This is a genomic window from Clostridium tyrobutyricum, assembly GCF_019144085.1.
Classification (GTDB): domain Bacteria; phylum Bacillota; class Clostridia; order Clostridiales; family Clostridiaceae; genus Clostridium_B; species Clostridium_B tyrobutyricum_A.
In genome coordinates this window covers 1-115343 of sequence record NZ_JAHHUY010000005.1, presented here as the reverse complement: position 1 = coordinate 115343, position 115343 = coordinate 1, and the positions used below count along the sequence as shown (strand labels likewise).

Below are 115343 nucleotides of genomic sequence, written 5' to 3'. Positions count from 1 at the left end.
TTACTGGGAGAGAACAAGACAGGGCGGTTTCCTTCTAAAAGAAGGTGCAAAACCTTCATCTGCCATAGATGACATATTTACAAATGGAGATGAGTACGCTACAGAATGTGCTACAGCTATGGTTATCGTATATTATAAAGCGTGCCTTGATTCTTTGGGATCAAAAATCTTCAACAACACCTTTCCTAAAATATATTTGATGAACTGGCACAATGTAGATAAAAACCTTGGACTTACTACTGTTGACAATGCAGCTGACAACATACCTGGTGACTGCAGATATTTTCAGAATCCAGATGTCAATCCACTAACTCCTGAGTGGCAGGGAGAAAATGTAATCTACCTCGGTGACGATATGTATTATGGGCATGGAGTAGGAATAAAAAATGGTGATGAAATAATAAATACTTTAAATAAAACAAGAATTGCAGGTTCATCTCGTTCTGCCCATCTCCTGCCCTCTGCCACAAGACCGGATTTTGAGAAACTTTCGCGACTTAAATAAATTATTGGGGGACAGTTAACAACTTTTTCATGAAAAAGTTGTTAACTGTCCCCTTGATTTACCTTCTGTACAATTTTACAATATCACTGATTTTATGTTCAAGTTCTCCTGTAAGGCAATTCTTTTTAATTCTCCAACACCAATTTTCGCCTATAGTAGCCGGAGTATTCATCCTGCCCTCATTTCCAAGTCCAATATAGTCCTGCATTTGGACAATGGCAATTTTTGCAACGGATGCCATAACCCCTCTTATAAATCCCCAGTTATACCCTTCTTCATCACTTAATCTCAAATATTTTTTTGCAAAATCAGCATCATCTTTTTTTACATTTTGAAGCCATCCCATAATAGGTTCATTGTCGTGAGTGCCTATATAGACTACACAATTTTTTATGTGATTATGAGGCAGGTAATCACTGTCCCCATCAAAATTAAAAGCAAACTCCAAAACCTTCATACCAGGATATCCGGATTCAGCTCTAAATTTTTTTACCTCTTCTGTTAAATATCCTAGATCTTCAGCTATTATATCTACATTTCCAAGCTCATTTTTTAATTTATGGAAAAATTTCATTCCCGGACCCTGAACCCATTTTCCATGTACAGCAGTATCATTCCCATATGGTATCTCCCAATATGATTCAAAACCCCTGAAGTGGTCTATCCTAACTACATCATAAAGTTCTACATTTTTTCTCATCCTGTCTATCCACCACTTATATCCTGTACTTTCTATATAATTCCAATTATATACGGGATTTCCCCACAACTGTCCGGTACTTGAAAATGCATCTGGAGGGCACCCTGAAACCAAAAGTGGATTTTTGTTATCGTCAAGCATAAAAACCTTACTATTTGCCCAGGTGTCTGCACTGTCCTCTGCAGCATATATTGGTATATCCCCAATAATTTTTATTCCCCTTTCATTTGCATAATTCTTTAGGTTTGTCCATTGTTTTAAAAATACATATTGAATAAATATCCAGTAATTTATTTCATTATTTAATTTAACTCTATAATATTCAACAGCGGATTTTTCCCTGAATTTAATACTTCTATCCCATTCTTTCCAGGGCCTTAGATTAAATTCTGATTTCAATGCCATGTACATTGCATAATCTTCCAGCCATATTTTATTCTTTTCTTTGAATACCTTTATATCTTCATTATATTTATCCCTTGTATTTTCATAAGCCATTCTTAAAACTTTCATCTTGTTTATAAAAATTTTTCCATAATCTATCTTTTCAGAATAACTTCCAAAGTCCATATTCTCATATGAAGATTTTTTCAGAATACCTTCTTTATTTAAGAAATCCAAATCTATAAAATATGGATTTCCTGCAAAAGATGAAAAGGACTGATAAGGTGAATCTCCTATTCCTGTAGGTCCCATTGGAAGCACCTGCCAGTATTTCTGTGAAGACGACACCAAAAAATCTACGAAGTCATAGGCTTCTTTTCCAAAAGTTCCAATCCCATAAGGCGACGGCAAAGACGTAATATGCATTAATATACCACTCTTTCTTTCCATCATTAACATGTCCCCTTTTTTATTTAATATAATAAATATATTTAAACAAATGTAAATTATTTCTATATATATTATACATTTTATTCAAGCATAAAAGAATATCTACATGGTTAATATAATTTTGTAGTAAAAAATTAAAAATGGAGGTTATATTATGGCTAAAGCTGGTATGAGAAGACCGGATCCAAGTGATCCACACGGTACTGAGAGTAATAAAAAGACAAAATTTCCAAAAAATAATGGTTCACCTGTTGGAGAAATTCAGGGCAAGGCAAAAACAGGCAATAAAAAAGCTGATCCAATAAAGGAGTGATTCATATGGCAAAAGACAGCCAAATAGACAAGAAAGAAGTTAGGGAGCAAAAGGCAAAAGGTCAGACACCACTAACCCGGGAAGGACAAAACTTTAATCGTAACGCAAAGAAACATTCTATAAAAAATAATCACTTTTAATAAAAATGAGATTCTAGTTTAAATCTCTAGAATCTCTCATTTTAATTATATAATATACAAGTTTTGATATGATGTGAACAATCCACAAAAATGAAATTCCAATCATAATGTCATATGAAAGATTCAACAAAAACAAGTGCTTTTTAAAATCACCATGCCCTGATCCTATTACTGGAAGAATAAGCTGTGACATTCCCGACATTAGAATAAAAAACGACATGAGTGAAACCAATCTCACAGTTCTGTTTTTGTTCCTCACAAAATAAAATATTACAATTCCCATATACACAGCAGAAAAGGCTATGAAAATATAAATATTTCTGTGAATTTCAGGATATCTTATTACAAGTGATGTTCTGAAACTATTTAGAAATTTATCTTTATTATAGTTGTACTTTGCAAAATTATGTATGGTAGGTTTTTCAAAAGCATAGGCATTATCCGCAGAGTCAACTATTTTTTGCCAAAGTCTGTCTGGATGTTTAACATAAAAAGATAATATTTTCACCGGTGAAATATTTGGATAAAATTCTTTTTCCATGACTTCTCCTGTAGGATTGTGCTTTGTATGTTTATTATAAAAAGATTGTCCATAAAAGACTATAAATTTTTTATTTAATCCAAGTTCCTCAAGGTCTTTTTCAGGATGTTTCGAGCCTCTTAAAACACCTGAAAACACTGCCTGATACATATTGTTTTGATTCATTGTATTTGTTATGGAGCCATATGCAATTCCACATAATACAACTACCATCAAAGATCCGGTTAAAATATATTTTCTCTGCCTTTTTTCTCTATGATAAATAAATAAAGCTATGTATACAAAACTCATAAAAAACAGAAGTGGAATTTCTTGTGCCTTTGAAGTTAAAAATCCACCTGAAGCAATAAAGAAATATACAAAATATCTTGGATAAGGTTGTTCCCTGCCTACAAGGTTCAAATAAGTACCTATAGTTAAAAAGAAAAATACTATAGTACCTGCCTCTCCAAAGAAAGAATTAAAATAGGATATATATGATGTATCCGTAAAAAATAAAACTATGAATACTCCTGCAGCTATTTTCACTGGAGTAGAAAATTTTTTAAATTTCAAAATCAAAAAAACCCCCAGCAAAAATACTATAGAATAAACGAATGCCAAATATCTTATATCAAATATTCTACTCATAAAACCGTGTGTAATCATTGAAATAACTACAGCTATTTTCAAAAGTATACTTTCAGAAACCCAATCCTTGTAAAATACCAAAAATATAGTGGGTGTAGATATAAGATAGTGCATATGTACAAACCTGTCATACATTTTATGATAACTATTGGATAGATTTGAAAGGCCACCATAATACAATGATAGTCTTCCAAAATCTCCATTGTCATACTTTCCTATGGCTGGATTAATAAACAATGAATTTATGAGTATAATTATTATTGGTACTAAAATCAATATTTCAATTATATGTGCTTTAAAAAAGTTATAAAAATTTTTAATCATTTTCACTTTTGATTTAAATTAAAAGTTCATATGGTGATTTTTTACCATATAAACCTAATCTTCTCCTCTCTTAAACTGCATTTACTGGAGTTCCATTTAAAAATTTCTTTAAATTATCCACTGCTATATCCATCAGTCTCTGTCTGGATTCCTTTGCAGCCCATGCAATGTGGGGCGTAATTATACAATTTTTCGCTTTGAGAAGTGGATTGTCAGCTTCTATAGGCTCTTTTGAAACTACATCAACTGCTGCTGCATGTACTTTTCCACTATTAAGTGCCTCAGCTAAATCCTCCTCTACTATTAAAGGACCCCTGGAAGTATTTATTATTATGACACCATCCTTCATCTTAGATATTGTGGATTTATTTATCATTCCCCTTGTACTGTCAAATAATGGGCAATGAAGACTTACAATATCGGATTTTTTAAATAATTCATCTAATTCTGCATATTTCACGGTATCATTTTCAAGAGTCCTGTCTCTATGCCTGCTGTATGCAAGTACATTCATACCCAGTGACTGAGCTATTTTTGAGGTTGCCTGACCTATTCTTCCATATCCTATAATTCCAAAAGTTTTTCCCTGAAGTTCTGTAAGTGGATATTTCCAGTAACAGAAGTCCTTATTATTCGTCCAACCACCATGTCTTACATCTTCACTATGAATCCATACGTGATTACATATCTCAAGCAATAGAGCAATTGTCATTTGAGCTACTGCAGCAGTACCATATGTGGGAACATTTGTTACTACTATATTCCTCTTTCTGGTTTCTTCAATATCCACTACATTATACCCTGTAGCAAGCACTCCAATATACTTTAGATTTGGCATGCTGGCAAGTGTATGTTTTGATATTGGAAATTTATTTATTAAAATTATTTCAGCATTCCCCGCTCTTTCTTTAATAATGTCCGGACAATCTTCAGGAGTCCTGTCATAAACTTTTATATCTCCAAATGACTTGAATTCATCCCATGTCAAGTCTCCTGGGTTCAATGCATATCCGTCCAACACAACAATCTTCATAAGAACCCTCCTAATTTTTTCTTGTGAATAATTATAACATATTTTTGTAACAAAATTTTTAACACAAAAGGCTTTCAAAAACAATTTATTTTTGAAAGCCTTCTAAAACTTTACTTTTCTATTATCCTCAATCTCATAATACCATCATGAACTATTTCAAACAAAAATCCTGCTGCAAACCATACAGGAAAATAGTCCAGTCTTACAATACCATTTACAGAATAACGGCAGTTTCCATAATTCCATGGACAAATTCCAATAAACTTCTTTATTGTATCTCCGGCAACATATTCCATTAAAAAGAAAATAACTGTGTAGACACCTCCTCTAAAAACAACCGGCCAATGTCTTATTTTATTATGTACAGGCTCTAGCAGTACAGCCATGCCATATATGGGAAACATCCATATATAAGTAAATGCAGTAAGTTTTAAATTTCCACTTAATAATGCTCCAATTCCAGTCCATACTATTTCAGTACACCATCCTAATAAACCATAAATTACAAATCTTATCTTCATAAAAATATCTTTTACATATAACTAATTTATATTCAAGAAAAATATTCATAAAAATGAATTTATTACTTGAATTCAATATAATATTTATCGTTATTTTGGTAACAATATAATTGTACAAATAAGGAGGCGATATTTTATGACACAACAGACAATTACTCCACGTGAAGCATTGGAGATCCATGAACTACTTTCTGCTAAAAATCTTTGCATGACTAAAGCAGTAAATTCAATATCTCAAGTTACCGATCCTGAGTTAAAACAGATTATACAAGATGATATAACTAAAACTAGAACTCAGATTACAGAATTAAAGACATTGCTTTGCAAAGCAGATATGTCTAAAATGGCTATGTCCGGAAGTACAATGTAATAGCTTACCAATAGAGAAAAGGGGTGTAATAATGAACGAACAAATGATAGCAGCTGAATTTTTAGCATCTGCCAAAGCAAGTATGAAAAACTATGCTTCAGCTATTTCAGAAACAGCTTCACCAGAAGTTAGAAATATCTTGAAAACACACTTGAATGATGCTATATGTCTTCACGAAAAGCTTACAGAATACATGATAAAAAAGGGATTCTACAATGCTCAGAATCCACAACAACAATTCCAGAAAGATATACAGGCAGCAGATACTGCTTTGAATCTTAAATAGTTGATTTAAGTGAGGAAATGGCAGAAAATTTATTTAAATAAATTTTCTGCCATTTCTATTGATATATATAATTCATCCATTTATAATAATATATAAATCAAACAGATTGGATGTGCACCACATGGAAAACGTAAACAGTCAATTCTTTTTATCACTGCTTATTATAGGGCTTGGATATATATTTAAACGATTAAATATAATAAAACAAGATGATGGAGATGGAGTATCTCGAATTATATTCAATATAACTCTTCCTTCACTTATAATATACAATTTTAATACTATGAAGCTGGATACATCTCTTATATTTATAACATTGACAAGCTGTGTTTTTGGAATATTCATGGGCTTTCTGGGAATCTTTATTTTTAGGAAGGAAAACAGAAAAATTCGAGGAACTCTATCCATGCTTATTCCAGGCTTTAATATAGGTCTTTTCGCTTATCCACTTGTAGAAGGAATATGGGGAAAAAATGGCGTAAAATACTTTGGTATGTTTGACATGGGAAACACTATTCCTATATTTGTAGTCTGCTACTTGATTGCAAGCTATTTTTCATCAGAAGAAAAGAATTTGGATATAAAAATAACCATAAGAAAACTACTTACATCTATTCCTCTTATGACTTACATAATAACACTCATATTAAATTTGTCAGGTCATCATTATCCTGGAGTGCTAATAAATATTACAGGAATACTTTCCAAGGCAAATGCACCTTTATCCCTTCTTCTACTTGGAATATGCCTGAATTTCACTATAGATAAAGTATATAGAAAAAATATATTTAAAATTCTGCTTATAAGATATTCTATTGGACTAGCTGTTGGAATTATACTATTTAATATTCTTCCTTTCAACGAGCTTTATCGCTATACTCTTCTCATAGGACTTATAATGCCAATTGGAATGGCAGATATTCCCTATGCAGTTGAATTTAATTATGATAAAAAATTTATAGGTACTATTTGTGATGTGACTATAATTATTAGTTTCATACTTATGTGGATTATTGTTGGTTTTTTCTAATAAAAATGATTTATTATTATTTTTTAATTAATTGTATCAATAATTAATAATTTAATAAAATATTAATGCTAAAAGTATTGAATTTTATACTATTAATTTTTATAATAGAATTACTAGTTTATATAAGAAAATTCAGAATAATTTTCAAGGAGGTCAATTTATGAATGAAGCTCTAGACAGTATGCTTATGACTGACGATAGCAATCTCAAGGGTCTTAACCTTATAGGTTTAACCAGCTGCCCCATGAAAAAAATTTTTAGAGAGAATCTAGAAAACACTCTTCAAAAATATAAACAGGCTACAGATAAAATTTTAAAGTGTTATACTCCTATGGGTTGTCACAGCAAAGAACACATTGAGGAATTATTGAAATCCTCAAATTTTGATGATTTGCCAGATGTATTTACAGCATTAGGATACAGAAATACTTTCAAAAACAACATATTAGACAACTTCGCATCTAAAGGATATTTTAAATCACCTCAAGATAAAAATATAAATAAAGATTTTGAGGGACTTGGTCTGATTGATCCCGAAGGCATATACTCAATATATTCTGTATCTTCAGAGGTAATGCTCATAGACAAGAATAAATTGGGAAAACTTCCTGTACCAAAGACCTGGGCTGATTTACTGGATCCCATATATAAAGGTAAAATAATAATAGGCGGCTGTGATGGTGATATACATGAAGATCAGCTTCTTTACTATTATAAATACTTTGGAGATGAAGGAGTGAAAGCCCTTGCAGAAAACTCTAAAAACACCTGGCACCCAGCTCAAATGGCAAAGTCCGCTTCTGTTTCCAGTAGAGATGGTGCAGCTGTCTATATAATACCATGGTTTTTTGCAAATGCTTGTCCTGATAAGCCAAATTTAGAGATAGTATGTCCAGAAGATGGTGCAATGATCAGTCCATCCTTTATTCTCACAAAGGAAGCCAAACTTGATGAAGTAAGTGTTTTAACAGATTGTCTTCTTGGTACAGAATTTGGAACCAAGTGTGCTGACAATCTATATCCTTCATTGAATCCCAATGTAGATAACAATATACCTGAGGGCTTTAAATTCAAATGGCTGGGCTGGGATTTTATAAGATCGATAAACATGGAGAAAACTATGAACAAGATAGTTGATGAATTTATTGACACCTTTAATAAAACAGGCGGAGATGTAGTACTTGAGAAAAAATAATTAAACCTCATTCAAATAGAAAATCACAGGGATAAAATTACAAACAAGAATATCCCCGTGATTTTTTATTTTACATTGTTTATTAGATAATTCATCTCATCTTTATTTATGGAGCCTTCAATAATTCTACTTAAATTACCTGCCTTGTTGATTAAAAAAGTAGTTGGAAATACCCCTACATTGTATTCATCCATAACATTTCCTCCAGTATCAAATAGAACGGGAAAAGCATATCCATTTTTATTTAGAAAATCTGTAATACCCTGTTTTGAAATTTCATTTTCAATGTCCGGTGCAGCTACTCCTAAAATTATTACATTATTCTTGTTATTTCCATATTGTCTGTATATTTTATTTATATCACATATTTCTGCTCTACAAGGAGGACACCATGTTGCCCAAAAATTCAAAAATACAGTCTTTCCCTTATAACTGCTAAGATTATGAATTTTCCCATATTGATCAACTAAATTAAAGTCCAAAGGTCTTACCTTGCTGGATGCACTTACAGGATTGTTTATACATACACAGAGTATTATAATTATACTCAATGTTAAAAACACAAAATTAATCTTTTTAATATTATTGCCAATCTCCATTTAATTCCTCCCTTCTTTAAAATACATACTTGTTTTAGTATGGTTGAAATACATCTAAATTATCACTACACTTGTAATGACAACATATGGTATTATATAGATAAAACATGTGCAAACTCTTAATAATAACTATACTTCAAGAAGGGACTGAATAATATTATGACAGATTTAAAACTTGCCATATTTGATATGGATGGATTAATGTTTGATACTGAAAGAATTATGCATAGCGCCTATATAGAAGCAGGAAACTTGTACAATTATAAATTTGATGATTCTGTATTTGCAAAGACTACAGGTGCAAGCAGCAAAAGAAGAAATAAAATACTTATTGACACTTTTGGGAAAGATTTTCCTCTTGAAAAGGTATTATCATATAAAGAAAAGAAATTCAAAGATACAATACATAAGTACGGAGTACCTATAAAACCAGGACTTATTGAACTTATGGATTTCTTTAAAGAAAACAAAATTAAAATAGCAGTTGCATCTTCCAGTAAAAGAAATGTTGTTGAATACAATGTACACCACGCAGGTGTATATGATAATATTGACTATATAATAAGTGGAGAGGAACTTAAAGAAAGCAAGCCAAATCCTGAAATCTTTTTAAAGCCCTGTGAATTTTTCAATATAAATACTGACAATGCCATTGTAATGGAAGACTCTACAAATGGTTTAATAGCTGCAATTCGAGCACATATAAAACCTATATGGATTCCTGATTTAATAAAGATTCCAGATGATGTTAAAGATAAACTCTTTGCACAGGCAAAAGATCTTTCACAGGTAATAGATATTGTGAAAAAGAAATTCAAATAAACAATAAAAACTCTATTAGATGAAAGTCTACATAGAGTTTTTATTATATGAAATTTACTATATTCTATAATATACGGCATTGACTATTGAGACTTTTCCATGTGCCTCAACTTTGGTGTCCAGGCATCTATCACCCATATATGCTCTTAATGAAAAAACTTCCTGTCCATCATTTACAAATATCTCAAGAGATGACCTGTCAGAAAAAATCTGCAGCTTTAAAGTATCATTGTGAGGCAGTCTTACACTTCTTGTACCCCCTAATATATAATCTGTATGACTTCTATCTACAGTCAATATGTCCTTTTGGAATTCAACACTTACAAACTTGTTTTCACTGCATCTTAAATATAATGTTAATTTCTCAGTATGTTTCACATCAAAATTTATTTTCATCTCATACACATCAGAATCAAAACTATGTAATTTAATAATAGAATTTTCTACTATTAAATTGCGTATCTCCACACTATCTTTTCTCAAACTTTTAAGTTCAGCTACAGGTTTCTGATAAATCCTTCCATTTTTCAAATTCAGCTCTCTTGGAATTGCAAGACAGTGCATCCATGAATATTGTCTGGAAGGCTGTTCTTCTTCTTCAGGATTTCCCATCCATCCAATCATTATAGTTTTCTTGCCATCATTAAATATCTGTGGTGCATAGAATTCAAATCCTCTATCTATTTCTTCAAAACTTCTGCAGTTTGCAAATGTCAAATTATCTTCCTCTATTTTTCCTGTTATATAGCCACACTGGTATATATTGTTGTACAACATTCCTGAAGGTTCCAGGCCCTGAGGGCAGAACATCAAAATATCTTTTACCATACCATCTTTTTCATCTTCGAGTTGGAAAAGATTGGGGCATTCCCACATATATCCAAAGTTTTCAGCATCAATACCCTTGAATTTCATTTCTCCCTGTATTTTCCAGTGAAAGAGATCATCTGATTTATAGAGAACAACTCTTCCCTTAAGTTGGGTATTCTGTGCTCCTAATACAAAATAGAAATCTCCATTTTTCCTGAATACTTTAGGATCTCTAAAATGTGCCATATACCCTTCAGGTTGATTTTTTACAAGGGGATTTTTTTCTAATTTGGAAAACTTTCTGCCATCTTTAGATACTGCACCACATTGATAAGTCTCTCTGTTTCCATCTTCATCCTTCACATTTCCAGTATATATGAGATAGAACTTTTTATTGACCTCAATAGCACTGCCAGAATAACAACCGTTCCGGTCATACCACATGTCCGGCGAAAGAGCCGTTTCAAGTTCCTCCCAGTGTATTAAATCCCGGGACTTCATATGTCCCCAATATACCTTCCTGTTTTCAGGGAAAAATGGATTCCACTGATAGAATACATGATATTCCCCTCTATAATATATAAGTCCATTTGGATCATTTATAAAACCTATTTTAGGTACTATGTGGAACCTGGGTCTATTGTAATCCGATTCTACAATGTGTATTTTACGTTCTATATTTTTCTGTATTTCATTCATAAATCAAATACACCTCTTTTCCTTTAAAATACTAGTTTCAAAATTTATAATATTACAAACTACTGTAAAAATTTATTAACCTTGTCCAATGTAGGTAATGCTTCTGTTGCGCCCATTTCTGTACAAGTTAATGCACCTACTAAATTTGCAAATTTTACAATATTTGAAAATTCACTATTGTCCTTTAAAATATCCTTGGAATCAGAACATGCCATTTTATAGAGAAGAGCACCTACAAAAGCATCTCCTGCACCTGTAGAATCAACTGATTTTATCTTCATTGAACCTACAGTTTCCACATGATCCCCTGCAATGATCAAAGTTCCCTCTTTGCCGAGAGTTACAAGAAGTACAGTTTCTCCAAGTTTGGAAAGTGCAAGTGCTGCCTCTTTTACATCGGATATGCCTGTTATAAGACATACTTCTGCATCACTTACCTTTACTATGTCAGATTTTGCTATGTACTTTTTAGACAGTTCTATAAATTCCTGATCTCTCCCAGCCCATAGATTATCTCTATAATTCGGGTCAAAGCATATTAATTTTTGACTTTTTTCTGCATAGGCAAAAAATTTGTCATATGTATCTCTAAGTGAACCACCTAAAAGAGCTGTGGCTGATCCAAAATGGAATATATCAAAATGTTCCATTTTTTTAGCTTCTTTTTCATCTGGTTCATAAATTTCGTCTGCACCTCTTGCAAATACAAAATCTCTTTCTCCATCTTCTTGAACTGAAACAAATGACATGGTAGTTGGCTTTCCTTCTCTTTTCAAGAAAGTAGTATCCACTCCTTCTTTTACAAGACTGTTTTCAAGGAAATCTCCAAATGGATCCCGCCCAACGCTTCCTCCAAAACTAGCTTTTCCACCTAATCTTGATATAGCTGATGTAACATTTGCAGGAGCCCCACCTGCTTTTTTCAAGAAATTATTTCCTGAAGAAAGAGACACTCCTATATCCGTACATATAAAATCGATAAGAAGTTCTCCTATGCATAGTACTTTTTTCATAAATCATTTCTCCTTTTTTTATTTATTTTACCACGCTTATAAAATCATCACCTGTGCTTATTTCAGCATCATCCTTGGATAAAACATCCGAGTACTGATCTGCATTGGTAACAAGTACGCATGTAGTTATATCATATCCCGCTTCTTTTATCTTTTCAATATCAAATTCTACCAGAACATCTCCCTTTTTAACTTTCACCCCATTATCAACATAGGCTTTAAAATATTTACCTCCAAGTTTGACTGTATCTATGCCAACATGAATAAGTACTTCAACTCCATTATCCGCTGTAAGTCCTATAGCATGCTTTGTATTGAAAAGTGCACTTACTGTCCCATCTACAGGAGAACATACCCGTCCTATATCAGGCATTATAGCTGCCCCTTTTCCCATTATTCCAGATGCAAAAGCATCATCCTGTACTTCAGACAACAGTATTGCCTTTCCAGTTAGTGGACTTGATAAAGTCGCTGACTGTAAAAGTTCAGTTTCTGTAACTTCCTCACATTTTTCTTCAATATCCTCTTTCTCATCTTCACTCTTGTTTTTATCCTTGAAAATTGCAATAGTAACAAAGAAGGATACTGCAAGTGAAATGGCCATTCCTATAATGTAATTAATCATTGACATGCCTGTTGTTATGGCAATTCCCGGAATTCCTGTAACTCCAATTCCATTCATTCCAACCTTCATTAAAACTACATATGCTCCTGCAACAGCTCCTCCTATACAAGCTCCTATAAATGGCTTCATAAATCTTAAATTAACTCCAAATATAGCCGGTTCCGTTATTCCAAGAAGACAGCTTACAGCTGCAGGTGCTGCTACTGATTTTATCTTATTGTCTCTTGACTTCAAGTAAACTGCAAAAGCTGCTCCACCTTGTGCTACATTTGCCATGGACCATATTGGAAGAAGAAAGTTTATTCCTATGGCTTTATTTGCAAGCAAACCTGCCTCTACAGCGTGAAAACTATGTTGTATTCCTGTTATTACTATTAACGAGTACAATCCTCCAAAGATTATACCTGCTACCGGACCAAGTGTAACATACATTCCCTTGAGTCCAAGTGATATTCCATCACCAGCTATTCTTCCCAAAGGTCCTATGACTGTCAAAGTAATAAAGGCAGTTATCATTAGAGTAAGAAAAGGTGTAAGAAGTATATCCAATACATTTGGAACTATTTTTCTGCATCCCTTTTCGATCTTTGACATAAGCCAAACTGCTATAAGTATAGGAAGCACTGTTCCCTGATATCCCACCATTCCAATATGCAATCCAAATACAGTAATGGTCTTGTGTATTCCTTCACCAAGTGTCCATGCATTTTGAAGATTTGGATGTATCATTATAGCTCCAAGTACACATGCAAGATACTGATTTGTACCAAATACCTTTGCAGCACTGAAGGCTATTATCATAGGTAGGAATACGAAAGCTGCATTTGAGAACATATTCAGCATCTGATATATTCCACTTTGTGAATTTATAACATTAAAACTGGTAAGACAGTTTAAAAGACCCATAAGAAGTCCACAGGCTACTATAGCCGGTATAATAGGTACAAAAATATTTGAAAGCATTCTTGCAAATCTCTGGGCCACATTCATCTTCTGTGCAGCAATATCCTTCTGTTCACTTACAGTACTCTCTCTTATATTGGCTATTTTTATAAGTTCAGCATATGCCTTGTTAACTGCACCCTGTCCTATTATAATCTGGTATTGACCTGCACTGCTAAATGCACCTTTTACTCCATCTATATTTTCTATTTTCTTTGTATCGGCTTTTTTGTCGTCCCTAAGTACAAAGCGAAGTCTGGTTGCACAGTGAGTAACACTTTGAATATTATCTTCTCCTCCTACAAATTTCAAGACATCCTTTGCCAATTCAGCATAATTCATTTTACTCCTCCTCATATAATAAATCTGGTAAATTATTTATTTGTAATTTTATTTAAAGGCAAAATAAAAAACCTAAATTATTCCTTATACGAAATAGACTTACACTACTTCATACAAGAATATAATTTAGGTTTTGCCTGCTTACCAGTAACAATCCTACTGTATTCAATTTCTTCTTACTACTCTTTCAATGTGTATAATCAAATAAACCATTTCTTCATGTTCAAGTTTATAACTGTATGTTTTTTCAAGATATTTCCGTATCCTGCAGGTACAAAGATAGGATTCACCGTATTGTTTTTTTACTACATCATACAGGAATTCATCTCCAGTTTTATATGGAGTATTTTTTAGTATTCTATGTGCAAAAAATTTCAGATGAGTTAAAAATCTATAATAGTTTATTGATTCCTCATCAAAATCAATTTTGAAATAATACTTTACAATACTCAGTATATCCTGAACTATTTTTGTTATATTCATTAACTCGGGCATATCACTATTTATTTCGGCATTTACAATGTGAAAAGCTATAAAAGCCGCTTCATCTTCAGGCAATTCCATATCAAGCCTTTTTTTTATTATATGAAGTGCCTCCATACCCATATTAAACTCTTTGCTGTAAAGTTTTTTCATCTCCCACAACATTGAATTTTTAATGGCTATACCCTTTTTATACCTTTCAACTGCAAAACTTATGTGGTCTGTAAGAGAAAGATAAATCTGATCATTGACCCTTCCATCCGTGTGTTCCTTTACATAATTTATTATCTCATCGGCAGTTTTCATATGTTCTATAGGAATGCCTGATATCAATTTTTTAAATTTTGACAGGATACCGTTGTCATCTTTAAGTTCAAAAGTCTTTTCAATTTTGTCTTCAACTACTATGTCTCCAGGCCGCTTATTGAAAGCTATACCTCTCCCCATTACAATTATCTCTATCTTGTTCTGAATAACTGTAATTACATTATTGTTAAGAATTTTTTTTATTCTCATAGCATCACCTTTGGTGAATCTTTAATTATAGATATTATTTTACTTTATATCGTGTATTTTTGTCAATTATTTAATAATAAATTGTATAAAGTATAAAATATTCTTCATTTAACTTCTTCAATTACATATAGAAAATTTAGAAATTTTACTGTAAAATTTAATTTATACAAAATATATACAGGAGATGTAATATCATCATGATTAATTTTTTCAAAAAGTTAAAAAATAATTCCTATGATTCCAAAGATAATGATGCAAAATTCCGCGATGATCTTAGCGGACTGTATGATAATTTCTCTTTAAGAATTGATCCTAAAAACTGGGATGCTCTTATACACAATGCTTCAAATAAATACAATTGGTATATGGACATTATAGGTGATAAACTACTGCATTTTCTCATGTCCAATTACAATCTTCCCTATCAGATATGGACTTTACTGGATCAACATTTTCAGTGGAAAAGTGGAAGTATGGAACTTTCAAAATTATATTCAAAGGATTTCATACAATTTGTAATATCAAATATAAATAACCAGTATAGATTAAGATATGATCTGTTCAAATCAGAAATAAATGGTTCTTATGATGATTTCATAAATTTATATTACAAAGCTTATTTTTCACTGCAAAACAAAAATCTCTATACTGCCCAAAAGTCAATCCTCCAGGCAAAGCAGATATTTGATGAACATCCTGATTTAATTATCCTTGAAGGCAGTTACCATGTTGAAATCAACAGGATTGACAAAGCTATAGAAAATTTCTCACATGTTATAAATAATGACGATAATGATTTTTATGCCCATTTAAATAGAGCTGATACTTATGTAAAATCAGGAAAACTCAGCATGGCATATGAAGACTACAGCAAATGCCTGAGTATAGATCCTGAAAACATAAGAGTTCAATGCCAACTTGGGAATTGCTGTCTGTACATGGGAAATTATAAAGAGGCAAAAGATATATATATTAAAATACTTTCAAAATACCCAAACGACAAATTGATTTCACAAAATTTAGATTCAGCTTGTGACTTTTTAGAGGAGGAATTAAAATGCCAATCTTAGGAATAGATTTAGGAACTACAAACAGCCTTGTTTCATACTGGAATAATGAGAAATCCGTAATAATACCAAATGTCTTCGGTGAAAATCTGACTCCCTCTGTAGTAAGTGTAGATGATTCAGGACAAATATTCATAGGAAAGATTGCAAAAGAACGTCTTATAACACATCCAGACATGACGGCAAGTGTATTCAAAAGGAATATGGGTTCAAAAAAATTATTTAAATTGGGAGATAAAGAGTTCCTTCCCGAAGAACTCTCTTCACTTATAATCAGATCACTAAAACAAGATGCAGAAATATATCTTGGACAACCTGTAGAGGAAGCTATTATAAGTGTTCCTGCATATTTTAACGATACCCAGAGAAAAGCTACAAAAAGAGCTGGAGAGCTTGCAGGATTAAAGATAGAAAGACTTATAAACGAACCTACTGCAGCAGCCATAGCTTATGGATTACATGAGAAAGAATCCAATAGCAAATTCTTGGTTTTTGATCTAGGTGGAGGTACTTTTGATGTATCAATACTGGAACTTTATAAAAATATAATGGAAGTGCGAGCTGTAGCTGGTGACAACTATCTTGGTGGAGAAGATTTTACCAATATTATTATGTCACTCTTCCTGGAACACAATAATTTAAAACTAGAGGATATTGAATACAAAACTGCAGCATATATAAAGGAACAGTCGGAAATGGCCAAGATCAAATTTTCCACAGACAAAGAAGTCTCTATAAAATGTAAGATAAAAGACAAATTACTTGACTATACTTTAAAAATAGATGACTACGAAAGAGACTGCCAGAGTTTAATTGCAAAGCTAAGAAGGCCTATAGAAAGAGCACTCAGCGATGCTAAAATAAAAGCAAGTGAAATTGACTCTATAGTTTTAGTTGGAGGTGCTACAAAGCTTCCCATTATACGAACTTTCGTAAGTAAATTATTTGGACGTATACCAAGTGTAAATATAAATCCAGATGAAGCTGTAGCTCTTGGAGCAGGAATACAGGCTGCAATGAAAGAGAGGAACAGTCATTTGAAGGAAATAGTGCTTACAGATGTGTGTCCTTATACTTTAGGTACCAATATCTCATTAAGAAAGCCTGATGGATACTACGAATCGGGACATTTTTGTCCTATAATCGAGAGAAATACAGTAATTCCAGTAAGTAAAAGTGAACGACTTTACACCATACAGGACAACCAGGAAAAAATAAATATTGAAATACTTCAAGGTGAAAGCAGACTTTCTAAAAACAATATACTACTTGGTGAGATAAATATTGATGTGCCCCCTTCACCTGCAGGAGAACAAGCCATTGACGTAAGATATACTTATGACATAAATGGTATTTTGGAAGTTGAAGTAACTGTACTTTCAAATGGATTTAAAAAAAGAGCCATAATAGAAAAAAATCCAGGTTATATGTCCAAAGATGAAATTGAAAAAAGATTTCAAGAACTTAGCAGTATTAAAATTCATCCTAGAGAAAAGGAAGAAAATAAACTCATTATGGCCAAAGGGGAAAGATTATACGAGGAATCTACAGGTAAAATCAGAGAATTGTTGGATTATAATTTACAAGTTTTTGAAGATATTTTAAATAGACAGGATGAGCATGAAATAGAAGAAGCTGCAAAGAAATTAAAAATGATATTTGCGCAAATTGAACAGATGAAGGAATTTTAATAATTTTATTATGATATACGGAGGTAATTATGAGTTTTTGGGATATATTAGGGATAGAGCCTACAGAAGATAAATCCGCTATAAAAGAAGCTTATGCATCACAATTGAATTTACATCATCCTGAAGATGATCCTGAAGGATTTCAAGCTTTAAGAGAAGCCTATGAAACTGCACTGAAATACGATCCAGACAATCAGGACATTCCTTCAAATGACAAGATTGACATAATTCAAAATTCTCCAGTGAAACAATGGATATCAAAAGTAAACATTGTATATAATGACTTTTTTCAAAGGATAGATGAAAATAAATGGTATGACTTATTGAATGAAGATATATGCTTTCAAATCGATACATCCGAAGAAATAAGTTATGAACTTCTCAATTTTTTAATGGGCAACTATTATCTTCCCCATAAAATATGGCAAATACTTGATGAGCATTTTTTATGGAGTGATAAAGCTGAACAACTGTATAATATTTTCCATCCTGATTTTATAAATTTTGTATTGGATAGTATAAAGAGGCCAACAACCTTTAGATATAATCTATTTAAAAATGGATTGAATATAAATTATGATAAATATATAGCAAACTACTATAATGCTGTTCGTCACCTTAATGCAAATAATATATATGATGCCAGAAAATCAATAGACAGTGCTGCTAAAATGTATCCCTGTCATCCAGATTTAAAAATTTTGGATGGAAGATACTATTTGACAACAAACAATCTGTCTAAAGCTATCAAAATATTCTCTAAAGTTATAGAATCACAGGAAGATGATTTTGATGCCCATTTAAATCGCGGCATTGCACTTTTAAGACTTGGAAAGCTTCATGAATCCTATGAAGACTACAGCAAAGCTGTTAAAATTCTCCCGATCAGTACTAGTGCTGCATATGGACTGGCATATTGCTGTTTTTGCATGGAAAAATTTGGGCAGTCAAGACAACTATTCCATGATTTATTGGAAAAATATCCATATAACTCGGATATAAAAGCAATGTTCATTTCCTCCAATGATTATTTGATTGATGAATATAAAAATAAACCAGATTGTCACTATAAACTGGCTCAATGCTATTTTTACGCTGAGGAATTTGAAAAATGCCATGAACTCCTAAAAGACATTATGAAAGATCCAAAAGCAGACTCCAAAATCTATCTGCTGCTTGGTAATACATTAAAAGTCTTAAACTCATTCAAAAAAGCTGAAATGTATATAAATGAATCCATAAAGTTAAATCCTGAAAACTGGGAAGCCTATTATTCCAAGGCTTTGTTATTTGAAAAAATGAACAAATATGAGGAAGCTTTAAATCTATATAACAGAGCTGAGGGCATCAACAGCACCTTACCTGTATTATATGACAATAAAGGTAATCTTCTATGCAAACTTGAAAAATTTGAAGATGCTGTTGAGTCCTACGGAAAATCCATAGAACTAAATTCCAATATTTTCCATGTGTATATTCATAGAATTTCTGCACTTATTGAACTTGGACTCTATGATCAGGCACTGGATAATTGTGATATTGGTCTAAAAGCATTTCCCTACTATCCTGATTTATATATAAAAAAATCAAAAATACTTTTCGACTTAAAAAAATATGAAGATACAATCAATACATGCGACAGTGCTCTTAAAATAAACATTGAACACAGTAAAATATACTATTACAAGGGAATGTCATCATTAATGCTTGACAATACAGATGCTGCAATCAAAATGTACTGTAAAGCTATAGAAATGGACCCTGGCAATGCAAAATACTGCTATCATCTGGCATGTTTGTATTACGATGAAAATAACTATGAATTAGCTTTCGAGTACTATGGAAAAGCATTGGATATAGAACCAGAGTATATAGACTGTTATAATGACAGAGGGGTATTATATAAAAAGCTTGGGGATTTGGAGAGAGCAAAGCAGGATTTTGAAAAGATACTGGAAGTTGACCCCAAATATATAAGTGCCTATAATAATTTAGGTGCTATCTATGGCACGTTAAAAGATTTTAGAACATCAATAGACTACTATAATAAATCACTGGAATTAGATCCGGACAACCCAGAAGTATACACTTCAAGGGGATTTTCATATAAATGCATGAAAAAATATCAAAATACACTCTCAGACTACAAACATGCTATTGAGTTAGATCCAGAGTATTTGCTTACCTATAATAATTTGGGGATTTTGTATTTTGACAATCTAAACGACTATGATAAATCATTGGAATATTTTCAAATGTGTATAAAAATATCTCCCGATTACCATGAAGCCTATAATAATATTGGACTTTTATATAATAAATTGAAAGAATATGACAAGGGAATATCCTATATAACAAAAGCACTGGAAATAGATCCTGACAATGAACTGTACAATCTAAATATAGCTATTCTGTATCAAAACAACCATAACTATTTAAAAGCCATAGAGCATTATGAAAAAGTCATGGAGATTTCTCCTGACAATCAAACCGTAGAAAGAGCTTTAAAAAAGTTAAAGAAAAAATCAGGTAAAAAATAAACTCTCCAGCAGATGTACTGCTGGGGTTTTACATAGACTTATCACATTAAAAATACTGCAAATATAGTTGTAACAACCAGACCTATTACAACAGGTATCAAATTTCTCTTGGTGAGTTCAAAGGCATCTACTTTGCATATTGCAGCTACAGGTATAACTGCCCATGGTATTATAGTTCCTCCACCTACATATATAGCTGATATCTGTCCAAGTGCTGTAAGTACATCTGTTCCTCCACCAAGTGAAATGGAAAACATGTGGGCTATGGAACCGACAAGGGATATACCTGAAAATCCAGATCCGTCGAGACCTGTTATAGCACCTACTGCAGTCAAAGTTCCAGAAGCTACAAATGGATTCAGAGGTACTATACTAGAAAGTGCAACTCCAAGGTCATTTACTATTCCCTGGGAATGCTTTGGAAGTATATTTCCAAAAATTTCACCAAAGGCTGAATCACCAAGGTAAAAAAATGCGGCTATTGGAATTACAACACCAAATATTTTAAATCCAAATTGAAGCCCCGCCACAATGTTGTCAGTTATCTTTTCAAGAGATGCCTTTTTATAATATATGATTGAAATTATACTGAGGACAAATACTGCAGTTCCACCTATAAGTGCTGTAGCATCCCCTCCTTGAAATTTATAGGTATACATGAGGAATATATCCAATATGAAAACAGCAATTATTATGACAGCCAGTATTTTTCTAAAAGTTTGTGGAATAACCATTTGTGACTCTTCATTTGCTTCATCCTCCAAATCAAAATCTGTATTGATTTTTCCACTTTTCATATCCTTTCTAAGCATGTAAAATGCAGTTATAGTAGTAACTGCACCCATTACAATGGTAAGAGGTACACTGGCAGATATTACTTTGGATACAGATATGCCAGCTGCATCTGCTGTAAGCTTTGGAGCCGCCTGTATTATAAAATCACTGGACAGTGCTATACCATGTCCAAACAAGTTCATTGCAACTGCAGCTCCTATTGCGGGTAGTCCAACTTTTTTAGCTATAGGAAGAAACAGTGCTCCTATTAAAGCTACTGCAGGAGACGGCCAAAAAAGCCAGGAAAGCGCCATCATCACAATACCTATTACCCAATAGGCAGATGTTGGTGATTTGATTATCTTGCCAAAAGGCTTAACCATCTCTTTATTTATTCCGGAAGTAACCAATACATTGCTCATGGCAGTTATTATGGAAATTATAAATATAGTTGGCATAAGCTCTTTGGTTGCATATACAAGACTGTTGAATACTCCAATAAGGGATTTTGAAATAGATGCCGTTCCGACTATACCAAGAATAAAAATTCCAACTATACATATCAATGATATATCTCGTTTCATTATCATTGCAACAATTATTATAATTATGAATATAAGATATATAAAGTGGAGATTTGTAAGTACAACGTTCATATCTTTCCCCCGGACAAATTAGTATACTAATAAGTTATGCTGTATAAAATATGCTGTGATAGGAAATATTAAATAATATTAATGCAAATTTTTTTGACTTATATGACTTTAAGTGTTATAATTAAAAACTACATCAAGTATTTAATTATTGTAGTTCTTGCCTTAAAGGCAATTTGCGTTTTACATTATGGGGGCGCATTTTGGTTTCGACGGGGGCAAGTTGGGTTTGAGAAGCGAGTCGAGGGAACCTGTGGACCCGCGTTAAAAAACTATGGGGTTTAAATATAAACGCAAACAATAACGAAGAATTAGCTTTAGCAGCATAGTCTGCTAGCCGTCAGTCCGGATTTCCCGCGCTCCGGAGCCTGGCGCCGATAGCGGGGTCCCGAGTCCAGGAAAGCTTTGACCTGGAAACGGAATTTATGAAGCTACTGAATTCAGAAGCCTGTCCTTAGGCGTCTGAATAAGGGAATTTTAAATTAAGGAATGCACTCGGAGATGCTCAAGCGTTTCTGCTTTCGGACAGGGGTTCGACCCCCCTCGCCTCCACCAATTGGTAACGTGGTATTTTAATAAATGACTATTTATCATCATTTGATAAATAGTCATTTTTATATTATCCCATATCATTACTGTATGGTAACAAATATATAAAAAATTTATGCTTTGGATGTCAAAATAGATGTCATTAAATTATCTCAGATACCTGTAAGTTCAAGACTTTACAAATCCTTATTGTTTTACTTGAGCTTTGTAAATGCTGTTATATTATCAACATTGTGGATAAGTTTCTGTTAACAATAAAAATTACTTTATAAATACTCGATCTGTACAATATTATTTAATATTAGTGGCAAAAGTTAAATTCCAATGTCAGCACCCTTATCAGCCATCCATTTAATTATACTTACAGTTCTATAAGACTTTTTTATTACACAATTGTCAGTACTAATTACTCTTCTTTTCATTCCTCCATTTGACATATTCCTCGTTTTTTGATAGTATGAGGTCATACCACTTGTTAACTTATTCGTTAACGTAAAATTCATTTGCCCTTTCCCAAGGGCTCTTTTTTATCTATTAAATTCCATAGCACATCAACACACACCCCTCTTCAACACTACATATGACCTGAAGGCTATCAGAGATCTATGTCAATAAAGCAGACAGAACTGTGACTACGGTGAACTTACACTGTTTACTATTCATATCTTCTTTCTATTTTAATAGATTATTGTTTTCTCCTCCATATTATTTCCGACATCCTTCCAAAACCAACACTGATCCAAAATCTTTCAGTCTAGTACACAGATCTTCTCTTTCATGCACCGGCCCATTTCTCAAACCTGTAACAACAGGTACATCTTCGGCATCAAATTCCAGTACCTCAAACATGTGTTTCGTATAATCAATATAAGATTTGAACAGCCCGGCATCAGGATTACCTTGATTAAACGAAAGAATCAGCTTTTGTTTCACGGCATTTTCTTTGAAAAACGGAGAGAATCGCGGGGAAAATCGTGCAAACAGCCTGTCGGTAAATATCTTTCCCTGGGCACTCATCTGACCCATGTAAATCGGTGAGCCTAAAACAATGGCATCTGCATACTCAAGTGCGTCATAAATTTTCTGCATATCGTCGTTGATAACACAACCATGATTGCCGTTGTGGCAAGCCCAACAGCCACAGCATGGTTTGATATCAAGATCACTGAAACTGAAAGTACTCGTTTCAGCACCCTTTTCCTTTGCACCTTCGAGTATTTTATTTACAATAAAGGCAGTATTGCCTTCTTTATGCTGACTTGCGATAATTCCAATGATATTCATGCTTTTTCCTCCTTGCATATCGTTTTTGTTTCCCGTTTATTATGCGGATTGTGTGTTCATTATACGATCTTCTCTCGTAATGACATTTTTGTTTCCCTGTCAACATAATTACTCTATCATCTTATTGTTTCCTTGTCAATATTAATGTTGAGTAGGAAACAATAAAGTTCGCAGATTTAAAGTCGAATAAAAATGCAGCCCATCCTCAATAAGAGAGGGCTGCCAGCAATTTCATATTCCTTAATATGTTTCAAGGAGAGTCTTTGAAACTATAGGTTATCAGATTTCATATCTACACCCAGTTTCTTTATTTCCGTGTCCAAATGCATATTATACTTTTTCGCGAAGCCTAGTACAACATCAAGCTGTTCCTCGGTTACCTGTTCAAAAAAGGGCTGATCTCTATCCTTAAACTCTCTGTGCATTTCCTCATGGATATTGTAAATTATTTTTCCTTGCTCTGTGAGTTCAAAATAGACTTCTTTATTGTTATTCGGCTTCTGATAACTTTCTATAAGCCCTTTTTTCACGAGTTTCTTAGTTAGTTTACTTATGGCACCTCTGGTCATGCCAAAAGACTCCGCCAGCTTTGTCACATTGGAATCTTCATCTTCTCCGATATAAGCAATACAATGTATTTCAGAAGGATTATAACCCTTAAGCCTATCTTTCATTTTAAAGCTATCAAGCCCTATTCTCTTTTTAAATATGTCCCATAAACCCCTCATGACCTGTTCTTCTTTGCTCATTGCTTGTCCTCCAATATATTAAAACTTAATCGTATTATATAACCATTTGGTTTCCCAGTCAACAATAGCAAGACAATTAGATGTATAAACAATACATAAAAATAAGCCTCAGAAATAATTATCTGAGACACTCAACCAAAAATTTAATATTTTGGTGAACAATATATTGAGGTATATGTTTTTACTATACACTTATGTTATTAACTTTATATTAAATATGTGTTAATACTCTTGTTGTTAAGAATTTCATGCATAAAAACAAGCACCCTAAATGACGGATGCTCATTTTGTAATATGTTGTTGGGGGAACAACAATTATTTGTATCTAATGGCGGTTGCACTTAAGTTTAGTGTGCCCTGCAACCACAGGCACCAGTTTGGTAATTACCATTACTTTTGTTCATTTATGTAAAAGCATTATTTCCATTTTCTCTAAGGTATTTCCTTAGGACACTTATTATTCTATATGGTTTTTGTTACGGCTTAATGTCATATTGGTTAAGTATCTGTAAACAATTTATACCATTTTATGAATAATGTTAAAAGACACCTGGATAACCAGGTGTTTAATGTAAAATATATTGACATAAATATAGAATAGTAATAATCTAATTATATAGACCAATCATTATAATTTTGTTTGTCGAAAGGACATAAATTATGAATTCTAAAAATAACTCAAGAGAAAAAATACTTAATACTGCAACTAAGCTTTTCCAAATTAATGGATTTAGTGCTACTGGACTAAATGAAATTTTAAAAGAGAGTAAATCTCCTAAAGGATCTCTTTACTATTATTTTCCTGATGGTAAAGAACAATTAGCATTAGAAGCAATTCAACTGGCAAGCAAGTCTATAATAGAAAGATTAGGTATTACTTTAAGTAAATATTCAGATCCAATTGAAGCTATAAAATATTTAATAAGCAATATAATAAATGATTTGAAAGAAGAAAACAAACTTCAAAATATCTCGATAAGTTTGATAGCCTTAGAAACATATTCTTCAAATGAACGTTTAAGAAAAGTTTGTAAAGATGCATTCACAGCGTTAAGTAACGTATATACCCATAAATTGATTGAAAGCGGGTTTTCAAAACAAAGGGCTGAAGAATTGGGCATGACTATTGAAATAATGATTGAAGGAGCTATTACTATTTGTGTTACAAGAAAGGATACTGTTCCACTCTCAATAATCAGTAATACTATAGAGGCTTTGCTAAGTTAAAATTTATATTCTCTTGAGTGGTTTTTTAATCATTATATACAGACTGGTCTAAATATTAAAAGGAGATTAACATATATGATTCAACAAGAAAACTACCTACAATCAAAAAAATACAATACAAAAATTATAATGTTCACATTACTCTTAGGGAGTTTTATAGCACTTTTTAATGAAACAATATTAAACGTAGCTTTCCCAAAACTAATGATAGAAATGAATGTAGGTACTACAACAGTGCAATGGCTTACTACCGGTTATGTATTGGTAATTGCCATTTTAATGCCTGTTACAGCATTCCTTATGAATACTTATACAACTAAAAAATTATTTATGACAGCTATTACTTTATTCTTAATTGGAACTATATGTGCATTTTTTTCTACATCATTTCCATTGCTATTGGTATCTAGAATTATACAGGCACTTGGTACAAGCATGTTAATACCAATTTTAATGAATACCGCTCTTATAATAAATCCACCGGAAAAACGTGGGGCAGTAATGGGTGCATGCGTTTGTGTAATATCATTAGGACCTGCATTCGGTCCCACTTTTTCAGGAATATTGCTGCAATATTTTTCATGGCATTTACTATTTTTAATTCTAATTCCAATTTTAGTGTTATGCTTGATTTTAGGACATCTATTCCTTGAAAATGTAAATACAATAACCAAGCCTAAAATAGATTACCTGTCTATTTTATTATCAGCTATAGGCATTGGATGTATTATATACTCCATAAGTTCCACATCCAATACAGATATAGTTGCTATTTCAGCAATATTTATAATTGGTATAATATCCACACTACTTTTTTGCAAGCGGCAGACATCGTTGAAACAACCAATGCTCCAAATAAAATCATTTAAACATCCTGTATTTACAAGAAGTGTATTATTGATAATTATTATTCAAATGCTTCAATTCTCAATGAATATAATACTGCCTATGCTTTTTGAAAATGGATTTAAAGCATCAACTTTGATAACTGGAATTATTTTATTGCCTGCAACTCTTTTATATTCATTTTTATCACCTATATCGGGAAAATTATATGACAATATAGGAGGAAAAATAATAATTCCTTGCGGGGTTTTATTGGCATGTATCTCAATTTTTATATTATCTAGCATTACAAAGTCAAATTCCATTTTTACAGCTGTTATTTTATATTGCTTGATATGCATGGGCACATCCATGGTTGCATCCAATACACAGACAACTGCACTTAATCAGCTGCCAAATAAATTAAGGGTAGATGGAATAGCAATCATAAATACCCTTATGCAAATAGCTGGCTGTCTGGGATCTGCTTTGTTTTTAGGAATTATGTCCACTTATGAAAATAACTATTTAACAGCCAACCAAAATAAAATAGATTCTGCATTCTATGGATTTGGTTATTCCATTAAATTTGGTGGCATTATATTCATAATTGGATTTATATTGTCATTAACCTTAAAATATAATACTGAAAATAAATAGCATTAATTATAAGAAAAATGAGTAATGGGGGCAAGATTGCCCTCATATTATCATTACATTCTAACAAATACTGATTAAATCATTTTGGTTAGGTTATGTAGAAGACTGTTATAACGTCAAAAGTTTAAAATTAAAATTATATTAATGAAATATAATATAATTTTATATCTGTATACCTTCCATCACCAAGCAAGTAACCATCAGGAATACTACCAATAGGATTAAATCCTATCTTTTCATACAGATGAATCGCACTTTGATTTGTACTTACAACAGCGTTAAACTGAAGAATGGAAAAATTCAATTTCCTTGCCTTGTCCATAGAATGGCGCACCAACTTTTCTCCAATATGCCCTCCCCTATAATTTACACCAACAGCATATGAAGCATTTGCAATATGACTACAACGTCCAATATTATTGGGGTGTAAAATATACAATCCCAAAACTTGATCATCACAAACAGCAACTGCTGTAAATGACTGAGATGCAAAAAATATTTCTGCCTCCTTTTCACTCATTTTTTCTATTTGAGGAAATGCTTTTGCTTCTTCAACTACATTATTCCAAATTCTCGTAATGTATGGTATATCTTTATCAATATATTTACGTATTGTAATTTTCATCTTTGGCATTCCTTTCTTCATCAGAACTATTGAATATTAAAATTTACAAGAGATACTATATTAAATAAATTATATCATCATATTTCAAGAATAACATTGAATGTGATATATATAACAATGGTTACTAAAAGAATCATGTTAATATACTCCCATTTTTACCTATAATCATTAAATTTTTAGTCAATGTCACAGTTTTGTAAACAAATGAGTCGTATAAGTAATATTTTTGTAAATAAAACATGTAATTTCTAATATATAATAGACTTAATATCCAATAATTGCTTACAACAACTACTTATATAATATGGAGGATGATATTATTTATAAAATTATAATACTATTATTTATTAATCTGATCATTTCACCAATAGCTACTCCAAATTTAAGCTACAATAATAATAAAAATACTTCAAAAAGTTTATACAATACAACAACAAAAGTATCTACCATAAGTAAAAGTCCCAAAGCCGTTAATCTAAAATATACATCATCAAAACCAGTTTATACTTCTGTAAATCTAAATTTTAACAAACCAGTTATAATAGCTCACCGTGCTGCAAGCGGTGTTGCCCCTGAAAATTCTATTCCTGCAATTGATGAAGCGGCAAAAATTGGATACTGGGGTGTAGAACTAGATGTTTGTTCATCATCTGACGGAGTTTTATACTTGCTCCACGATGGTACACTTGATAGGACTACTAATGGTCATGGTCCAATATCATCAAAAACTTCCAAGGAAATAGACAAGCTTGTGATCAATACGGGTGCAAATATATCTAATTATCCTAATTTAAAATTGCCTAGATTTGAAGATGCACTATTAGAATGTAAAAAATATAACCTTACACCAGTATTCGATATAAAACTTCTTAGTAATAAAACTAGAGATTTAAATACAATGTTAAGAATTATAAACAAGCATCAATACAGCCGTAAATTATTAATTCATGCATTTAATTATAAGGATCTAGAGTATCTTCGTCAAAAAAACAAAAGACTTATTTTGATGCCAATGGTAAACCCAAATAAAAAACTTTATGGCTATAGATATATAAAATCATTTAAATCTACTGAACTAGATTGTAACATTGACTACTTAAACAAAGGCCTTATAGAAAAAGCCCATAAAGATGGACTAAAAGTATTCTGCTGGACAATTGATAATCCTAGAGAACTTAATAGGGCATTAAATCTAGGTGTAGATTTCATATACTCTGATAAATTCAATCCCAAGGACATAAATACATATTATAGACCTAAAACAATAAGATAAATAAAAAATTCCAGTTTTAAAATTAAACTGGAATTTTTTATTTATAAAGGATTTTTAAAATTATTGTCGAATATATTTATTTGGTTTTATTACATCGGAAGGAATGTGAGCAATGGTCAGAATTTTATTAATTATACTCGTTGTCTTTGCACTATATTTTTTACTTGTATTCTTCAAAGACTATGTACCCAGATTAAAAAATAAAGAAATAGACAATAAAAAATTTTTTATATTTGGAATAACAGGTTTTATAGCAAATTTTTTCGATACTCTTGGAATAGGGAGTTTTGCAATTTTAACTACACTTTTAAAAAATCTCAAACTTACTGAAGACAGACTAATACCAGGTACACTAAATGTAGCTTGTACTATACCTGTAGTAGTTGAATCACTTATATTTATAACTATAGTTAAAGTAAACGTATTTACTTTGGTATCCATGATTATATCAGCTACAATTGGTGCTATTTTAGGAGCTTCATTTATATCAAAATTAGATGAAAGGAAAATTCAGATAGGAATGGGTATAGCTCTTGTAATAGTAGCATTCATAATGTTTGCAGGACAGATAAATTTAATGCCCTCCGGAGGAAATGCTACTGAATTAACTGGAATACGTATGGTTATAGGTTTAATAGGGAACTTCATATTTGGAGCTCTCATGACTATTGGCATAGGGATTTATGCTCCCTGCATGGCATTGGTATTTGCCCTTGGTATGAGCCCGAGAGTGGCATTTCCCGTCATGATGGGTTCATGTGCATTTTTAGAAATCGCTGCTTCAATAAAATTTGTAAAAGAAAGATCTTATGATATAAGGGTCCCAATTCCAACTATGATATTTGGAAGTATTGGTGTTTTATTTGCTGTATATATAGTTAAAAATTTGCCTATAGTAATATTGAAATGGGTACTTATAATAGTTATAATGTACACTTCTATAATAATGTTCAGATCTTCAAAACATAAACACAAATAAATCTATATAACAATATCTAACCTTGATATAAAATTATATTAAGGTTAGATATTATATGATTAATATATATTTATCTCTTCAGTTATCTATATCTTTCTTTCATTTGCCTGTCTATATCCCTCTTGGCTTCCTTTTCCATAAGAGAATTTCTCTTGTCATAATCTCTTTTACCTTTGGCAACTGCCAAATTTACTTTTACACGTCCATGCTTAAGATAAAGAGACATCGGAACTAGAGTATACCCCTTTTGAGCTGTATATCCAAAAAGTTTTGATATTTCAGATTTATGAAGTAATAATTTTCTTGTCCTCAAAGGATCCTTGTTAAAAATATTTCCCTTTTCATAGGGGCTTATATGCATATTTTTCACATATATTTCACCATTTATTATGTCTGCATAACTATCCTTCAAATTTGCCTTTCCTTCTCTTATTGACTTTACTTCTGTTCCTACAAGTTCAATTCCAGCCTCCATTGATTCCTCAATAAAATAATCATGTCTTGCCTTTCTATTTTCAGCCAGAGTACTCCTCCCAGTCTTCTTTTTAGTCAACTATATTCACCCCTTTTATAAATTTCAAAGTTTCTTTAAATATAAAAGTTTAAATTTGATCTTTGATATTTTTTTCATCAAGCTTTTTCTCGTCCTTAATCATTTCAAAATAAATCTCATGGGAAGCCATATCAACTTTAAGCACCTTTACTCTAACTTCATCTCCCAGTTTGTAGATATTCCTTGTCTTTTCTCCTACAAGTGACAAATGCCTGTCATCATATATGTAATAGTCATCAGTCATAGTACTTAGATGAACCAGTCCCTCAACTGTATTTTCAAGTTCCACGAACATTCCGAAATTAGTAACAGAGGATACTATACCGTTATATTCTTCTCCTATTCTCTTACTCATGTATTCAGCCTTTTTCAAGTCATCTACTTCTCTTTCAGCATCCTGTGCCACTCTCTCCATTTCTGAAGATTGCTTTGAAGCATATTCAACTTTTACATTCAATCTCTTTACTTCTTTTTCATCAAGTTTACCATTTATGAGTTCCTTGATTATCCTATGTATGATTAAATCCGGATATCTTCTTATTGGAGATGTAAAATGACAGTAATATCTGGCCGCCAGACCAAAATGTCCTATACATTTAGGAGAATACCTGGCCTGTTTCATAGATCTTAAAAGAAGTGTACTGACTACTGTCTCTTCCTTTTTCCCCTTTACTTTTTCTATAATCTCCTGAAGTGCCTTTGGATGAACTTCCTGGCCCCACTTTATAGTGTATCCCAAGTTGTGTACAAACTCATTGAAATACATCAATTTTTCTTCATCTGGATCTTCATGTATTCTATATACAAAAGGCATATTGCTCCAGAACATATGCTCAGCTATAGTTTCATTGCATACAAGCATAAATTCCTCTATTATACGATTTGAAATTCCTCTTTCGTAAGGCTTTATTTCTACAGGTTTGCCCAGATCGTCAAGTATTATACTGCATTCTTGAAAATCAAAGTCTACAGCTCCCCTAAGTATTCTCTTCTTATACAATATGTCGGCAAGTTTTCCCATAAGCTGGAATGTACCTGTCAGATAACTATATCTGCTTATTACCTTGTCGTCTTCACCTTTTAATATCTTGGTAACATCTGTATATGTCATTCTTTCACTTGTTCTTATTATGCTCTCAACAATTTTATGGTCTACTACCTTGCCCGTATCATCGATTTCCATAAAACAGCTTAAAGTAAGTCTATCAACTTTAGGATTCAAACTGCATATTCCATTCGACAATTTTTTAGGAAGCATAGGTATGACTCTGTCTATTAAATATACAGAAGTTGCCCTCTTGAGTGCTTCTTTATCCAAAGGACTTCTATCTGTTACATAGTTGGAAACATCTGCTATGTGAACTCCTAAATGGAAATTACCATTTGGAAGCTTTTCAATAGATATGGCGTCATCCAGATCCTTTGCATCTTCACCATCTATTGTAACTATTGTAAGATCCCTTAAATCTTCTCTTCTTTCATATTCCTCTTCTGGAATTTCATTTGGGATATTATCTGCATAGCTTTCAACTTTTTCAGGGAACTCTTCAGGAAGACCATTCTTTTTGATTATAGTCAATATATCTATTCCCTTTTCAGTTTTCTTTCCAAGTACATTTATTACCTTTCCTTCTGGATTTCTTCTTCCATCAGGCCACTGGACTATCTCCACAATGACTACTTCTCCGGTTTTTGCCCCTTTTTTGCAATTCTTAGGTATAAATATATCCTGATATATTCTCTTTTCTTCCGGTACTACAAATCCAAAATTTCTGCTATCCTCATAAATACCTATAATAGTCTTGTTAGCCCTTTCAAGTATCCTTATTATTTCGCCTTCACATTTTTTTCCGCTGTTTTCTTCTTTTAAAACTCTTACCATTACCTTATCTTTGTTCATGGCACCATTTACACCGGAAATAGGTACAAATATGTCAGTTCCCTCTTCAGGAATTACAAATCCATAGCCTTTCTGATGTCCCTGAAACTTTCCAACTACAAGTCCCATTCTCTCAGGTACCCCGTATCTATTGGTTCTGGTCTTAACTACCTGTCCGTCCTTTTCCATGTTTCTAAGTATCTTCTTGAATTCCTTTTTTTCATCTTTTTTTATATCGAAAATTTTTTCCAATTCTTTTATATCTGTAGGCTTATATGCCTTTTCTCTCATAAAATTTAAAATTGATTCCGTTATATTCATATATTCACCACCTTCTATTATGTTGGTACAATTTCACTAAAAATATTCAATATTTATATAAATATATCCACTATTTACATTATACTTCTGAACTTAATGCTAGTATATAATTTTTTAAAAGTAATTCTCAACTCAGAAAAAATAATTATATAAAAAAATGAATACCTCAGAATCTAAACTCTGCTGTATTCACGGTATACCTACTTTATTAAATACTGAATTATACATAACACTGCAAAAATTATAGCTAAAACCACAGTCAATCTTGAAAGCATGGCTTCTGAAGTTCTTGATTTATTTTTAGAATAAAAACTCTCTCCAGCACCACCTGATATGAATCCGCTTAATCCATTGGTCTTTCCAGGCTGTACCAATACTACAGCTATTAAAAGTACTGCTATTATAACTTGCACTACTAAAACAAAAGTATGCACAAAATCGCCCTCCTAATTATCAACTAACAACGCTATTGACATAACATATATTTTATCATATATATTGCCTAATTTCAATTTCTAAAAGTATATATCTGAGAATTCCATATTTATCTTGTTTAAACTGCTATCACTATCAATTGCTATTTCATCATGATTTTCAGATACATTTTTAACAGGCAAATTTACTATAAATTCACTTCCAACTCCCAGCTTGCTTTTCACATCTATAGTTCCTCCATGCAATTCTATAAATGATTTTACAAGATAGAGGCCTATGCCGCTTCCCTCGCATGGCCTTCTAAGACTTTTATTAACCTGCCCGAATCTTTCAAATATCAATTTGATCTTATCTTGAGGAATACCTATACCTGTATCTTTAAATTTAATTAGAACATGATCATCTTCATCTACTATATTTACAAATATCTTACCGCCTTTATCAGTAAATTTTATTGAATTAGAAAGAAGATTCAATACTATTCTTTCCATTTTGTCTGTATCTATAGCTACTATCTTTTCTTCAGTATCAGTATCAAAAATCAATTGTATACCCTTTTCATCCAAATAAGGAACTATGGATTGTGTTATATTCTCTACAAAGCTTACAATGTTGCTATTATGTAGACTAAGTTTTAAAAATCCAGAGTTGAGTTTTGTAACATCAAGTAGATTTTCTATAAGCCTCATAAGCCTGTAACAATTTTGCTTAACTATTTGCAAATATTTCTTTTCCTTTACTGCATAGTTTTTTGAAGTTAAATTATCATTCATATCCAATACCTGAACAGCTGAGAAAATAACATTAAGGGGTGTTTTTAGTTCATGGGAAACATTTGACAGGAATTCTGTAATGAGCTTGTTTAACTCCCTGCTTTCATTTAATAACTTAATGCTTTTTTGAACATCTTTTTCAAGCTTTTGAATTTGTTTTTCCGAGCTAATATCATGTATTCTGGTAAGTATAGTAGGCTTGCCTTCATATGTAAAATATGTTGAGGTATTTCTTATTGAAAGCATATTGCCATTAATGCCCACTATTTCCTGATCGAAGGTATAATTAATCTTCTTCTTATTATATATCTTATTATATATTTCGTTTACCAATTCTCTATTATCCTTTGGTATTATATCATCCATACTTATATCTTTAATACTATTATATTGAGATATCCCTATAATTTTAGCTGCACTTTCATTTAAAAATATAATTTTTCCAGATCTATGCACAATAATTGAATCTCTTGAATTTTCTATCAACAGATTATAACAGGCCTTGTTTTTCAATATCATATCTTCTATTCTTTTTCGCTTAATATCTTGAATATTTATTTTGCTATTTAAATTTTCAAGTTCAATATTTTTTTTCCTAATACTATCATCTTCGATCTCCACATAGTGGCCTAATGGCCAGGCTGTAAGCACATATACTGCAGCTACAATCAGATCATTTTGGAATTGGAAGTTAACCCCAGAACTTGAAACTGGAACATATATCAAGTCTATGACTAGTACTGATACTGCTGACACCAAGGCTGTAATCATTCCATGTTTTATTCCAAGCTGAAGAGTGGCTGTAATAATTATGAACAAAAACATGAATTTATATTCAGATACATTGGACCTGCACATTATATCCAATACAGAATACAATGCTATAAAGATAAAGTTTTCAACTATCTCTATGATTCTGGTATTTCTGAAATTAAGTATTTTTACAGAAAAAAAAGACCATGCAATATATATTAAAATTATGGAACAAATCAGTACTTGAACTGTAAGTACATTGGGAAATGCACTATTCATATTTACATCTATGGTCTTTGTAGAAATTCTATTATAGACTATAATATAGCAGAACAATAGGGAAACCAATTTTACAATGGATATAATATTGTATATCTTCTTTCGTTTCATATCCTCCAAATATCTCATATAATTACACATCCATATCTTAAAATTTATAAGAAGTATAGGAATACCTCCTATACTTCACTCCATGATATTATTTCTTATGTCTCATGCATTCAGGTTCTTTAGGCTGATATGCACCAAGAAGACAAGCTGAATTGTGTGTTGAAAATGCTACATGGATAAATGTCTTCTTACCTAACTTAGCTATAGCTTTTTTAATTGAAATTTTCATAGTATATCATCTCCAAAATTTTATATTAAAATATTAAAATAAATTATTTTATCTTTTCCTGTAAAGTACTTTATAACAAATTATTATACCTATAAAGAATAAAATCATAGATGGCATAAAATATATGTTCTTAAACAAATCATCATTTAATATTGTATTTACATTTTGCCCAAATATATGATTTAAAGTTATAAAATTTAACTGTTCACTTAATGAAAGCATTGCCATTAAAAGCAGTGAATATGCAATACTTTTAGTAAATGGAATACTATTTATCTTTATACATATTGCTACAAATACAAGAATATTTAAAATAGTGTGAATTCCAAACTGTATTGGAAGCAATCTTATACAATATATAGCAAGAGCAAAAATAACAGTACTTGCAATTATACGATTTCTGTCAAGCTTTTTATGACAGAACAAATATGCAGCAAAAGCAAACAAAAAAGATTCTGGAATTACTCTCAATAATAAATCTAATAAAGATATTTTAAGCATGAATCTATCTCCCCTATTATTAGAATATATTATCATTGTACTATTGTTCTGCATAAAAATAAATAATCAGACAGCAAACAAGTTTTATGTATTAATTTGTCTTATATACAGATTTTTCATTAACAAATCTATTTTATATAAACTTCTATAACCTATAGGTGTAAGAGTAAATGACTGCCATATAACTCCCATATATATGCATACTGCCAAATTTAATAACATAATACTATTATATTTAAAATAGAACATCATAAGTACTATATCAATTACGACTAGTCCACATACAATTAAAATAGAATTCCTCTTTAGTCTATATATCATATTCTTATCTGAAATAGGCTTGGATTCAGTGTCTGCGGGTGCAAACTTAAATACAAGACAAAATGAAATTATGAAACATAAAACTCCTATGGATACTATGAGTGCAATATTAAAATTTACAAATATATTTTTTATGACAAGTCCAAAAGATGTTGAAATAAATGTAGTAATTATCATACATCTTGATGGTGCAGTTGCATGCTGCCCCCCTGAATACTTTCTAAGAGCAGCTATTGTGCATACTACCAAAAGAGATTGAGGAAGTACATGAAATATGGTTCCAAATAAAACAATCCAAAAAAAGCTTAATATTGTCTGTAAGGTACAAAATGCTCCATAACATATTATATCCTTTTCATCATCGTTCACATTTAAAATTGAAGCTATTTTTATAGCTATCCTATTTGATGCCTGTTCTACCAATGACATCAAAATTACCTCCTCTTTTGTGTCTGCAAAATAAATTATTATATGAAAATATACCAACTATAAAGAGTATAAGTGACGGTGCAAAATATATATTTTTGTGAATATCATTTTTAATTACCATACTAAAACTTTCTTCACATAATATGTTTACAACAACTATATTTAACAATTCGCTTGTAGAAAGCATGGCCATTAGCACTAATGCATATTCTATACCTCTTTTATATTCAATTTTATTCACATTAATTAACAGAATTATATAAACTGTCATATTTAAAATTATATGAACTCCAAACTGTATTGGAAGCAATCTTATAAGATATATGCTAAGAGCCATAATAACACTGCTCTTGATTATTGAATTTATAGCAAATTTTTTATGAGAAAATATATAACTTGAAATAACAAATAAAAACGACTCTGGTGTAGCTCTTAACAATAGATCCAATAAAGTTATCTTAAGCATACTAAAATTACCTTCCCCAATATTAGACACATTATTCAATAATATTACATAAATATTAAAAATTATAATTTTTAATATATTATTACTTATAATATACTAATTATACCACTTTATTATGAAAAAGGAAGTCCATTTTTAAAAATTCTTATTTTTTCAACAAAAAAAAGAACCTGGCACATGATAATACCAGATTCCAAAATAAATTGCCTATTTTTTTAAATTATAAAATGCATTCAATCCTCTGAACTCAGCAGCTTCACCAAGTTCTTCCTCTATTCTCAAAAGTTGATTGTATTTGGCAACTCTTTCTGTTCTTGCAGGTGCACCAGTTTTTATCTGACCTGCATTTACACCTACAACCAAATCAGCTATAGTAGTATCTTCAGTTTCTCCTGATCTATGGGAAACTACTGCAGTATATCCTGCTCTTTCTGCCATTTCTATAGAATTTAATGTTTCAGTAAGAGTTCCTATCTGATTTAATTTTATAAGTATGGAATTTGCTACTCCAAGATCAATTCCCTTTTTAAGTCTTGTTGTATTTGTTACGAACAGATCGTCACCTACAAGCTGAATCTTGTTTCCAAGTTTTTCAGTTAAGACTTTCCATCCATCCCAATCCTCTTCAGCCATTCCATCCTCAAGAGAAATTATAGGATATTTGTTTGCCAAATCCACATAGAAATCCACCATCTGTTCAGGAGTTAAAACTTTTCCTTCTCCCTTTAGATTGTATTTTCCATCTTCATAGAATTCCGATGAAGCTGGATCAAGTGCTATATATATATCTTTTCCAGGTTTATATCCTGCTTTTTCTATAGCCTCTACAATTATCTGTATAGCTTCTTCGTTGGACTTTAAGTTTGGAGCAAATCCTCCCTCATCACCAACACCTGTGTCATAACCTTTTGATTTTAAAAGTGACTTTAATGTATGATAAACTTCAGTACTCATTCTTATAGCTTCATTAAAACTAGGAGCTCCAGCCGGCATTATCATAAATTCCTGTAAATCCACATTGTTGTCAGCATGTTTTCCTCCATTTAATATGTTCATCATAGGAACTGGAAGAACCTTGCCATTAACTCCGCCTATATATTGATATATGCTGAGTCCAAGATACTGTGCTGCCGCTCTTGCGCAAGCAAGTGATACTCCAAGAGTTGCATTGGCACCCAATTTTGCCTTGTTGTCTGTACCATCTAGCTCTATCATAGTTTTATCAATTAATATCTGGTCGAATATATTCATTCCTATTAATTCTTCTGCTATGATGTTATTTACATTGTCAACGGCTTTAGTAACACCTTTTCCTTGATACACGTCTTTGTCTTCATCTCTGAGTTCAACAGCTTCAAAAGCTCCTGTTGATGCTCCTGATGGTACTCCAGCTCTTCCAACAGTTCCATCTTCTAAGGTAACTTCCACCTCTACTGTAGGATTTGCTCTTGAATCAAGAATTTGTCTTGCACTTACATCTACAATTTCTACATAATTTTTCATAAATACCACCGCTAAATAAAATAACGGTTCTTTCAACTCCTTTCTAATTTATACTTTTTGTTTCAAATTAATTATATCATTTAAATGACAAATCATACAATTAATATTGGAAGCTATAACTAAAATACACTATTTTTTGATAAGACTTTTGCCTGTCATTTCATTTGGTTTCTCAAGACCCATGGCTTGAAGCATTGTTGGAGCTATATCTGCAAGTACTCCACCGTCTCTCATTTCTGAAGCATTATTTGCTACATATACAAAAGGAACGGGATTTGTAGTATGTGCTGTCATAGGATTTCCTGTAGAATAGTCTATTTCCTGTTCTGAATTACCATGATCGGCAGTTATAAATACAGTTCCATCTTTCTCTAGTATTTTACCCACAATTTTGCCAAGACATACATCTACAGCTTCAATTGCTTTTTTTGCAGCTTCAAGAATTCCTGTATGACCTACCATATCCGGATTTGCAAAATTCAATATGATCATGTCATATTTATCCTGGTCTATTCTCTTCAAAAGTTCATCGGTAACCTTATAGGCACTCATTTCTGGTTGAAGATCATAAGTTGCAACCTTTGGTGATGGTATTAGTGCTCTGTCTTCATTTTTGTTTGGTTCTTCCACTCCACCGTTGAAGAAGAACGTAATATGAGCATATTTTTCAGTTTCAGCTATTCTAAGCTGATTTTTTCCTAATTTGCTTACATATTCTCCCAATGTGTTCTTGTAGTGTTCATTTTTGAAAGCTGCATCTACATTTTTAATTGTATCATCATATTCTGTCATTGTAACAAATTCAATATCCAGATTTTCTCTCTTGAATCCATCAAATTCTCTGTCTATTATAGCTCTTGTAAGTTGTCTTGCCCTATCTGGTCTGAAGTTGAAAAACACTATGGAATCTCCATTTTTAACAGTTGCAGTTGGTACATTATTCTTTTCAATTACTGTTGGAAGTATAAACTCATCTGTCTTTCCATCTTTATATGAATTATCTACAGCTTCCTGAGCACTGTTTGCATTTTGACCTTTTCCAAGTACTATGGCATTATAGGCAAGTTCTACTCTTTCCCATCTTTTATCTCTATCCATAGCATAGTATCTGCCTGAAACCGATGCTATCTCACCTATTCCAATTTCTTTCATGTAATCTTCTATATCTTTTATGAATTCTTTGGCAGATGATGGTGCTACATCTCTACCATCTGTAAAAGCATGAACATATACTTTCTTTAATCCCTTTTTTTTGGCAAACTTAATAAGTCCCTTTAAATGCTCTGAATGAGAATGAACTCCTCCAGGTGATAAAAGCCCAAGCAAATGAAAAGCTGAATCATTTTTCAATGCATTGTCAGCAGCCTTGTTAAGTGCTTCATTTTCAAAAAAGTCCCCATCTTGTATTGATTTTGTTATCTTTGTAAGAGCCTGATATACTATTCTTCCTGCACCTATATTTAAATGCCCAACTTCTGAATTTCCCATCTGTCCATCAGGTAATCCTACACTTAATCCACTTGCGCCTAATTCAGTGTGAGGATAATTTTTGTAGTATTTATCAAAATTTGGTTTGTTTGCTGCTTTAACTGCATTTCCTTCTACTTTATCGGAAATACCGAAACCATCAAGTATCATAAGCATTACTGGTTTTTTATTCATATTTACCTCCAAATTTTATTACAAATTAGTAATTTACTATCTTTGAGAAGTCCTGTGCTTTAAGACTTGCTCCTCCAATTAGTCCACCATCTATATCTGGCTGAGCCATCTGAGCTTTTATTGTAGCAGGCTTAACTGATCCACCATACTGGATTCTAGTCTTTTCAGCAGTATCTTTGCCGTAAAGTTTTCCAATTACACTTCTTATATAAGCTATTGTAGCATTTGCCTGTTCATCTGTAGCTGTTTTTCCTGTTCCTATAGCCCATATAGGTTCATATGCTACAACTAATTTTTCTACCTGTGGTTTTTCAAGTCCTGCCAAGTCCAATTTAATCTGTTTTCCAAGTACTTCTTCAGTTACATCTGCTTCTCTGTCTTCCAAAGTTTCTCCGCAGCAGATTATAGGAATTAAATTGTGCTCAAAAGCTTTCTTTACCTTTTTATTTACAGCAGCATCTGTTTCGTTGAAATACTGTCTTCTTTCACTGTGTCCAAGTATTACATATTCTACACCCATTGACTCCAGCATAGCTGGTGCGATTTCTCCTGTATATGCTCCACTTTCTTCAAAATGCATGTTTTGAGCTCCAACTTTTACATTGGTTCCCTTTGCAGCTTTAAGAACTGTGTCAAGGCATACATAAGGTGGACATACAACTACATCTGCCTTGGCATCCTTTACCAATGGTTTTAATTCTTCAATTAATTTTGCTGCCTCGTCAACAGTTTTATTCATTTTCCAGTTTCCTGCAATTATTGCTTTTCTCATTTATATCTCCCTCTCTTTTTTTAAAGTTCAAAGTTCAGAGAGCAAATATCAAATTTGGAAGATTTTCGGCTGTATCCGAAAATCCTCATTATTTGTTCTTTGCTCTTTGTTATTTATCATTAAGTGCTGCTATTCCTGGAAGTTCTTTTCCTTCTAAGAATTCAAGTGAAGCTCCACCACCTGTGGATATGTGAGTCATCTTATCACCAAATCCCAATTGGTTAACTGCAGCTGCACTGTCTCCGCCGCCTATTATTGTAGTAGCACCTGATTCTGCCATAGCCTTAGCTACTGCAATAGTTCCTTTTGCAAAGTTTTCAAATTCAAATACTCCCATAGGTCCGTTCCATACAATAGTCTTTGCATTATTTATAGCATCTGCATATAATTTAGAAGTCTTAGGTCCGATATCAAGTCCCATATATCCATCTTTTATGTTTTCATCATCTGTTATAACAGGTTTCGCTGATGCATCAAACTTATCTCCTATAACATTATCTATAGGAAGAAGTAATTTTACTCCCTTATCCTTTGCCTTTTGTATCATTTCTTTTGCATATTCTATTTTATCTTCTTCAACTAATGAAGTTCCTATAGTAAATCCTTGAGCTTTCTCAAAAGTGTATGACATTCCACCTCCGATTATAAGTGTATCTACTTTTTCAAGTAAATTGTTTATAACATTTATCTTGTCTGAAACTTTCGCTCCTCCAAGAATAGCTATGAAAGGTCTTGTTGGATCTTCTACTGCATTTCCAAGGAATTTAAGTTCTTTCTGGATTAGATATCCACATACAGCTGTATCTATGAACTGAGTAACTCCAACAGTTGAGCAGTGTGCTCTGTGAGCTGTACCAAATGCATCATTTACAAATACATCTGCAAGGGATGCAAGTTCTTTTGAAAAGTTTTCTTTGTTCTTTGTTTCTTCTATTCTATATCTTGTATTTTGAAGTAATACTGCTTCTCCGTCCTTTAACTTCGCAACTGCAGCTTTTGCGTTTTCTCCTACTACATTGTCATCTGCTGCAAATACTACTTCTTTTCCAAGCATTTCTGAAAGTCTTTTTGCAACTGGTGCTAAAGAAAGTTCTGGCTTTGGTTCTCCCTTTGGCTTTCCAAGATGTGAACACAATATAACCTTTGCACCTTTCTCCAATAAATATTTTATTGTAGGAAGTGCTCCAACTAATCTATTTTCATCTGTTATCTTTCCATCTTGAAGTGGAACATTGAAATCGCATCTAACTAAAACTTTTTTTCCTTTAACATCTATATCTTCAATTGTCTTTTTATTAAAAGCCATAATAATATACCTCTCTTCTTAAATTTTTTATTTATTTTAGTATTAATTATTAAAGGTCCAGCCTCATAGCCTCAACTACAAAACCAGACCTTTACTATGCTACCAGTTTAATATATACATATTAAATAATCAGCTGTAAATTTTAACTATTTAGCAATTTTTGCAAAGTAAGCTAAAGTTCTAACTAATTGTGAAGTGTATGACATTTCATTATCATACCATGAAGCAGTTTTAACTAATTGTGATCCATTAACATCTACTACTTTAGTTAAAGTTGCATCAAATAATGAACCATAGTTGATTCCTACAACATCTGCAGAAACTATTGGATCTTCAGTGTATCCGAATGATTCATCAGCTGCTTCCTTCATAGCTGCATTAATTTCTTCAGCTGTAACATTCTTCTTAAGAACTGAAACTAATTCAGTTATTGAACCAGTTGGAACTGGAACTCTCTGAGCATTTCCGTCTAATTTTCCTGTTAAGTCTGGTATAACCTGGCTGATAGCTTTAGCAGCACCAGTTGAGTTAGGGATTATGCTTACAGCAGCAGCTCTAGCTCTTCTTAAATCACCTTTTCTGTGTGGTCCGTCTAATGTATTCTGGTCATTAGTGTATGCATGGATTGTAGTCATGAATCCTTTTTCTATTCCGAACTTGTCATTTAATACTTTAGCCATTGGAGCTAAGCAGTTAGTTGTACATGATGCACCTGATATAACTGTTTCAGTTCCATCTAAAGAATCATTGTTTACGTTGAAAACTATTGTCTTCAAGTCATTTCCAGCAGGAGCTGATATAACAACTTTCTTAGCACCGGCTCTTATATGAGCTTCAGCTTTTTCCTTCTTAGTGAAGAAACCTGTGCATTCAAGAACAACGTCTATTCCAAGTTTTCCCCATGGTAATTTTTCAGGATCTGCTTCAGCAAAAACTTTAACTTCTTTTCCGTTAACTACGAAAGCTCCTTCTTTAACTTCTATTTCACCATTGAATCTTCCCTGTGATGAATCATATTTGAATAAATGAGCTAACATCTTTGTATCTGTTAAATCGTTGATTGCAACGACCTCTAAGTCTGGTACTTCAAGAATTCTTCTTAATGCCAATCTTCCTATTCTTCCAAAACCATTAATAGCTACCTTTGTCATTTAAACTCCTCCTAAATAATTAAATATTTATAATAAATAAAAAATTTATTGACCATTTATAAGTTCTACGATTTTTTTTGCGGCACCTTCGTCTGTAATCAATACACCACCGTGTGTACTTATTTCTGTGGAAAGTATGGCTTCTGCCTTACTGCCTCCCCCTGCAACTGCTATTACTGTATTTATCTTGTCTATTTCACTGTTTTTTACTCCTATGCTTGGGGTTGCATAAACTATATTTCCCTTTTTATCAAAATAATATCCAAAGGCCTCTCCAAGACCTCCATCGGCTTCTATACGGTGTATTTTTTCATCACTCAGGCCTCTTCTTTTAGCCATCTTGTTGGCCCTGCCTATACCATATATTAGTATATCTGTATTATAAATAAACTGCAATATATCCTGTATGGACTTTTCCTTTATAATAGTACTAACAGCATTGTCACTTAAACTATCCGGGATATGGAGTAATTTATAATTGCCATCCAGCTTTTTAGCAAGTCTTGCCGACAAAGTATTTGCCTGTGTCTCTACATTGGCACCCATGCCACCTCTTGCCGGTACTACAAGAACATCTTTTACATTAGTTACCCTCGGCATATTATCAACTACCTGTTTCATTGTAGAGCCTCCGGTAATGGCAATAGTACTGTCATTCTTCAAGATACTTTTTAAGTAAATTGCTGCTGCCCTGCCTATTTCACTCATTATGGTTTTATCTAAATCACAATTTCCAGGCACAATTATAGCTTTTTCAAGCTTGAATTTCTCTTTTATGAAATCCTCGATTTCAGACAGACCTCTTAGCTCATGTATGGAATCTTTCAACTTATCTATAATGTCCTCTCCATCTTTTGTTATAGTCATTCCAGGAGTATTTATTTCAATAAAACCTTGAGTTTTTAAAAAATTTATTTCTGTTCTAACTATTCTTTCGCCAATTCCCAAATCATTTGCAAGTACTCTTCTGCCAATAGGTTGGTTATAGTAAATAGTTCTTAAAATATTGTACCTTTTTTCCAGCAAATAAACTAGTTCAGGTACTATTCTTTTTTGTAATCTAAGTACTTCTTCCACATCCATACCTCCTGGCCTGTTAGTGTCCCAGTACTTTACTAACCGTCCCACTATTATTATAAAACATATACAAGCTTTTTTAAATAGTATTTTTAAAAAAATATTAAAAATTTGTTATTAAAAGCATATTATCAGTATCTTTTTCTCCCTTTTGACGACTTTATTCCAAGTTCCTCTCTATATTTTGCTACAGTTCTTCTTGAAATATTCATACCCTTTTCATTAATTAAATTGCATATTGACTGGTCAGATAATGGTCTTTTCTTGTCCTCTCCGTCTATTATACTTTTAATTTCCTTTTTAATGATGGATGCAGAAATGTTTTCACCATTTAAAGATGAAGAAATTCCAGTAGTAAATAAATTCTTTATTTTTACCGTTCCTCTGCTTGTATATATATATTTCTCTCTTATTGCTCTACTTATAGTAGATTCATGCATGTCTAAACTTTCTGATATTTCTTTTAAAGTCATAGGTTTTAAGTAACTATCTCCATAATCAAAATAGTCTCTTTGAATTTCAAGTATCTTTTCCAATACTCTATATATAGTACTTTTTCTATGTTGAATACTCTTTATTAAAAATACAGCTCTGTCTAATTTATCCTTTACATAGTCCAGTGCATTTTTGTCATTTTCTTTTGAATCTTCACTCTTTATTATATCTTTATACATGGAATTTATGGTCAATCTAGGTACAAGATCATCATTCATCAAAATAAAATATTCTCCATCAATTTTTCTTATATATGCATCAGGCATTATATATTTTACCTCTTCACCTGTATAAAATCCCCGTGATGGTTTTGGATCCAGTCCTTTTATTATATCTCCATATTTTTGGGCACATTTTACATCTATATTTAATTTTTTTGCTATAGTATCGTATCTATTTTCAGCAATAAGTTCCAAGTAATTATCTATAATCCGTGTTATATTTTCATTTGATAATTTTTTTCTATTTAATTGTATTTTAAGGCATTCATTTAAATTTCTGGCACCTATTCCACTTGGATCTAGAGATTGTACAATTTTTATGCAATACTCTGAAAGGTCCTTTGAAATTTTAAGTTCTTGTCCAAGTTCCTCATTTGACAAGATCAAATATCCTCTTCTATCTATATTCTCTATAATATAATTGCATATGGCTTTTACGTAATCCTTTTCACTCAGATATCTTATTTGTTCTGTTAAATACTCTTTCAATGACTTTTTCTCAGATATAAAATTAAAAGGGGAAATTTCTTTATCTTCATTTCTTTCATAACTATGATGACTGTAATTATCAAACTCTATATTTTTTATAAACTCCTTATAATCAAGTTTCGTTTCTTCTTTATTATTATTGTTGTTTAATTCAATATCTTTTGCATCTAGAATAGGATTTTCCTGTACTTCCTTTTCTATATATTCTTTAAGTTCAAAACTTGACATTTGGAGAAGCCTTACAGACAGCTGCATCTGCTGTGTCATTACCAATTTTTGTTCTTGTGTTAGATTGAGTCCAAAATTCAAGTTCATATTTATACCCCCTTTATTCAATTGGCAATTCATAATGTACAATTCACATTGCTAATTATGAACTGTACATTATGAATTGTGAATTGTCTAATTATATTATATCATTAAGTTATTTAAAAATAGAGTCCAAATTATATAAATCAGACTCTATTTTATACATTTAATATAAATTTTGATTTTCTATATATGTTTCAGCTTCTACAGCTGCAATTGCACCATCTGAAGCCGCTGTTACTATTTGTCTTAACGTCTTTTGTCTCACATCTCCGGCAGCAAAAACTCCAGGTATATTGGTTTTCATATTTCCATCTGTAATTATATAGTCTCTTTGATCCAAATTCACCTTGCCTTTAAACAAATCTGTTACAGGGTTGTATCCTACAAATACAAAGCATCCATCTACTTTGAGTTCACTTGTCTCTCCAGTGTTTTTATTCTTTATTTTGAGTCCTTCAAGTACTTCTTCTCCTAACGCCTCTTCTACCTGGGAATTCCATATAAAGCTCATTTTAGGATTTTTAAATGCTTTTTCCTGAAGTGATTTAGCTGCCCTAAGAGAATCTCGTCTGTGAATAACTGTGACATGTTTTGCGAATTTAGACAAATATATGGCTTCAGTTATTGCTGAATCTCCTCCGCCTACAACCGCTACATCAAAATCAGTGAAAAAGTCTGCATCACAAGTTGCACAATAGGAAATTCCCTTTGCCCTTAGCTTATCTTCATTTTTAAATCCGCCTGACCTTGGGTTCGCTCCTGTAGCTATTATAACTGTCTTGGTTTTATAAATCTTGTTTTTACCTTTTATAGATTTTATTTCAGCAGAAAAGTCAACATCAACTATTTCATCTAAAATAAATTTAGTTCCAAACATTTCAGCCTGGCTTTTCATTCTTTTACTTAAATTATCTCCTGTAGCATTTTCTACAGAGCCAGGATAATTATCTATATCTACAGTAGTAACCACCTGTCCGCCATAATTTTCTCTTTCTATTACAAGTGTGTTCAATTTTGCTCTTGCAGAGTAAAGTCCTGCGGACAGCCCTGCAGGGCCTCCTCCAATTATTATAGTATCGTAAACGTCATCCATATTCCATCCTCCTTATTATATAAATATCATATTATTAGAATTTTTCTACAAAAAATAATCCACATGCACCGGCACCTGAATGTACTCCAACTACACATCCTACTTCACTTTCTATAAACTCTATTTTTCTCTTGATGAGTTCCTGTCTTAATGGATCAAGTACTTCCGTATTACCCACATGTAATAGTATGGCAGGTTCTCCCTGTTTTACTCCCTTTTTATCTATATAATCAAGCATATTTTTAAGTGCCTTTTTACTTCCTCTTACTTTATCAGACACTGCCATCTGTCCATCTTTTACGTTAATTATAATCCTTATTCCAAGTATATTGGCTATGGTACCTGCAGTTTTGGAAAGCCTTCCTCCTCTAACTAAATTTTTAAGATTGCTGAATTCCAATTTAGTTTTTATATGAGGTTGAATTCTCCTTACTTCCTTTTCTACCTCTTTCAATCCAAAATTCTTATCTATAAGTTGAGCCGCCTTTATAACCATAACACCCAGACCGGAAGTAACATTCAAGCTATCTATTATCACTATATCATCAATTCCCAACATATCCTTGGCAACACATGCAGATTGATAAGTACCGCTCATTTTGGAGGATATATGAATGGAAATTATCTTATACCCCTTATCAAGGTATTTTTTATAGCATTTCATAAAAATTTCTGGATTCACTTGAGCTGTAGCTGGAAACTCACTGGTATTCTCCATCTTTTCAAGAAGTTCAGGAAGTTTTATATCTATTCCATCTCTATAGGTCTTCTTATCAATAATTACGAAAAGAGGCAGCACTTCTATATTATACTTTTCTATTATATAATCAGGTAGATCCGCCGTACTGTCTGTAATCAATTTTATCTTTTCCATAACAAAAATCACCCTCCTCTATTTCATAACAGGAAAGTTCATCTGCCTCAACGCTTCATATGTAACTATAGCTACTGTATTTGATAAGTTCAATGAACGTGTAGTAGTGTTTATCATTGGAACTCTTATGCATGTATCACTATTCTGTTCCCTTATATAATCAGGCAATCCACAGGTTTCCCTGCCAAATACTATGAAATCTTCATCCTTATATCTAGCTTTATCATAATAGCGTCCTCCATGTGTGGTAGAAAAATAAAAAGTTCCATCTTTATATTTTTCTCTTAGTTCTTCATAAGAGTCATATAGAGTCAAGTCAAGATATGGCCAGTAATCGAGTCCTGCTCTCCTTAAATGCTTTTCATCAAGGCTAAAGCCAAGGGGTTTTATCAAATGCAATTTAGAACCTGTAAGTACACAAGTTCTTGCAATATTTCCAGTGTTTTGTGGTATTTCCGGTTGAAATAATACTATATTTAAACTCAAAAGTTTTTCCTCCTTCAGTGTATAAAACAATTCAAAAATGTACTATTTGTACTATTCAGTACAAAGTCTTATTAATATATTACTATATTATAATTATTCTGTCACTATACTGTAAAGATTGAGATAATAGAAAAGATGCTGTTACACAACTTTGCTCTGCAACAGCATCTTTTCTATTATCTCATATACTCCATTCCAATTAAATACTCTAAATACATTATCATCCGATACTTGTCTATTATAGTTTGTATCAAGCAAAATTACCTTAAATCCACTTTGTGACAGTTGTATAGCATTTTCAGGGCTGTCTTCTATAAATACATCACACTCAAGTTTTTCTGCAACTTTTACTTTATAAGGTGATCCTAGAAGTAACAGTTCATCATATGGTATTTTATATCTATTTAAATAATTATAAGTTAAAATTTCCAAATCCTTATCTCTAGCAGTTACAAAATATATATTACTTATATTAAATAATTTACATATAATATTTCTTGCATCTCCTCTTATCTTTTCCCTGTCATGCATAATAAATTTATTTTTATTATAAAACTCAATGTATTCTTTTCTTGATACACCAAGAATTTGATCTATTGAATATTGAGTAACCTGTTCCGGTTTCACATTTCTGTTAAAGTATCTGTTTGCAGGTGAAAGCCAATAGTAAGGATCTGTAATTGTTCCGTCTATGTCTATGCATATATTAAATTCTTTCATTTGAACACCCCTTCTACTATTTATATTACAGAATAAACTTAAAGAATACTATATAATAAGATTAAAGTTAAATAAGTGTGAGTAAAATATTATTGAAAAGTTTTTATAAAAGATACGTTGATATATTGAACATAACAAATACTATATTAATATAAAACTATTAAAATGATATTAAATTCATATTAAATATTTGTAATTATTAGGTATCTTAATTAAATGTTGTTCTTGAATTCATAATATCATTTCCTTTAAAAATTAATAATCCCCATATGTTCCAGCAATATCTTCAAACCCATAAGCACCAGTATAATGCCGCCGATAAACTCAGCCTTGGATTTAAATTTGGCACCAAATATATTGCCAATTTTTACACCCAGCATAGATAAAATGAGTGTTATAATCCCAATAAATAAAATTGCTGGAACGATATTAACACGAAGAAAAGCAAATGATATGCCTACTGCCAGTGCATCAATACTTGTAGCAACAGCAAGTGGCAGCATTTCTACAGGTTTTAAAGATGCTTCTTTCCTACAGGGACGCTCTCCACCAGGACATTCTCTGTCAATGCATGTTTCAGTAGGACATGTCCTGTCAGTACATCCTTCTTTTTTAAAACTTTCAACAACCATTTTACCTCCGATAAAACAGAGCAAAACAAATGCTATCCAGTGATCAAAAGCAATTATTTTATCGGCAAACTGTTTGGCAAACATATATCCGATAAGTGGCATGACCCCTTGAAAAATACCAAAATACAGTCCTACAGTCAATGCTTTTTTTATAGTTAGCTTAGTCATGGCCAGTCCGGAGCAAATAGCTACGGCAAAAGCATCCATAGAAAGTCCAACAGAAATAATAAATAATTCCAATACATTCATTTTACATTCTCCTCTACAAAGTCAAATTTCAAAAAGAAAAAGCCCAAGTATTACTCATACGAGCTTATATTTGGGCTTTTATAAAAATAAAGACCATGCATAGCTGTAAAAGTTATACATGAGTCTCGTTTTTTAAGACAAGCCAGACCGCTTCCGATCAGTATGTTGACTTGTCACGCACATTTGCGCTAACTACTCCCTCACAGGGATTTTCAATTTGTAACAGTATATCATGATTTTGTATAAAGGTCAATCTAATTTTAGCACTCCTAACTCCTTGCTGAACAGAAGATTATTCTTCTATAATCAGATCCATCACATCACGCCGCATGCTGAGCGGAGTACTTTTAGTTGGCTTTCCCAAGCGGAAAAGCATTTGCACCGTACCGCCGTTTGGAGCGTAAGTCTGCTGAAATTCGGTATAAGGGATACTCATTTCAGAATATTCCTCCAGAACCTGGCTCAGTGGCTGCATAACAAGTCCCAATGTGTGTCCGGTCAGCACTAGCTTGCTATAGAGCATCCCACTTTCCACCTGAGCAGAACGGCTGCTGTCCGATGTTATAATCATTGCATAAACAGGTGTGTTATCAACTGATGTGCGAGTGTAGTCAATAAAATTTTTGGAGGCTGCCTTGCCGGTATTCAAAGATGGAAAGACGGTGAGCAGTCCCTGCAGAATATGTTTCATCGATCCGGAGGTGCCTTGACCTTCCACTGAATAGCCATAACGATATTTGTTTTTCTGGTATTCGTTTGCCCTAAAGATAGCCCCCGATTCATCCATAATGCGCTCAACGTCAGCTTCAATCGCTGCGCTTCGCAAGGCATATCCACCAATTTTCTTCAAATTGGCCTCATCTTGATACAGCTTAATGGAAACACCTTTTCCAGGTGAAAGAGATTCGAGAACAGAAACCTGTGAGGAAGAAAGCATTTCCATCTTATAGGTTTCCCGATTGGTATCCGGCAGAAAGGTGGCTTCATAAAGTGGGTTGTTCTCGGGCTGTGCTTTTGAGAGCGTGATTTTTGCCACCGGCTTCACATCCATGCTTTCCGCAAGATTCGATTCATCATACGTACCATTTGGAAAAAGGTTGATTTTGGTACTCCAGCCTTCCTTTTTTCCAGCCACAGCAATATATTCCAAAAAAGTACCCTGTGAAATCATCATTTGGCGTGCATAGGGATCCACCTCATTTATCATGCGTGAGCTATCAGCATAAAGATAGAATACCCTGTTGTCGGATTTATCAAGCCTGATTTTCCACGGCTGCATATTATGGTTACTTGCTGCAAGCAGACCACTAGCCGCAAGACGCACCCTCGGGTCTGAATGATTTGCTGCATAGTCTTTTGACCATGGTTCCAGATATGTTTGTTTTATAAAACCTCCACTGATGATAAAAAGTACAGACAATAAAATGAGGCATATCACTACAATGCTAAATAACACAAATGATGCAATCTTAATCGCTGCTTTCTTTTTCATGCTGGCTCACTCCGTTCTTGCTGATCAGACACATGATCATGTCAAAGGATTCCGTTACAAATTTTTCGGGATCAACTTGGTGGTAATTTTTCAGGTAATCTCTTTTTTTCTCTCCCGTATTGAAAACGCCAACCGTGCAGGCCCATAAAATCAATGCAGCCTTCTCACTTTCCAGTCCCTTGTACAAGCTTCCTTCTTCAACGCCTTTTTGAAGCACACGAGAAAGATATCCAAAGATTTGTTCTCCTAACCGATAACACTCTGATTTTGACTCATCTTCAATTCCGGATATCTCATCGGAATCTTTTGTCTCGTATTCCATAATTGCTTTGAAGTACTCTGGATAATCTTCACTGAACCGGAAAAAAGTGAAAAAAATGCAGCGCAGATCTTCGATAGCGTTTTGTGGATGGCTTTTCTGAAAGCTGTTTTTGATCATCTCAATGAGCAGCTTGTATCCTCTAATCATAATTTCGAAGTAAATCTGCTCTTTACTTCTGAAATATACATAGACAGTTCGTTTGCTGAATTCCGCTTCTTTTGCTACTTCATCCATTGAGGTACTTTCATATCCTTTAGAAAAGAACACGTGCTCTGCAGCATCTATTATGTCTTTCCGCTTAATTTCTTTTTCCTGCTGTCTGCGTTCTTCATGGCCCATGATATCACTTTCCCTTCATATAAGTGCAATTAAGTAAACTTTAAGTTTACCTAATTGTAAACTGACTTATGATTTTTGTCAATAGTTACCCAGTATTTATAAAAGGTACGGTGGCAAAGCACAGAAATAGTTGCGTTTTTCACACTATGACATCTCAAAAAAGCAAATCAGACCGCCTTGAAAAGCGATCTGATTTTCATATAAAATAAAAAAAGTCCAGTACTACCTGGCCTTTTCTTGCATCAACATTATATCAATATTAACATCTTTTTTTGGTGCGGATAACAGGACTTGAACCTGCATGAAGTTACCTTCACTAGGACCTGAACCTAGCGCGTCTGCCAATTCCGCCATATCCGCATGATTGTGTGATTTTACAAATCTTTCACACAAAAGATCATAAGTTACCTGAATAGTATATCATAATGGAAAAAGGAAAACAACTGTCTTTACATATGATTTTCTTGACTTTCAATGAATTTTTGGCATGAAAACTTTCTTGACATAAAAACTTTAAAAATGCTTTAATATAGTAACAGCAAATAACTATTTTCAAGAAAGAAGGTACAAAATGAGCTCTTTTTTTGACTCATATAAGAAAAATATATATGGAATTCTATTGATTTTTATAGCATCTCTTTTAACATCTTTTGGTCAGATGTTCTGGAAATTATCATATCAAAATTCCAGATATCTACTATTTATAGGATTCATCTGTTATGGACTAGGTGCACTATTGATGATTGTCGCCTTTAAACACGGCAGCTTTTCCGTTTTGCATCCTATGTTAAGCCTAAGCTATATTTTTGCCATATTTCTAGGTATCATTGTTATTAAAGAAACAGTAGATTTTATAAAATTGCTTGGAATATTGTTTATTATGTCTGGGGTTGTTTTAATAGGAGGTGGTGACAATTAATTATTTAGTTTTAGTTTTAGTCTTTATGACTATTATAGGAGCTTTTGCAGGATTTTCTTTAAAAAAATCCACTTCCCAGTCATCCAGTATATTCAAGGTAATGTTGAGTAAATGGTTTTATATAGGTTCTTTTCTATATCTTATGGGGGCATTGTTAAATATATATGTTTTAAAATTTTTGCCATATACTGTTGTATTACCAATGACATCTCTTACATATATATGGACAATGATTATATCATTTTATCTGCTTAAAGAAAAAATAACTTTTAAAAAAATACTTGGAGTCACACTCATATTAATCGGTGCCTTTTTGATAAGCATAAGCTAAAAAATTGCATATAAAAAGTCCTCTCAATATTTTAGAGAGGACTTTTACTATTTTTTCTCTGCTGAATTAGAATATATATTAAAAACAACACTTCCACCTGAGGTATATCCTTGCACATATACCGGATATTTAAAGTCATTTCTGAATTTATAATCTATATTTCCATAATCTACAGTGGCATCCATACCTTTTGCAACATAATGTACAGGCATTGTATGATGTACTCTTTCAGTAGAAGTCAATCCAGCTGCATTTACTGCATTATAAAGTGTAGTGGAAACCTGGCATATGCCGCCGCCTAATCCATCTTCCAGTTTATCTCCAATTATAACTGGAGCTGCTTTATAACCCTTGTCTGCTGTTCTCTCCCCTACAACTCCATTAAAGCTAAACTCTTCTCCCGGCATAATAACCGTACCATTTATACTCTTTGTAGCAAGTTCTATATTATTTGCCCTTTGCGAGGATGACACTGATCCATAGTTTGTACTAAAATTAGAAATCAATGTATTCACTTTTTGTAAATCCGAACTTTTGATAGATGCAGCAACAGTATCTATTTTAGCATTTATTTTCAAGTCACTAGTTACATCTCCATCTATTTTGGACAACAACTGCTTTTCTAAATCCTTTTGATCAAGTTTAAGCCCATTTACTTCAGGTGTTATGTTAAACCCAATTCCACCCATGCTTATAGTAGCATTTTTAGGATCTCTATCCACATCACCTGCTATCTTTTTTACAAGTTCTTTAACAGGTTTTTCATCATATGTAAATTTCAATTTATAAATTACCTTGTTTGAACTCCTAATCATGCTATACTTTTTAAGTATATTTGAATTTTTTCCATAAGAATATGCCATGTTAACTGTATCGTCCACATTAAATTTTCCATTAATATTTGAATAATTCAATGTATAATTGCTGTCTGAAGCAGATATAATTATTTTTTTATTTTTCAATTTTTCTACATAGACCTTGTTTATCATATTTTTTGCTTCAGCTTTCGTTTTCCCTGATAAATCCAGACCTTCAACTGTTACGCCAGGATATATCAATTTATCCCAATATTTAATTTCATTATAATGATATACCGTAAATCCTGCAGCAACACCTAAAAAAGCAATTACACAGGAAAGAATTATAATCATCAGCCTATTCCTACGTGCCTTACTTTTAGATTTTCTAGATCTTCTAGGCTTATTTGTTTCACCCATCTCAACACCTCTTTTTACAATGACTATATAATATTATACTATACAAGCATTAATTTTAATATACTAATTAACTATGTATATATATTTATGCTATTATAAAATTATATAATATACTTGAACAAAAAATAGTTACAAAATAATTAATATTGGAGGAAACATCTTATGAAAGCAGAAATATTATGTGTAGGAACAGAAATTCTATTAGGTGATATAGTCAATACAAATGCACAATTTATTTCAAGAGAGCTAGCAAATATGGGGATAGATGTATATCATCAATCGGTAGTAGGTGATAATCCAAAACGACTTTTAGAAGAATTAACAAGTTCTTTTAAAAGAGTAGATATAGTTGTAACCTCTGGAGGACTTGGACCAACTCCTGATGATCTTACGAAAGAAATAGGGTCACAATTTTTTAAAAAGAAAATGATTCTGGATCAGAATACAGTAGACAAATTAAAAAATTATTTTGATAGAATGGGAAGATCATATCTTAAAGGCAATAATATGAAACAGGCCTATTTCCCCGAGGGTTGCACAATAATGGAAAATGATCACGGTACAGCCCCTGGTTGCATTATAAAGGAAAGTGGAAAAATACTTATAGTTCTTCCAGGTCCCCCAAGAGAATTAAAACCTATGTTTCTAAATTCCGCTGCTCCATTTTTAAAAAAATACAGCAGTGAAACTATAAGATCTAAAACTCTTAGACTATATGGAATTGGTGAAGGAGAGATGGCCCAGAGAATAAAAGAATTGATAGATAAAAGTTCTAATCCAACAATAGCTCCTTATGCCAAAGAAAATGACGTTACACTCAGAATTACAGCCAGGGCAAATACTGAAAAAGATGCCTTGAAACTTATAAAACCTTTGGAGGATAAGGTAAAAAATATATTCGGAGATAATATATACGGTTATGGAGAAACTTCCATGGAAGAAGTAGTTGCTAAAATTCTGGTTGAACGAAATCTAACCATATCTACTGCTGAATCCTGTACTGGAGGACTGGTAGCTGCAAAATTCATAAATTATCCTGGAATATCTTCAGTATTTCTAGATGGTGCTGTTACCTATAGTAATAATGCAAAAATGCACAGACTTAATGTAAAAAAAGAAACCTTGGATAAATTCGGAGCTGTAAGCGAAGAAACTGCAAAAGAAATGGCAGAGGGCATAGCAAAAACTTCTGGAACTAACATTGGATTGTCAACTACAGGTATTGCAGGTCCGGATGGAGGATCGGAAGAAAAACCAGTTGGTCTGGTATATGTTGGATTGTACATAAAGGGAGATGTCTTTGTTAAAAAGCTTCAACTTTCTGGTGAAAGAAACAAAGCTAGAAACAGGGCTGCCGTATCAGCCATAGACTATCTCAGAAGAAAACTCTTATAATGACAATGAGCATGGATTTTTATAAAAATGAAATCTATGCTCATATGTATTTGCCCAATTAAAATTTTAATGTTTTTCTGCAGCATGATTGAAATAATCACAATAAGGAGCTACTGGACAGCGTTCGCAATCCGGTTTCCTTGACTTGCATATTTTTCTTCCATGCCATATTAAATAATGATGACTTATACTCCACATATCTCTAGGTATATTTTTCATAAGTTCTTCTTCTACTTTTAACGGAGTAGTTCCTTTACCTATCCCAAGCCTGTTTGAAACTCTAAAAACATGTGTATCTACTGCAATTGCCGGTATTCCAAATGCATTGGACAATACTACGTCTGCAGTCTTTCTGCCTACACCGGGAAGCTTTATAAGTTCTTCCATAGTATTTGGCACATGCCCATCAAATTTTTCAATAAGAGATCTACTGGTGGACAGGATATTTTTACTCTTATTTCTGTAGAAACCGCAGCTTCTTATTTTTTCTGCCAATTCCGGTTCTGTAAGCGTAACCATTTTTTCAGGAGTATCGAATTCTCTGTACAAGTCATCTGTAACTTTATTTACCCTCACATCCGTACATTGAGCCGAAAGTATTGTAGAAACAAGAAGTTCATAGGGAGAATTAAAGACAAGTGCACATTTTGCATCAGGATAAGTCTCTCCAAGCACCTTTAATATTACATCTACATTTTTATTCTTCAATTTTATCACCTTCATCAAAACTGTATGCCCCTCTGTATCTTTCCGGCAAAAGTTTTGCTATTTCGTACATAAAAAAATTACTTACTCTATCTTCATATTCATGCTTTTTTTCATCTTTATTTTTCTTTGGTATTTCTAATTTCTTTCCTATATTTACTTTAACTTTGGCATGTTGAAAACTTTCATCAGCCATATCTTTATCACTTATTGGAAGAAGATTTTCCGTACCGCAGATTCCTACTGGAATTATTGATGCTTTAGTTAGTTTCTGTATAAGTACTACTCCTTTTTTTGCCTTACTCATAGAAGCTGTTCTACTTCTAGTACCTTCTGGAAATATAAGTACATTTTCGCCTGATTTAAGAACTTTAACTATATTGGATATGGCATTCTTATCTGCGGTATTTGGATTTATACATATAGTCTTCGTCATGCTCATTCCCAATTTAGTAAGAGAATTGTTGTTTAATTTTTTTCCAGCTACAAAAGTAAGATTTTCTTCTTTGAATACGTTGCCAAGAACCAAGGCATCTGAATTACTAAGATGATTGCTGATAAAAAGTATAGGCCTTTTAACGCCATTTAAGTTTTCCTTGCCCATTATATCCATATCGGCATATTTTTTTACATAACCATTTAGAACCTTATCAGAAATATATCCTGTAAGACCTTTAGGAAGACATCCTACTAATTTTACCACAAGTGGAGATATCATAATATACTAAGACCCACCTTTCTTTAATAAAACTATCTATAAATATATAAAATGTATAAACAATAAAATTTTAAATATACCCATTAATATAAATTATAGTTTGAAAAGCTTAAAAAGTCTATTGTAATAATCCTGAACGTAAGGTGATCTTATATTTTTAATTGTAATATTCTTACCTGAAATAAAGGAATTTATTAATGCATTCCTTATAATTATATTTTTTCCTCTCCATCCGCAGGAAGTTATAGCGTATTTCTGTCTGAATATTTTATTATCCATATTTAAAATTTCAGATAAATCTACATTTTCCATAAATTCAAATGGTCTAAATTCTTGTATATTGGAAAATAAAACTTTTCTATTATATGGACATATATTCTGACAAATATCACATCCAAATAAGTTTCCTCGAAAGCTAAGAATCCACTCATCTTCAATATGCTTTTTTTGTGTAATATAGGACATACACTTATTGGAATTTTTTTCTCCTCTTATGGCCCCAGTAGGACAAGCTTTTAGACAAATAGTACAATCTTCGCATTGAGATCGTACTATTTTACTGTTTCCAAGATCCAAATCCGTTATTATCTCTCCAAGAAATACATATGATCCATATCGTTGTGTAATAAGCATGTTATTCTTTCCTAAAAATCCTATTCCACAAAGTTTGGCAATATACCTTTCTGGAAGCATATTGCTATCCACAAGCGGTACTGCCTTTCCTCCCATACTCTCTATAAAGCGGCATATTTTATTCAGATACTTGAATACTACCTTATGATAATCCTGTCCTCTAGTATAAAGAGAAAAACCTATGTTATCTTTTGTACTTCTATTAAACAAATAGGGAAAGGCAACTGATATTATTGTCTTTCCCTCTTTCATATATATAAAAGGATTGATCCTCTTATTTTCATCTTTCTCTTCAAATTCATTATCAAGTAACTTCAATCTTCTAAATTTAAAAGAATTGTATAATTCACAAAATATTCTGGATTCTGTAAATCCAATAGTATCTATTCCAATTTTTCTACAAAATTCTATTAGTTTATTTTTATAATTCATATACACACCTACTGAAAAAAGATTATATTATCATCTCATTATATATCTTTTTTCTTTTCCCTGCATAGTCATTTATCTCTATAACTTCACATCTTTTTTTGTATATTATTCTTACAGGTATTCCAACTGCTGTACAATCCGCCGGTACATCTTGAAGTACAACTGCATTTGCACCTACTTTTACCCTATCCCCTATTACTACAGGACCAAGTATTTTAGCTCCACTTCCTATGAATACATTATTTCCTATAGTAGGATGTCTTTTACCTGTATGCTTTCCGGTACCTCCTAGTGTAACGCCATGATATAGTGTTACGTTATCTCCAACTTCAGCCGTTTCTCCTATTACTACACCCATTCCATGATCTATAAAAAGCCCCTTGCCTATTTTGGCACCAGGATGTATTTCTATTCCGGTGAATAGTCTTGAAAATTGAGACACAAATCTTGCACAGAAAAACATTTTCTTCTTGTAAAAGAAATGTGATATTCTATAACTTATAAGTGCATGTATAAACGGATACAATAAAAATACTTCTAGTGAATTTCTCGCCGCAGGATCATTTTTCATGGCATTTTTTATATCATAGTTTAAAAGTTTAAATAAATTCCTCATTTTAATCTTCCTTTCATAATAATAAACTCGTTTCCCAATGATTAAATTAAATTATCTAAAACCCAAGTGCACTTTTATATAATCTTAGGTTTTAGATAACCCAATGTTTATGTGCAATAAGCCCACGGGATCAACTAGAAAGTATTATTTATACAATCCCATGGATAGATACTTTTCTCCTCCATCTGGTGCTACTGTAACTACAGTCTTTCCACTACCAAGCTTTTTAGCTAGTTCAAGTGCTGCATATACATTTGCTCCTGAAGATATTCCTACCAATATGCCTTCTTCTTTAGCTACAAGTCTTGCATACTCAAAAGCATTTTCATCACTTACAGTTATTATCTGATCCACTATTTCAGGCTTGTATATATCAGGTATAAATCCTGCTCCAATTCCCTGTATTTTATGAGGTCCAGTCTTGCCTCCTGAAAGCACCGGTGAGCTTGCTGGCTCCACTGCAACTACCTTAGTACTCTTGTCATGTTTTTTAAGATTTTCTCCTACTCCTGCCAATGTACCACCAGTACCTACACCTGCAACAAATACATCTACTTTATTTAAATCCTTCAATATTTCTTCCGCAGTAGTTTCATAGTGCTTCTGTGGATTGGCAATATTAGTAAATTGTTGTGGTATATAATATCCAGGCTTATCCTTTGCTATTTCATAAGCTTTTTCTATAGCACCCTTCATTCCCTTAGTTCCATCTGTTAAAACTAATTCGGCACCATAAGCTCTTATAGTGTTTCTTCTTTCAATACTCATAGTCTCAGGCATTACTATTATTACATTATAGCTCTTTAATTTTCCTATCATTGCCAAAGCTATACCTGTATTTCCACTTGTAGGTTCAACTATGGTATCCCCTTTTTTTATCAGATTGTTTTTTTCCGCCTTTTCAATCATTCCAAGTGCAGCTCTGTCTTTTATACTTCCACCGGGATTAAACTTTTCCAATTTTAAATATACATCTGCAGATCCTTCTACCTTTAAATTATTCAATTTCAATAAAGGTGTGTTACCAATCAATTCTATAGCATTTTCAAAAATCATTCTTAGTCCTCCCAAAATAATATTTAATATAATATTAAAAAAAGCCCCGTCTCTATAGTTAACTATAGAGACGAAGCTTAGACTCCGCGGTTCCACTCCAATTAGACATTAAAGTCTCATCTTTATTCAAGCACAGTATCATGCTTAATCACAGTAACGGATGAATCCGATGCAGCCTACTGTTAATTCGGTGCATAACTCAAAAGGGCACTTCACTTAAACTAAATTTAGAAATCTTTCAGCATAAAATTTCCTCTCTTAAAATTCACATCTAAGTTACTTTCCTTTTTCAAAGTATTTAATCACTTTCATATATTATCTTAATTCTATATTATATATTATACAACTACCTTTAATTTTGTCAACAAATTTAAAATAAACTTTTAAAAAAATTTGGGTTCGAATTATTAAACTGAAACTCCTTTTCCTTTTAGTCAAAGGAGTAAGCGACCATCACCAAATCAAAGATTTGGGATGTCTGCTTATCTACAGAATCTGTGTTTTCCTATTACTTTTATAAGAGGTCTGGACCAAATCCAGTTACTGGTAGCTGTAGCAGGATTGAAATAGTAAACAGCTCCTCCAGAAGGATCCCAGCCATTCAAGGCATCTCTTGCTGCATTTATAGAATTTTGTTCTAAATTCGCATGTATCTGACCATCTACAATAGCTGTAAATGCTCCTGGTTGATATACCACTCCCGCTATGCTGGATGGAAATCTTGGATCTCTGGTTCTATTCAATACTACGGAACCAACTGCTACCTGTCCTTCATAGGGCTCACCTCTTGCCTCACCATTTATAAGTCTAGCAAGAAGCAATTCGTCCTGACTGTTGCCAGACGATTGAGAAGATGAACTATTATTACTAGCTGTATTTATTCCAAGAGCTTTTAATGTAGCATCTCCTGCTACTCCGTCTACTTTGAGCCCATTTTTTGATTGAAAATATTTTACAGCAGTAAATGTTTGATATCCATATACATTGTCAATACTTCCATTATAATACCCCCAGCTCTTTAATTTTTTCTGTATAGATCCTACTGCATTTCCTTTAGAACCATAGTAATAGGCTATAGCCTGCACTGCATTATTATAAGGAGCTATGAAAATAGAATTTCCTATGTAGGTTACAAGAATTACTAGGACAAGTATTATTGCCTTTCTAAATTTTAATATTTTTTTGGTCATTAAAACTGCACCTCACAAATGTAAAAAAGTGTAATAAAATTTGGCTTCTATGCTTATATTGTGCAGATAATTTAAAAAAATACGTAAAAAATTCAACTTCAAAAAGGTTTTGAAGTTGAATTAAATTTTAAATAGGCAAAATTCAAATTTTTATACTTTATGCATATGTCTTATATGGCCTTTTTTAATTTTTTTTTCCAGTTTGGAGCAAGTACATCCTCTACGATATCATTCATTATAACTATTCCACATAATTTTTTATCATCATCTACTACTGGAATTGATAGTAGATTGTACTTTATACATAAATCTATTGCCTCGTTTATATTTTTTTTATGATTTACATGTTCTACTTCACAGAACATTATATCTTTTAATTTGCTGTTAAAATCAGCTAATAGTAGATCTTTTAAAGATACTACACCTTGAATTTGACTATCAAAGTCAGTTACATATATATAATGACATACTTCTTCATCTGGTCTTGTATCTTTTAGTATATTTACAGCTTCTTGAACAGTCAGATTTATATTAAAAGATATAAAATCTTTATTCATTATACTTCCTACAGTTTCGTCCTCATAATCCATAAGTGATCTTACTTCATCAGCATCTTCCTTCTTCATGTCAGAAAGTATTTCATATGCCATATCCCTGTCTGTTTCCTCCAATATGTCTGCAATCTCATCATTTGGCATATTGTTAAGTACTTCATTTCTTTTAACCTGACTTAAATTCTTCAATATATCGAATTGCAAATCAGGTTCTATTTCCTCTAACGTATATGCTGCCAGATCATCATTTAAGCTTTCAAATACCTTTTTTCTGTAATTTACATCCATATCTTCAAGTATATCTGCTAAATCTGCAGGATGTAATTTTGAAAGTTTTTCATATGGGACTGAAAGCTGAAGATTTTTATCTATCATTTCAAGAGACTGAACATTATCCCAAACTATAAGACTATCTTCCAATTTTTTATGAAATTTTCTACAACAATTTTTCACAAAATTTTCTACTCCAAATCTTCTGCCAAGCGCCAAAATACCTGTGTCAACAGCAACTACTCTATATTCTCCTGCCATCTCTGTAATTCTGAGATCATTTACCCGTACAAGTTTTTTTCCATTTATATCAACTATTTGTTTATCTAAGAGATGTTTTGAAAGCAAATATGAATATTTTTGAAGCATGATGTCTCTCATACCTTCAACTTTAATTATGACATGATCTCCATCCTCATAAAAATTTATATTCTTGAATTCACAATTGTATATTCCTAAGCTACTTCTTATCTCATATGCTATAGCTCTAGGCATTCCTAAATCAGTTGCCACATAAATATCTTTTAACTTGCCAACTAATTCATTTGATTCATTGTAAATTTTTTTATGAAGAATTTTGCTTAAGAAAAAACTAGATAATTTTTTCATAAATATTCCTCCTTTACATATACAGAGAAATATCTATAAATAATTAATCTAATTAACCATTGATATTTTTCTGTATATCAAATATTCGATTTTTTTGTAACTACACCGACCTCCATAAGGGCCAATATCCATTTAATATACACCACCTAAGAAAAATATTTTGGTATAATATAATAAAAAGAAGCTCTATCAGGCTTCTTAAAACTGTAATAGTTTTAGCACTATATAACTTTGGACACAAAAATCCAGCTGCGTTAAGTAAAACCTTGATACGGTAGTACCTGTTAAACCCCAGTGGCATCTTGCGATGGTTAAGGGCAGCAGCATATATTTATATAGGAGCCTCACCTAATATTCTAATTTTATAATTTATTACATTACTAATTATATTACAACTACATATAGAAATACAACCCAAAATATAATTTTATGCCTACATTTAAAATGACATATTATCTATAAATTGTCTATTGAATTCATCATTCATTGATATATCAATGTTCTCTGCAATATCTATTATATGCTGCATATCTCTTTTTGTGTTCTTATTGAGCATATACTGTACAGCTCCGGATAATGAACTATTACCCACAAGTTCAATCTTGCTGAACATATATTCAGGCACAAGTCCTATAGCTGCAGCATTTTTAAGATTAAGTTTGCTTCCAAATCCTCCTGCTATATATACCTTTTTTATTTCATTATAGGAACAATTGAATTTTTTTATTAAAATTTCGATTCCAGATCTTATAGCAGACTTGGCCATCTGAATCTCCCTTATATCCTTCTGTGTAAATACTATATCAGCTTCGTCTTCTTTGTCCCTGGTTATATTTATAAAATTATTTTTCCAATTATTTTCATCAAATTTTCCAGTTTTGTCTATAATTTTATTTTTAAACAACTCTGCAGTTATATCCACAATCCCTGAGCCGCATATACCTAATGCAGGTTTATTGCCTATAGTATCATAATATATATTGTTATTATTTATTTTTACTGCAGAAACAGCACCCTCTATACTTCCCACTCCATTTTCTATATTTGCTCCTTCAAAAGCCGGTCCCGCTGCTGTAGAAGTACACAGTATCCTTTCCTTGTTGCCAAGAGCCATTTCCCCATTTGTGCCTATATCTACAAACATGCATATATCCTCTGTGTTGCCGAAATCACATGCAGTAAGCCCACTTACTATATCAGCTCCAACATATGCAGAAATTGACGGCAAAACTGATACTTTGCAATTTAGCAATCTACTTTTAAAGAGCTCATTAAATTCCATCTCCACAATATCATTTGTTACAGTATTAAAAGGATATAATGCTATAGAATCACAGAACAATCCCATTAGCAAATGCTGCATTACATTATTTGCAGAAATGCTCAATTCATATATTGATTGTCTTTTTATATTGGACACATCAATCAATTTTTCTATACCCTGTATTATATCATCTTTTACACATCTGCTTATTTCCTCCAGACTGTTTTCCATACTATATTGTATTCTGGACACTACATCTGCTCCAAATTGTCTTTGTGAATTCAGTACAGATGCATAATTTATCTCCCTGCCTGTAGCAATATCCACAAGACTCATAACTATAGTTGTAGTACCAATATCTACCGCAATTCCATAGGTATTCGAGTCCTCCCTGTTATTAAATATATCAATAACCTTATCTTTACTGCACATCATATGAATTTGACTGTCTTTATAGAAACTACAGTCTGCCTGCCTTACTGAACTTTCATTTATTAATGTAGACAATTTTCTAAGTGACTTTAAAGTAAATTTATACTTGGTATTTAATTTTAAATTTATACTTTCAGTTAGACTTTTCTTTCCAAGACTGTCTTTATCAATTTCAAGTGAAATCTTTTTAATTTCCGGATCTATGTTGACTTTATTCATCTTAAAATCCTTCAATATGGAAAAATTCTGACTTTCAACTTTTGATAATGCTATTGTACAATCTTCCTCGGCATATGTCTGACATGCCAGATAATCATTATTATTGTTTATACTCTTTGTATTTACTTTACCTTCCATAAGGTGAATTTTGCACTTTCCACAGGTTCCATGTCCATTGCAGGGTGCAAATATCTTTATATTATTATCTATCAAATTTTCCAATATGGTCTTTTGGGAATTATATTTTATACTATATGTTTTATCATCTTTTATAATCTTCAAATTCAACTTTATTTCTCCTCTCAATAGCCTGTATTCAGTATATCATAAGTTTATACATTTTTATTTGATTATGCTATACTATATTAAGTTTACAAATCATATGCAAGATAACCTATCAAGAGGAGATTTTAATGAAATTAAATGATAAATTTTTACCAATAAATAAACAAGATATGAAAAATCAAAATATAGATCAGCTTGACTTTGTACTTATAACAGGAGACGCCTATATAGATCATCCGTCTTTTGGAAGTGCCATAATATCCAGAGTGCTTGAAGATCAGAGCTTTACCGTGGGCATAATAGCACAACCCAGCTGGAAGAACGCATTGGATTTTAAAAGACTGGGAAAGCCAAAATTAGGTTTTTTAATAAATTCAGGAAATATTGATTCAATGGTGAATCACTATACCGCAGCCAAGAAGAAGAGGCACAATGACCTGTATTCTCCTGGTGGAAAATCCGGATATAGACCGGATAGAGCTTTAATAGTATATTGCAACCGTGCGAAAGAGGCATATAAAGATGTTCCCATAATAATAGGTGGTATCGAGGCCAGTTTAAGAAGATTTGCCCACTACGACTACTGGAGCAATAAAATAAGAAGAAGTATACTTCTAGATGCAAAAGCTGATCTTCTAATATATGGCATGGGTGAGAAAACCATAGTCCAGGTAGCCAATTTACTTAAATATGGAATGAAAATTGAAAATATGACGGATGTAAAAGGTACAGTATATTCCTCAAGCAGTACAGATGAACTTGATGATTTTGTGAAAGTTCCTTCTTTTGAAGACATACTTAAAGACAAACTGGCTTATGGAGAAAGCTATAAGCTGGAATACTATGAGCAGGATCCTACAAGAGGAAAAACCGTTATTCAGAAACATGGAGATAAATATATAGTACAAAATCCACCTCAGATTCCACTGACTCAAAAAGAAATGGATATAGTATACAATCTTCCCTACACAAGAACCTATCATCCAATCTATGAAAATATGGGTGGAATTCCTGCAATAAATGAGGTTCAATTTTCAATAACAAGTCATAGAGGCTGTTATGGAGGCTGTTCCTTTTGTGCCTTGACTTTTCACCAGGGTAGAATTATACAAAACAGGAGTCAGGACTCCATAATTGATGAAGCAAAACTTTTAACTACTTTAGATAACTTTAAAGGTTATATACATGATATAGGAGGACCTACAGCCAATTTCAGGCACAGAGCCTGTAAAGTACAGGAAACTGCCGGAGTATGCAAGAACAGACAGTGTTTATTTCCTTCTCCCTGCAAAAATCTTATAATAGATCACAGTGAATATTTGAATCTTTTAAAAAAGACAAGAAAGCTTCCTGGTATTAAGAAAGTATTTATACGTTCTGGAATAAGATATGACTATCTTATTGAAGATAAGCACAATGAAGCCTTCTTCGAGGAATTATGTGAATATCATATAAGTGGTCAGCTAAAAGTGGCACCGGAGCACATAAGTGATAAGGTTCTACAACAAATGGGAAAGCCCAAAATGTCCGTATATAATAAATTCGTAACTAAATATAACGCTATAAACAAAAAACTGGATAAAAAACAATACTTAGTTCCATACCTCATGTCAAGTCATCCGGGTAGTGATTTAAACGCAGCTATAGAACTGGCACTATATATAAAAAATATGGGATATACTCCAGAACAAGTACAGGATTTCTATCCTACTCCTGGAAGTCTGTCAACCACTATGTATTACACAGGTATAAATCCTCTTACAGATAAAAAAGTATATGTACCTAAAACACAGGAGGAAAAAAATATGCAGAGAGCACTCCTGCAGTTCTCAATACCTAAAAATTATAGATTAGTTAAGAAAGCTCTCATAGAAGCAAACCGACAGGATCTTATAGGGAAAGGTCACAATTGTCTTATACCTGAATTTATGCCAAAGAAAAACTTTAATAAGAATAAAAGCTATAAAAAATTCAATTAATTATTTTTTAATTTAGTAATACCATAAATACAGGTTATAATAAAGCAAAGGTCGCCAAATATATTTTCCGGAAAAAACCTTATATTTATTATAGTTCCTAAATATTCCAATATAGTTATAAATGCAGAAAAGGCAAGCATATATAATCCTATTTTATTTACATGTAATTTTCCAGAAAAAACAATACTGAGAAATAATACAGCTGTATTAAATATTATATATATCCAATATACAATCATATTGTTTTTAAATATCATATTATATCCAAAGCCACTAATATCACTGGTTACGCATGAAAGATTAATCATTCCAAAAATATATGTTATAATTACAGCAATAGAAAATAAAAAAACATAATTAAAATTTATATTGTTTCTTCTTAAAAACACATAGCCTATAATAAATACAATTATAGGTATACCAACAAAATTTAAAAAATAAGGAGTTTTTAGCATATATAAATTCAACATGCTGGAAGATACAAACATTTTAAAAACACATATATATCTGGCTAACATTAATGTAATTGCAATACTTCCCAATACTCTTATTTTTTTAGGTGAAAACTTAATTATATAAATTGAATAAAATAAAAGCACAAATATAATAGGCAGTATAAAAATATAAATATTAAATAGCATAATTCAACCTCACTTCATATTGCTATATTTATATTTACTATAACTGCCAAATTTATATTACTGTTATTTTATTATTTGCGGATTATTTATTCCAAGAACCTGTATTCCATGTTTTACACACTCTATGAATAATGGGAAATCAGGACCTCTTTCTCCATCTATATCAGTAACTATACCCTCATCACATTCAATTTCCAATTTATTTGCCTTAAAATATATAAGCCCAGGAGTATTTTCAAGATGGTCTCCTCTTATCATTTTTATAAAGATGGTTATTATATCCTTTATCACTACTGCTTTTACTATGATAACATCCAGCATACCGTCATCTATTTCAGCCTTATATGCAAATTTAAGATTGCCTGCAGTCTGTCCGTTAAATACCATAAATAAATACATGTCACCATCAAATACTGCATCTTCCGATTTAACCTTGACTTTTATATTTCTCAAACTGGGAAGTTGTTCCAGTCCTTTGACATAATAGGCAAGTTTGCCTATAGTATTTTTCAAATTTATATCTATCTTTTGAGACACATCTGTAAAAAGACCTGCACTAGCTACATTTATAAAATATTTATCATTTATTTTTCCAATATCTACAAATTTAGGGCTACTATTAAGTATCTGCTCACAGGCTAGTTTTATTTTGTGAGGCATACCTATGAACTTTGCAAAATCATTGGCAGTTCCTACAGGCAGTATGGCTATAGGTATATCTATATTTAATTTTTTCATATGATTTACTACATTATCTACTGTTCCATCTCCACCTGCTATGAGCACATATTTGTATGTCTCATCAATTTCTTTAAGTGTTTCTTCAATACTATAATCTGAACCTATTCTAAAAGGCATTACTTCATATCCATATTTTTGATGAATCATAATAACATTATCTATATTGGATATTATATTACTTTCACCTGAATATGGATTATAAATAAATTTTACTTTATTCATAAAACTTCCCCTACTTCCAAATAAAGTTTAGTTGATGTTAGTTCAAAATTAACTATTACATTATATCATTTTATGTAATAAATTCACAAGATTATCAAAATCATCTTGTTTTCGCATTAAAAAAGAGTTGTTTCAATATATAAAATAATTTCTATATTGAAACAACTCTTGTAAACTATAAATTTAGTTTAAAATGCTAAAATTTAAATTCTTAAAATACAGATCCACTTGTTTCTGAAATACTGCTAAGTGCTCCCTGTGCCTCATGATCACATTTAGGTTCTACTGCCAAATCTCCTAGAGCAATTACTCCAACCAAATTTCCGTTTTCAACAATAGGAAGTCTTCTTATCTGTCTTTCACTCATTATTCTGGATACATCCTGAATATCCATATCTGGAGATCCAGTTACAGGATTTGAAGACATTATATCTCTTACTACTTTTGTTTTTGAATTCTGACCTTCTGCTGATGATCTTATGGCTATATCTCTATCTGTTATTATACCTACTACTTTGTTTTCCTCACATACAGGGACAGAACCTATATTATACTCTTTCATCAGTTCAGCTGCTCTCTCTATAGTATCATTTACATTTAAACTTACTACAGATTTGGTCATTATATCTTTTATCTTCATTTACAATCACCTCTCCAAATTAGTTTACAGGCTTATTATATGTTTTATTTCAATTTTCTTACCTGTAAATTATTAGATATTTTTTATCCTCTTTCTTAATATTATTGCAGTTATTACTACAATTACCAGTAATAGTATTGGAAGAAGGAACTTTATGGAAAATGGATGTTGTATATTTTTTCCCATAAATGAATATGTAATCATTTCAGGAAGTATTCCTATGAGAGTTCCAAAAATAAAATCCCTGTACTTCATTTTGCTAAGACCACTTGCATAACTTAATGGATCAAATGGGAATACAAAACTCAACCTCATTATGGTCATTATCCTGAAACCATATTTTTCTATATTATTGTCCAACTTTAAAGCTTTGCCATGTAAAATCTTGTCTACAAATGATCTTCCAAAAAATTTGGCAAGAAAAAAAGCTACAGTAGCAGATCCAAAACAACCTATCATGCTCAATATGGTAGCCACATAAGGTCCATATATGCTGCCTGCTAAAATAGACATGAGAGAAGAGGGTATTACAAATAGAACAGGTTTAAAAGAATATATGATTATAAATATAATTGCAGAGAACTTACCGTAACTCTGTATATAGTTTCTAAGTTTATGTAATCTTAAATGGCGTAAATTTTTACCATACTTAAATAATATATATATTATAATAACTAACAATATGGCCATAAATATATATTTTACAATTTGACTTCTTTTAATCTTATTTTTCATAAATTAACTCCCATAATAAATTTTAAGTTTAATTCCATAATATATTATAACAAATAAACCTTTGTCATATTATATTATAAGTCTTTTAGTTACAAATAATTCTATAGATTACTTATAAAGGTTAACAAAAAATTAATAAGTTTTTTACCAAATTGTATTACTCTTATTCAAAAATTAGTTTATAATAAACCTATATCATCAAGACGTAAGATGTCTGGATTATGTTTATTTTTAAATTTTAAAGATTTTTATTTATAAGGAGTGGTCATTTTGGCTAAAATAGCTAAAAGTTCCGTACCTAATGCGTTTACACTTGCAAATCTTGCTTGTGGTATAATGTCGGTTTTAATGTCCTTTCAAGAGGATTATGTATTAGGTGGAATTTTTATTTTACTTGCCTGTTTAGCAGATAGATATGATGGCAGAGTAGCTAGATATTTAAATGTATCCAGTGAACTAGGAAAGGAATTGGATTCACTTGCGGACCTGGTATCCTTTGGTGTTGCACCTTCGATTTTAATATTCAATATATATAATTTTTCAAGTTTGGGAATATTGGGTTACATAATGGTTCTTGTGTTGCCATTGTCTGGAGCATATAGATTGGCTAAATTTAATGTAACTGAATTCGATGGAAAGTTTTTTGGTATTCCAATAACCTTTGCAGGTATGTTTATAGCATTATTTTGTCTAATTACAATGAGACATCCTATTCATATTGAATTTTCTTTATTGTTAGTTATATTACTTTCTTATCTTATGGTTTGTAATAAAAGATTTAAGAAGTTTTAATAGGTGCAGATTAATTCTCACCTATCTTTTTTATCATCATCTTCATTTAAGTCTTCATCAATTTCATTTAAATACAATTCTTCATCAATTTCATTTTCCATGTACTCCATTTTTATTTTCCCCTTGATTAGTTCGGAACGAATTCTACAATAATTAGTATAGCATCCGCTAGACTTATTTAAAGTATTTATTATTTCATCAATAGTGTTTCCCAACTTATTCACTCTGTCTATAGCAGCTTTTACATCCTTTTTATGTGCCAATGCTACTGTATTTAGTTCACCAGCTCCTCCAATCAACAATCTGTATGAATTAGTAAGTTTTCCCAATACGTCTGACAAATTGTTTATATCGCAGTAGTAATCCTCCATTATTTTTCTATGAGACATTTTAAATCACCCTTTTTAACCCTTATAGTATTCAAATTAATGATAATTAACCTGGGGCTCTAATCGAGCTTGTATCTTAAATATTTTGTTAAAAAGCTGATTTTTTATATTAAATCTTACAAGAGTTCTTTGAAAATCATTACTTTTTATATAAAAAATTAAATTCTGGTCTGTAATTGAAATACTGTTTAATACATTATTGAATTTATGTTTGTGATCAAGTGCATCTGAAATTCTGAGTATGGATATTAGAATTTTCAATTTATCTTGTATACTTTCACTGTAGAGCTTAATACTTTTATCTATACCTTTTCTGTGACTTGAAGATATTATAGATAAATAATGTCTTAAATCGTCTGGTATTACATCAAATTCTGAACCTGTCAAAATTATATACCGTGTGTGTTTATGGTGTTTATTTTTACTTATAAAACATCCTATATCATGTATAAGTGAGCTGCAGCACAAAAGATTTTTATATGAATCGGTAAGATTGTGTATATGTTTGGTCTTGTCAAATATTGCCATGGCAAAAGAAGCTATTTTTATTTCATGATCCATTGTTTTATCTGCATTGTATTTTTCTGCAACATAAATTGCAGATTGAAAACTTAAATAATTATATATATCAAGCATAAAAAATCTCCCATTACATAATTTATACATTATATGATGAAAGATTTTTATTTATTATTCTATAATCAATCTTCTGCCAAATGCCTTTTCAAAATTATCTTTATAGTCCTCAATTGAATTTATTTCAATGGATGGCTTTTGTTTTGAAACCAGCTTCAGAATTATATCTTCACCTTCTACATTAATAGTTATGTCCAATATATTGTTATCCATTACCCTGTCTAATCCTCTGGCTACATGCAACATGGCAGACATCTTTTGCACTGTCAATATATCTTCACATGTGATTATACTTCCAAAATAGCTTGAATTTTTAATTTTATCGTCTTCAAAATTCAATACTGTAAATGCAGCCATAATCTGCTCCCTATGGGTCAATCCATTTATTCTAAGGTCTCTCATAATTGAAAATGAATATTTTTCACTGTTCTCAAATCCAACAAATCTTCCACAGTCATGTAAATAACATGCAGTTTTTAATATTCTTGAATTTTCTTCCACAAAATCAGTATTATTCAAAAGAGACTGGCTTAATTTGTTACAAATTTTCCAAACCTGTTTTACATGAGTTTTATTTAATAAAAATTTATTTATTATATTATTCAATGAAAAATTCAATATGTGTTTAATTATAGTAGGATAATCATTAATCAATTTTCTGTAAAGTACACCCTGACGTATTCCATTTTGACTTATTATTACTTCTTTAGATTTACAATATTTTATAATAGTAATAATAGCTATCATGGCACCAAGGAATATATCCGCTCTTTCTTTTGATATTCCCTTAACTTTTTTGTATTGAGATATTTCTCTGTATTTTAATAAATCATATATATCTATAATCTGTTTTGAAGACATTCTATAATTATGTAGATTATTTAGAGGATAGTCATATTTGTTTCTATGGACTTTGGCCATGGTTCTAAAACTTCCTCCTATACCTACAATAGGCATACCTTTTGCATTCTTTAGCCATTCTATAGACTTAAAAGTATCATTTAAAAACTTATTCATTTCCTTTAATTTTTTATCAGTGTTTCCACTGAAAGATAAGAATTTATCTGTAAGTGTAATTGCGCCCATGGGAATACTTATGGAATTCTTAATTTTTCTGTCTTTAACCAGTATAAATTCCGTACTACTTCCCCCTATATCCATAAGGAGTGCAGAATTTACATCTATACTGTTTATTGCTCCAAGGTAATCGTGATATGCCTCTTCATCTCCGGTTAATACTCTTATGTCAACTCCGAAATTATTTTTTGCTTTTTCCAAAAACTCTCTTTGGTTGCTGGCTTTTCTAACTGCTTCTGTGGCTACTGCAATAATTTCCTTAACTTCATTTGAATCGCACAATCGTTTGAACTTGGATAATGCCTCCATTGCCATTTCCATTCTAGTTTCACTTAAACACCCATCCGGGGTCATATCTTTTCCCAGCCTAACAGTTGATTTAAGTTCATCCACAACTTCATAATACTTGTCTTCACAAAGCTTCACAATGAAAACTCGCATGGAATTTGACCCGATATCTATTATACCCAATTTACTCATACAAACACTCCTTGTATAATACGTTTAATAGCTACTATATTATAAACGATTTTACTAATATTTATTAAAAAAAGCAACTAATGTTAAGATATTGTTAAGTTAAGTTTATTACTTGAGAAAATACTGTATAATTTAAATATGGATTACAATACTAATAAATAGGGTGATGCATATGATAAACAATAATTCCAGCCAGACAGTCGCATCTATAGATGTAGGTTCAAACTATTTAAGAATGATGATTGCAGATATAAACAACAATGGTGACATAAGTATACTTGATGATATAATAAAGCCTATAAAAATAGGAAAAGATACTTTTTCACATGGACGAATTTCTGTAGAAACCATTCATGTGACCTGTAATATTTTAAAGAGCTTTGCACTTTTAATGAAAGAATACAAAATAAAAAATTATAAGGCTGTTTCTACCAGTGGAATCAGAGAAGCTGAAAACAAACAATACATATTGGAACAAATTCATTTAAGAACTGGAATTGAAGTTGAAAATATAAACATATCACAAGAACGCTTTTATATTATGAAGGCTCTTAGGTATGATACATCAAACACAGATCTTTTTAACACTAAAACAAGTTTGGTTACAAATATAACAACAGGAGCTGTAGAATCATCAATTTTTAAGGATGGAAAGTTGAAATTTACAGAGCATGTTCAAATAGGTTCATTGAGAGTAAGTGAACTGCTGGATGGCCTAAAGTACACAAATACCAACTTTACAGATTTAATGGAACAATATATAGATAGCAAGCTCTACTGGTCAAAATCGAACATGTATAATATGACTATTAAAAATTTTATAGTTTTGGGAGGAGAACTTACCTCTATCATAAAATTAATTGGAATAGAAAATAAAAATGTTATTCCTAGAAACACTATATCCAGAAAAGACTTTAATGCCCTATATAATAAACTCAAAGATATGAGCAGCGACCAGATTAGATTCAAATATGGTCTAAGCAAGAAAAAGACAGATCTTTTAATACCTACTATATTGATATTTTACAGTTTTTTAAGTATGACTGAAGCGGAAGTAATATACACCCCTAATATAAATTTAAGATTGGGAGTAATTTTGGATGTAGCTGATAATATTTTTTATTTTCAAAGAAGACAGTTTTCACTGAATGACATATTAAGTTCAACATTGTATTTGTCAGACAAATATAAAATAGATAAAGTTCATGCAAACTGTGTAGAAAAGATATCCATGGCCATATTTGATCAAACTCCCAAGATACATAAATTAGGTCCTAGAGAGCGTTTATACTTGCAAATTGCAAGCAGACTCCATGACATAGGAAGTTTCATAGATATAGTAGACCATGAAAATCAATCCTACAATATAATAAGTTCACAGGATATAATGGGCTTTTCAGACAGAGAACTTCTTATAATTGCAAATATAACAAGATATCATTCCAGCACTATACCTGATGATAGCCATTATAATTATTTTATTTTAAGCTATAGGGACAAAATGATTGTTTCAATGTTATCTGCCATATTAAAATTGTCAGAAGCTCTTGACATATCTCATCTACAAAAAATTCAGAGTATAAAACTCGTTCTTAAAAATGATATGCTTTATTTTAATATTATTTCAAACGATGATTTGAGCCTAGAAGAATGGAATTTTAATAACAGAGCTTATTTCTTTGAAGAAGTTCTAGGCGTCAAACCCATAATATAAAGGAGGGCCTAATATGAATAAATTTAAAAATCATGAAAATTTTATAAATAGAGAGTTGAGCTGGATAGAATTTAACAAGAGCGTTCTTGAAGAATGTAGAAATACAAATCATCCCCTTTTTGAAAGACTTAGATTTATAGCCATTACCAGCTCAAATTTAGATGAATTTTTTATGGTTAGAGTAGGTTCTCTTTTAGATCAGATAAAAGCAGGATTTACTAAAACTGATCCTTCAGGAATGACTCCAAAACAGCAATTGAAAGAAATATGCAACAGTACTGCTAAATTTGTAAACAGCCAATGCAGCTATTTCAATCGTTCTCTGAAGATAGCTCTTGGAAGGGAAAATATAAATTTTTTGACCACAAAAGATTTAAATCGAGAACAGCTTGACTATATTCATGATTATTACTATAAAAATATTTTTCCTGTAATAACTCCAATGTTGATAGATAGAAGTACATCATTTCCATTGATTTTGAACAAAAGCTTGAATATAGGTTTAATACTAGAAGAAAATAATGAAAAGACTTTTGCTACATTGGAAGTACCTTCAGTACTTGATAGAATAATAAAAATACCTTCAGATTCCGGTTTAAATATAATAATGCTGGAAGATATACTGAAATTGAATCTTTCTTCACTATTTGGTACTTCAAAAATACTGGCTTCAGGTTGCTATAGAATTACACGAAATGCAGATTTAACCTTGGATGAAGAAGGTGCTGAAGATCTGCTAGAAGCCATAGAAGAGTCCATAAAGCAGCGTAAATGGGGTGCTGCAGTAAGACTTGAAGTAGAACAGGGATTGGATAGTGATATTTTGAATATTCTTGAAAAAGAACTTGAAATAACAAAAGAACAGGAGTATAAAATAAATACTCCCCTTGACCTGACTTTTCTAAATAAATTAATCAACAACAAAGAATATGAGAATTTGTGTTACAAACCTATAAAACCATATAATCCTCTAAAGTATATTGATGATGAAGATATATTCGACACTATATCAAAAAAAGATATACTTCTTCAACATCCTTATGAATCATTTGACCCAGTTGTAAATCTTGTAAGACAATCTGCCAAAGATCCTTCTGTACTTGCCATAAAACAGACATTGTACAGGGTAAGTGGTAATTCTCCTATAATAAAAGCCTTAATTGCCGCTGCTGAAAATAAAAAACAGGTTACAGTTTTGGTGGAATTAAAGGCACGATTTGATGAAGAAAACAATATAAACTGGGCAAAACAACTTGAAGAAGCCGGATGTCACGTAATTTATGGACTTGTAGGTCTCAAAACTCACTGCAAACTTCTACTTATAGTCAGAAAAGAAAAAAACGGTATAAAAAGATATGTCCACATGGGTACGGGAAATTATAATGATGTAACAGCAAAAATATATACAGATTTAGGCCTTTTATCTTCAAATCCATACTATGGTGAAGATGCTTCCATGATATTCAATATGCTAAGTGGAAGGTCCATTCCAAAAGATTTAAAGAAATTGTGCATAGCTCCACTAAATTTAAGAGAAAGATTTTTATATCTAATAGATCAGGAAACTAAAAATGCAAAAATGGGCAAACCTGCAAAAATAATTGCCAAGATGAATTCACTTGTAGACAAAGAAATAATTCAAAACCTGTATAAAGCCTCTTCTGAAGGAGTTAAGATTCAATTGATTGTGCGGGGAATTTGCTGTCTCAAGCCAAAGATTCCTCGAATAAGTGACAATATAACTGTAATCAGTATAATTGGAAGATTTCTTGAGCACAGTAGAATATTTTATTTCTACAATGAAGGTGAAGAACTCATATATCTCTCTAGTGCAGATTGGATGAATAGAAACCTTGACAGAAGAGTAGAACTTCTATTTCCAATTGAAAACATAGAGATTAAAGAAAAAGTCAAACGTACCTTAAGAATTTACTTAAAAGACACGTTAAGGGCAAAACAATTAAATAACGATGGGACTTATTCAAAAATAGATAAAAGAGGCAAAAAACCCCTGGACAGCCAGGAAACATTCTATCATTACAGTTTAATAGAAAATGACAAGTACTCCAGTTCAGAAAAGGCAAAAATTTCAAAAGCAAAATGGAGAGAAGAAGGTTTTAAGGTAAAACAGAATCAAGATTAAAAACAAAGGAGATTAAGTTATCTTAATCTCCCAATACTTCTTCTTTCAATTTTAGACCTGTTTTTGTTACTGCAAGTCCTCCCATTGCAGTTTCTCTGAGTTCACATGGCATATGCCTGCCTACTTCATATAAAGCTGAAACTGTATCGTCAAAAGGAATCCTGCTATATACACCTGCCATTACCATATCTGCAGTAGTAAGTGCACTTACAGCTCCTGAAACATTTCTCTTGGCACATGGTATTTCCACCAGACCTGCTACAGGGTCACAAACCAATCCAAGTATATTTTTTATAACTATAGCTGCTGCACTAAGACACATTTCCGGAGTTCCACCCATCATTTCAACTACAGCTGCAGCTGCCATGGCAGCTGCAGAACCACATTCAGCCTGACATCCCCCTTCTGCTCCAGCAAGAGTTGCATTTTTAGCTATTAAAACCCCAACACAACTTGAAGTAAAAAGAGCCTTAACCAGATCATCTTCACTTTTATCAAGTTTCTCCCCTGCACTTATTATAACTGCAGGTAAAATTCCACAGGAGCCAGCTGTAGGAGCAGCAACTATTTTTCCCATAGCTGCATTTACCTCAGAAGAAGAAATAGCTCTTGCCATAGCTTTTACCATGAATTCTCCAGTTAATGTATCTGATTTTTTCAAATAAGTATTTAACCTGTATGCATCTCCACCTATAAGACCACTTACAGACTTCAGACTCTTATTTAGTCCATATTCAGAAGATTGCTGCATGACCTTCAAATTTTTTCTCATGCTTTCAAAAACTTTGTGTTCGCCAATTTCAAGTGATCTTGACTCTTCCTGAAGTGCATATTCCCATATCTTAATATGGTCTTTTTTGCATACATCTATAAGTTCGCTACCGTAATTAACCATGTTATTCCTCCTCTTTTACAGGATTTATCGCTATAGCATCTTTTATATGTGGAATTTCGTTTATACACTGTATTAGATCTTCAGGAACCACATTATCCACTTCCAAAACCATAAATGCATTGGAACCTTTTCCACTGGTCCTGTAAACTCTCATAAAAGCTATATTTATATCATTTTCATATAGCACATCACATACTTTTTTTATCATTCCAGGCATATCATAATGCCTTATGACTATAGTAGGATAATTTCCTGTAAATTCTACCTTATTCCCATTTATTTCGTTTATGACTATATTTCCACCACCAATTGAGGAACCAACTAGCTCTGTTTTATTTCCATCCTCTTTGGTTATTACAAATTTCACTGTATTTGGATGTACATTACCCAGATCAGTTTCTATGAATTTAATGTCTATACCCTTTTCCTTTGCTATACTCATTGAATTTCTCAAGTTTTCATCCCATGGATTCATTCCAAGTATTCCTGCAACTAAAGCTTTATCCGTTCCATGTCCCTTATATGTTTTTGCAAATGAACCATGAAGATAAAACTCTACTGCTGAAATTTTTCCATTAGCTATGGTTCGTGCAACTTTTCCAAGCCTTGCTGCTCCTGCTGTATGAGAACTTGATGGACCTATCATTATAGGTCCTAAAATATCAAAAACACTATATTCTCTCATATTATCTCCTCTTGTAATTATAAAAACAGCTTCCACCTGTAAATTCCCTAAGAATTGAATTTTCAGGCACATATTTCCCATTTAAATTTTTAAAAAATTTAAGAAAATTTATTAGTCTAACGGCTTCACAGTAGACACTGCTGCTTTTTTTAATTTTCTTTAGTTCTTTTAAAGCATGATTTTTTAAAACACATAGTTCATATACTAGTGTAGAATTAAACATAACATCTGCATTTTCTTGAAACACAAATATATTCTTTTCTTCCCCTCTTTTTACTGATGGCCACATTTTTAACGTATCTTCTGCACTATATCCCCTGAACAGGTGGTCTCTTACTATCCTTCTTATTGTTCTCACATCCGTAGTAGATATTCTAGTATGATTGTCCAAATTTAATTGAGTAAGAGCACTTATATATATCTTAAATTTATTTTCTTTAGGTATGGATGAAGTTAATTTTTCATTTAACCCATGAATTCCCTCTATAACAATCAATCCATTTTCAGGCAGAGAAACTTTTTTTCCACTCCACTTCTTTGTTCCAGTTTTAAAATCAAAAATGGGAAGTTGTACTTCCTTCCCCTCCATAAGCATACTTAAATCTCTATTGAACAATTTAAGATCCAATGAATTTATGGATTCAAAATCATAATTTCCATTTTCATCTCTAGGAGTATATTGCCTGTCCAGAAAATAATTGTCTAGAGATATAGGCAAAGTTGAATAGCCATTTACTCCAAGCTGAATAGCCAGCCTCTTTGAAAAAGTAGTCTTTCCAGAGGAACTCGGCCCTGCTATCAATACAACTTTTACTGATTTATTTTCATTTATCATATCAGCAATACAGGCAACCTTTTTCTCGTGAAGAGCCTCGGATACTCCAATTATATAAGAGATATCATTATTCTTGATTTTATTGTTCAAATTACCTGCATTGGATATGCCAAGCAAATTAAGCCATTGTTTTGTTTCTCTAAATATATTATTAAGTTTTTTATAGTCCTCAAGCTTTGGTATGACCACATTATTGTTTTCATCAGGATATATAAGTAAAAATCCCGAATTATAATATATAAGATCAAATAATTGTACCGTGCCTGTAGATTCAGCTGTATTTCCATAAAAATAATCGTATATGCCATCTAATTCATATAAATATAAATAATTTACATCTAAATCATTTAACAAATTCACCTTATCCATCATATTATATTTTGTGAAAATGTCCATAGCCTCATTTTTATCAACTTTTATTTTATTTATAGGTATATCCTTATTTACTATTTCTCTCATTCTATTTTTTATCTTCATTACATCCACCTCAGTTAATGGTGTATCCTTGCTTATTTCACCAAATACACCCCTACCCAGGGAATGTTCTATAGTCAATTTCGAATTTTTAAACACATCATAAACAGCTTTAATTAACACAAACTGCAATGTCATCTCATAGGACCTATTTACCATAATCTTACTAGATTTGCTGCTACATATTATTTCAGATCTCAATTCACTCATTTTATCACCTTCTTGAATTTGTTCTGCAATAATATTATACGTCATATTTATATATAATTGTTCTAGTTTTACTCATATTTTTAGCATTAATGCAAAACATAATCATAGAGGTGATTTTTGTGCTTATCGTACTCTTTAGAACAATACTACTATACATAATTGTAGTAATTTCCATGAGACTTATGGGAAAAAAACAAATAGGTGAAATGGAGCCTTTTGAACTGGTAATAGCCATTATGATATCTGAACTTGCATCCTTGCCAATGCAGGATACCAGAATTTCTTTAATGAGAGGAATAATTCCTATAATCACGCTTTTGTTTCTGCAGGTTCTTTTTGCCATTTTAGAACTAAAAAGCGAAACTGTAAGATTAATCTTCAGCGGAAAACCAAGTATACTTATAAATAAGGGAAATTTGAACTTTGAAGCCCTTTCAAAGGAAAAATTCAATTTAAATGACCTGCTGGAAGAATTGAGACTTCAGGGTTATTACAATATATCAGATATAGAATATGCAGTACTTGAAACAAGTGGAAAGATTTCAATAATACCAAAGACAAATATGGAGCCAGTTACCAAAGAAGATCTACAGATTAAAACTACCCAGGATAAATTACCTATAACACTAATATTGGACGGAAAAATAAATTTTGGAAACTTACATGAAATAAATAGGAATAAAAATTGGCTTGGCAATATGCTCAAAAAAAATAATATAAATTCTCCTAATGAAATCTTAATAGCCATGATGGATTCCAAAGGCAAATTTTTTTACCAAAGAAAAAATACCCAAAATTAAAATTTCACAGAATTGGAGATGGTAAATTGAAAAGTTCTATAGCATCAATCTCTATATTTGTAATAATGGTATTGTCTATGATATTTTCTGTACATTATTTAAAAATTATAGACTCCAAACTTATTTATTCCAGCGACCAGATAGAAAAATCACTAGAATCAAATTCTTTTGATAAAGCCGGTGATTTCTTGAAACAATTCAAAATTGATTGGAACAAATATTCAAATAAGATGACCCTGTTTACAAACAATAATGAAATAGACGATATAAATCTCGAACTTTCAAGATTGAGTCAATATATAAAATTCAAAAATAAAGAAGAATCCCTTGCATCCATAAGCTCAATACGGAGCATAGTCAAGAGCATAAGTGACATGGAAAGATTAAGTGTGCAAAACATCTTTTAAAATAATTATGGTATTCACAAAGCCTATAAAATAATTTATAATTAAACTATAGAAAATAATGTCCTTATGGATTATAATATAATTGTAGATTAACAATAAAGTCCCGGCGGGACTTATGTCGCCCCGCAAGGGTAAATATGTAATATATATTTTTTAAAATAAAATTTTCGAAGGGTGGAATAAAAATGGCATTAGTCACTACAAAAGAAATGTTCAAAAAAGCCTATGCAGGAAAATACTCTATAGGTGCTTTCAATATCAACAACTTAGAAATACTTCAGGGAGTTGTTAATGGTGCAAAGGCTAAAAATTCAGCTGTTATAGTACAATGTTCATCAGGTGCAATAAAATATGCTGGTCCAAAATACTTACAAGCAATGGTTAAAACTGCAGTAGAAGAGACTGGAATAGACTTGGCTCTACATTTGGATCACGGTCCTGATTTAGATACCGTTAAATTGTGTGTAGAAAATGGATTCACATCAGTTATGTTTGACGGATCACATTTTGATTATGATGAAAATGTAGCAAAAACAAAAGAAGTAGTAGATTATGCTCATGCTCATGGAGTAGTAGTAGAAGCTGAACTTGGAGTTTTAGCAGGAGTTGAAGATGATGTATCTGCTGCTGAACACATATATACTGATCCAGAGCAAGCTGTAGACTTTGTAGGAAAAACAGGAATTGATTCATTGGCAATAGCTATTGGAACATCCCATGGAGCATTTAAATTTCCACCAGACTTTAAACCATCCTTAAGATTTGATATACTAGAACAGGTACAGGAAAAATTACCTAATTTCCCAATAGTTCTTCATGGAGCTTCAGCTGTTGATCCAGAAGCTGTTGCTACTTGTAACAAATATGGTGGAAATATAGCAAACGCAAAAGGTATACCTGTAGATATGCTTAGAAAAGCTTCATCCATGGCTGTATGTAAAATAAACATGGATACTGATTTAAGATTAGCTATGACTGCTGCTGTAAGAAAAACATTTGGAAATAGTCCTGAAGTATTTGATCCAAGAAAATACTTAGGAGCAGGAAGAGACTATATACAACAAGTTGTAGAGGGTAAAATAGACAACGTATTAGGCTCAGCTAATTCACTAAACTAGCTTATTTAGTTAAACCCCATTTAACTAAAATAATAAAAACTTATATTTTACAAAATTAATCCCAATACTAAGTATCGGGATTAATTTATTTTTATGATAAATATATGATATAATTCAAAATAACAATAATTTTAAAGGTAGTTGATATAATGCGGGAATTTGAAATCAGAATAATTAAAATTGATGTTAAAAATATAAAAAGCATATTAAAATCTGCAAATGCATCAAAAGTTAAAATGGAGAATCAAATAAACAATATATATGATTTTGAAGATAAACGTTTAATAAACCATGGAGGTTATGCTAGAATAAGAATAGTGGAAAATATACTCAATAATTCAACTGAGTACTATATGACTACAAAAAAGATTGTAAGTCAGGACAAATATAAAGTAATGGATGAAAATGAAATTAAGATATCTAATGGAGAAGTTGGAAAAAAGATATTCGAATCTCTAGGACTTAAACTTCAACAATCCATAAAAAAGAGCAGAGAAAGTTATAAATATAAAAATAGTCTCATAGAAATAGACATAAATGATACATCGTTTTGCCCTTTTCCCTATATAGAGATTGAGACAAAATCAGACGATGAACTTTCTGAAATAGTAAATCTTCTTGGCTATACAATGGATGATACAACTTCAGATACTATATATGAAATTTTAAAGCATGAGAGGTAGACATTTATGTTTGGTTATGTTACGCCGTGTATTTCTGAACTTAAAGTACGAGACTATGAAAAATTCAAAGCATACTACTGTGGTTTATGCAGGGCAATAAAAAACAATATTGGGAATCTGCCTAGAATAGCATTAAATTATGATATGACATTCCTTGCCATATTGTTGGATAGTCTGTCTAAAGATAAAAGTGTATATAAAAGACAGTTATGCCTGTTTCATCTTAGCAGGAAGAAGACCATATTAAAAAGTACATCTGCTTTAGAATATGCTGCTTTTTATAATATCGCCTTCACTTACTATAAACTTTTAGATGATATTCACGATGACAGCTCAATAAAGAGCATATTTTTGGCACATTTTCTTAAAATATATTTAAATAAACTTCCTGATAGTTTTAAGAAAAACCTGGAATACATAAAAAAAGGTTTAAATGACCTGACACAAATTGAAACATTCAGAAACAATAACTCATTTGATAAAATATGCCATTCCTTTTCTGACATTACAGCTTTTACACTATCTAATTATACAGATAGCAATAGTGAAATTTTATATGCGCTTGGCTACAATCTTGGAAAATGGATATATGTAATAGATGCTCTGGATGATCTAAAAAAAGATATGGAAAAAGGGAAATTCAATGTATTAAATTATTGCTTCAATAAAAACAAATTAAATTATAATGAATTTTATGTGGAAATACAAAATAGAGTAGACTTTATCTTAGGAAGCTGTGCATCTACATGCATGAATTACTTTAATAAACTTCCTATATCAAAAAATCAAGAATTGCTCCATAATATTTTGCAATATGGACTTTTAGAAAAAATGGATAAAGTTTTTAAGAGAGGAGCCTATAAAAATGAAAAATCCATATGAGGTGCTTGGCGTAAATGAAAATGCACCTAAAGAAGACATTAAAAAGGCATACAGACAACTTGCAAAAAAATATCACCCTGATCAATATGGCAACAACCCTTTGAAAAATCTTGCAGAGGAAAAAATGAGAGATATAAATGCAGCATATGACTATCTTATGAAAAATTCCTCCAGTGCAAGCTATTCAAACAATTCCTATGAAAGCAGTGATAATACTTATTCAGGTGAAAATTCAGATCTCTATAAATCTATTGAAGTTGCTATAAATAGCGGAGATTTAAGAAGTGCAGAATCAAAACTTGCAGGCTGCAGAACAAGAGATGCTGAATGGAACTATCTTATGGGTATACTGAATGTAAAGAAAAGTTGGTACAATGAAGCTATCAACAATTTAACCACGGCATGTAATCTAGATCCAAATAATTTTAAGTACAGACAGGCGCTAAACAACCTGCAGGGTATGAACAATACATATAGGCAACCTTATTATGACACAAGAAGAGGTAATTCTGACATATGCAATATATGTGCAACTTTATACTGTCTTGACTGTCTCTGCGGAGGTGGAGACATTGGAGGATGCTGATTTATATTTTAAATATCAAAGTTGAAAGAACATAGAACAAAAAATCAACCAAATTGTTATTTGAACTATAAACTTTGAACTTTGAACTCTGAACTTTAAAAAATGGGGGTGTAAAAAATGTCCAGTAATTCAAACAGAACTCAATATATAGCCAAAGGCGGACTGTTTACAGCTGTTGGAATAATATTAGTATATATAAGCGGAATAATTCCAATAAATAAAACCTGTTTGTTGGCAGCAGCATCTTTTATAATACCTCTTTCTATCATAACCACAAATGTAAGAAATACATTGGCAGTATATGCTGCAACTTCCCTGCTTTCATTGCTTCTATGTGGAATTAAAATGACTGTACTAGCATATATACTATTTTTCGGACTATATGGCATAGTTAAATTCTATATAGAAAAAATACAAAAGATAATTGTTGAGATCATTCTTAAATTAGCTTTCTTGAATATATGTACAGTAATATTACTTTTAATCTACAGATTATTTTTTCCTGGAATATTTAATTTTAGATTTTCAATGCATTGGATCATATTAGGACTCCAGATAGTGTTCCTTTTATACGATTATCTTCTAACTTTAATTATAAATTTCATAAATAAGAGATTATATAGGAAAAATTTATATTAGCAGACAAAAAAATTTATATTTCGTATTGACATATCAGCCTGACATGGTATAATATTTTATGTCAACGATTTATACAATGCCCATTCGCCAAATGGTAAGGCACCTGTCTCTGGAACAGGTATTTGTTGGTTCGAATCCAGCATGGGCAGCCAAAAGAACTCATATGAGTTCTTTTTTTAAATTATCCTTGACAAAAGGTTGTCATTTATTATAAAATTTGAAATAAGTTAATATTTAGCTGTGAATAGGGATTAGTAATATTTATATCACTAAAGAGAGCTATTGTCAGGTGAAAAATAGTGTGATGTTAAAATGTGAACTCACCTTACGAGTTTATCTGAAAAAATCAGGTACGGTAGGAAACCGTTATTATTTAAGGGAAATCATTATTGATTTAATTAGAGTGGTACCGCGGAAATTAAACTTTTCGTCTCTTAGTTAGAGATGAAAAGTTTTTTATGTTAAAGGAGAGATTTTTATGTACAGTACTAAAATTGATGAAAAATGGCAAAAAAAGTGGGAAGAAACACATATCTATAAATTCAACGAAGATGATATAAAAAATAAATTATATGTAATGGAGATGTTCTCATATCCATCAGGCAGCAGATTACATGCAGGTCATTGGTTCAATTATGCACCTGTAGATTCCTGGGCCAGATTAAAAAGAATGCAGGGCTACAATGTATTTCAACCTATGGGATTTGATTCATTTGGTCTGCCTGCTGAAAATTATGCCATAAAAACTGGAATACATCCAAGTGATTCCACTGAAAAAAATATAGCTACAATGGAAAAGCAACTTAAATCAATGGGGGCAATGTTTAATTGGGAAAACGAAGTAATTACATGTCATCCTGATTATTACAAATGGAACCAGTGGCTGTTCCTTCAACTATATAAACACGGTTTGGCTTACAGGAAAAATGCTCCTGTAAATTGGTGCCCTAGCTGTAACACAGTTTTGGCAAATGAACAAGTTCAAGAAGGTTGTTGTGAAAGATGTGGCACTGAGGTTACTAAAAAAGATTTAACACAGTGGTTCTTCAAAATAACAGATTATGCTGAAGAACTACTTCAGTATTTAGATAAATTAGACTGGCCAGAAACTACAAAGGCTATGCAAAAACATTGGATAGGTAAATCCACAGGTACTAACGTAACTTTTAAAGTAGTTGACTCAGAGGTTGAATTCAGCGTATTCACTACAAGAGTTGATACCTTGTTCGGTGTTACATATGTAGTTCTATCACCTGAGAATAAACTAGTAGCTAAAATAGCTAAAGAACAATATAGAGAGCAGATAGAAAATTATAAAGAACAAGCTAAAAAACAGACTGAAATTGAAAGACAATCAATTACAAGAGAGAAAACAGGTGTATTTTCGGGATCATATGCTATAAATCCTATAAATGGTAGAAAAGTACCTATATGGATAGGCGATTATGTATTAAATACATATGGAACAGGTGCTGTAATGGCTGTTCCTGCACATGATGAAAGAGATTTTGACTTTGCTACAAAATATAAACTACCTATTGAAAGAGTTATAGAGGGTGGTGATACCCTTCCTTACATAGAACATGGCAAAATGATAAACAGCGGTGAATTCAACGGTTTATCTACAAAGGAAGGAAAAAAAGCTGTAACTAAGAAATTAGAGGAAATGAATTTAGGTTCAGGAAAGGTAAATTATAGATTAAGAGATTGGCTTGTTTCAAGACAGAGATACTGGGGAACTCCTATTCCTGTAGTCTATTGTGAAAAATGTGGAGTAGTTCCTGTTCCAGAAGAACAACTTCCAGTTAAACTTCCTTATGATGTAGAATTTTCTCCTGATGGAAAATCTCCTCTTTTAAAATCAGAGAAATTCATGAATACAACTTGTCCTCATTGTGGAGGTCCTGCAAAAAGAGAAGCTGACACACTTGATACTTTTGTATGTTCTTCATGGTATTATCTAAGATATGTAGACAATAAGAATTCTGAAAAACCTTTTGACAAGGATAAAATAGATAAGATGCTTCCTGTTGATATGTATGTAGGCGGCCGTGAACATGCATGCATGCATCTTCTATATGCCAGATTTATTACTAAAGCACTTAGAGATATGGGATATTTAAACTTTGACGAACCATTTTTATCTTTAAAACATCAAGGTATAATACTAGGACCTGATGGTCAAAAAATGAGTAAATCCAAAGGTAATACCATATCTCCAGATGATTGTATAAAAGAATATGGTGCTGATGTATTCAGGATGTACCTTATGTTCGGCTTTGACTATGCAGAAGGCGGAGCATGGAGTGACGATGGTATTAAATCCATGAGTAAATTTGTAGATAGAATTGAAAGATATATAGCTCAATCCAAAGAAACTATAGAAGATACGAAAAACAATACTAAAACTTCCATGGATACTCCTGAAAAGGACTTGAACTATGTGAGAAATTTCACTATAAAATCAGTATCAGCTGATACTAATAAATTCCAATTCAATACTTCTATTGCAAGAATGATGGAATTTACCAATGAGCTTTCAAAATACCTGAAAATCAAAAATAAAAATATCAAATTTCTGGAAGATACTATAATAGACTTTATCAAGATATTATCCCCTTTTGCACCACATTTTGCAGAGGAACAGTGGGAGCTTTTAGGTAAAAAATACTCTATATTCAATGAAAAGTGGCCTGAATTTGATGAAAAGTCACTCGTAAAAGATGAAATTGAAATTGCCATACAAATAAACGGAAAAATAAAATCAAAAATAAATATACAGACCGGTTTATCAGAAGATGATATAAAAGAAATATCATTATCTCAGGAAAGTGTAAAATCAGCTATTGGTGATAAATCTGTTAAAAAAATTATAGTAGTGCGTGGAAGACTTGTAAATATAGTTGCAAAATAACAGTTGGGCAGTTGAACATACAATTCAACTGCCCATTCTTATTTTTATATTAATCTGCTGTACATTTGAATAGTTTTTTCTGTAGACTTCAAAAGATTTACCAAATCATAAACCTCACCTTCTTCAATAACACGGTTTAACTGTTTTTGAAATCTTGTGGAATCTGATAATTTTCCCATGGAAGACAATGTAAGTATATTATTCATTATATCTGATACCAAACTTGATTTTACTTCAAATAATTTTTGCGCATCCTTAATTTCATCCTTGATTTCAAGCATTTGTTCATCAAGCTTAAATGCCAGATCTGCAGCACTTTTAAGTTTATGTTTTATATTATCCGGTATTTCATGTTTATATTTATAATTTAAAGAATGTTCTATAGTAGCCCAAAAATTCATGGCAAGTGTTCTTATCTGGAACTCAGCAAGTATTTCCTTTTCACCTTCTGCCATATTCACAGGATATTTAATTATAACATGGTAACTTCTATAACCACTATTTTTTACATTTGTTACATAATCCTTTTCATACATTATCTGCATGTCTTTTCTATTCCTGATTATCTCAACTACCCTTTGAACATCATCTACAAATTGACACATTATCCTTATACCTGAAATATCCTCCATTTCATATTCTATCCTATTAAGAGGTATATTAAATTTATTAGCCTTTTCAAGTATACTGGATATTTCCTTTACCCTGCCAGTTACAAACTCTATAGGTGAATATTCATTCTTCTTTCTATATTCAAGTCTTATGCTCTTAATTTTTACCTTTAATTCTTCAACTGCCTGTTTATATGGTATTAAAAATGTTTTCCACTCTCCTATTGCCAACTCTACCCTCTCCTACATATATCAACTAAAATAATTTTATAACAAAATCCATACAAAATCAAAATTATATGATTTTTTTTGATATAATTAAACTATAATATTATTTATGATAAGGGTGAAATTTTAAATGTCTAATTTAATCTTATATAATCCAGAAGAACAAATTTCTATGTTATACGACAAAAAAATAACCTGTCCAGTATGTGGCAGTGTATTTAAAGCTAAAGCTATTAAAAAAAATTCCTATAGAATAATAAAAAAAGATCCTGATTTTTTTATAAGATATTCTAGAATAAGTCCTTATTTCTATGATGTATGGGTATGCGATGAATGTGGATATGCATCTATAAAAGCCGATTTTGAAAAGCTGTCAGATTATGATGCTGACACAATTAAAGAGCAGTTGACACCAAAATGGCATAGAAAGAACTTTCCTGAAGTATATGATATTGACCTTGCTATTCAAAGGTATAAACTATCTCTATTGAATTATTATACTATAAATGCCAGACCTAGCAAGAAAGCAATGAATTGTCTTAAACTGGCATGGATGTATAGACTTAAGGAAGATTCAAAAAATGAAATGACTTTTTTAAAACAGGCTTTGGAAAATCTAAATTCCGCATATTTCAATGAATCATTTCCAATGTATGGTATGAATAAATTTACTGCAATGTATCTTATAGGAGAATTGATGCGACGCACTGGTACAGGAGAAAAATCCTTAATTTGGTTTAGTCAGGTTATAACTTCTACCATGGCATCCGAAAAAATCAAGGATTTAGCACGTCAGCAGAAAAACTTAGTAAATGAGGGCGTCAATGAAGATTCAATCAATGATCAAAAAAATCAACAACAAATGGATAAAAAAAAGGGACTCTTTAACAAGTTCCGTATATGAATTTTATGTTCTTTAAAGTATTATTACAGGATCAAAATCTATATAATCAGCTGATGTAAGTATGTATTCTATGCCCTCTATTGATCCTGTTACAGCTTTTACAAGAGCCTCCCCATGAAGATGACCATATATAACCTTTTCCGCATTATACTCTTTTAGTACGTCTATAAGCCTTGACTTCATGGATCTTTCACTTATAGGTGGATAATGCACCATTACAATAAATTTCTTATATCCTTGATTTGACGCACAATCCAATGAATTCCTTAATCTTAAAATTTCTCTATTATAAATTTTTTCATCATGCTGTGTAAAATTTTCCGATTCAGGATATATCCATCCCCTTGTACCACATATTGCATACTCACCATATGTAAAAAAATTATTTTGGATAAAATCCATATCATCATATAAATTATTAAGTTTAGTTATACTGGTCCACCAATAGTCATGATTTCCCTTTATCAATATCTTTCTTCCAGGTAATTTATGAATCCATTCCAAATCCCAAAATCCATTTTTCATATCCATTGACCATGAAATATCTCCTGCTACAAGTACTGTATCATCAGATTTAATTTTATTTATCCAATTATTATATATCTTTCTATCGTGTTCAAACCAGTTGTTTCCAAATACACCCATAGGTTTATTTCCACTACTGTCCAGGTGTAAATCCGATATTGCAAATAAAGCCAAACTAAATCACCTTCCAAAACATATTATATCTTTACATCTGCACATATCATTTCAATTTTTTATTTAGTTTATTATCTATATCCACTACATAAGCTATTACTTTTGCAACAGCTTCATACAACTCTACAGGTATGCTGTCACCTACATCTATATTTGTAAGTAAGTTGACAAGCTCTTTATCGTAGACAACAGGCACATCGGATTCTCTAGCTTTTTTCAAAATATTATCAGCTATTTGTCCAATACCTGCTGCAGTAACAACTGGTGATTCATAATTAATATCATATTTTAAAGCAGCGGCCTTTTTTTTGTTATTAATAATAAATCACCTCTCTAAGCTCTTGTATTTATTACACCAAGTTCACTGTCTTGAAAAAATTCCCTGCAAGTTGCTATATTAATATCTTCTTTCTTTTCATTAAATTCTATATTTATATTATATCCTAATTGAGATAAGCTCTCCACTATTTTTTTATTGCCTTTTGCCAAAATTTTACTCCATAAACCTACGCTCTCTATATTTACATTCATATTTTTATTTTTTACACTTAAATAGGCATCAACAATTCCCATATTTTCTGTACTAATAGAAGTAGCAATTTTCACATTGGTAGTATCTATTTTTTTCCCCTTTTTCCTTTCGTCTCTTATCATCATCTTGAAATTATAATCATTATTTTGAATTTTCAAAGGTAAATCCATATAATAATACGAATTGGAAACTGTATTAAACACCTTAAAATCATTAATCACACTATTTATAATACTATTTTTATTGGCAATAGGCAATTTTCCATCTGAAATCATATTCTTTATAATATTTATCATCTCTTGGGTTTTACTATTAATTTGATCTTTTATAATATTTTCAGTATTGTTTATTGAGCCCTGTATTGCTGTCTGTGATTTATTTTTTAACTCAATATTATTAAGTATATCCTTTATTATATTTAATTTTTCAATGTTTTCATCTACTGTTCCATCAATACCATTCAAAAGATTTCTATAAGATGATACGACTAGTTTGCCTTTATCACTTTCTAATGCTATGTCATTATCCGATAAATATTTTGATATGAAATTCTCTCTCTCCTGGGGATTATTTTTTAATTCATTTATAATTTTTTCAATATCCTTAGTGTTACCTAATTTAGTGTTCAAATCTATATTATTTTTAATAAATGTAATTAATTCTTCATCATTTAGTTTTGACAAATTAGAAATTATAGATTGCCCTTTTGCACTATTCTCCGGTATGTTTTGAACCGATAAATACTCTTTTATCAGATTTTCCCTTTGAATCGGATCTTTTGCAAGAATATTTATGACTTTTTGTTTATCTTTAGTATCACTTATTATTTGGTTTATAATATTTGTACCCCTACTATTCAAATCTACATTATTTTTAATAAATGTAACTAATTCTCCATCATCTAATTTAGATAAGTTTGAAATTATAAATTTACCTTTTGCACTATCCTTAGGTATATTTTCAAGTGACAAATAATCTTCTATTAATCGTTCTCTCTGACCTGGATCCTTTGTAATCATGCTTATAATCTCTTGTTTATCCTTAGTATTGTTTATTATTTGATTTATAACATTTGTACCTTCACTATTCAAATCCATACTATTTTCAACAACTGTCGTATTTAGTTTTTGTGATAAATTTTCAATTTCTTTATATATACTGGAATCATTCTTAAATATATTATTAAAACTTTTTATATTTTGACTATTTAAGTCTATATTATTTTCAATAAAAGTTAATACATCTTTATCACTTAGTGTCGACAATTGCTCAAAAAAGGTTTTAAGATTTTCAGTTATAAATTTTCCTTCAGAACTTTCCAAAGATATATTCTTGCTTGCAAGATATTTTTCTATAAAATTACTTTTTTCTTCTGGATTACTTTGAATCTTGTTCATAAAATCAAAAAGTGTTTTTATATTGGAAATATTATCTTTAGTAAGAGAAATATTATGATTCAGCATTCCTTTAATAACTCCATAATCTTTTTCAGTCAGATTCATGAATTTTTCTTTTATAAAAAGTTCTATGGGATCTTTGCCTGGATTTTGATTCCCTGTTTCCTCATTTACAACTTTTAATTTAATTTTTCCATCTTCAAATCCTGAAACCTCAAATTTCATCATTTCATTCTCAGATATTTTTTCTGGATTTTCTACAGATGCAGGAAACTGCCAGCCATCTGAACGCTTTAACAATATGTTTCCTGAGCCATCCTCTGTTTTTACTACTTTAGCTGAAAATTTCTCTCCTACGTCAAAAGAAAGTTTTGTGGATATTTTTTTATTATTTACATTATAAACACTATTTATATTCCATATTCCCGCCAAATCCATCACCCTTTATACTAAAAACTATACTATATTTATCGTATAAAATAAATTTTCATGAATAAAAATATCTGGTATCAATAAATTAATATCAATACCAGATATATATTCGTAAATTATTTTGTATTATTTACATTTAAGCCGCTTGTCTTCCATCTCTATCTTCTTTTTTTAAAATAACTGACACCTTCTTATAAATTAAAAGTGTAATAACAGTAAGCACACACCCTTTGATCAAATTAAATGGTACAATGCTTAGAAGTATTAAAGTCCAAACATCAGTTATATTACCGTTTATCTTTCCTGCTATAGCTACCATCTGACTTATTGGGAAATTAAATGCCCTCTGATAAAGTGGAAGGAGTACAAAATAATTGATTAGTCCTGCCGCTATAGACATTGTTATTGTTCCGGATATAAGTCCTAAAACAGCTGATTTTTTTGTCTTTCTTTTCTTATATATAAATCCTGCTGTCACTACAAGTACCGTTCCTACGATAAAATTAGCAAGTTCCCCTACAAATGCTGTCTGACCTGCAAATATTCCATGAAGTATATTTTTTAAAAATTCTATGGAAATTCCAGCAACCGGACCTAATGCAAAAGTTCCTATAAGTGCTGGAAGATCGCTTATATCTATTTTCAAAAATGATGGGAAAATAGGTACTGCAAATTCTAAAAACATAAGTAAAAATGCTATAACACTTAATACTGCAACTTTAACCAGCCTGTTTATTTTCTTGTCTCTCATTATTACACCCTCCCAATTATATAATCTCCTAAATTTTTAAAAAGTATAATAAAAAAGCCCTGACTTATTAAAAAATCAGGGCTCAGAAAAATCACACTTTTATCTTCTTTCATCCAGACTTTACTGTCGGCCTCGGAATTTCACCGAATCAACCACTTTATGGCTCGCGGGCTATACCGCCGGTAGGGAATTACACCCTGCCCTGAAGATTATATTCATATTATGTTTTAATTATAATACCTACCTATTTAAAAATCAATACCTTTTCATAATAATTTTTATTAAATGATAATTAGTAGCAATTTATCTTTAATTTGTTATATAATATAGATATAAGTATATCGAAAAATGTAGTTTTTGGATATATAATTATACTAAAAGATGTAGATAATATAATTAGAACATCTAAAACCAAAGAAGAAATGAGTGATAATATGAAACCTGTACACATGTTTGTAACAAGTTGGTGTCCCTATTGTAAACAGGCCCTTTCATGGATGAAGGAATTAAGAACTGAAGATCCTAAATATACAGATGTTGATATTAAAATAATCGATGAAGAACGTCAGCCTGAAATAGCCAAAAAATATGATTACTATTATGTCCCTACATATTTTGTAGGTGATACAAAGATACATGAAGGTGCCCCAACTAAAGAAATTGTAAAAAAAGTATTTGATGATTCCCTCAAGTAGGGAGCCCAAATCTTTGATTTGGTGCGAGTCACCAAAAGCCAGTCTTAAAATAAATTCACTTTAAGACTGGCCTTTTATTTTATATGATTATTGTTTTTTCATGCTAAGTGCTATTCTCTTTCTCTTCTCATCTATCTCAATTACAGTTACCTGAACTATATCTCCAACTTTCACTACATCTAAAGGATGTTTTACAAATTTATCAGAAAGCTGACTTATATGCACCAATCCATCCTGATGAACACCTATATCTACAAAAGCACCAAAGTCTGCTACATTTCTTACTGTTCCTGTAAGAACCATTCCAGGCTTTAACTGCTTCATATCCACTATTCCAGTTTTAAGTATTGGCTTTGGCAATTCTTCCCTTGGATCTCTTCCTGGTTTTTTTATCTCCTTTATTATATCCTTCAAGGTTGGAATTCCTAAACCAAGTTTATCTGAAAGATTGTCCGTTCCTATTCTTTCAACCCTATTGTCTATATCTGAAATACTTGAATTTCTCAAGTCATCACTTGTATATCCTATAGTATCTAGAAGTCCCTTCGCAGCTTTATAGGACTCTGGATGAACTGATGTATTATCTAAAGGTTCACTGCTCTCCATAACCCTTAAAAATCCCGCACACTGCTCAAATGCTTTTGCTCCTAACCTTTTAACTTTAAGAAGTTCTTTCCTGCTTTTGAATTTTCCATTTTCATCTCTATAATCTACAATATTGGACGCTATAGCTGAATTTATTCCTGATATATAGGACAAAAGTGAAGGTGTTGCTATATTCAGATCAACTCCAACTCTGTTTACACAGTCTTCTACAATTCCACTTAATGAATCATCCAATTTTTTTGGGGTAACATCATGCTGATATTGACCTACCCCTATTGATTTAGGATCTATTTTTACAAGCTCTGCCAGTGGATCCTGAAGTCTTCTTCCTATTGATATTGCCCCTCTAATTGATACGTTTATATCAGGATAATCCTTTGCAGCAACTTCTGATGCAGAATATACAGAGGCCCCTGCTTCAGATACTATTACATAGTATAAATCCTTTCCCCTTTCTTCCTTTACTTCTTTTATAAGTCTTGAAATTATTTCTTCAGACTCTCTACTTGCAGTTCCATTTCCAAGGGATACTACGTCCACATCATTCCTGTATACTAAATCTTTCAATGTTTTTATAGAGCCATCAATATCATTTTGAGGTGCCGTAGGATATATTATTGCTGTATCCAACAATTTACCTGTATCATCCAATACGGCTATTTTACATCCATTTCTAAATCCTGGATCATATCCAAGAACATTTTTACCTTTTATAGGAGGCTGCATTAAAAGAGCCTTTAAATTTGCATTAAATATCTTTATAGCTCCTTCTTCACCCATATCAGTAAGTTCTGACCTTATTTCTCTTTCAATAGATGGATATATAAGCCTCTTTAATGAATCTTCCACACTTTTTTCTATATAAGTATCAGTGATGGAATTTTCCTTGATACACTGTACCTTTAAATATTCAAGTATTCTATCCATATCGCAGGTAACTTTTACAGAAAGAACTTTTTCCTTTTCTCCTCTGTTTATAGCAAGTACTCTATGTGCCGGAATAGATTTAATTGCTTCTCTATAATCATAGTACATCTCGTAAGGAGTTGGCTCCTTGCTTTCCCCTTTTGTCTCTATCAATCCATTGTCGTTTACAAATTTTCTTATCCATTTTCTGTATTTGGCTTCATCAGATATAATTTCACTTATTATGTCCATGGCTCCTGATAATGCATCTTTTACAGAATCAACACCTTTTTCTTCATTTATAAATTCACTGGCATATTTCTCTATATCTTCATTGAAATTTCCATCCCATATAACTTTAGACAGTGGTTTTAATCCCTTTTCCTGGGCAATTGTGGCCCTAGTCCTCTTTTTAGGTTTATAAGGCCTGTATATGTCTTCAACTTCCGTTAAAGTATTGGATTTTTCTATTGATTTTTGTAGTTCATCTGTAAGTTTTCCCTGTTCAGATATTATTCTTATTACATCTTCTTTTCTAGATTTAAGATTTCTAAGATATGTAAGCCTTTCCTCAAGCTTTCTTAAAGTTACGTCACTCATGCTTCCTGTCAATTCTTTTCTATATCTAGCTATAAAAGGAACTGTATTTCCTGAATCCAGCAGTTCGATTACATTGTTTAAATATTTTTTATTTACATCCAGCTCTTTAGCCAGTATATCCACTATATTATTCATATTATCCTCCTGTACAATCATTAGTTAATTTATAGCAACTAAAAATATATTACAACAGTTATATATATTTTGGCAAATTAATATATATTTAAAGAATCATTAATTGTGAGGTTGTAAACAATGAAAAAAATTGTAATTTCTCTACTTGTGATTATATTTTGTATAATATGTTCATTAAGTTTTGGCTACTATTCAGTAAAACCTTTAAATTCCAACGAGGTAAAAAGCACTATAAATTATCTGTCTTCAGATAACTTTAAGGGAAGATTAACAGGAAGTATTGAAAACTATGAAACTGTAAGTTTTATAAAAAACTATTTTGAAAGTGAAGGCCTAAAGCCTTATAACGGTAATTATTTGGAAAAATTTAGTGTTCTTTATCCTAAAAAAACAGATGGTATCCCAACTCTTGTAGTAAAAGATAAAGATGGTTTCATAGTAAAACATTATAAATACGGCACAGATTATAAGGAAGACATGCTAAACTTCAGAAAAAATTCCCTGTCCTTTAAGAAAGATGACATTATAATTTGGAAAGGAAATAATTTTCAAGTACAAAAAGGAAAAGACTACTTTCTATTTTACAATCCAGAAAACAACAAATTGAATTTCAGGAGTTCATTTATAGCAAATTCTCCTCATAGTATGTACATAATGATATCCAGTAAAACTGCACAGGAAATAAAAACTTATGTAAATTCTGGATATGAAATAAGCTGCTTTATCCCATATGATAACCAACTAACTTCTGCATACAATGTACTAGGATATATAAAAGGTAAAAACCCAAATTTGCCACCTCTTGTGCTGTCAGCTCATTTTGATCATTTAGGTACTGATCTTGCTGGGACTGTATATGATGGTGCCCTTGATAATGCATCAGGTACTTCTTTTTTACTTGGTATGGTAAAATACATAAATTCAATCGGAAAACCTGATAGAAATATAATAATTGCTTCATTCAACGCAGAAGAATTCGGATGCCTTGGATCAAAAAGTTTTGTGAAACAATATAAAGACAATTTAAGGGGTGGTAAAGTTATAAATTTTGATATGATAGGCAGCAACAAAAGTGTGCCTCTTTCTATAATGTCAGGAAAATGGGATACAAAAAACTCTAATTTTGTAAAAGAAATTGCTCAAATATTCTCTGCTCAAAATCAACCTTTTACTTATGTATTTGAAAATTCTAGTGACCATCAGTACTTCAGGGCTTATGGTATAGATGCCATAACCCTTTCAGATGCAGATATGTCAAAGATACACACTCCTATGGACAAATCTGCCTATATTGATACAAAGTCCATAGACAGATGCTTTAATATAGCCTCAGAAGAGATTGACAATTATGCTTTTGACAATAACGTGTATTTATTATATCACAGGGAGTTGTTCATAATATCACTTATAGGAATGCTGCTAACTTCAATTTTATATGTCAGATTTACAAAAAGATCATAGCTAGTATTCTAGTGGTTAATGCTTTTTACGCATTAACCACTCTTTTAATTTTTATAATTGAAATTCCTATAATGGTAAGTAAAAATATCATTATACCACAACTAAAGAATCCAAATCTCCCACCGAATTTTTCCATTATGAAACCAACAAATGCATTACCAACAGGGGTACTTCCTGTATTCAATAATGCATATATACTCATTACCCTACCCCTAAATTCATCTGCCGTATTAAATTGCAGAGTAGAATTTGATCTATTTAGAAAAGTAAGGTTAAAGAATCCTATAGATATAAAAAGAGCTGCTATGACCAAATAGTTGTGTGAAAATACAGTTATTATCTGTAAAATTGCTAGAATAAAGGAATTTATAACAAGATAATGACTTATATTTAACTTCCTTCCCCTGCTTGCCATGAACATAGCACCAAGAAGTGACCCAAGTCCTATAAGACTGAGGAAAATACTATATTCTGATGCCCCACCATTCATAACCTCTTTTGCAAATACTGGTATTATAATATTGCTGTTAAATGCAAAAGTACAAACTATAGCCATCATAAACATAGTAGATATAAGTACTCTATTATTAAATGTATAAATTACTCCATCTTTTAAATCATTAAAAAAGCCAGAATTCTCTCCAGTAAGTTTAGGCTTTCCAATTACACTTATTTTAAATGCACCATATATAATTGGTATAAAACTTACTGCATTAATAAAAAAGCATTCAAATACTCCAACCTTGTTCATTATTATTCCAGCTAATGCTGGTCCAACTATACGTGACATGTTAAATACAGTTGAATTCAATGATATGGCATTTGGAAGGTCATCCTTACCAACGAGTTCAATAAAAAACGACTGCCTTGTAGGCATGTCAAAACTAGTTATAATACCACTTGCTGCAGCCAGTATTGCAAATATCCAATATTTATTGTACCCCATGTATACTACAAAGCTCAACGTGAAAGCTTGTATCATGTATAGGGATTGTGTTATTAATAGAATATTTTTCTTGCAATGCCTCTCTATTATAACTCCACTTATAAGTGTTATTAAAAGTACTGGTGCATATTGAAATACTCCTATAATCCCTAAGAGGAAAGGTGAACCGGTTATTTTATATACGTACCAGCTAAGAGCAGTATTTTGGACCATGGTTCCCATAGTAGATAGAAGCTGACCTGATAGAAAATATCTGAAGTCTCTATGCTTAAGTGATATAAATGTATCTTGAATTTTCCACTTGAGACTCATCTTTCATACCTCCCAATAAAAAACACTATTGGATGTAAGTCCATAGTGTTTTTTATTACTTTATTTATAAATTGCTTGGATAGGATCTAAATTTGCAGCTCTATATGCAGGAATTATTCCAAAGATTATTCCAATTATTATAGATGTAGCTGACGACCCTGCTAAAATACTTAAAGTTATAACTGGTTTAAATGGTAAAAATATTCCTGCAATAGATGCTATTAAACATCCTGCAAAAATACCGATGATTCCACCTATTACAGTAATAAATATGGACTCAATCAAGAACTGGCTTAGTATTGCACCTGGCTTGGCACCTATAGCTCTTCTAATACCAATTTCTCTACGTCTTTCAGTAACGGAAACATACATTATATTCATAACTCCAATTCCACCTACAAATAATGATATTCCCGAAACTACTGCTATAAAACCTGTTACCGAACTTATTATTTTTTCAAAAGTCTTGGAAATAGCATTAGGATCTCCTTGTGTATAGGTTCCCTTTACATCTGGATGTAAAGCTTCCAATTCCTTTTTTACTTCTTTGAATACATTTTTAGAATCATATCCCTGTCTAAGTTTTACATCTATAGAGTTAATGGATGTATCATCCTCTAAAATATCTCTTGCAAAACCCGGTACATAATCTTTTGTCATTGATAATACACTTGAATCCTGATTTTGAATTCCTATAACCTTGAAAAACTCACCTTTTACTTTAATCCCTTTTCCAATAGAATCTTTCAGATCATTTCCAAATAAAGCCTTTGCATGCTCATCTGTAAGTATAATAACATAATTTTTAAAATCACTATCCTCTTTAGTAATATTTTTTCCATACATCAAGTTCAAGTTATCATTATTGTATTTATCTATGTTCAGATAAGTCTGTTTATCAAAAAATACTGCGTTTTGATTTACTCCTATCAAGTTTTCCAATCCATTACTGCTTTTACTAACTTTCTCTACACCATCAACATTCTTCAATTTTTGAAAGTCCTTATAATCGAATGGATTTACTACAGATGAACTTCTTTCATCTTTTGGTTCAAAATTAACAGTAATAGTATTGGCATCTACATCACTGGTTGACTTATTTACTTGGGCTTTTAATCCCGCTCCAATAGAAAGTATTACAACTACAGAACTTATTCCAATAATTATACCTATCATAGTTAGAAACACTCTGAGCTTATGTGTACGCAAGCTCAAGACTGCACTGTTTATAAGTTCCAGAAAACTCATATATTATCCTCCTCAGAAAAGACCCCATCTTTAAGGTAAACACAATGAGTAGCATACTTTTTAAGGTCATTATCATGGGTTACCATTACAATGGTTTTATTTTGATTATTTAGTTTAACTAGCAAGTCAACAATCTTCAATCCAGTTTTCCAATCCAAAGCACCTGTTGGCTCATCAGCAAGAATAAGTTCTGCCTTTGTAACAAGTGCTCTGGCAATTGAAACACGCTGTTGTTGTCCTCCTGATAATTCATGGGGATAATTATTCAACTTTTCTTCTAATTCAACGTCCTTAAGACTCTGTTTTACCATTTCTATTCTTTGACTTTTACTATATCCTCCATGATATAAAAGTGGCAATTCAACATTTTGTGCTATGGTCAAAGATTCAATCAAATAAAACTGCTGAAATATAAAACCAATATGACTATTTCTAAATGAACACTTTTCTACTTCATTCATCTTAGTAACATCTTTGCCATTGAATATGTAGCTTCCTTCATTAAATTTATCTAAAAAACCTAAAATATTTAATAATGTAGTTTTACCGCTCCCAGATTTTCCTGTTATAACTACAAAAGATCCTTTTTCTACATTAAAATCAAGACTTTTCAATACATTATATCGATTTTTATCTTGTTCATACCATTTAGATAATCCTTTAATTTCCAGTAGCTGTTGTGCCAAAAATGTCCCCTTCTTTCATTCCAGCTGACGCTTTCTTAATAATCTTGTCTCCAAAATTCAAACCACTTCTTACCTGCATATATGAAGAATCATATTCATCTAAATCAACTGGAGCTCTTTTAAGTTTGTTATTCTTTATACGCCAAACATATTTATTTCCGTTATGATCGAATACTGCAGATTTTGGAATTTTAGGCAACTCACTTTCATCTACAGTAGTAGCATCAACATGGAATCCTGAATATATGTCATTTTGATTATCTATATTGATGTATACAGGATAATTGGATACACTGGATGACTGTGATAAAGTTGTAGAGGTTGTTTCTGTACCAAGTTGTGTTCCCTGTACAGGCTCTGTTCCAATAGATGCAATCTTACCTGTAAATTGTTTATTTGTGCCATAAGTACTTATTTCAACTTTTTGATTTTTCCTAAGTTTTAAAACATCCTTTTCACTTACATTGGCTACTACCTGCATTTTTGGATTGATAAGTGACAGGACAACCTTACTTGAAACACCATTTGATCCACTGTCTGAATCAGTATTTGACGGTCTGGAAACAACTCCATCAAAAGGTGCTAAAACATCAGTATATCTTTTATCCTTTATGCTATCCATTTGCTGCTGTATACTTGACTTCTGTGTATTATTTGTTGACATCTGAACATTCTTTGAATCATTTGTAATCATACTTGATTGTGAATCCAAATCCTTCAATTGTTGTTCAAGATTGTCATACTGTTCAATTATCTGTTCATTTTTATAATTAAATAGTGTTTGGCCCTCTTTTACACTTTGTTTGTCACTTACGTCTATTTTGTCAACAGTTCCATTGGCATCATTTTGTACAAAATCCACTTTATTTGAGTATTGAACTTGTCCATCTAAAAATATAGTTTGTCTTTCTGGAATAGTATATGTCTCATTTACTAGATTACTTTCAGCCTTCTTTTTCTTATTGTGCTGTACGTTAAATATTAAAGCCACCATTACACAAACTATAACGATAACAGGGACTATAACAAATAACTTTTTTTTATCTTTCATATGTACCTCCTAAATACTATATATATTAGTGTAATTTTATAAAATATTTAATAACAGGAATTATACTTATTATAAATATAATTACAGGTAAAAATTTATGGACATTTTTTGTTTTTATATTTAACTTCAATGTCATATATATAAATATACTAACTAATGCAGATATAATCAAACTAAATATATTGGTAAATATATCACTTTGACCTCCCAGCAGGTTATAAATTGATATAATTATATAACTCAATATATATGGTACAACATAGCTTGTGTATAATAGCTTTTTAACTATTTTCTTATTATAGATCTTCTTCTCGATTTTATTACATGTAATATATACTACAAAATATACTATATTTACAGTTATAATAATACCTATTATTCCTCCTACAACACCAAACAAAAGTATAAGCCATTTACTAAAATGGACCATGCTTGTTACCTTATCAATTTCTTTGTTTGAAACAACAAAGACTCCTACATAAGTATCTAAAGCCAAAAAAATCAAAAGTAACAAATACATAAATTTCATGGATATATCAGTATCTCTAGAAAAGTATTTTCGCGGGGATTGTATCAATTCAATTAAGTCATTCACTGCTAATCATTCCTTTACTAAATAAAATTTTTAATCCAATTATATGTTAATATATAACTAATTAACTTTCAATACAAATACAAATATAAATAAATGACAAAAATCACCATAACTTTACTAAAATTGAATAAAGCTACAGTGATTTATTGTCAATTGGCCTGTTGTTTCAAATAAGCAATTATAAAATTATCAATATTTCCATCCATTACTGAAGCTACATTGCTGTTTTCAACACCAGTTCTGTGATCTTTAACCAGGCTATATGGATGAAATACATAGGACCTTATCTGACTACCCCATCCCATATCCTTTAGTTCTCCTGTAAGATCCTCTACTTTTTCCTTATGAGCCCTTTCCTTTAGTTCTACAAGCTTTGCCTTCAACATTAACATGGCTGTTTCCCTATTGTGATGCTGACTTCTTTCATTCTGGCACTGTACAACTATTCCTGTAGGTATATGTGTTATTCTTACAGCAGACTCAGTCTTGTTTACATGCTGTCCTCCTGCACCACTTGATCTATAGGTATCCACCCTTAAATCATCTGATTTTATGTTTATATCTTGATCTTTAGTAAGTTCAGGCAATACTTCTGCAGAAGCAAAAGATGTCTGCCTTTTTCCATTCGCATTAAATGGGGATATTCTAACTAATCTATGAATACCCTTCTCCGCTTTTAAATACCCATATGCAAATTCGCCTGTTATTTTAAGTGATACGCTCTTTATACCAGCATCATCTGCAGGCAGTATATCCAGAGTTTCAATTTTATATCCAGATTTTTCGGCCCATTTTGTGTACATCCTAAGCAGCATTTCTGTCCAATCCTGGGCATCTGTACCACCTACTCCTACATGAAGGTTTAATATGGCATTATTTTTATCATATTCTCCTGATAAAAGTATCTCTATTTTTAGTTTATCAATAATATGTTCAATATCTTCTACTTCAGAAATTATTTCTAAGGATGCAGATTTATCTTCTTCCTCTTCAGCAAGTTCAGCTAATACCTCTACATCGTCCAATCTTTCATTTAAATTGGTATACATATGAACTTTTTCATTTAATATTCTTTCCTCAGAGGATATTTCTTGTGCTCTTTCAGGGTCATCCCAAAAATTTGATTCCTGCATCTTCATTTGAAGCTCTTCTATTTTATTTTTACAATTATCTAAGTCAAAGAGACTCCTTTACTTGAATTAATGATTTTCTTATTGATTTTATTTTTGACAAAGATTCTTCCAACTCCATTATCATATATAAACAGCCCCTTTTAATTACTAATATTTCTTCCACAGCAATTTTTATATTTTTTTCCACTTCCGCATGGACAAGGATCATTCCTGCCTACTGTCTTTTCTTTTTTAATTGGCATTCTTCTAACCTTGTCGTCTCCAACTTGATTAGTATTTATATTTTTGGCAACTCTTTCTCTTTCTGGAGCTTTTTCTATTTTTACATGGAATAGATACTTGATAGTATCCATCTTAATATTATAGATCATCTCATCAAACATCTCACTGCCTTCAAATTGATATGCCTGAGCTGGTTCCTGCTGTCTATAAGCTCTAAGGCCTATAGCTCTCTTTAAATGCTCCATATCATCTATATGATCCATCCATCTCGTATCAACAACTTTTAAAAGAATTACTCTTTCAATTTCCCTCATCTGTTCTGGAGTAAATTCTTCTTCTTTTTCTTTGTATATTTCATCTCCAAGCTTAATATATTTATCTATTATCTCTTCATCTGAAATATTTGCTATATCTTCAAATTTTACAGTATCTTTTGGGACAAAAATTTCTTCCATATAATCTATTAAATTCTTGATTTCATTTTCAAACTCTTCTTCGTCTCCCGATACATGGGACTTTACAATTTGAACAACAAGATCCCCAAACATATTGTGAATTTGGTCCTTAAGATCTACGCCTTCAAGAACTTCACTTCTCTGTTTATATATTATTTCCCTCTGTTTATTTATTACGTCATCATACTGCAACAATGTTTTTCTTATATCAAAATTGTTTCCTTCTACTTTCTTCTGGGCATTTTCTATAGCATTGGTAACCATTTTACTTTCTATGGCTTCATCTTCTCCAAGTCCCAGTCTATCAACCACACTTTGAAGTCTGTCTGATCCAAATATCCTCATGAGATCATCTTCCAGTGAAACATAAAATCTTGATTCTCCTGGATCTCCCTGACGTCCTGAACGTCCTCTCAACTGATTGTCAATTCTTCTTGATTCATGTCTTTCTGTACCTATTATCTTTAATCCACCTAATTTTACAACACCTGTTCCAAGTTTTATATCGGTACCACGTCCTGCCATATTGGTAGCAATAGTTACAGTTCCTTGTTCACCTGCATGTGAAATTATATCAGCTTCTTTTTCATGGAATTTAGCATTCAATACTTGGTGAGGAACACCTTTTCTTTTCAACATGTCTGAAAGGAGTTCCGACTTCTCAATACTTACCGTACCTACAAGTACAGGCTGACCTTTCTTGTAAGTTTCATATATTTCTTCTGCAATGGCTTTAAATTTTCCCTTTGCAGTCTTGTATATTAGATCCGATTGATCTTTTCTTATTAAAGGCTTATGCGTCGGTATTACTATTACATCCAAACCATATATTTCTCTGAATTCACTTTCTTCCGTTAGTGCAGTACCAGTCATACCTGAAAGTTTATTGAATATTCTAAAATAATTCTGATATGTTATAGTAGCAAGAGTTTTTGACTCTCTTTCTACTTTAACTCCTTCCTTTGCTTCTATGGCTTGATGAAGTCCATCACTATATCTTCTACCTTCCATCATTCTACCTGTAAACTCATCTACTATAAGAACTTCACCATTTTTAACCATATAGTCTTTATCACGCTTCATAATATAATTGGCCTTCAATGCTTGAATCACATGATGTTGAAGCTCCATGTTCTCTGCATCCGCATAGTTTTTCAAATTAAAAAACTTTTCTGCCTTTGATATACCTTGTTCTGTAAGCAATACTGCATTGGCCTTCTCATCTACAGTAAAGTCACCCTTGTGTTTTACTTCACCAGTTTTCTCATCTGGAGTCTCTTCTTGCTTTTTTAAAGTCTTTGCAAAATGATCTGCCACTTTATAAAACTCAGTAGATTTTTCTCCTTCACCTGATATTATAAGCGGAGTTCTGGCTTCATCAATAAGTATTGAATCCACTTCATCAACTATTGCAAAATTCAGTCCTCTCTGAACTCTCTCTTCCTTATACACAACCATATTGTCTCTTAAATAGTCAAATCCAAATTCACTATTCGTTCCATAAGTTATATCGGATCTATATGCTTCCTGTCTTTGAGTCTGATCTAAGTCATGAAGTATAACTCCAACCTTAAGTCCCAGGAATTCATATACAGGAGCCATAGAATCTCTATCTCTCTTTGCAAGATAATCATTTACAGTTATTATATGTACTCCCTTTCCTGTAAGAGAATTTAAATATGCAGGTGCAGTAGCTACAAGAGTTTTTCCTTCACCAGTTTTCATTTCAGCTATTCTTCCCTGATGTAATACAATTCCACCTATTAATTGCTCTTTGTAATGCTTTAACCCTATAGTCCTATATGCTGCTTCCCTAACTACGGCAAAAGCTTCTGGAAGTATGGAATCCAAACTTTCTCCATTTTTAATTCTTTCCTTGAATTCATCAGTTTTATCTCTCAGCTGATCATCTGTTAATTTCTGCATATCAGCATCCAACTTATCTATCTTTTCAGCAATAGGAATTACTCGCTTAACTTCTCTATTACTATATGAACCAAAAAATTTTTGTAAAAGTTTCATTATTTTCATCCTCACATGTTATTTTATATAAAAAAATATATACCTTCTGATTATATCATCTACTCATTACCTATTCAATAAATAAAGGTATAAATTTACTTTAACTTTACATATAATACCTTTATGATAATAAATAAAAAGGAAGCTTTAAGAGCTCCCCTTTTTATATCTAATTCTAAAATTCAGGTTCTATAAGACCATAATCTCCATCTTTTCTTCTGTATACAACATTGACTTCTCCACTTCTAGCTTCTTGATATACGAAAAAGTTATGTCCCAATAATTCCATTTGGAGAACTGCCTCCTCTGAAGACATTGGCTTTACAGCAAATCTTTTAGTTCTTACTATTTTATGTTCTTCATCTTCTACATCGTTTTGATCTGGTATGAATTGAAATTTCAATGAATCCGAAGAACGTTTTCTCTTCAAGAGCTTCGTTTTCTGTTTTCTTATCTGACCTTCCAATTTATCTACAACTAGATCAATAGAAGTATACATATCATTATTTGATTCTTCGCCTCTAAGTATGACACCATTAAAAGGTATTGTAACTTCTACAATTTGATTCTTTTTTTGTATGCTTAATGTAACTTGTGCCTCTACATTAGGGTTGAAATACTTATCCAGTTTTGATAGTTTCTTGTTAACTGCATTCTTCAATGAGTCAGTTACCGAAATATTTTTGCCTTTTATAATTATTTTCATATTTCCAGCCCCTCTCTTATCACTTTATGTAAACTATAATTTACATAGACATAACATAAATCGAAACAATTATCATGTTATATAGTTTATACTTATATATTAATACTATTTAATGTAAATTACAATAGATATTCAAGTAAACAATGGAAATCAGTATATTAAAATTTTATAATATAAAAATCCCTTAGATAGATTTCTCTACCTAAGGGATAAAATATTTATCCTATTTATTAAAGAACAGTAATATTTTCTGCTTGTGGTCCTTTTTGTCCCTTACCTTCATCATAAGAAACTTTTTGACCTTCATCAAGTGATTTGTATCCATTTGAATTTATTTGAGAAAAGTGTGCAAAAATATCTTTTCCATCTTCTCCTGTAATAAATCCATATCCTTTTTCTCCATTAAACCATTTAACTGTACCTGTCATATATAAGTACCTCCAAAATTTTATTTCTTAAACTCTTTGTAATAACTATATCCACTAAATAAAATTTCGACATTAACATATATAATAAACATAAGTACACATTGAAATATATCCGCGTTTAAATTAATTACGATTCATTTAAGTTCTTTACATAGTATAACACTTATAAATATATAAAGCAAATTATCATCTCTAAAAATTGTTGAATTTTTGTTTTATTATAAACTTTTTAAAGTGAATTTAATTTAAGAGCGTGGATATAATATTAATAAGTTCATGTTTTGGATAATTTTAAAGTCAGTTTTTTATTTACACAACTATGATAAATTGTATATTAAAGGAGATTAAAATGAAAAATAAAATTAAATGTATTACTATCACTACCATAGCCATGGGAGTCTTGATTTGTACTCTTAATACAGTCATCAGGAACAAAAGAGGAAGGAATAAAATATGTAAATTTATTAATGACCTGTATTAATTATAATAAGATTTTAGTTCAATAAAAAACAAATCCACCTAATTTATAGAAAGAAATTCGGGAATGGCAATAACCACCCTAAAAGAGGTGGCTTGAGCTAGTCCTATAAATTCACTACACTTAGTCATATCAAGAAAAATCTTACACATTTTAACCTTATTAAAGTGCCACATCTGAGAATAATAAATTATATTTGCTGGTTTTTTTAGGATACTCCTATTTCTTGATTTAATAAAAATATTTACACCTGTATTATTTCTTCATACGATCTTCACACTCCACTGATATTATTAACAATATATTTATTGGAGGTGGAAATAATGAACTCAACACATTATATGTCTTTGTTAATGGATAACCAACCATGGAATTTGATTATCTTTATGGCTATACCCGTAATATGTGCTGAACTTCTTACTATTACAGAATTTTTTATAATCTATAATAGACTTGAAAAGAGAGGCATAAAGACACTAAATAAAATTATTGGAATTTTTGACGGTATTTATTTTTCAGGAATATTTATTTATCTCTTTATAAACGTAGTTATTCCTCTCACAACTAATAATAGATGGCATACATGGGTAGATGTACTTGCAGTACTGTCCTATTTAAGTGGCGTAATATTTCTAGTGCCAATAACATTAAATGTAATATAATTATTTACAAAATTTAAAATGAACAAGCCACCTCTAAAAGAGAGTGTCCTGTTCATTTACTTATATAAACATCTAAAATTTTATAATTCAAAATAAATATAGCAGCCTATAAAAGACTGCTAATTAGCACCATTGGTGCTTTTTCAAGCTAGCTGACCTGGTCTTTGACCCCACACTCGCCTGCTGGAATTTTTGCTACCCGGATTTAACCTCTCACTACTAGTTCTCTCGCATCTTTGCGGCAGGACTTACTTCTAAACCGCACCATGCTCGTCAAACATTTTATTTGATTTACGTGGATCGCTTTGCCTGCGACTGGCATCGACTTTCAACCACAGACCTAACTTAACATATTAATTATACCTTACTTTTAGCACCAGTCAATATAGTAACTTTATCTGAACCATTATTTTTTAGTTCCAATGCACAATAAAAGGCAGTAGCTCCAGTAGTTATAACATCATCAACGAGTAAAATATTTTTATTTTTTATCATTTCTTTATTTACAATTTTAAAACTACCTTTTATATTATTCCATCTCTCTTCCTTACTCAATCCTATTTGATCTTTTGTACTTCTCTTTTTTTGGATACAACATATAACCGGTTTTTTTAAATAGCCTTTAAGTATACTAGCTAAATACTTGCTTTGATTATACCCTCGTCTTTTTTCATCTTTTTTTGTCATAGGAACATATGTTATGATATCAAATACTATATTGTTCTTTTTTATAACATCATACATATATTCAGCTATAACTTCTCCGGATTTAAAAGAATTCTTATATTTCAATTTTCCTATAAGTTCTTTTATACTTCCTGAGTAATATGAAGCACTATAAAAATCAAATTTTATGTTTTGGTATTCCAATTGATTTTTACATTCACATACCATTATACTTTTCCTGCATGAATCACATATGGATTTATCAGAATACAAATCACATTCACACAATAAACATGTTTCATCACCACAATAGACAATGGACAACAAACAATCTTTTAAAAATTTTAAACTTTCAATAATCCCATATTCCATGCTTCTTTATTAAAATTTCTAGCTATACATTTGGCCTTTTCCATCTCTTCCGTCTCATAATTAGCTAAAAATATAACTTCTCCTTTTAAATTTTTCTTATCTCTGGCTACACTTGCACATAAATATATAAATTCTTTATAGTTAAAACTCTTATTATCTGCAAAATATATCATTATATCAGAATTTTCTATATGACTAATTAGATCTCCAAAATAGTCTGTAATTAACACTGCATTTTCCATATTTAAAAATTTTGAAATTACCTTTTTATCAGGTCTTTCTCTTTCAAAACACAATATATTTTTCAAAATATATTTGCAATATTGTCTTATGTATGAACTTACTTCCTTGACTTTTATATCATCCGGAACGTATATTATAACTTTTCTTCCTGCATTTATAGACCATTTTAAATAATCGTAAATCACAAATGGTATATCTTTACTTATATTAATTCTAGTAATCACTGTCCTTGGTTCAACTATTGGGAATTTATTGTTTTTAAGAGGTATAATAATATAATCGGCATTTTTTAATATCTCTTCTATTGAATATGAAATTATTCTACTATTTTCATAAGCCAATTTATCCAATATATCTAGTATTTCATATCTATTGTGATATGAGAAACTGCTTATATCATCATAGATAATTAAATCAAATTTTTGATTTATCTTTGTTGCTGTTTCCATGCTGCATATTTTTAAATTTGAATTATTATTTGTAAACTTTTTTATATAACTATAATCTTTTAAATTAGTGTATTTCTTTATATTCGATATAATACTTATCTGTCCAGGTTGCTCATCCGTTATATATACTACTCTTTTATCCTCTTTTATATATTTTTCAATAATTTCTATAAATATTTCTGTAGAATTATATGGAATAGATATTATATTTAAAAATTTTTTCTTTCCGTTAATCCATTTTATTATATCCTGGTCTACTCTGTTCTTCTCCCCTCCAAGGTGCATCTTTTTCCAAAGCAACATTATCTTCACTCTCCATTATATCCATTATTCTATTTTTTAATAAAGAATATCTGTCGAAACTCTTGTTGTTGTCTATCATAAATTTTAGCGCCTTTAACTCACCTACCAGTACAACCATTTGTTTTGCCCTGGTTACAGCTGTATATAGAAGATTCCTATTCATCAAGAAACTTGATCCCATGAACACAGGCATGACTATTACTGGGAATTCACTTCCCTGACTCTTGTGTATAGTTACTGCATAGGCCAAAGTTAATTCATCTAAGTATATATTATCATATATAACTCTTTTTTCATCATCAAAAATTACCGATAAAGTATTATTTTCATTATTTATACTCTCTACATAACCTACATCTCCATTAAATATTCCCAATCCCTTTTCTTTTCCATCATTTAGAATCGATTCCCATTTTAATGAATAATTGTTCTTGGTCTGCATTACCTTATCCCCAACTCTAAACAGTACATTTCTAAATTCTTTTTCATTTTTATCTTCACTTTTACAATTCAAAACATTCTGAAGTCTATTATTTAAATTAAGAACTCCAAGAATACCTTTTCTCATAGGTGAAACTACTTGAATATCACTTAATTTATTCCATGATTTATTAAAACCAGGCAATCTTTTGTCAACCAATTGAATTAATGTGTCCAGTATTTTGTTCTGGTCATCACATTTTATGAAGTAAAAATCCTTATCCTTTTTATTTAAAAATGGCATCATGCCAGAATTTATTCTATGTGCATTAACTATTATCATACTTTCTTTGGATTGTCTAAATATCTCTTTCAATCTAACTACTTTAATGCACTTGCTTTCTATAAAATCCTTAAGTACATTTCCTGGTCCAACTGAAGGCAATTGATCTACATCTCCTACTATTATAACCCTAGTGCCAATAGAAATTGCCTTAAGCAAACTATTCATAAGAATTATATCTATCATGGATGCTTCATCTACAACTACTACATCACATTCCAGTGTAATTTCTTCACTTCTAGAAAACATAACTTCATCTTCATCACTGGATGCATTCATTTCTAAAAGCCTGTGTATAGTTTTTGCTTCCCTATTAGTGGATTCTGACATTCTCTTTGCAGCTCTTCCTGTAGGTGCTGCCATAAATACCCTTAGCTTTGCCTTTTCAAATATTTTGGTAATACAATTTATTATAGTAGTCTTTCCCGTACCAGGTCCCCCTGTTATTATTTCTACTCCGTTTTTCACTGCACCTATTATAGCTTTTTTTTGTGACTCTGCAAATTGTATGCTATTTTGTGATTCGAATTCTGAAATCTCTTTATCCATATCCAATTTAATTTCATCATACTCATTAAATGACAAATATAATATTTTTTTTGTTACACTAAGCTCGCAATAATAATAAATAGGTAAAAGTACACATATATTATCTTCAAATTTCTCCAATTTTATAGTTCCTTTAAGTGAACTGTCATATATATTTTCTTCTATCTCTTCTTTTGTAACTTCAAGTACATCCAGTGATTCTTCCTCTAATTTTTTTAAGGGCATGTATGTGTTGCCAAAATTACAAAACTTACTTACTATATATTTAATACCGCTCTGAATTCTGAATGGTGAATTACCTTCTATTCCCAAACTTCTAGCTATTCTATCAGCAATTTTAAAACCTATGCCTGATATTTCTTCCGTAAGTACATATGGATTTTCCTTAACTGTTTTTATAGATGCTGATCCAAACTTCTTATGTATCTTTACACATTGATTTGGAGTAACCCCATAAGTTTGTAAAAATATCATTATATTTCTTACTTCTACTTGTTTTGAATAGGATTTACAAATTAAATCTATCTTTTTTTGTCCAATACCCTCTATATCTCTAAGTTTTTCTATATGATTATCCAATACATCTAATGTATCTTCGCCAAATCTCTCTACTATCTTCTTTGCAGTTACAGGCCCTATGCCCGATATGGCTCCAGATGACAAGTATCTTTCTATTCCAATGGAACTAGTTGGCAGTATTTCCTCGGAATATTTAATTTTAAGCTGCCTGCCAAACTTGGGATGAACTGACCATTCTCCTGTTAACTTTAAATTTTGTCCTTCCATGATAAATGGTATATTACCTACTATAACTGTAATTCCATCTTTCCCCTTTATTTGGGCAACTGTGTATCCATTTTTTTCATTTTGATATACTATTTCATCTACTATACCTTGTAATTCCTGCATAGAATCTCCCTACTCTTTTAAAATAGTTATAATACATACAATTATATCATAATATTGTATTATATTGACTTCAACTTAAAAAGCACGCATCCCTTTATGGATACGTGCCAAGAAATATTATAAATATTTTTTTATTTCATCTACTCTATTCAGTTTTTCCCATGGAACATCTATATCTGTTCTTCCGAAATGTCCATAAGCTGCCACTTGTCTATATATAGGTCTTCTTAAATCCAAATCTCTTATTATAGCTCCTGGTCTTAAATCAAATACTTTCTTTACTATTTCAACTATTTTATCTTCTGAAATTTTTCCTGTTCCAAAAGTATCTGCTGTTATAGATACAGGTTCTGCTACGCCTATGGCATAAGCCAATTGCAATTCTAGCTTGTCTGCTATTCCTGCTGCCACCAAGTTCTTAGCAACCCATCTTGCTGCATATGCAGCAGATCTATCAACCTTCGTTGGATCTTTTCCTGAGAAAGCTCCACCGCCATGTCTTCCGTATCCGCCATATGTATCAACTATTATCTTTCTTCCTGTAAGTCCTGAATCTCCTTGAGGACCTCCTACAACAAATCTACCTGTTGGATTTATGAAATATTTGGTTTTGCTATCCAAAAGTTCCGTTGGTATAACAAATTTTATTACATTTTCAATTATATCTTCTCTTATCTGTTCTTGAGTTGTATGTGGATCATGCTGAGTAGATACAACTACTGTATCTATTCTAACAGGCTTGTCATCTTCATACTCTACAGTTACCTGAGTTTTACCATCTGGCCTTAAATAAGATAATATACCTTCTTTTCTTACATCTGCCAATCTCTTAGAAAGCTTATGTGCCATACTTATTGGAAGTGGCATGTATTCTTCAGTTTCATTTGTAGCAAAGCCAAACATCATTCCCTGATCTCCAGCTCCAATAGCATCTATTTTATCCATCTTGCCTGATTTAGCTTCAAAAGCTTCATCTACGCCCATAGCTATATCAGAAGATTGCTCATCTATAGAAGATATTACAGAACAAGTATCACAATCAAAACCATATTTAGCTCTAGTATATCCTATTTCTTTTACTGTCTTTCTAACTATTTTAGGTATGTCTACGTAACACTTAGTTGATATTTCACCCATAACTAAAATCATTCCAGTAGTAGTTATTGTTTCACAAGCTACTCTTCCATTGGGATCCTGACTTAATATAGAATCAAGGATAGCATCTGAAATTTGATCACACATTTTATCTGGATGTCCTTCTGTAACTGACTCAGATGTGAATAGTTTTCTCATATTTCTTACCTCCGTCTGTGTAAAATAAAAAACCTCTTCGTAAAAAGAGGTTAATAAACTTAACTACTCTCTTATCTTGCAGCAATTCTGCAGGAATTGGCACCTTAGTAACATTACTGGTTGCCGGGTTTCACAGGGCCCTTTCCCTCCACCTCTCTCGATAAGAGTTTTAAATTGTAAAACAGAAAACACTTGCAAGTGTTTTTTATGGTGGAGGAAGATGGATTCGAACCATCGAAGTCGATGACAACAGATTTACAGTCTGCCCCCTTTAGCCACTCGGGAATTCCTCCGCATTTGGTGCTGACAGTAGGCATCG

The 115343-nt window shown here is 31.6% G+C and carries 107 protein-coding genes, 3 tRNA genes, 1 other RNA gene, 1 pseudogene, 3 riboswitches and 2 other annotated features (1 of these 117 running past the window's edge); of the genes and pseudogenes, 36 read left to right on the top strand and 76 right to left on the bottom strand.

The window, feature by feature from the left end:
* On the top strand, nucleotides 1–505 hold the 3' portion of the coding sequence (locus KM800_RS03680; RefSeq protein ID WP_217811857.1) for a protein-glutamine gamma-glutamyltransferase. It extends 242 nt beyond the left edge of the window; 505 of the gene's 747 nt are visible here — the last part of the coding sequence; its start codon lies beyond the left edge, outside the window; the stop codon is at nucleotides 503–505.
* A gap of 58 nt (nucleotides 506–563) precedes the next feature.
* On the opposite strand, the gene malQ is transcribed toward KM800_RS03680, so the two are convergent.
* Nucleotides 564–2039 (bottom strand): 4-alpha-glucanotransferase, encoded by a 1476-nt coding sequence (malQ, locus tag KM800_RS03675; protein ID WP_217811896.1) that lies wholly within the window; start codon nucleotides 2037–2039, stop codon nucleotides 564–566.
* A gap of 154 nt (nucleotides 2040–2193) precedes the next feature.
* On the opposite strand from malQ, the gene KM800_RS03670 reads away from it, so the two are divergent.
* Together KM800_RS03670 and KM800_RS15425 are read left to right on the top strand one after the other, a co-directional pair.
* The gene (locus KM800_RS03670) at nucleotides 2194–2352 is read left to right on the top strand and encodes a hypothetical protein (RefSeq protein WP_217811856.1); all 159 of its coding nucleotides are present in this window, start codon (nucleotides 2194–2196) and stop codon (nucleotides 2350–2352) included.
* 5 nt (nucleotides 2353–2357) lie between these two features.
* Nucleotides 2358–2492 (top strand): hypothetical protein, encoded by a 135-nt coding sequence (locus tag KM800_RS15425; RefSeq protein WP_017751654.1) that lies wholly within the window; start codon nucleotides 2358–2360, stop codon nucleotides 2490–2492.
* 13 nt (nucleotides 2493–2505) lie between these two features.
* On the opposite strand, the gene KM800_RS15420 is transcribed toward KM800_RS15425, so the two are convergent.
* The 3 genes from KM800_RS15420 to KM800_RS03655 all read right to left on the bottom strand — a co-directional run bounded on the left by KM800_RS15420 (nucleotide 2506) and on the right by KM800_RS03655 (nucleotide 5541).
* Nucleotides 2506–3987: a hypothetical protein gene (locus KM800_RS15420; protein ID WP_254906452.1), complete on the bottom strand. Its 1482-nt coding sequence runs from the start codon at nucleotides 3985–3987 to the stop codon at nucleotides 2506–2508.
* 70 nt (nucleotides 3988–4057) lie between these two features.
* A complete protein-coding gene (locus KM800_RS03660) occupies nucleotides 4058–5020 on the bottom strand; it encodes a D-2-hydroxyacid dehydrogenase (RefSeq protein WP_217811855.1) in 963 nt (320 codons plus the stop codon).
* Nucleotides 5021–5130: 110 nt separating this feature from the next.
* Entirely contained in the window at nucleotides 5131–5541 is a 411-nt protein-coding gene (locus KM800_RS03655; protein WP_217811854.1) for a putative ABC transporter permease, read from the bottom strand.
* Between the two features lie 136 nt (nucleotides 5542–5677).
* On the opposite strand from KM800_RS03655, the gene KM800_RS03650 reads away from it, so the two are divergent.
* The 4 genes from KM800_RS03650 (at nucleotide 5678) to KM800_RS03635 (ending at nucleotide 8422) form a co-directional block, all read left to right on the top strand.
* Nucleotides 5678–5911 (top strand): hypothetical protein, encoded by a 234-nt coding sequence (locus KM800_RS03650; protein WP_017751650.1) that lies wholly within the window; start codon nucleotides 5678–5680, stop codon nucleotides 5909–5911.
* A 31-nt stretch (nucleotides 5912–5942) separates the two neighbouring features.
* A complete protein-coding gene (locus KM800_RS03645) occupies nucleotides 5943–6197 on the top strand; it encodes a spore coat protein (protein WP_217811853.1) in 255 nt (84 codons plus the stop codon).
* Nucleotides 6198–6318: 121 nt separating this feature from the next.
* The gene (locus KM800_RS03640) at nucleotides 6319–7227 is read left to right on the top strand and encodes an AEC family transporter (RefSeq protein WP_217811852.1); all 909 of its coding nucleotides are present in this window, start codon (nucleotides 6319–6321) and stop codon (nucleotides 7225–7227) included.
* Nucleotides 7228–7387: 160 nt separating this feature from the next.
* Complete coding sequence (locus tag KM800_RS03635) at nucleotides 7388–8422, top strand: ABC transporter substrate-binding protein (RefSeq protein ID WP_217811851.1); 1035 nt, start codon at nucleotides 7388–7390, stop codon at nucleotides 8420–8422.
* Between the two features lie 65 nt (nucleotides 8423–8487).
* Here the strand turns inward: KM800_RS03635 and KM800_RS03630 are convergent, their stop codons facing one another.
* On the bottom strand, nucleotides 8488–9021 hold the full coding sequence (locus tag KM800_RS03630; RefSeq protein WP_217811850.1) for a peroxiredoxin family protein: 534 nt from the start codon (nucleotides 9019–9021) through the stop codon (nucleotides 8488–8490).
* Between the two features lie 159 nt (nucleotides 9022–9180).
* Between KM800_RS03630 and KM800_RS03625 the strand changes: the two genes are divergently transcribed.
* Entirely contained in the window at nucleotides 9181–9843 is a 663-nt protein-coding gene (locus KM800_RS03625) for an HAD family hydrolase (protein ID WP_217811849.1), read from the top strand.
* Between the two features lie 57 nt (nucleotides 9844–9900).
* Here KM800_RS03625 and KM800_RS03620 read toward each other — a convergent pair whose 3' ends face one another.
* The 4 genes from KM800_RS03620 to licT all read right to left on the bottom strand — a co-directional run bounded on the left by KM800_RS03620 (nucleotide 9901) and on the right by licT (nucleotide 15273).
* Nucleotides 9901–11352 (bottom strand): glycoside hydrolase family 32 protein, encoded by a 1452-nt coding sequence (locus KM800_RS03620; protein ID WP_217811848.1) that lies wholly within the window; start codon nucleotides 11350–11352, stop codon nucleotides 9901–9903.
* Nucleotides 11353–11411: 59 nt separating this feature from the next.
* Complete coding sequence (locus KM800_RS03615) at nucleotides 11412–12365, bottom strand: carbohydrate kinase family protein (protein ID WP_217811847.1); 954 nt, start codon at nucleotides 12363–12365, stop codon at nucleotides 11412–11414.
* Nucleotides 12366–12387: 22 nt separating this feature from the next.
* Entirely contained in the window at nucleotides 12388–14274 is a 1887-nt protein-coding gene (locus tag KM800_RS03610; RefSeq protein WP_217811846.1) for a sucrose-specific PTS transporter subunit IIBC, read from the bottom strand.
* 165 nt (nucleotides 14275–14439) lie between these two features.
* On the bottom strand, nucleotides 14440–15273 hold the full coding sequence (licT, locus tag KM800_RS03605) for a BglG family transcription antiterminator LicT (RefSeq protein ID WP_217811845.1): 834 nt from the start codon (nucleotides 15271–15273) through the stop codon (nucleotides 14440–14442).
* 197 nt (nucleotides 15274–15470) lie between these two features.
* On the opposite strand from licT, the gene KM800_RS03600 reads away from it, so the two are divergent.
* Genes KM800_RS03600 through KM800_RS03590 form a run of 3 tightly spaced genes read left to right on the top strand, consistent with a single transcriptional unit; the run spans nucleotide 15471 to nucleotide 20571 of the window.
* The gene (locus tag KM800_RS03600; RefSeq protein ID WP_217811844.1) at nucleotides 15471–16343 is read left to right on the top strand and encodes a tetratricopeptide repeat protein; all 873 of its coding nucleotides are present in this window, start codon (nucleotides 15471–15473) and stop codon (nucleotides 16341–16343) included.
* Nucleotides 16331–18031, top strand: a complete 1701-nt coding sequence (locus tag KM800_RS03595) for a molecular chaperone HscC (RefSeq protein ID WP_217811843.1) — start codon at nucleotides 16331–16333, stop codon at nucleotides 18029–18031. Before KM800_RS03600 ends, KM800_RS03595 begins: the two co-directional genes overlap by 13 nt.
* 29 nt (nucleotides 18032–18060) lie before the next feature.
* The gene (locus KM800_RS03590; protein WP_217811842.1) at nucleotides 18061–20571 is read left to right on the top strand and encodes a J domain-containing protein; all 2511 of its coding nucleotides are present in this window, start codon (nucleotides 18061–18063) and stop codon (nucleotides 20569–20571) included.
* A 41-nt stretch (nucleotides 20572–20612) separates the two neighbouring features.
* Here KM800_RS03590 and KM800_RS03585 read toward each other — a convergent pair whose 3' ends face one another.
* Nucleotides 20613–22001, bottom strand: coding sequence for a hypothetical protein (locus KM800_RS03585; RefSeq protein WP_217811841.1), 1389 nt, complete (start codon nucleotides 21999–22001; stop codon nucleotides 20613–20615).
* Between the two features lie 189 nt (nucleotides 22002–22190).
* Here KM800_RS03585 and ssrA point away from each other — a divergent pair.
* Nucleotides 22191–22553: a transfer-messenger RNA gene (gene ssrA, locus KM800_RS03580) on the top strand.
* Nucleotides 22554–22861: 308 nt separating this feature from the next.
* Here the strand turns inward: ssrA and KM800_RS03575 are convergent.
* The 3 genes from KM800_RS03575 to KM800_RS03565 all read right to left on the bottom strand — a co-directional run bounded on the left by KM800_RS03575 (nucleotide 22862) and on the right by KM800_RS03565 (nucleotide 24580).
* Nucleotides 22862–23050 carry a hypothetical protein gene (locus tag KM800_RS03575; protein WP_217811840.1) on the bottom strand — a complete coding sequence of 63 codons (189 nt, stop codon included), beginning with the start codon at nucleotides 23048–23050 and terminating at the stop codon, nucleotides 22862–22864.
* A 202-nt stretch (nucleotides 23051–23252) separates the two neighbouring features.
* Nucleotides 23253–23831 (bottom strand): flavodoxin family protein, encoded by a 579-nt coding sequence (locus KM800_RS03570; protein WP_217811839.1) that lies wholly within the window; start codon nucleotides 23829–23831, stop codon nucleotides 23253–23255.
* Nucleotides 23832–24100: 269 nt separating this feature from the next.
* On the bottom strand, nucleotides 24101–24580 hold the full coding sequence (locus KM800_RS03565; protein WP_217811838.1) for a MarR family transcriptional regulator: 480 nt from the start codon (nucleotides 24578–24580) through the stop codon (nucleotides 24101–24103).
* A gap of 660 nt (nucleotides 24581–25240) precedes the next feature.
* On the opposite strand from KM800_RS03565, the gene KM800_RS03560 reads away from it, so the two are divergent.
* Both KM800_RS03560 and KM800_RS03555 read left to right on the top strand, forming a co-directional pair.
* On the top strand, nucleotides 25241–25807 hold the full coding sequence (locus tag KM800_RS03560) for a TetR/AcrR family transcriptional regulator (protein ID WP_217811837.1): 567 nt from the start codon (nucleotides 25241–25243) through the stop codon (nucleotides 25805–25807).
* A 75-nt stretch (nucleotides 25808–25882) separates the two neighbouring features.
* Nucleotides 25883–27292: a DHA2 family efflux MFS transporter permease subunit gene (locus tag KM800_RS03555; RefSeq protein ID WP_254906451.1), complete on the top strand. Its 1410-nt coding sequence runs from the start codon at nucleotides 25883–25885 to the stop codon at nucleotides 27290–27292.
* 136 nt (nucleotides 27293–27428) lie between these two features.
* On the opposite strand, the gene KM800_RS03550 is transcribed toward KM800_RS03555, so the two are convergent.
* Nucleotides 27429–27917: a GNAT family N-acetyltransferase gene (locus tag KM800_RS03550; RefSeq protein ID WP_217811836.1), complete on the bottom strand. Its 489-nt coding sequence runs from the start codon at nucleotides 27915–27917 to the stop codon at nucleotides 27429–27431.
* 304 nt (nucleotides 27918–28221) lie between these two features.
* Between KM800_RS03550 and KM800_RS03545 the strand changes: the two genes are divergently transcribed.
* Nucleotides 28222–29190 (top strand): glycerophosphodiester phosphodiesterase, encoded by a 969-nt coding sequence (locus KM800_RS03545; RefSeq protein ID WP_254906450.1) that lies wholly within the window; start codon nucleotides 28222–28224, stop codon nucleotides 29188–29190.
* Between the two features lie 112 nt (nucleotides 29191–29302).
* Nucleotides 29303–30169, top strand: a complete 867-nt coding sequence (locus tag KM800_RS03540; RefSeq protein WP_217811835.1) for a TSUP family transporter — start codon at nucleotides 29303–29305, stop codon at nucleotides 30167–30169.
* Between the two features lie 82 nt (nucleotides 30170–30251).
* Here KM800_RS03540 and smpB read toward each other — a convergent pair whose 3' ends face one another.
* From smpB to KM800_RS03425, 23 genes are all read right to left on the bottom strand, one after another.
* Nucleotides 30252–30722, bottom strand: coding sequence for an SsrA-binding protein SmpB (gene smpB / locus KM800_RS03535; protein ID WP_217811834.1), 471 nt, complete (start codon nucleotides 30720–30722; stop codon nucleotides 30252–30254).
* 49 nt (nucleotides 30723–30771) lie between these two features.
* Complete coding sequence (rnr, locus tag KM800_RS03530; RefSeq protein ID WP_217811833.1) at nucleotides 30772–32922, bottom strand: ribonuclease R; 2151 nt, start codon at nucleotides 32920–32922, stop codon at nucleotides 30772–30774.
* Nucleotides 32923–33122: 200 nt separating this feature from the next.
* Complete coding sequence (gene secG / locus KM800_RS03525; protein ID WP_217811832.1) at nucleotides 33123–33356, bottom strand: preprotein translocase subunit SecG; 234 nt, start codon at nucleotides 33354–33356, stop codon at nucleotides 33123–33125.
* 81 nt (nucleotides 33357–33437) lie between these two features.
* Entirely contained in the window at nucleotides 33438–35291 is a 1854-nt protein-coding gene (locus tag KM800_RS03520; RefSeq protein WP_419195455.1) for an ATP-binding protein, read from the bottom strand.
* A 70-nt stretch (nucleotides 35292–35361) separates the two neighbouring features.
* Entirely contained in the window at nucleotides 35362–35502 is a 141-nt protein-coding gene (locus tag KM800_RS03515) for a cyclic lactone autoinducer peptide (protein ID WP_017753155.1), read from the bottom strand.
* A 48-nt stretch (nucleotides 35503–35550) separates the two neighbouring features.
* The gene (locus tag KM800_RS03510) at nucleotides 35551–36003 is read right to left on the bottom strand and encodes a hypothetical protein (RefSeq protein ID WP_217811830.1); all 453 of its coding nucleotides are present in this window, start codon (nucleotides 36001–36003) and stop codon (nucleotides 35551–35553) included.
* Between the two features lie 84 nt (nucleotides 36004–36087).
* A complete protein-coding gene (locus KM800_RS03505; protein ID WP_217811829.1) occupies nucleotides 36088–36753 on the bottom strand; it encodes an accessory gene regulator ArgB-like protein in 666 nt (221 codons plus the stop codon).
* Nucleotides 36725–37219, bottom strand: a complete 495-nt coding sequence (locus tag KM800_RS03500) for a hypothetical protein (protein ID WP_217811828.1) — start codon at nucleotides 37217–37219, stop codon at nucleotides 36725–36727. The genes KM800_RS03505 and KM800_RS03500 overlap by 29 nt, the downstream gene beginning before the upstream one ends.
* Before the next feature lie 207 nt (nucleotides 37220–37426).
* Complete coding sequence (gene eno, locus KM800_RS03495) at nucleotides 37427–38722, bottom strand: phosphopyruvate hydratase (protein WP_217811827.1); 1296 nt, start codon at nucleotides 38720–38722, stop codon at nucleotides 37427–37429.
* Between the two features lie 129 nt (nucleotides 38723–38851).
* Nucleotides 38852–40384, bottom strand: a complete 1533-nt coding sequence (gene gpmI / locus KM800_RS03490) for a 2,3-bisphosphoglycerate-independent phosphoglycerate mutase (RefSeq protein ID WP_217811826.1) — start codon at nucleotides 40382–40384, stop codon at nucleotides 38852–38854.
* A gap of 25 nt (nucleotides 40385–40409) precedes the next feature.
* Nucleotides 40410–41156 carry a triose-phosphate isomerase gene (gene tpiA, locus KM800_RS03485; protein ID WP_217811825.1) on the bottom strand — a complete coding sequence of 249 codons (747 nt, stop codon included), beginning with the start codon at nucleotides 41154–41156 and terminating at the stop codon, nucleotides 40410–40412.
* A gap of 109 nt (nucleotides 41157–41265) precedes the next feature.
* Nucleotides 41266–42462: a phosphoglycerate kinase gene (locus KM800_RS03480; RefSeq protein ID WP_217811824.1), complete on the bottom strand. Its 1197-nt coding sequence runs from the start codon at nucleotides 42460–42462 to the stop codon at nucleotides 41266–41268.
* Between the two features lie 146 nt (nucleotides 42463–42608).
* Entirely contained in the window at nucleotides 42609–43613 is a 1005-nt protein-coding gene (gene gap / locus KM800_RS03475; RefSeq protein ID WP_217811823.1) for a type I glyceraldehyde-3-phosphate dehydrogenase, read from the bottom strand.
* Nucleotides 43614–43658: 45 nt separating this feature from the next.
* Nucleotides 43659–44690, bottom strand: a complete 1032-nt coding sequence (locus KM800_RS03470) for a sugar-binding transcriptional regulator (protein ID WP_217811822.1) — start codon at nucleotides 44688–44690, stop codon at nucleotides 43659–43661.
* A gap of 131 nt (nucleotides 44691–44821) precedes the next feature.
* Nucleotides 44822–46204, bottom strand: coding sequence for an RNA polymerase factor sigma-54 (gene rpoN, locus KM800_RS03465; RefSeq protein WP_217811892.1), 1383 nt, complete (start codon nucleotides 46202–46204; stop codon nucleotides 44822–44824).
* Nucleotides 46205–46370: 166 nt separating this feature from the next.
* Nucleotides 46371–47300, bottom strand: a complete 930-nt coding sequence (gene trxB / locus KM800_RS03460; protein WP_217811821.1) for a thioredoxin-disulfide reductase — start codon at nucleotides 47298–47300, stop codon at nucleotides 46371–46373.
* A 34-nt stretch (nucleotides 47301–47334) separates the two neighbouring features.
* Nucleotides 47335–48174: a DegV family protein gene (locus KM800_RS03455; RefSeq protein WP_217811820.1), complete on the bottom strand. Its 840-nt coding sequence runs from the start codon at nucleotides 48172–48174 to the stop codon at nucleotides 47335–47337.
* A gap of 18 nt (nucleotides 48175–48192) precedes the next feature.
* A complete protein-coding gene (gene trmL, locus KM800_RS03450) occupies nucleotides 48193–48660 on the bottom strand; it encodes a tRNA (uridine(34)/cytosine(34)/5-carboxymethylaminomethyluridine(34)-2'-O)-methyltransferase TrmL (RefSeq protein WP_217811819.1) in 468 nt (155 codons plus the stop codon).
* A gap of 141 nt (nucleotides 48661–48801) precedes the next feature.
* Nucleotides 48802–49380, bottom strand: coding sequence for a 5' nucleotidase, NT5C type (locus KM800_RS03445; protein ID WP_217811818.1), 579 nt, complete (start codon nucleotides 49378–49380; stop codon nucleotides 48802–48804).
* 248 nt (nucleotides 49381–49628) lie between these two features.
* On the bottom strand, nucleotides 49629–50261 hold the full coding sequence (locus KM800_RS03440) for a manganese efflux pump MntP family protein (RefSeq protein ID WP_217811817.1): 633 nt from the start codon (nucleotides 50259–50261) through the stop codon (nucleotides 49629–49631).
* 292 nt (nucleotides 50262–50553) lie between these two features.
* Nucleotides 50554–51753, bottom strand: a complete 1200-nt coding sequence (locus KM800_RS03435) for an Acg family FMN-binding oxidoreductase (RefSeq protein ID WP_217811816.1) — start codon at nucleotides 51751–51753, stop codon at nucleotides 50554–50556.
* The gene (locus KM800_RS03430; protein ID WP_217811815.1) at nucleotides 51731–52414 is read right to left on the bottom strand and encodes a TetR/AcrR family transcriptional regulator; all 684 of its coding nucleotides are present in this window, start codon (nucleotides 52412–52414) and stop codon (nucleotides 51731–51733) included. The genes KM800_RS03435 and KM800_RS03430 overlap by 23 nt, the downstream gene beginning before the upstream one ends.
* 273 nt (nucleotides 52415–52687) lie before the next feature.
* Nucleotides 52688–52774, bottom strand: a tRNA-Leu gene (locus tag KM800_RS03425).
* A gap of 211 nt (nucleotides 52775–52985) precedes the next feature.
* Between KM800_RS03425 and KM800_RS03420 the strand changes: the two genes are divergently transcribed.
* Together KM800_RS03420 and KM800_RS03415 are read left to right on the top strand one after the other, a co-directional pair.
* Entirely contained in the window at nucleotides 52986–53333 is a 348-nt protein-coding gene (locus KM800_RS03420; protein WP_217811814.1) for an EamA family transporter, read from the top strand.
* Complete coding sequence (locus KM800_RS03415) at nucleotides 53323–53664, top strand: EamA family transporter (protein ID WP_330655499.1); 342 nt, start codon at nucleotides 53323–53325, stop codon at nucleotides 53662–53664. The genes KM800_RS03420 and KM800_RS03415 overlap by 11 nt, the downstream gene beginning before the upstream one ends.
* A 47-nt stretch (nucleotides 53665–53711) precedes the next feature.
* Here KM800_RS03415 and KM800_RS03410 read toward each other — a convergent pair whose 3' ends face one another.
* A complete protein-coding gene (locus tag KM800_RS03410) occupies nucleotides 53712–54881 on the bottom strand; it encodes a VanW family protein (RefSeq protein WP_217811813.1) in 1170 nt (389 codons plus the stop codon).
* Nucleotides 54882–55043: 162 nt separating this feature from the next.
* Between KM800_RS03410 and KM800_RS03405 the strand changes: the two genes are divergently transcribed.
* Nucleotides 55044–56276, top strand: coding sequence for a competence/damage-inducible protein A (locus KM800_RS03405; RefSeq protein WP_217811812.1), 1233 nt, complete (start codon nucleotides 55044–55046; stop codon nucleotides 56274–56276).
* Nucleotides 56277–56342: 66 nt separating this feature from the next.
* Here the strand turns inward: KM800_RS03405 and nth are convergent, their stop codons facing one another.
* The 8 genes from nth to KM800_RS03365 form a co-directional block, all read right to left on the bottom strand.
* Nucleotides 56343–56999: an endonuclease III gene (gene nth, locus KM800_RS03400; protein ID WP_217811890.1), complete on the bottom strand. Its 657-nt coding sequence runs from the start codon at nucleotides 56997–56999 to the stop codon at nucleotides 56343–56345.
* Nucleotides 56974–57699 carry a lysophospholipid acyltransferase family protein gene (locus KM800_RS03395; protein WP_217811811.1) on the bottom strand — a complete coding sequence of 242 codons (726 nt, stop codon included), beginning with the start codon at nucleotides 57697–57699 and terminating at the stop codon, nucleotides 56974–56976. Before KM800_RS03395 ends, nth begins: the two co-directional genes overlap by 26 nt.
* A gap of 93 nt (nucleotides 57700–57792) precedes the next feature.
* Nucleotides 57793–58764, bottom strand: a complete 972-nt coding sequence (queG, locus tag KM800_RS03390) for a tRNA epoxyqueuosine(34) reductase QueG (RefSeq protein WP_217811810.1) — start codon at nucleotides 58762–58764, stop codon at nucleotides 57793–57795.
* Nucleotides 58765–58786: 22 nt separating this feature from the next.
* Nucleotides 58787–59380, bottom strand: coding sequence for a serine O-acetyltransferase EpsC (gene epsC / locus KM800_RS03385; protein WP_217811809.1), 594 nt, complete (start codon nucleotides 59378–59380; stop codon nucleotides 58787–58789).
* Between the two features lie 144 nt (nucleotides 59381–59524).
* Nucleotides 59525–60436, bottom strand: coding sequence for a cysteine synthase A (cysK, locus tag KM800_RS03380; protein WP_217811808.1), 912 nt, complete (start codon nucleotides 60434–60436; stop codon nucleotides 59525–59527).
* A 63-nt stretch (nucleotides 60437–60499) separates the two neighbouring features.
* Nucleotides 60500–60738: a binding site (T-box leader), on the bottom strand.
* 180 nt (nucleotides 60739–60918) lie between these two features.
* On the bottom strand, nucleotides 60919–61626 hold the full coding sequence (gene sleB / locus KM800_RS03375; protein WP_217811807.1) for a spore cortex-lytic enzyme: 708 nt from the start codon (nucleotides 61624–61626) through the stop codon (nucleotides 60919–60921).
* Nucleotides 61627–61796: 170 nt separating this feature from the next.
* Complete coding sequence (locus KM800_RS03370; RefSeq protein ID WP_217811806.1) at nucleotides 61797–63059, bottom strand: magnesium transporter MgtE N-terminal domain-containing protein; 1263 nt, start codon at nucleotides 63057–63059, stop codon at nucleotides 61797–61799.
* Between the two features lie 195 nt (nucleotides 63060–63254).
* Nucleotides 63255–63422, bottom strand: a riboswitch (M-box (ykoK) riboswitch).
* Between the two features lie 76 nt (nucleotides 63423–63498).
* Nucleotides 63499–65262 carry an ASKHA domain-containing protein gene (locus KM800_RS03365; RefSeq protein WP_217811805.1) on the bottom strand — a complete coding sequence of 588 codons (1764 nt, stop codon included), beginning with the start codon at nucleotides 65260–65262 and terminating at the stop codon, nucleotides 63499–63501.
* 125 nt (nucleotides 65263–65387) lie between these two features.
* Between KM800_RS03365 and KM800_RS03360 the strand changes: the two genes are divergently transcribed.
* Nucleotides 65388–67238, top strand: a complete 1851-nt coding sequence (locus KM800_RS03360; protein ID WP_217811804.1) for a YgiQ family radical SAM protein — start codon at nucleotides 65388–65390, stop codon at nucleotides 67236–67238.
* Here the strand turns inward: KM800_RS03360 and KM800_RS03355 are convergent.
* From KM800_RS03355 to KM800_RS03340, 4 genes are all read right to left on the bottom strand, one after another.
* A complete protein-coding gene (locus KM800_RS03355; RefSeq protein WP_217811803.1) occupies nucleotides 67235–67879 on the bottom strand; it encodes a hypothetical protein in 645 nt (214 codons plus the stop codon). The two genes, KM800_RS03360 and KM800_RS03355, sit on opposite strands and share 4 nt — an antisense overlap.
* A 63-nt stretch (nucleotides 67880–67942) precedes the next feature.
* Entirely contained in the window at nucleotides 67943–68842 is a 900-nt protein-coding gene (locus KM800_RS03350) for a YegS/Rv2252/BmrU family lipid kinase (protein ID WP_217811802.1), read from the bottom strand.
* 211 nt (nucleotides 68843–69053) lie between these two features.
* Nucleotides 69054–69482, bottom strand: coding sequence for a CBS domain-containing protein (locus KM800_RS03345; protein ID WP_217811801.1), 429 nt, complete (start codon nucleotides 69480–69482; stop codon nucleotides 69054–69056).
* Nucleotides 69483–69554: 72 nt separating this feature from the next.
* Nucleotides 69555–70217: a TVP38/TMEM64 family protein gene (locus KM800_RS03340; RefSeq protein ID WP_217811800.1), complete on the bottom strand. Its 663-nt coding sequence runs from the start codon at nucleotides 70215–70217 to the stop codon at nucleotides 69555–69557.
* Nucleotides 70218–70487: 270 nt separating this feature from the next.
* Between KM800_RS03340 and pssA the strand changes: the two genes are divergently transcribed.
* Nucleotides 70488–71009, top strand: a complete 522-nt coding sequence (gene pssA, locus KM800_RS03335; RefSeq protein WP_217811799.1) for a CDP-diacylglycerol--serine O-phosphatidyltransferase — start codon at nucleotides 70488–70490, stop codon at nucleotides 71007–71009.
* Between the two features lie 17 nt (nucleotides 71010–71026).
* Here pssA and KM800_RS03330 read toward each other — a convergent pair whose 3' ends face one another.
* From KM800_RS03330 to ppx, 3 genes are read right to left on the bottom strand one after another with little or no spacing between them, the layout of a single operon-like run.
* Nucleotides 71027–71398, bottom strand: coding sequence for a hypothetical protein (locus KM800_RS03330; RefSeq protein WP_217811798.1), 372 nt, complete (start codon nucleotides 71396–71398; stop codon nucleotides 71027–71029).
* 36 nt (nucleotides 71399–71434) lie between these two features.
* Nucleotides 71435–72034, bottom strand: a complete 600-nt coding sequence (locus KM800_RS03325) for a hypothetical protein (RefSeq protein WP_217811797.1) — start codon at nucleotides 72032–72034, stop codon at nucleotides 71435–71437.
* Between the two features lie 54 nt (nucleotides 72035–72088).
* The gene (gene ppx / locus KM800_RS03320) at nucleotides 72089–73591 is read right to left on the bottom strand and encodes an exopolyphosphatase (RefSeq protein ID WP_217811796.1); all 1503 of its coding nucleotides are present in this window, start codon (nucleotides 73589–73591) and stop codon (nucleotides 72089–72091) included.
* Between the two features lie 172 nt (nucleotides 73592–73763).
* On the opposite strand from ppx, the gene KM800_RS03315 reads away from it, so the two are divergent.
* Nucleotides 73764–75305, top strand: a complete 1542-nt coding sequence (locus KM800_RS03315) for an exopolyphosphatase (protein ID WP_217811795.1) — start codon at nucleotides 73764–73766, stop codon at nucleotides 75303–75305.
* Nucleotides 75306–75318: 13 nt separating this feature from the next.
* The gene (locus KM800_RS03310; protein ID WP_217811794.1) at nucleotides 75319–77448 is read left to right on the top strand and encodes an RNA degradosome polyphosphate kinase; all 2130 of its coding nucleotides are present in this window, start codon (nucleotides 75319–75321) and stop codon (nucleotides 77446–77448) included.
* A gap of 22 nt (nucleotides 77449–77470) precedes the next feature.
* Here the strand turns inward: KM800_RS03310 and sdaAA are convergent, their stop codons facing one another.
* The 3 genes from sdaAA to KM800_RS03295 are packed head-to-tail and all read right to left on the bottom strand — an operon-like array spanning nucleotide 77471 to nucleotide 80547.
* Nucleotides 77471–78343: an L-serine ammonia-lyase, iron-sulfur-dependent, subunit alpha gene (gene sdaAA, locus KM800_RS03305; RefSeq protein WP_217811793.1), complete on the bottom strand. Its 873-nt coding sequence runs from the start codon at nucleotides 78341–78343 to the stop codon at nucleotides 77471–77473.
* Between the two features lies 1 nt (nucleotide 78344).
* Nucleotides 78345–79028: an L-serine ammonia-lyase, iron-sulfur-dependent subunit beta gene (sdaAB, locus tag KM800_RS03300; protein WP_217811792.1), complete on the bottom strand. Its 684-nt coding sequence runs from the start codon at nucleotides 79026–79028 to the stop codon at nucleotides 78345–78347.
* A gap of 1 nt (nucleotide 79029) precedes the next feature.
* Nucleotides 79030–80547, bottom strand: coding sequence for a nucleoside kinase (locus tag KM800_RS03295; RefSeq protein WP_217811791.1), 1518 nt, complete (start codon nucleotides 80545–80547; stop codon nucleotides 79030–79032).
* A gap of 119 nt (nucleotides 80548–80666) precedes the next feature.
* On the opposite strand from KM800_RS03295, the gene KM800_RS03290 reads away from it, so the two are divergent.
* From KM800_RS03290 to leuS, 9 genes are all read left to right on the top strand, one after another.
* Entirely contained in the window at nucleotides 80667–81347 is a 681-nt protein-coding gene (locus KM800_RS03290; RefSeq protein WP_217811790.1) for a DUF421 domain-containing protein, read from the top strand.
* 26 nt (nucleotides 81348–81373) lie between these two features.
* Nucleotides 81374–81754, top strand: coding sequence for a DUF4363 family protein (locus KM800_RS03285; protein ID WP_217811789.1), 381 nt, complete (start codon nucleotides 81374–81376; stop codon nucleotides 81752–81754).
* A 185-nt stretch (nucleotides 81755–81939) separates the two neighbouring features.
* Nucleotides 81940–82872, top strand: coding sequence for a class II fructose-1,6-bisphosphate aldolase (fba, locus tag KM800_RS03280; RefSeq protein ID WP_217811788.1), 933 nt, complete (start codon nucleotides 81940–81942; stop codon nucleotides 82870–82872).
* A gap of 149 nt (nucleotides 82873–83021) precedes the next feature.
* On the top strand, nucleotides 83022–83555 hold the full coding sequence (locus KM800_RS03275; protein WP_217811787.1) for a class IV adenylate cyclase: 534 nt from the start codon (nucleotides 83022–83024) through the stop codon (nucleotides 83553–83555).
* Between the two features lie 6 nt (nucleotides 83556–83561).
* On the top strand, nucleotides 83562–84437 hold the full coding sequence (locus KM800_RS03270; protein ID WP_217811786.1) for a DUF5685 family protein: 876 nt from the start codon (nucleotides 83562–83564) through the stop codon (nucleotides 84435–84437).
* Entirely contained in the window at nucleotides 84421–85023 is a 603-nt protein-coding gene (locus KM800_RS03265; RefSeq protein WP_217811785.1) for a J domain-containing protein, read from the top strand. Before KM800_RS03270 ends, KM800_RS03265 begins: the two co-directional genes overlap by 17 nt.
* A 117-nt stretch (nucleotides 85024–85140) precedes the next feature.
* Nucleotides 85141–85662, top strand: coding sequence for a hypothetical protein (locus KM800_RS03260; RefSeq protein ID WP_217811784.1), 522 nt, complete (start codon nucleotides 85141–85143; stop codon nucleotides 85660–85662).
* A gap of 77 nt (nucleotides 85663–85739) precedes the next feature.
* A tRNA-Gln gene (locus KM800_RS03255) sits at nucleotides 85740–85814 on the top strand.
* Nucleotides 85815–85893: 79 nt separating this feature from the next.
* Nucleotides 85894–86100 (top strand) — a binding site (T-box leader).
* A gap of 40 nt (nucleotides 86101–86140) precedes the next feature.
* Nucleotides 86141–88576 (top strand): leucine--tRNA ligase, encoded by a 2436-nt coding sequence (gene leuS, locus KM800_RS03250; protein WP_217811783.1) that lies wholly within the window; start codon nucleotides 86141–86143, stop codon nucleotides 88574–88576.
* Nucleotides 88577–88620: 44 nt separating this feature from the next.
* Here leuS and KM800_RS03245 read toward each other — a convergent pair whose 3' ends face one another.
* Complete coding sequence (locus tag KM800_RS03245) at nucleotides 88621–89418, bottom strand: GTP pyrophosphokinase (protein WP_217811782.1); 798 nt, start codon at nucleotides 89416–89418, stop codon at nucleotides 88621–88623.
* Between the two features lie 127 nt (nucleotides 89419–89545).
* Here KM800_RS03245 and KM800_RS03240 point away from each other — a divergent pair, with 127 nt between their 5' ends.
* On the top strand, nucleotides 89546–90319 hold the full coding sequence (locus KM800_RS03240) for a DUF2225 domain-containing protein (protein ID WP_254906446.1): 774 nt from the start codon (nucleotides 89546–89548) through the stop codon (nucleotides 90317–90319).
* 12 nt (nucleotides 90320–90331) lie between these two features.
* On the opposite strand, the gene KM800_RS03235 is transcribed toward KM800_RS03240, so the two are convergent.
* The 4 genes from KM800_RS03235 to KM800_RS03220 form a co-directional block, all read right to left on the bottom strand.
* A complete protein-coding gene (locus KM800_RS03235; RefSeq protein ID WP_217811781.1) occupies nucleotides 90332–91018 on the bottom strand; it encodes a metallophosphoesterase in 687 nt (228 codons plus the stop codon).
* A gap of 46 nt (nucleotides 91019–91064) precedes the next feature.
* Nucleotides 91065–91337 carry an EscU/YscU/HrcU family type III secretion system export apparatus switch protein gene (locus tag KM800_RS03230; protein WP_217811889.1) on the bottom strand — a complete coding sequence of 91 codons (273 nt, stop codon included), beginning with the start codon at nucleotides 91335–91337 and terminating at the stop codon, nucleotides 91065–91067.
* A gap of 14 nt (nucleotides 91338–91351) precedes the next feature.
* Entirely contained in the window at nucleotides 91352–93385 is a 2034-nt protein-coding gene (locus KM800_RS03225; RefSeq protein WP_254906445.1) for a hypothetical protein, read from the bottom strand.
* Nucleotides 93386–93515: 130 nt separating this feature from the next.
* Complete coding sequence (locus KM800_RS03220) at nucleotides 93516–94130, bottom strand: ECF transporter S component (protein WP_217811779.1); 615 nt, start codon at nucleotides 94128–94130, stop codon at nucleotides 93516–93518.
* Between the two features lie 97 nt (nucleotides 94131–94227).
* A riboswitch (FMN riboswitch) is annotated at nucleotides 94228–94344 on the bottom strand.
* Nucleotides 94345–94444: 100 nt separating this feature from the next.
* Here KM800_RS03220 and KM800_RS03215 point away from each other — a divergent pair.
* On the top strand, nucleotides 94445–94825 hold the full coding sequence (locus KM800_RS03215) for a glutaredoxin family protein (protein WP_330655496.1): 381 nt from the start codon (nucleotides 94445–94447) through the stop codon (nucleotides 94823–94825).
* Nucleotides 94826–94912: 87 nt separating this feature from the next.
* Here KM800_RS03215 and KM800_RS03210 read toward each other — a convergent pair whose 3' ends face one another.
* A complete protein-coding gene (locus KM800_RS03210; protein WP_217811778.1) occupies nucleotides 94913–97072 on the bottom strand; it encodes a Tex family protein in 2160 nt (719 codons plus the stop codon).
* A gap of 120 nt (nucleotides 97073–97192) precedes the next feature.
* On the opposite strand from KM800_RS03210, the gene KM800_RS03205 reads away from it, so the two are divergent.
* Nucleotides 97193–98533 (top strand): M28 family metallopeptidase, encoded by a 1341-nt coding sequence (locus KM800_RS03205; protein WP_217811777.1) that lies wholly within the window; start codon nucleotides 97193–97195, stop codon nucleotides 98531–98533.
* 25 nt (nucleotides 98534–98558) lie between these two features.
* On the opposite strand, the gene KM800_RS03200 is transcribed toward KM800_RS03205, so the two are convergent.
* The 9 genes from KM800_RS03200 to KM800_RS03160 all read right to left on the bottom strand — a co-directional run bounded on the left by KM800_RS03200 (nucleotide 98559) and on the right by KM800_RS03160 (nucleotide 108337).
* Nucleotides 98559–99791, bottom strand: a complete 1233-nt coding sequence (locus tag KM800_RS03200; protein ID WP_217811776.1) for an MFS transporter — start codon at nucleotides 99789–99791, stop codon at nucleotides 98559–98561.
* Between the two features lie 60 nt (nucleotides 99792–99851).
* On the bottom strand, nucleotides 99852–101039 hold the full coding sequence (locus tag KM800_RS03195) for an ABC transporter permease (protein WP_217811775.1): 1188 nt from the start codon (nucleotides 101037–101039) through the stop codon (nucleotides 99852–99854).
* Nucleotides 101036–101725, bottom strand: a complete 690-nt coding sequence (locus KM800_RS03190; protein ID WP_217811774.1) for an ABC transporter ATP-binding protein — start codon at nucleotides 101723–101725, stop codon at nucleotides 101036–101038. The genes KM800_RS03195 and KM800_RS03190 overlap by 4 nt, the downstream gene beginning before the upstream one ends.
* Nucleotides 101700–102776, bottom strand: coding sequence for an efflux RND transporter periplasmic adaptor subunit (locus KM800_RS03185; protein WP_217811773.1), 1077 nt, complete (start codon nucleotides 102774–102776; stop codon nucleotides 101700–101702). The genes KM800_RS03190 and KM800_RS03185 overlap by 26 nt, the downstream gene beginning before the upstream one ends.
* A 25-nt stretch (nucleotides 102777–102801) precedes the next feature.
* Nucleotides 102802–103371: a YIP1 family protein gene (locus KM800_RS03180; protein WP_217811772.1), complete on the bottom strand. Its 570-nt coding sequence runs from the start codon at nucleotides 103369–103371 to the stop codon at nucleotides 102802–102804.
* 149 nt (nucleotides 103372–103520) lie between these two features.
* Nucleotides 103521–104628 (bottom strand): peptide chain release factor 2 gene (prfB, locus tag KM800_RS03175; RefSeq protein ID WP_217811771.1). Its coding sequence is split into 2 segments (ribosomal slippage): nucleotides 103521–104549 and nucleotides 104551–104628, totalling 1107 coding nucleotides; the frame shifts between segments, so codons are not numbered across the junction.
* Nucleotides 104629–104644: 16 nt separating this feature from the next.
* Nucleotides 104645–107203: a preprotein translocase subunit SecA gene (gene secA, locus KM800_RS03170; protein WP_217811770.1), complete on the bottom strand. Its 2559-nt coding sequence runs from the start codon at nucleotides 107201–107203 to the stop codon at nucleotides 104645–104647.
* A 175-nt stretch (nucleotides 107204–107378) separates the two neighbouring features.
* Nucleotides 107379–107909: a ribosome hibernation-promoting factor, HPF/YfiA family gene (gene hpf, locus KM800_RS03165; RefSeq protein WP_217811769.1), complete on the bottom strand. Its 531-nt coding sequence runs from the start codon at nucleotides 107907–107909 to the stop codon at nucleotides 107379–107381.
* 230 nt (nucleotides 107910–108139) lie between these two features.
* The gene (locus tag KM800_RS03160; protein WP_017751485.1) at nucleotides 108140–108337 is read right to left on the bottom strand and encodes a cold-shock protein; all 198 of its coding nucleotides are present in this window, start codon (nucleotides 108335–108337) and stop codon (nucleotides 108140–108142) included.
* 801 nt (nucleotides 108338–109138) lie between these two features.
* Between KM800_RS03160 and KM800_RS03155 the strand changes: the two are divergent.
* A pseudogene (locus KM800_RS03155) lies at nucleotides 109139–109465 on the top strand (DUF6803 family protein); the annotation flags it as partial.
* A 369-nt stretch (nucleotides 109466–109834) separates the two neighbouring features.
* Here the strand turns inward: KM800_RS03155 and KM800_RS03150 are convergent.
* The 5 genes from KM800_RS03150 to KM800_RS03130 all read right to left on the bottom strand — a co-directional run bounded on the left by KM800_RS03150 (nucleotide 109835) and on the right by KM800_RS03130 (nucleotide 115317).
* The gene (locus KM800_RS03150) at nucleotides 109835–110515 is read right to left on the bottom strand and encodes a ComF family protein (RefSeq protein ID WP_217811768.1); all 681 of its coding nucleotides are present in this window, start codon (nucleotides 110513–110515) and stop codon (nucleotides 109835–109837) included.
* The gene (locus KM800_RS03145) at nucleotides 110488–111510 is read right to left on the bottom strand and encodes a hypothetical protein (RefSeq protein ID WP_217811767.1); all 1023 of its coding nucleotides are present in this window, start codon (nucleotides 111508–111510) and stop codon (nucleotides 110488–110490) included. Before KM800_RS03145 ends, KM800_RS03150 begins: the two co-directional genes overlap by 28 nt.
* A complete protein-coding gene (locus KM800_RS03140; RefSeq protein ID WP_217811766.1) occupies nucleotides 111437–113731 on the bottom strand; it encodes an ATP-dependent RecD-like DNA helicase in 2295 nt (764 codons plus the stop codon). The genes KM800_RS03145 and KM800_RS03140 overlap by 74 nt, the downstream gene beginning before the upstream one ends.
* 117 nt (nucleotides 113732–113848) lie before the next feature.
* Entirely contained in the window at nucleotides 113849–115024 is a 1176-nt protein-coding gene (gene metK / locus KM800_RS03135; protein ID WP_217811765.1) for a methionine adenosyltransferase, read from the bottom strand.
* Between the two features lie 68 nt (nucleotides 115025–115092).
* A riboswitch (SAM riboswitch) is annotated at nucleotides 115093–115191 on the bottom strand.
* Nucleotides 115192–115232: 41 nt separating this feature from the next.
* A tRNA-Tyr gene (locus KM800_RS03130) sits at nucleotides 115233–115317 on the bottom strand.
* Nucleotides 115318–115343: the final 26 nt, after the last annotated feature.

Bases quoted from the DNA above. Each gene is read 5' to 3' on its own strand.
- KM800_RS03670 (WP_217811856.1), top strand. From the start codon at position 2,194: ATGGCTAAAGCTGGTATGAGAAGACCGGATCCAAGTGATCCACACGGT.
- KM800_RS03500 (WP_217811828.1), bottom strand. From the start codon at position 37,219: ATGCTTAAGATAACTTTATTGGATCTATTGTTAAGAGCTACACCAGAG.
- KM800_RS03560 (WP_217811837.1), top strand. From the start codon at position 25,241: ATGAATTCTAAAAATAACTCAAGAGAAAAAATACTTAATACTGCAACT.
- KM800_RS03625 (WP_217811849.1), top strand. From the start codon at position 9,181: ATGACAGATTTAAAACTTGCCATATTTGATATGGATGGATTAATGTTT.
- KM800_RS15420 (WP_254906452.1), bottom strand. From the start codon at position 3,987: ATGATTAAAAATTTTTATAACTTTTTTAAAGCACATATAATTGAAATA.
- KM800_RS03540 (WP_217811835.1), top strand. From the start codon at position 29,303: ATGGTCAGAATTTTATTAATTATACTCGTTGTCTTTGCACTATATTTT.
- KM800_RS03655 (WP_217811854.1), bottom strand. From the start codon at position 5,541: ATGAAGATAAGATTTGTAATTTATGGTTTATTAGGATGGTGTACTGAA.
- KM800_RS03360 (WP_217811804.1), top strand. From the start codon at position 65,388: ATGAAATTAAATGATAAATTTTTACCAATAAATAAACAAGATATGAAA.
- sdaAB (WP_217811792.1), bottom strand. From the start codon at position 79,028: ATGAGAGAATATAGTGTTTTTGATATTTTAGGACCTATAATGATAGGT.
- KM800_RS03325 (WP_217811797.1), bottom strand. From the start codon at position 72,034: ATGCTTGATATATATAATTATTTAAGTTTTCAATCTGCAATTTATGTT.
- KM800_RS03265 (WP_217811785.1), top strand. From the start codon at position 84,421: ATGAAAAATCCATATGAGGTGCTTGGCGTAAATGAAAATGCACCTAAA.
- KM800_RS03185 (WP_217811773.1), bottom strand. From the start codon at position 102,776: ATGAAAGATAAAAAAAAGTTATTTGTTATAGTCCCTGTTATCGTTATA.
- rnr (WP_217811833.1), bottom strand. From the start codon at position 32,922: ATGAATATAACGGAATCAATTTTAAATTTTATGAGAGAAAAGGCATAT.
- KM800_RS03555 (WP_254906451.1), top strand. From the start codon at position 25,883: ATGATTCAACAAGAAAACTACCTACAATCAAAAAAATACAATACAAAA.
- KM800_RS03590 (WP_217811842.1), top strand. From the start codon at position 18,061: ATGAGTTTTTGGGATATATTAGGGATAGAGCCTACAGAAGATAAATCC.
- KM800_RS03200 (WP_217811776.1), bottom strand. From the start codon at position 99,791: ATGAGTCTCAAGTGGAAAATTCAAGATACATTTATATCACTTAAGCAT.
- KM800_RS03160 (WP_017751485.1), bottom strand. From the start codon at position 108,337: ATGACAGGTACAGTTAAATGGTTTAATGGAGAAAAAGGATATGGATTT.
- KM800_RS03295 (WP_217811791.1), bottom strand. From the start codon at position 80,547: ATGAGTGAATTGAGATCTGAAATAATATGTAGCAGCAAATCTAGTAAG.
- KM800_RS03645 (WP_217811853.1), top strand. From the start codon at position 5,943: ATGAACGAACAAATGATAGCAGCTGAATTTTTAGCATCTGCCAAAGCA.
- queG (WP_217811810.1), bottom strand. From the start codon at position 58,764: ATGAATTATAAAAATAAACTAATAGAATTTTGTAGAAAAATTGGAATA.
- KM800_RS03355 (WP_217811803.1), bottom strand. From the start codon at position 67,879: ATGCTATTTAATATTTATATTTTTATACTGCCTATTATATTTGTGCTT.
- KM800_RS03520 (WP_419195455.1), bottom strand. From the start codon at position 35,291: ATGAGATATTTGGAGGATATGAAACGAAAGAAGATATACAATATTATA.
- KM800_RS03435 (WP_217811816.1), bottom strand. From the start codon at position 51,753: ATGAAAAAGAAAGCAGCGATTAAGATTGCATCATTTGTGTTATTTAGC.
- KM800_RS03315 (WP_217811795.1), top strand. From the start codon at position 73,764: ATGATAAACAATAATTCCAGCCAGACAGTCGCATCTATAGATGTAGGT.
- KM800_RS03210 (WP_217811778.1), bottom strand. From the start codon at position 97,072: ATGAATAATATAGTGGATATACTGGCTAAAGAGCTGGATGTAAATAAA.
- KM800_RS03205 (WP_217811777.1), top strand. From the start codon at position 97,193: ATGAAAAAAATTGTAATTTCTCTACTTGTGATTATATTTTGTATAATA.
- fba (WP_217811788.1), top strand. From the start codon at position 81,940: ATGGCATTAGTCACTACAAAAGAAATGTTCAAAAAAGCCTATGCAGGA.
- KM800_RS03240 (WP_254906446.1), top strand. From the start codon at position 89,546: ATGTCTAATTTAATCTTATATAATCCAGAAGAACAAATTTCTATGTTA.
- KM800_RS03340 (WP_217811800.1), bottom strand. From the start codon at position 70,217: ATGAAAAATAAGATTAAAAGAAGTCAAATTGTAAAATATATATTTATG.
- secA (WP_217811770.1), bottom strand. From the start codon at position 107,203: ATGAAACTTTTACAAAAATTTTTTGGTTCATATAGTAATAGAGAAGTT.
- eno (WP_217811827.1), bottom strand. From the start codon at position 38,722: ATGAAAAATTATGTAGAAATTGTAGATGTAAGTGCAAGACAAATTCTT.
- cysK (WP_217811808.1), bottom strand. From the start codon at position 60,436: ATGATTTTTGAAAATGCTATAGAATTGATTGGTAACACACCTTTATTG.
- KM800_RS03445 (WP_217811818.1), bottom strand. From the start codon at position 49,380: ATGAAAGAATTTAATATATGCATAGACATAGACGGAACAATTACAGAT.
- KM800_RS03145 (WP_217811767.1), bottom strand. From the start codon at position 111,510: ATGTTGCTTTGGAAAAAGATGCACCTTGGAGGGGAGAAGAACAGAGTA.
- KM800_RS15425 (WP_017751654.1), top strand. From the start codon at position 2,358: ATGGCAAAAGACAGCCAAATAGACAAGAAAGAAGTTAGGGAGCAAAAG.
- tpiA (WP_217811825.1), bottom strand. From the start codon at position 41,156: ATGAGAAAAGCAATAATTGCAGGAAACTGGAAAATGAATAAAACTGTT.
- KM800_RS03350 (WP_217811802.1), bottom strand. From the start codon at position 68,842: ATGAATAAAGTAAAATTTATTTATAATCCATATTCAGGTGAAAGTAAT.
- licT (WP_217811845.1), bottom strand. From the start codon at position 15,273: ATGAGAATAAAAAAAATTCTTAACAATAATGTAATTACAGTTATTCAG.
- trxB (WP_217811821.1), bottom strand. From the start codon at position 47,300: ATGGATGACGTTTACGATACTATAATAATTGGAGGAGGCCCTGCAGGG.
- KM800_RS03270 (WP_217811786.1), top strand. From the start codon at position 83,562: ATGTTTGGTTATGTTACGCCGTGTATTTCTGAACTTAAAGTACGAGAC.
- sdaAA (WP_217811793.1), bottom strand. From the start codon at position 78,343: ATGGTTAATTACGGTAGCGAACTTATAGATGTATGCAAAAAAGACCAT.
- KM800_RS03220 (WP_217811779.1), bottom strand. From the start codon at position 94,130: ATGAGAGACAAGAAAATAAACAGGCTGGTTAAAGTTGCAGTATTAAGT.
- ppx (WP_217811796.1), bottom strand. From the start codon at position 73,591: ATGAGTAAATTGGGTATAATAGATATCGGGTCAAATTCCATGCGAGTT.
- KM800_RS03595 (WP_217811843.1), top strand. From the start codon at position 16,331: ATGCCAATCTTAGGAATAGATTTAGGAACTACAAACAGCCTTGTTTCA.
- KM800_RS03660 (WP_217811855.1), bottom strand. From the start codon at position 5,020: ATGAAGATTGTTGTGTTGGACGGATATGCATTGAACCCAGGAGACTTG.
- sleB (WP_217811807.1), bottom strand. From the start codon at position 61,626: ATGACCAAAAAAATATTAAAATTTAGAAAGGCAATAATACTTGTCCTA.
- KM800_RS03370 (WP_217811806.1), bottom strand. From the start codon at position 63,059: ATGAAAAAATTATCTAGTTTTTTCTTAAGCAAAATTCTTCATAAAAAA.
- KM800_RS03410 (WP_217811813.1), bottom strand. From the start codon at position 54,881: ATGGGTGAAACAAATAAGCCTAGAAGATCTAGAAAATCTAAAAGTAAG.
- KM800_RS03635 (WP_217811851.1), top strand. From the start codon at position 7,388: ATGAATGAAGCTCTAGACAGTATGCTTATGACTGACGATAGCAATCTC.
- KM800_RS03330 (WP_217811798.1), bottom strand. From the start codon at position 71,398: ATGTCTCATAGAAAAATAATGGAGGATTACTACTGCGATATAAACAAT.
- KM800_RS03505 (WP_217811829.1), bottom strand. From the start codon at position 36,753: ATGTCATTGGTAGAACAGGCATCAAATAGGATAGCTATAAAAATAGCT.
- epsC (WP_217811809.1), bottom strand. From the start codon at position 59,380: ATGAGGAATTTATTTAAACTTTTAAACTATGATATAAAAAATGCCATG.
- KM800_RS03630 (WP_217811850.1), bottom strand. From the start codon at position 9,021: ATGGAGATTGGCAATAATATTAAAAAGATTAATTTTGTGTTTTTAACA.
- KM800_RS03575 (WP_217811840.1), bottom strand. From the start codon at position 23,050: ATGAATTTTACGTTAACGAATAAGTTAACAAGTGGTATGACCTCATAC.
- leuS (WP_217811783.1), top strand. From the start codon at position 86,141: ATGTACAGTACTAAAATTGATGAAAAATGGCAAAAAAAGTGGGAAGAA.
- KM800_RS03640 (WP_217811852.1), top strand. From the start codon at position 6,319: ATGGAAAACGTAAACAGTCAATTCTTTTTATCACTGCTTATTATAGGG.
- KM800_RS03480 (WP_217811824.1), bottom strand. From the start codon at position 42,462: ATGGCTTTTAATAAAAAGACAATTGAAGATATAGATGTTAAAGGAAAA.
- KM800_RS03610 (WP_217811846.1), bottom strand. From the start codon at position 14,274: ATGAATTATGCTGAATTGGCAAAGGATGTCTTGAAATTTGTAGGAGGA.
- KM800_RS03515 (WP_017753155.1), bottom strand. From the start codon at position 35,502: ATGAAAATTTCAATTAAAAAAGCTATAGCTAAGTTAGGTAAGAAGACA.
- nth (WP_217811890.1), bottom strand. From the start codon at position 56,999: ATGAAGGTGATAAAATTGAAGAATAAAAATGTAGATGTAATATTAAAG.
- KM800_RS03140 (WP_217811766.1), bottom strand. From the start codon at position 113,731: ATGCAGGAATTACAAGGTATAGTAGATGAAATAGTATATCAAAATGAA.
- metK (WP_217811765.1), bottom strand. From the start codon at position 115,024: ATGAGAAAACTATTCACATCTGAGTCAGTTACAGAAGGACATCCAGAT.
- KM800_RS03585 (WP_217811841.1), bottom strand. From the start codon at position 22,001: ATGAACGTTGTACTTACAAATCTCCACTTTATATATCTTATATTCATA.
- KM800_RS03565 (WP_217811838.1), bottom strand. From the start codon at position 24,580: ATGAGCAAAGAAGAACAGGTCATGAGGGGTTTATGGGACATATTTAAA.
- KM800_RS03620 (WP_217811848.1), bottom strand. From the start codon at position 11,352: ATGAATGAAATACAGAAAAATATAGAACGTAAAATACACATTGTAGAA.
- KM800_RS03260 (WP_217811784.1), top strand. From the start codon at position 85,141: ATGTCCAGTAATTCAAACAGAACTCAATATATAGCCAAAGGCGGACTG.
- malQ (WP_217811896.1), bottom strand. From the start codon at position 2,039: ATGGAAAGAAAGAGTGGTATATTAATGCATATTACGTCTTTGCCGTCG.
- KM800_RS03650 (WP_017751650.1), top strand. From the start codon at position 5,678: ATGACACAACAGACAATTACTCCACGTGAAGCATTGGAGATCCATGAA.
- KM800_RS03420 (WP_217811814.1), top strand. From the start codon at position 52,986: ATGAGCTCTTTTTTTGACTCATATAAGAAAAATATATATGGAATTCTA.
- gpmI (WP_217811826.1), bottom strand. From the start codon at position 40,384: ATGAATAAAAAACCAGTAATGCTTATGATACTTGATGGTTTCGGTATT.
- gap (WP_217811823.1), bottom strand. From the start codon at position 43,613: ATGACAAAGGTAGCTATTAATGGTTTTGGAAGAATAGGAAGATTGGCA.
- KM800_RS03195 (WP_217811775.1), bottom strand. From the start codon at position 101,039: ATGAGTTTTCTGGAACTTATAAACAGTGCAGTCTTGAGCTTGCGTACA.
- KM800_RS03615 (WP_217811847.1), bottom strand. From the start codon at position 12,365: ATGAAAAAAGTACTATGCATAGGAGAACTTCTTATCGATTTTATATGT.
- KM800_RS03150 (WP_217811768.1), bottom strand. From the start codon at position 110,515: ATGGAATATGGGATTATTGAAAGTTTAAAATTTTTAAAAGATTGTTTG.
- KM800_RS03570 (WP_217811839.1), bottom strand. From the start codon at position 23,831: ATGAATATCATTGGAATTATCGCAAGTCAGCATAAAGAAGGCAATACT.
- KM800_RS03275 (WP_217811787.1), top strand. From the start codon at position 83,022: ATGCGGGAATTTGAAATCAGAATAATTAAAATTGATGTTAAAAATATA.
- KM800_RS03545 (WP_254906450.1), top strand. From the start codon at position 28,222: ATGGAGGATGATATTATTTATAAAATTATAATACTATTATTTATTAAT.
- KM800_RS03440 (WP_217811817.1), bottom strand. From the start codon at position 50,261: ATGAATGTATTGGAATTATTTATTATTTCTGTTGGACTTTCTATGGAT.
- KM800_RS03550 (WP_217811836.1), bottom strand. From the start codon at position 27,917: ATGAAAATTACAATACGTAAATATATTGATAAAGATATACCATACATT.
- KM800_RS03455 (WP_217811820.1), bottom strand. From the start codon at position 48,174: ATGGAAAAGATAAAATTGATTACAGACAGTACGGCGGATCTACCTGAT.
- KM800_RS03430 (WP_217811815.1), bottom strand. From the start codon at position 52,414: ATGGGCCATGAAGAACGCAGACAGCAGGAAAAAGAAATTAAGCGGAAA.
- KM800_RS03310 (WP_217811794.1), top strand. From the start codon at position 75,319: ATGAATAAATTTAAAAATCATGAAAATTTTATAAATAGAGAGTTGAGC.
- KM800_RS03395 (WP_217811811.1), bottom strand. From the start codon at position 57,699: ATGATATCTCCACTTGTGGTAAAATTAGTAGGATGTCTTCCTAAAGGT.
- KM800_RS03405 (WP_217811812.1), top strand. From the start codon at position 55,044: ATGAAAGCAGAAATATTATGTGTAGGAACAGAAATTCTATTAGGTGAT.
- KM800_RS03600 (WP_217811844.1), top strand. From the start codon at position 15,471: ATGATTAATTTTTTCAAAAAGTTAAAAAATAATTCCTATGATTCCAAA.
- KM800_RS03510 (WP_217811830.1), bottom strand. From the start codon at position 36,003: ATGCTTAAAATATCTTTATTAGATTTATTATTGAGAGTAATTCCAGAA.
- KM800_RS03225 (WP_254906445.1), bottom strand. From the start codon at position 93,385: ATGGATTTGGCGGGAATATGGAATATAAATAGTGTTTATAATGTAAAT.
- hpf (WP_217811769.1), bottom strand. From the start codon at position 107,909: ATGAAAATAATTATAAAAGGCAAAAATATTTCGGTAACTGACTCATTG.
- KM800_RS03345 (WP_217811801.1), bottom strand. From the start codon at position 69,482: ATGAAGATAAAAGATATAATGACCAAATCTGTAGTAAGTTTAAATGTA.